Annotated in this window: 115 protein-coding genes and 3 pseudogenes (2 of these 118 cut by a window edge); 52 read left to right on the top strand and 66 right to left on the bottom strand. The window is 71.6% G+C overall.

Going from position 1 to position 110,516, the window contains the following annotated elements:
* The 5 genes from JNO44_RS03895 to JNO44_RS43040 form a co-directional block, all read right to left on the bottom strand.
* A protein-coding gene (locus tag JNO44_RS03895) for an alpha/beta fold hydrolase (protein ID WP_240167932.1) crosses the window boundary here: on the bottom strand, positions 1-739 show its 5' portion. It extends 179 nt beyond the left edge of the window; only the first 739 of its 918 coding nucleotides appear in the window; its start codon is at positions 737-739; its stop codon lies beyond the left edge, outside the window.
* A gap of 27 nt (positions 740-766) precedes the next feature.
* Positions 767-1,015, bottom strand: coding sequence for an acyl carrier protein (locus JNO44_RS03890; RefSeq protein ID WP_073447479.1), 249 nt, complete (start codon positions 1,013-1,015; stop codon positions 767-769).
* Between the two features lie 65 nt (positions 1,016-1,080).
* Positions 1,081-2,121, bottom strand: a complete 1,041-nt coding sequence (locus JNO44_RS03885) for a beta-ketoacyl-ACP synthase III (protein ID WP_205361412.1) — start codon at positions 2,119-2,121, stop codon at positions 1,081-1,083.
* 112 nt (positions 2,122-2,233) lie between these two features.
* Positions 2,234-2,398, bottom strand: coding sequence for a hypothetical protein (locus JNO44_RS03880; protein WP_240167401.1), 165 nt, complete (start codon positions 2,396-2,398; stop codon positions 2,234-2,236).
* A gap of 100 nt (positions 2,399-2,498) precedes the next feature.
* Entirely contained in the window at positions 2,499-2,711 is a 213-nt protein-coding gene (locus JNO44_RS43040) for a hypothetical protein (RefSeq protein WP_240167400.1), read from the bottom strand.
* Between the two features lie 324 nt (positions 2,712-3,035).
* On the opposite strand from JNO44_RS43040, the gene JNO44_RS03870 reads away from it, so the two are divergent.
* Positions 3,036-5,525, top strand: a complete 2,490-nt coding sequence (locus JNO44_RS03870) for an ATP-dependent Clp protease ATP-binding subunit (protein ID WP_275695732.1) — start codon at positions 3,036-3,038, stop codon at positions 5,523-5,525.
* A gap of 7 nt (positions 5,526-5,532) precedes the next feature.
* Here JNO44_RS03870 and JNO44_RS03865 read toward each other — a convergent pair whose 3' ends face one another.
* The 3 genes from JNO44_RS03865 to JNO44_RS03855 are packed head-to-tail and all read right to left on the bottom strand — an operon-like array spanning position 5,533 to position 8,403.
* Positions 5,533-6,759 carry a cytochrome P450 gene (locus JNO44_RS03865; RefSeq protein ID WP_205361410.1) on the bottom strand — a complete coding sequence of 409 codons (1,227 nt, stop codon included), beginning with the start codon at positions 6,757-6,759 and terminating at the stop codon, positions 5,533-5,535.
* A 53-nt stretch (positions 6,760-6,812) separates the two neighbouring features.
* On the bottom strand, positions 6,813-8,180 hold the full coding sequence (locus JNO44_RS03860) for an NAD(P)/FAD-dependent oxidoreductase (RefSeq protein WP_205361408.1): 1,368 nt from the start codon (positions 8,178-8,180) through the stop codon (positions 6,813-6,815).
* The gene (locus JNO44_RS03855) at positions 8,170-8,403 is read right to left on the bottom strand and encodes a ferredoxin (RefSeq protein ID WP_205361406.1); all 234 of its coding nucleotides are present in this window, start codon (positions 8,401-8,403) and stop codon (positions 8,170-8,172) included. Before JNO44_RS03855 ends, JNO44_RS03860 begins: the two co-directional genes overlap by 11 nt.
* A 638-nt stretch (positions 8,404-9,041) precedes the next feature.
* Between JNO44_RS03855 and JNO44_RS03850 the strand changes: the two genes are divergently transcribed.
* Together JNO44_RS03850 and JNO44_RS03845 are read left to right on the top strand one after the other, a co-directional pair.
* Entirely contained in the window at positions 9,042-10,160 is a 1,119-nt protein-coding gene (locus tag JNO44_RS03850) for an acyltransferase family protein (RefSeq protein ID WP_205361405.1), read from the top strand.
* Positions 10,161-10,228: 68 nt separating this feature from the next.
* The gene (locus JNO44_RS03845) at positions 10,229-10,501 is read left to right on the top strand and encodes a hypothetical protein (protein ID WP_073447473.1); all 273 of its coding nucleotides are present in this window, start codon (positions 10,229-10,231) and stop codon (positions 10,499-10,501) included.
* A gap of 57 nt (positions 10,502-10,558) precedes the next feature.
* Here JNO44_RS03845 and JNO44_RS03840 read toward each other — a convergent pair whose 3' ends face one another.
* Positions 10,559-11,791 carry an FAD-dependent oxidoreductase gene (locus tag JNO44_RS03840; RefSeq protein WP_205369365.1) on the bottom strand — a complete coding sequence of 411 codons (1,233 nt, stop codon included), beginning with the start codon at positions 11,789-11,791 and terminating at the stop codon, positions 10,559-10,561.
* Positions 11,792-12,025: 234 nt separating this feature from the next.
* Here JNO44_RS03840 and JNO44_RS03835 point away from each other — a divergent pair, with 234 nt between their 5' ends.
* From JNO44_RS03835 to JNO44_RS03820, 4 genes are all read left to right on the top strand, one after another.
* Entirely contained in the window at positions 12,026-12,487 is a 462-nt protein-coding gene (locus JNO44_RS03835) for a hypothetical protein (RefSeq protein WP_205361403.1), read from the top strand.
* Positions 12,488-12,533: 46 nt separating this feature from the next.
* The gene (locus JNO44_RS03830; protein ID WP_205361402.1) at positions 12,534-12,755 is read left to right on the top strand and encodes a hypothetical protein; all 222 of its coding nucleotides are present in this window, start codon (positions 12,534-12,536) and stop codon (positions 12,753-12,755) included.
* Complete coding sequence (locus JNO44_RS03825) at positions 12,715-12,966, top strand: hypothetical protein (RefSeq protein WP_205361401.1); 252 nt, start codon at positions 12,715-12,717, stop codon at positions 12,964-12,966. The genes JNO44_RS03830 and JNO44_RS03825 overlap by 41 nt, the downstream gene beginning before the upstream one ends.
* A gap of 469 nt (positions 12,967-13,435) precedes the next feature.
* Positions 13,436-15,400 carry a serine/threonine-protein kinase gene (locus JNO44_RS03820; protein WP_205361400.1) on the top strand — a complete coding sequence of 655 codons (1,965 nt, stop codon included), beginning with the start codon at positions 13,436-13,438 and terminating at the stop codon, positions 15,398-15,400.
* A 71-nt stretch (positions 15,401-15,471) separates the two neighbouring features.
* Here JNO44_RS03820 and JNO44_RS03815 read toward each other — a convergent pair whose 3' ends face one another.
* Genes JNO44_RS03815 through JNO44_RS03805 form a run of 3 tightly spaced genes read right to left on the bottom strand, consistent with a single transcriptional unit; the run spans position 15,472 to position 19,213 of the window.
* A complete protein-coding gene (locus tag JNO44_RS03815) occupies positions 15,472-17,631 on the bottom strand; it encodes a xanthine dehydrogenase family protein molybdopterin-binding subunit (protein WP_205361399.1) in 2,160 nt (719 codons plus the stop codon).
* Positions 17,628-18,638 carry an FAD binding domain-containing protein gene (locus JNO44_RS03810; protein ID WP_205361398.1) on the bottom strand — a complete coding sequence of 337 codons (1,011 nt, stop codon included), beginning with the start codon at positions 18,636-18,638 and terminating at the stop codon, positions 17,628-17,630. Before JNO44_RS03810 ends, JNO44_RS03815 begins: the two co-directional genes overlap by 4 nt.
* The gene (locus JNO44_RS03805) at positions 18,635-19,213 is read right to left on the bottom strand and encodes a (2Fe-2S)-binding protein (protein ID WP_205361397.1); all 579 of its coding nucleotides are present in this window, start codon (positions 19,211-19,213) and stop codon (positions 18,635-18,637) included. The genes JNO44_RS03810 and JNO44_RS03805 overlap by 4 nt, the downstream gene beginning before the upstream one ends.
* Before the next feature lie 416 nt (positions 19,214-19,629).
* Here JNO44_RS03805 and JNO44_RS03800 point away from each other — a divergent pair, with 416 nt between their 5' ends.
* The 4 genes from JNO44_RS03800 to JNO44_RS03785 all read left to right on the top strand — a co-directional run bounded on the left by JNO44_RS03800 (position 19,630) and on the right by JNO44_RS03785 (position 23,103).
* A complete protein-coding gene (locus tag JNO44_RS03800; RefSeq protein ID WP_205361396.1) occupies positions 19,630-20,208 on the top strand; it encodes a TetR/AcrR family transcriptional regulator in 579 nt (192 codons plus the stop codon).
* Between the two features lie 88 nt (positions 20,209-20,296).
* Positions 20,297-21,160 carry an ROK family protein gene (locus tag JNO44_RS03795; RefSeq protein ID WP_205361394.1) on the top strand — a complete coding sequence of 288 codons (864 nt, stop codon included), beginning with the start codon at positions 20,297-20,299 and terminating at the stop codon, positions 21,158-21,160.
* A gap of 642 nt (positions 21,161-21,802) precedes the next feature.
* Complete coding sequence (locus tag JNO44_RS03790; protein ID WP_205361393.1) at positions 21,803-22,201, top strand: hypothetical protein; 399 nt, start codon at positions 21,803-21,805, stop codon at positions 22,199-22,201.
* A 176-nt stretch (positions 22,202-22,377) separates the two neighbouring features.
* On the top strand, positions 22,378-23,103 hold the full coding sequence (locus tag JNO44_RS03785; protein ID WP_205361392.1) for a hypothetical protein: 726 nt from the start codon (positions 22,378-22,380) through the stop codon (positions 23,101-23,103).
* On the opposite strand, the gene JNO44_RS03780 is transcribed toward JNO44_RS03785, so the two are convergent.
* Positions 23,078-23,644, bottom strand: a complete 567-nt coding sequence (locus JNO44_RS03780; protein ID WP_205361391.1) for a GNAT family N-acetyltransferase — start codon at positions 23,642-23,644, stop codon at positions 23,078-23,080. The genes JNO44_RS03785 and JNO44_RS03780 overlap by 26 nt on opposite strands.
* Before the next feature lie 269 nt (positions 23,645-23,913).
* Between JNO44_RS03780 and JNO44_RS03775 the strand changes: the two are divergent.
* Positions 23,914-23,994, top strand: a pseudogene (locus tag JNO44_RS03775) (GNAT family N-acetyltransferase); the annotation flags it as partial.
* Positions 23,995-24,010: 16 nt separating this feature from the next.
* On the opposite strand, the gene JNO44_RS03770 reads toward JNO44_RS03775, so the two are convergent.
* The 4 genes from JNO44_RS03770 to JNO44_RS03755 form a co-directional block, all read right to left on the bottom strand.
* The gene (locus JNO44_RS03770; protein WP_205361390.1) at positions 24,011-24,532 is read right to left on the bottom strand and encodes a DM13 domain-containing protein; all 522 of its coding nucleotides are present in this window, start codon (positions 24,530-24,532) and stop codon (positions 24,011-24,013) included.
* 177 nt (positions 24,533-24,709) lie between these two features.
* Positions 24,710-25,192, bottom strand: coding sequence for a TetR/AcrR family transcriptional regulator (locus JNO44_RS03765; protein WP_205361389.1), 483 nt, complete (start codon positions 25,190-25,192; stop codon positions 24,710-24,712).
* Positions 25,193-25,253: 61 nt separating this feature from the next.
* On the bottom strand, positions 25,254-26,975 hold the full coding sequence (locus JNO44_RS03760; RefSeq protein ID WP_205361388.1) for an acyl-CoA dehydrogenase family protein: 1,722 nt from the start codon (positions 26,973-26,975) through the stop codon (positions 25,254-25,256).
* Between the two features lie 64 nt (positions 26,976-27,039).
* On the bottom strand, positions 27,040-27,597 hold the full coding sequence (locus tag JNO44_RS03755) for a PadR family transcriptional regulator (RefSeq protein ID WP_205361386.1): 558 nt from the start codon (positions 27,595-27,597) through the stop codon (positions 27,040-27,042).
* A 232-nt stretch (positions 27,598-27,829) separates the two neighbouring features.
* Between JNO44_RS03755 and JNO44_RS03750 the strand changes: the two are divergent.
* Positions 27,830-28,229: pseudogene (locus JNO44_RS03750) on the top strand (response regulator transcription factor); the annotation flags it as partial.
* Between the two features lie 543 nt (positions 28,230-28,772).
* On the opposite strand, the gene JNO44_RS03745 reads toward JNO44_RS03750, so the two are convergent.
* On the bottom strand, positions 28,773-29,195 hold the full coding sequence (locus JNO44_RS03745) for a hypothetical protein (protein ID WP_205361384.1): 423 nt from the start codon (positions 29,193-29,195) through the stop codon (positions 28,773-28,775).
* 300 nt (positions 29,196-29,495) lie between these two features.
* Between JNO44_RS03745 and JNO44_RS03740 the strand changes: the two genes are divergently transcribed.
* Together JNO44_RS03740 and JNO44_RS03735 are read left to right on the top strand one after the other, a co-directional pair.
* Positions 29,496-29,750 carry a ribbon-helix-helix domain-containing protein gene (locus tag JNO44_RS03740; RefSeq protein ID WP_102923032.1) on the top strand — a complete coding sequence of 85 codons (255 nt, stop codon included), beginning with the start codon at positions 29,496-29,498 and terminating at the stop codon, positions 29,748-29,750.
* Between the two features lie 418 nt (positions 29,751-30,168).
* Positions 30,169-31,404 carry an acyl-CoA dehydrogenase family protein gene (locus JNO44_RS03735; RefSeq protein ID WP_240167399.1) on the top strand — a complete coding sequence of 412 codons (1,236 nt, stop codon included), beginning with the start codon at positions 30,169-30,171 and terminating at the stop codon, positions 31,402-31,404.
* Positions 31,405-31,616: 212 nt separating this feature from the next.
* On the opposite strand, the gene JNO44_RS03730 is transcribed toward JNO44_RS03735, so the two are convergent.
* Together JNO44_RS03730 and JNO44_RS03725 are read right to left on the bottom strand one after the other, a co-directional pair.
* Positions 31,617-33,056, bottom strand: a complete 1,440-nt coding sequence (locus JNO44_RS03730; RefSeq protein WP_205361382.1) for an FAD-dependent monooxygenase — start codon at positions 33,054-33,056, stop codon at positions 31,617-31,619.
* Between the two features lie 509 nt (positions 33,057-33,565).
* Positions 33,566-33,868 carry a VOC family protein gene (locus tag JNO44_RS03725; RefSeq protein WP_235092170.1) on the bottom strand — a complete coding sequence of 101 codons (303 nt, stop codon included), beginning with the start codon at positions 33,866-33,868 and terminating at the stop codon, positions 33,566-33,568.
* Between JNO44_RS03725 and JNO44_RS03720 the strand changes: the two genes are divergently transcribed.
* Complete coding sequence (locus tag JNO44_RS03720; RefSeq protein ID WP_205361373.1) at positions 33,826-34,209, top strand: MarR family winged helix-turn-helix transcriptional regulator; 384 nt, start codon at positions 33,826-33,828, stop codon at positions 34,207-34,209. The genes JNO44_RS03725 and JNO44_RS03720 overlap by 43 nt on opposite strands.
* Positions 34,210-34,263: 54 nt before the next feature.
* Here the strand turns inward: JNO44_RS03720 and JNO44_RS43025 are convergent, their stop codons facing one another.
* The 8 genes and pseudogenes from JNO44_RS43025 to JNO44_RS03685 form a co-directional block, all read right to left on the bottom strand.
* Positions 34,264-34,530: a DinB family protein gene (locus JNO44_RS43025; protein ID WP_235092169.1), complete on the bottom strand. Its 267-nt coding sequence runs from the start codon at positions 34,528-34,530 to the stop codon at positions 34,264-34,266.
* Between the two features lie 272 nt (positions 34,531-34,802).
* Positions 34,803-34,889: pseudogene (locus JNO44_RS45010) on the bottom strand (TetR family transcriptional regulator); the annotation flags it as partial.
* 176 nt (positions 34,890-35,065) lie between these two features.
* Positions 35,066-36,028, bottom strand: a complete 963-nt coding sequence (locus tag JNO44_RS03710) for an SDR family NAD(P)-dependent oxidoreductase (protein WP_205361363.1) — start codon at positions 36,026-36,028, stop codon at positions 35,066-35,068.
* Positions 36,029-36,125: 97 nt separating this feature from the next.
* On the bottom strand, positions 36,126-36,881 hold the full coding sequence (locus JNO44_RS03705; RefSeq protein WP_205361357.1) for an amidase family protein: 756 nt from the start codon (positions 36,879-36,881) through the stop codon (positions 36,126-36,128).
* A gap of 152 nt (positions 36,882-37,033) precedes the next feature.
* Positions 37,034-37,384 (bottom strand): hypothetical protein, encoded by a 351-nt coding sequence (locus JNO44_RS03700; protein ID WP_205361355.1) that lies wholly within the window; start codon positions 37,382-37,384, stop codon positions 37,034-37,036.
* A 106-nt stretch (positions 37,385-37,490) separates the two neighbouring features.
* Positions 37,491-37,847 carry a hypothetical protein gene (locus tag JNO44_RS03695; protein WP_205361353.1) on the bottom strand — a complete coding sequence of 119 codons (357 nt, stop codon included), beginning with the start codon at positions 37,845-37,847 and terminating at the stop codon, positions 37,491-37,493.
* A gap of 328 nt (positions 37,848-38,175) precedes the next feature.
* Entirely contained in the window at positions 38,176-38,661 is a 486-nt protein-coding gene (locus JNO44_RS03690) for a pyridoxamine 5'-phosphate oxidase family protein (RefSeq protein WP_420882610.1), read from the bottom strand.
* 149 nt (positions 38,662-38,810) lie between these two features.
* Positions 38,811-40,211, bottom strand: a complete 1,401-nt coding sequence (locus tag JNO44_RS03685; protein ID WP_205361352.1) for a globin domain-containing protein — start codon at positions 40,209-40,211, stop codon at positions 38,811-38,813.
* Between the two features lie 170 nt (positions 40,212-40,381).
* Here JNO44_RS03685 and JNO44_RS03680 point away from each other — a divergent pair, with 170 nt between their 5' ends.
* Positions 40,382-41,116 carry a response regulator transcription factor gene (locus JNO44_RS03680; RefSeq protein ID WP_205361350.1) on the top strand — a complete coding sequence of 245 codons (735 nt, stop codon included), beginning with the start codon at positions 40,382-40,384 and terminating at the stop codon, positions 41,114-41,116.
* Between the two features lie 65 nt (positions 41,117-41,181).
* On the opposite strand, the gene JNO44_RS03675 is transcribed toward JNO44_RS03680, so the two are convergent.
* Positions 41,182-42,855 (bottom strand): sensor histidine kinase, encoded by a 1,674-nt coding sequence (locus tag JNO44_RS03675; protein WP_205369362.1) that lies wholly within the window; start codon positions 42,853-42,855, stop codon positions 41,182-41,184.
* A gap of 416 nt (positions 42,856-43,271) precedes the next feature.
* Between JNO44_RS03675 and ctaD the strand changes: the two genes are divergently transcribed.
* Entirely contained in the window at positions 43,272-44,927 is a 1,656-nt protein-coding gene (ctaD, locus tag JNO44_RS03670; protein ID WP_420882736.1) for an aa3-type cytochrome oxidase subunit I, read from the top strand.
* A 13-nt stretch (positions 44,928-44,940) separates the two neighbouring features.
* Positions 44,941-45,393 (top strand): hypothetical protein, encoded by a 453-nt coding sequence (locus JNO44_RS03665; protein ID WP_205361346.1) that lies wholly within the window; start codon positions 44,941-44,943, stop codon positions 45,391-45,393.
* A gap of 198 nt (positions 45,394-45,591) precedes the next feature.
* Here JNO44_RS03665 and JNO44_RS03660 read toward each other — a convergent pair whose 3' ends face one another.
* From JNO44_RS03660 to JNO44_RS03645, 4 genes are all read right to left on the bottom strand, one after another.
* Complete coding sequence (locus JNO44_RS03660) at positions 45,592-46,050, bottom strand: MarR family transcriptional regulator (RefSeq protein ID WP_205361344.1); 459 nt, start codon at positions 46,048-46,050, stop codon at positions 45,592-45,594.
* A 146-nt stretch (positions 46,051-46,196) separates the two neighbouring features.
* Positions 46,197-46,631 carry a hypothetical protein gene (locus JNO44_RS03655; RefSeq protein WP_205369361.1) on the bottom strand — a complete coding sequence of 145 codons (435 nt, stop codon included), beginning with the start codon at positions 46,629-46,631 and terminating at the stop codon, positions 46,197-46,199.
* An 82-nt stretch (positions 46,632-46,713) separates the two neighbouring features.
* Complete coding sequence (locus JNO44_RS03650) at positions 46,714-47,937, bottom strand: globin domain-containing protein (RefSeq protein WP_205361343.1); 1,224 nt, start codon at positions 47,935-47,937, stop codon at positions 46,714-46,716.
* A gap of 116 nt (positions 47,938-48,053) precedes the next feature.
* Positions 48,054-48,506: an RrF2 family transcriptional regulator gene (locus JNO44_RS03645; RefSeq protein ID WP_205361342.1), complete on the bottom strand. Its 453-nt coding sequence runs from the start codon at positions 48,504-48,506 to the stop codon at positions 48,054-48,056.
* A gap of 191 nt (positions 48,507-48,697) precedes the next feature.
* On the opposite strand from JNO44_RS03645, the gene JNO44_RS03640 reads away from it, so the two are divergent.
* Complete coding sequence (locus tag JNO44_RS03640; RefSeq protein ID WP_205361341.1) at positions 48,698-49,132, top strand: cupin domain-containing protein; 435 nt, start codon at positions 48,698-48,700, stop codon at positions 49,130-49,132.
* Positions 49,133-49,138: 6 nt separating this feature from the next.
* On the opposite strand, the gene JNO44_RS03635 is transcribed toward JNO44_RS03640, so the two are convergent.
* The 3 genes from JNO44_RS03635 to JNO44_RS03625 are packed head-to-tail and all read right to left on the bottom strand — an operon-like array spanning position 49,139 to position 52,504.
* Positions 49,139-50,638 (bottom strand): sensor histidine kinase, encoded by a 1,500-nt coding sequence (locus JNO44_RS03635; protein ID WP_205361340.1) that lies wholly within the window; start codon positions 50,636-50,638, stop codon positions 49,139-49,141.
* Positions 50,631-51,308 carry a response regulator gene (locus JNO44_RS03630; RefSeq protein ID WP_205361339.1) on the bottom strand — a complete coding sequence of 226 codons (678 nt, stop codon included), beginning with the start codon at positions 51,306-51,308 and terminating at the stop codon, positions 50,631-50,633. Before JNO44_RS03630 ends, JNO44_RS03635 begins: the two co-directional genes overlap by 8 nt.
* Positions 51,309-51,343: 35 nt before the next feature.
* Complete coding sequence (locus tag JNO44_RS03625; protein ID WP_205361338.1) at positions 51,344-52,504, bottom strand: permease; 1,161 nt, start codon at positions 52,502-52,504, stop codon at positions 51,344-51,346.
* Between the two features lie 202 nt (positions 52,505-52,706).
* Between JNO44_RS03625 and JNO44_RS03620 the strand changes: the two genes are divergently transcribed.
* Both JNO44_RS03620 and JNO44_RS03615 read left to right on the top strand, forming a co-directional pair.
* Positions 52,707-53,288, top strand: a complete 582-nt coding sequence (locus JNO44_RS03620) for a GNAT family N-acetyltransferase (protein ID WP_205361337.1) — start codon at positions 52,707-52,709, stop codon at positions 53,286-53,288.
* A gap of 101 nt (positions 53,289-53,389) precedes the next feature.
* Positions 53,390-54,244, top strand: coding sequence for a DUF4344 domain-containing metallopeptidase (locus JNO44_RS03615; protein WP_205361336.1), 855 nt, complete (start codon positions 53,390-53,392; stop codon positions 54,242-54,244).
* Positions 54,245-54,333: 89 nt separating this feature from the next.
* Here JNO44_RS03615 and JNO44_RS03610 read toward each other — a convergent pair whose 3' ends face one another.
* A complete protein-coding gene (locus tag JNO44_RS03610) occupies positions 54,334-54,927 on the bottom strand; it encodes a TetR/AcrR family transcriptional regulator (RefSeq protein ID WP_205361334.1) in 594 nt (197 codons plus the stop codon).
* A gap of 86 nt (positions 54,928-55,013) precedes the next feature.
* Here JNO44_RS03610 and JNO44_RS03605 point away from each other — a divergent pair, with 86 nt between their 5' ends.
* Positions 55,014-55,832: a class I SAM-dependent methyltransferase gene (locus tag JNO44_RS03605; RefSeq protein ID WP_205361326.1), complete on the top strand. Its 819-nt coding sequence runs from the start codon at positions 55,014-55,016 to the stop codon at positions 55,830-55,832.
* A gap of 69 nt (positions 55,833-55,901) precedes the next feature.
* On the opposite strand, the gene JNO44_RS03600 is transcribed toward JNO44_RS03605, so the two are convergent.
* From JNO44_RS03600 to JNO44_RS03580, 5 genes are all read right to left on the bottom strand, one after another.
* Positions 55,902-56,279, bottom strand: a complete 378-nt coding sequence (locus tag JNO44_RS03600) for an SH3 domain-containing protein (RefSeq protein ID WP_205361324.1) — start codon at positions 56,277-56,279, stop codon at positions 55,902-55,904.
* A gap of 180 nt (positions 56,280-56,459) precedes the next feature.
* Positions 56,460-57,113 carry a DUF3558 family protein gene (locus JNO44_RS03595; RefSeq protein ID WP_205361322.1) on the bottom strand — a complete coding sequence of 218 codons (654 nt, stop codon included), beginning with the start codon at positions 57,111-57,113 and terminating at the stop codon, positions 56,460-56,462.
* Positions 57,114-57,317: 204 nt separating this feature from the next.
* Entirely contained in the window at positions 57,318-58,004 is a 687-nt protein-coding gene (locus tag JNO44_RS03590) for a hypothetical protein (protein WP_205361320.1), read from the bottom strand.
* Positions 58,001-59,734 (bottom strand): hypothetical protein, encoded by a 1,734-nt coding sequence (locus JNO44_RS03585; RefSeq protein ID WP_240167397.1) that lies wholly within the window; start codon positions 59,732-59,734, stop codon positions 58,001-58,003. Before JNO44_RS03585 ends, JNO44_RS03590 begins: the two co-directional genes overlap by 4 nt.
* Positions 59,735-60,131: 397 nt before the next feature.
* Positions 60,132-61,571, bottom strand: a complete 1,440-nt coding sequence (locus JNO44_RS03580; protein ID WP_205361316.1) for an oxygenase MpaB family protein — start codon at positions 61,569-61,571, stop codon at positions 60,132-60,134.
* Positions 61,572-61,820: 249 nt separating this feature from the next.
* Here JNO44_RS03580 and JNO44_RS03575 point away from each other — a divergent pair, with 249 nt between their 5' ends.
* Together JNO44_RS03575 and JNO44_RS03570 are read left to right on the top strand one after the other, a co-directional pair.
* Positions 61,821-62,015 carry a hypothetical protein gene (locus JNO44_RS03575; RefSeq protein ID WP_039639080.1) on the top strand — a complete coding sequence of 65 codons (195 nt, stop codon included), beginning with the start codon at positions 61,821-61,823 and terminating at the stop codon, positions 62,013-62,015.
* Between the two features lie 153 nt (positions 62,016-62,168).
* Positions 62,169-63,338, top strand: coding sequence for a macrolide family glycosyltransferase (locus JNO44_RS03570; protein WP_205361315.1), 1,170 nt, complete (start codon positions 62,169-62,171; stop codon positions 63,336-63,338).
* A gap of 49 nt (positions 63,339-63,387) precedes the next feature.
* Here the strand turns inward: JNO44_RS03570 and JNO44_RS03565 are convergent, their stop codons facing one another.
* From JNO44_RS03565 to JNO44_RS03555, 3 genes are all read right to left on the bottom strand, one after another.
* Positions 63,388-64,278, bottom strand: coding sequence for an RNA polymerase sigma factor SigF (locus JNO44_RS03565; protein WP_205361314.1), 891 nt, complete (start codon positions 64,276-64,278; stop codon positions 63,388-63,390).
* 117 nt (positions 64,279-64,395) lie between these two features.
* On the bottom strand, positions 64,396-64,767 hold the full coding sequence (locus JNO44_RS03560; RefSeq protein ID WP_205361313.1) for an ATP-binding protein: 372 nt from the start codon (positions 64,765-64,767) through the stop codon (positions 64,396-64,398).
* A 303-nt stretch (positions 64,768-65,070) separates the two neighbouring features.
* Positions 65,071-65,532: a hypothetical protein gene (locus tag JNO44_RS03555; RefSeq protein WP_205361312.1), complete on the bottom strand. Its 462-nt coding sequence runs from the start codon at positions 65,530-65,532 to the stop codon at positions 65,071-65,073.
* A gap of 170 nt (positions 65,533-65,702) precedes the next feature.
* On the opposite strand from JNO44_RS03555, the gene JNO44_RS03550 reads away from it, so the two are divergent.
* Both JNO44_RS03550 and JNO44_RS03545 read left to right on the top strand, forming a co-directional pair.
* Positions 65,703-66,860, top strand: coding sequence for a sensor histidine kinase (locus tag JNO44_RS03550; protein WP_205361311.1), 1,158 nt, complete (start codon positions 65,703-65,705; stop codon positions 66,858-66,860).
* Positions 66,853-67,509, top strand: a complete 657-nt coding sequence (locus JNO44_RS03545) for a response regulator transcription factor (RefSeq protein WP_205361310.1) — start codon at positions 66,853-66,855, stop codon at positions 67,507-67,509. The genes JNO44_RS03550 and JNO44_RS03545 overlap by 8 nt, the downstream gene beginning before the upstream one ends.
* Positions 67,510-67,580: 71 nt before the next feature.
* Here JNO44_RS03545 and JNO44_RS03540 read toward each other — a convergent pair whose 3' ends face one another.
* Entirely contained in the window at positions 67,581-68,897 is a 1,317-nt protein-coding gene (locus JNO44_RS03540; protein ID WP_205361309.1) for a cytochrome P450 family protein, read from the bottom strand.
* A 293-nt stretch (positions 68,898-69,190) separates the two neighbouring features.
* Between JNO44_RS03540 and JNO44_RS03535 the strand changes: the two genes are divergently transcribed.
* A complete protein-coding gene (locus JNO44_RS03535; protein WP_205361307.1) occupies positions 69,191-70,102 on the top strand; it encodes a cupin domain-containing protein in 912 nt (303 codons plus the stop codon).
* 436 nt (positions 70,103-70,538) lie between these two features.
* Complete coding sequence (locus JNO44_RS03530; protein WP_240167396.1) at positions 70,539-71,885, top strand: (2,3-dihydroxybenzoyl)adenylate synthase; 1,347 nt, start codon at positions 70,539-70,541, stop codon at positions 71,883-71,885.
* A 61-nt stretch (positions 71,886-71,946) separates the two neighbouring features.
* Here the strand turns inward: JNO44_RS03530 and JNO44_RS03525 are convergent, their stop codons facing one another.
* Together JNO44_RS03525 and JNO44_RS03520 are read right to left on the bottom strand one after the other, a co-directional pair.
* Positions 71,947-72,135, bottom strand: a complete 189-nt coding sequence (locus JNO44_RS03525; protein ID WP_235092147.1) for a DUF3224 domain-containing protein — start codon at positions 72,133-72,135, stop codon at positions 71,947-71,949.
* A gap of 82 nt (positions 72,136-72,217) precedes the next feature.
* On the bottom strand, positions 72,218-72,799 hold the full coding sequence (locus JNO44_RS03520) for a cytochrome P450 (protein ID WP_240167928.1): 582 nt from the start codon (positions 72,797-72,799) through the stop codon (positions 72,218-72,220).
* A 1,005-nt stretch (positions 72,800-73,804) separates the two neighbouring features.
* Here JNO44_RS03520 and JNO44_RS03515 point away from each other — a divergent pair.
* Positions 73,805-74,389, top strand: a complete 585-nt coding sequence (locus JNO44_RS03515; RefSeq protein ID WP_205361305.1) for a short chain dehydrogenase — start codon at positions 73,805-73,807, stop codon at positions 74,387-74,389.
* A 51-nt stretch (positions 74,390-74,440) separates the two neighbouring features.
* Here JNO44_RS03515 and JNO44_RS03510 read toward each other — a convergent pair whose 3' ends face one another.
* Positions 74,441-75,847: an MFS transporter gene (locus JNO44_RS03510; RefSeq protein WP_205369357.1), complete on the bottom strand. Its 1,407-nt coding sequence runs from the start codon at positions 75,845-75,847 to the stop codon at positions 74,441-74,443.
* A gap of 147 nt (positions 75,848-75,994) precedes the next feature.
* On the opposite strand from JNO44_RS03510, the gene JNO44_RS03505 reads away from it, so the two are divergent.
* The 4 genes from JNO44_RS03505 (at position 75,995) to JNO44_RS03490 (ending at position 79,384) form a co-directional block, all read left to right on the top strand.
* The gene (locus JNO44_RS03505; RefSeq protein WP_205361303.1) at positions 75,995-76,801 is read left to right on the top strand and encodes a helix-turn-helix transcriptional regulator; all 807 of its coding nucleotides are present in this window, start codon (positions 75,995-75,997) and stop codon (positions 76,799-76,801) included.
* Between the two features lie 183 nt (positions 76,802-76,984).
* On the top strand, positions 76,985-77,878 hold the full coding sequence (locus JNO44_RS03500) for a TIGR03620 family F420-dependent LLM class oxidoreductase (protein ID WP_205361301.1): 894 nt from the start codon (positions 76,985-76,987) through the stop codon (positions 77,876-77,878).
* 137 nt (positions 77,879-78,015) lie between these two features.
* Positions 78,016-78,282, top strand: a complete 267-nt coding sequence (locus JNO44_RS03495) for an ArsR/SmtB family transcription factor (RefSeq protein WP_205369356.1) — start codon at positions 78,016-78,018, stop codon at positions 78,280-78,282.
* A gap of 217 nt (positions 78,283-78,499) precedes the next feature.
* A complete protein-coding gene (locus JNO44_RS03490) occupies positions 78,500-79,384 on the top strand; it encodes an NmrA family NAD(P)-binding protein (protein WP_240167395.1) in 885 nt (294 codons plus the stop codon).
* Between the two features lie 99 nt (positions 79,385-79,483).
* On the opposite strand, the gene JNO44_RS03485 is transcribed toward JNO44_RS03490, so the two are convergent.
* A complete protein-coding gene (locus JNO44_RS03485) occupies positions 79,484-80,440 on the bottom strand; it encodes a CPBP family intramembrane glutamic endopeptidase (protein ID WP_205361297.1) in 957 nt (318 codons plus the stop codon).
* Between the two features lie 434 nt (positions 80,441-80,874).
* On the opposite strand from JNO44_RS03485, the gene JNO44_RS03480 reads away from it, so the two are divergent.
* Positions 80,875-81,663, top strand: a complete 789-nt coding sequence (locus JNO44_RS03480; protein WP_205361294.1) for an aminoglycoside phosphotransferase family protein — start codon at positions 80,875-80,877, stop codon at positions 81,661-81,663.
* A 49-nt stretch (positions 81,664-81,712) separates the two neighbouring features.
* On the opposite strand, the gene JNO44_RS03475 is transcribed toward JNO44_RS03480, so the two are convergent.
* A complete protein-coding gene (locus tag JNO44_RS03475; protein ID WP_420882609.1) occupies positions 81,713-82,108 on the bottom strand; it encodes a RidA family protein in 396 nt (131 codons plus the stop codon).
* Positions 82,109-82,403: 295 nt separating this feature from the next.
* Entirely contained in the window at positions 82,404-83,048 is a 645-nt protein-coding gene (locus JNO44_RS03470) for a TetR/AcrR family transcriptional regulator (protein WP_205361282.1), read from the bottom strand.
* Positions 83,049-83,129: 81 nt separating this feature from the next.
* Between JNO44_RS03470 and JNO44_RS03465 the strand changes: the two genes are divergently transcribed.
* Both JNO44_RS03465 and JNO44_RS03460 read left to right on the top strand, forming a co-directional pair.
* A complete protein-coding gene (locus tag JNO44_RS03465; protein WP_205361280.1) occupies positions 83,130-83,369 on the top strand; it encodes a hypothetical protein in 240 nt (79 codons plus the stop codon).
* Positions 83,366-83,524: a hypothetical protein gene (locus JNO44_RS03460; RefSeq protein WP_205361278.1), complete on the top strand. Its 159-nt coding sequence runs from the start codon at positions 83,366-83,368 to the stop codon at positions 83,522-83,524. Before JNO44_RS03465 ends, JNO44_RS03460 begins: the two co-directional genes overlap by 4 nt.
* Before the next feature lie 13 nt (positions 83,525-83,537).
* Here JNO44_RS03460 and JNO44_RS03455 read toward each other — a convergent pair whose 3' ends face one another.
* Together JNO44_RS03455 and JNO44_RS03450 are read right to left on the bottom strand one after the other, a co-directional pair.
* Entirely contained in the window at positions 83,538-84,329 is a 792-nt protein-coding gene (locus JNO44_RS03455) for an alpha/beta fold hydrolase (protein WP_205361277.1), read from the bottom strand.
* 189 nt (positions 84,330-84,518) lie between these two features.
* Positions 84,519-85,706, bottom strand: coding sequence for an MFS transporter (locus JNO44_RS03450; protein WP_240167394.1), 1,188 nt, complete (start codon positions 85,704-85,706; stop codon positions 84,519-84,521).
* Between the two features lie 162 nt (positions 85,707-85,868).
* Between JNO44_RS03450 and JNO44_RS03445 the strand changes: the two genes are divergently transcribed.
* Both JNO44_RS03445 and JNO44_RS03440 read left to right on the top strand, forming a co-directional pair.
* Positions 85,869-86,624, top strand: a complete 756-nt coding sequence (locus JNO44_RS03445; RefSeq protein ID WP_205361272.1) for a DeoR/GlpR family DNA-binding transcription regulator — start codon at positions 85,869-85,871, stop codon at positions 86,622-86,624.
* A gap of 3 nt (positions 86,625-86,627) precedes the next feature.
* The gene (locus JNO44_RS03440) at positions 86,628-87,245 is read left to right on the top strand and encodes an HAD family hydrolase (RefSeq protein WP_205361270.1); all 618 of its coding nucleotides are present in this window, start codon (positions 86,628-86,630) and stop codon (positions 87,243-87,245) included.
* A 61-nt stretch (positions 87,246-87,306) separates the two neighbouring features.
* On the opposite strand, the gene JNO44_RS03435 is transcribed toward JNO44_RS03440, so the two are convergent.
* Positions 87,307-88,071 carry a LysR substrate-binding domain-containing protein gene (locus JNO44_RS03435; RefSeq protein ID WP_240167393.1) on the bottom strand — a complete coding sequence of 255 codons (765 nt, stop codon included), beginning with the start codon at positions 88,069-88,071 and terminating at the stop codon, positions 87,307-87,309.
* A 113-nt stretch (positions 88,072-88,184) separates the two neighbouring features.
* Here JNO44_RS03435 and JNO44_RS03430 point away from each other — a divergent pair, with 113 nt between their 5' ends.
* The gene (locus JNO44_RS03430) at positions 88,185-89,072 is read left to right on the top strand and encodes an EamA family transporter (RefSeq protein ID WP_205361263.1); all 888 of its coding nucleotides are present in this window, start codon (positions 88,185-88,187) and stop codon (positions 89,070-89,072) included.
* A gap of 56 nt (positions 89,073-89,128) precedes the next feature.
* On the opposite strand, the gene JNO44_RS03425 is transcribed toward JNO44_RS03430, so the two are convergent.
* The 4 genes from JNO44_RS03425 to JNO44_RS03410 form a co-directional block, all read right to left on the bottom strand.
* Entirely contained in the window at positions 89,129-89,788 is a 660-nt protein-coding gene (locus JNO44_RS03425) for a hypothetical protein (RefSeq protein WP_205361262.1), read from the bottom strand.
* 289 nt (positions 89,789-90,077) lie between these two features.
* Entirely contained in the window at positions 90,078-91,001 is a 924-nt protein-coding gene (locus tag JNO44_RS03420; protein WP_205361261.1) for an RNA polymerase sigma-70 factor, read from the bottom strand.
* Between the two features lie 232 nt (positions 91,002-91,233).
* A complete protein-coding gene (locus tag JNO44_RS03415) occupies positions 91,234-91,617 on the bottom strand; it encodes a DoxX family protein (protein WP_205361260.1) in 384 nt (127 codons plus the stop codon).
* A 37-nt stretch (positions 91,618-91,654) separates the two neighbouring features.
* Positions 91,655-92,128 carry a carboxymuconolactone decarboxylase family protein gene (locus tag JNO44_RS03410; protein ID WP_205361259.1) on the bottom strand — a complete coding sequence of 158 codons (474 nt, stop codon included), beginning with the start codon at positions 92,126-92,128 and terminating at the stop codon, positions 91,655-91,657.
* 308 nt (positions 92,129-92,436) lie between these two features.
* On the opposite strand from JNO44_RS03410, the gene JNO44_RS03405 reads away from it, so the two are divergent.
* Positions 92,437-92,763, top strand: coding sequence for a hypothetical protein (locus tag JNO44_RS03405; RefSeq protein ID WP_205361257.1), 327 nt, complete (start codon positions 92,437-92,439; stop codon positions 92,761-92,763).
* Between the two features lie 295 nt (positions 92,764-93,058).
* Here the strand turns inward: JNO44_RS03405 and JNO44_RS03400 are convergent, their stop codons facing one another.
* Positions 93,059-93,952 carry a TetR/AcrR family transcriptional regulator gene (locus JNO44_RS03400; protein WP_205361255.1) on the bottom strand — a complete coding sequence of 298 codons (894 nt, stop codon included), beginning with the start codon at positions 93,950-93,952 and terminating at the stop codon, positions 93,059-93,061.
* 98 nt (positions 93,953-94,050) lie between these two features.
* Between JNO44_RS03400 and JNO44_RS03395 the strand changes: the two genes are divergently transcribed.
* Positions 94,051-95,943, top strand: coding sequence for a right-handed parallel beta-helix repeat-containing protein (locus JNO44_RS03395; RefSeq protein WP_205361253.1), 1,893 nt, complete (start codon positions 94,051-94,053; stop codon positions 95,941-95,943).
* Positions 95,944-96,035: 92 nt separating this feature from the next.
* Positions 96,036-96,797 carry an SDR family oxidoreductase gene (locus JNO44_RS03390; RefSeq protein WP_205361251.1) on the top strand — a complete coding sequence of 254 codons (762 nt, stop codon included), beginning with the start codon at positions 96,036-96,038 and terminating at the stop codon, positions 96,795-96,797.
* An 82-nt stretch (positions 96,798-96,879) separates the two neighbouring features.
* On the opposite strand, the gene JNO44_RS03385 is transcribed toward JNO44_RS03390, so the two are convergent.
* Positions 96,880-97,620 (bottom strand): class I SAM-dependent methyltransferase, encoded by a 741-nt coding sequence (locus JNO44_RS03385; RefSeq protein WP_240167392.1) that lies wholly within the window; start codon positions 97,618-97,620, stop codon positions 96,880-96,882.
* A 158-nt stretch (positions 97,621-97,778) separates the two neighbouring features.
* Here JNO44_RS03385 and JNO44_RS03380 point away from each other — a divergent pair, with 158 nt between their 5' ends.
* A complete protein-coding gene (locus JNO44_RS03380) occupies positions 97,779-98,330 on the top strand; it encodes a hypothetical protein (protein ID WP_205361249.1) in 552 nt (183 codons plus the stop codon).
* Positions 98,327-100,606 carry a M56 family metallopeptidase gene (locus JNO44_RS03375; RefSeq protein WP_205361247.1) on the top strand — a complete coding sequence of 760 codons (2,280 nt, stop codon included), beginning with the start codon at positions 98,327-98,329 and terminating at the stop codon, positions 100,604-100,606. Before JNO44_RS03380 ends, JNO44_RS03375 begins: the two co-directional genes overlap by 4 nt.
* Before the next feature lie 50 nt (positions 100,607-100,656).
* Here JNO44_RS03375 and JNO44_RS03370 read toward each other — a convergent pair whose 3' ends face one another.
* From JNO44_RS03370 to JNO44_RS03360, 3 genes are read right to left on the bottom strand one after another with little or no spacing between them, the layout of a single operon-like run.
* The gene (locus JNO44_RS03370) at positions 100,657-101,883 is read right to left on the bottom strand and encodes a cytochrome P450 (RefSeq protein WP_205361242.1); all 1,227 of its coding nucleotides are present in this window, start codon (positions 101,881-101,883) and stop codon (positions 100,657-100,659) included.
* Positions 101,884-101,896: 13 nt separating this feature from the next.
* Positions 101,897-103,255, bottom strand: a complete 1,359-nt coding sequence (locus tag JNO44_RS03365; protein ID WP_205361241.1) for an NAD(P)/FAD-dependent oxidoreductase — start codon at positions 103,253-103,255, stop codon at positions 101,897-101,899.
* Positions 103,252-103,506, bottom strand: a complete 255-nt coding sequence (locus JNO44_RS03360) for a ferredoxin (RefSeq protein WP_205361240.1) — start codon at positions 103,504-103,506, stop codon at positions 103,252-103,254. The genes JNO44_RS03365 and JNO44_RS03360 overlap by 4 nt, the downstream gene beginning before the upstream one ends.
* 173 nt (positions 103,507-103,679) lie before the next feature.
* Between JNO44_RS03360 and JNO44_RS03355 the strand changes: the two genes are divergently transcribed.
* Together JNO44_RS03355 and JNO44_RS03350 are read left to right on the top strand one after the other, a co-directional pair.
* Positions 103,680-104,342, top strand: a complete 663-nt coding sequence (locus JNO44_RS03355) for a TetR/AcrR family transcriptional regulator (protein ID WP_205361239.1) — start codon at positions 103,680-103,682, stop codon at positions 104,340-104,342.
* Between the two features lie 115 nt (positions 104,343-104,457).
* The gene (locus JNO44_RS03350) at positions 104,458-105,129 is read left to right on the top strand and encodes a hypothetical protein (RefSeq protein WP_205361237.1); all 672 of its coding nucleotides are present in this window, start codon (positions 104,458-104,460) and stop codon (positions 105,127-105,129) included.
* Positions 105,130-105,137: 8 nt separating this feature from the next.
* Here JNO44_RS03350 and JNO44_RS03345 read toward each other — a convergent pair whose 3' ends face one another.
* Entirely contained in the window at positions 105,138-106,241 is a 1,104-nt protein-coding gene (locus JNO44_RS03345) for an NAD(P)-dependent alcohol dehydrogenase (RefSeq protein WP_205361235.1), read from the bottom strand.
* A gap of 82 nt (positions 106,242-106,323) precedes the next feature.
* Complete coding sequence (locus JNO44_RS03340; protein ID WP_205361233.1) at positions 106,324-106,791, bottom strand: DUF4334 domain-containing protein; 468 nt, start codon at positions 106,789-106,791, stop codon at positions 106,324-106,326.
* 158 nt (positions 106,792-106,949) lie between these two features.
* Between JNO44_RS03340 and JNO44_RS03335 the strand changes: the two genes are divergently transcribed.
* From JNO44_RS03335 to JNO44_RS03315, 5 genes are all read left to right on the top strand, one after another.
* Positions 106,950-107,765 (top strand): isocitrate lyase/PEP mutase family protein, encoded by an 816-nt coding sequence (locus tag JNO44_RS03335; RefSeq protein ID WP_205361231.1) that lies wholly within the window; start codon positions 106,950-106,952, stop codon positions 107,763-107,765.
* Positions 107,766-108,052: 287 nt separating this feature from the next.
* Positions 108,053-108,940, top strand: coding sequence for a hypothetical protein (locus tag JNO44_RS03330; protein ID WP_205361229.1), 888 nt, complete (start codon positions 108,053-108,055; stop codon positions 108,938-108,940).
* Positions 108,941-109,011: 71 nt separating this feature from the next.
* On the top strand, positions 109,012-110,088 hold the full coding sequence (locus tag JNO44_RS03325) for a hypothetical protein (protein ID WP_205361227.1): 1,077 nt from the start codon (positions 109,012-109,014) through the stop codon (positions 110,086-110,088).
* A gap of 34 nt (positions 110,089-110,122) precedes the next feature.
* Positions 110,123-110,503 carry an effector-associated constant component EACC1 gene (locus JNO44_RS03320; RefSeq protein ID WP_073444062.1) on the top strand — a complete coding sequence of 127 codons (381 nt, stop codon included), beginning with the start codon at positions 110,123-110,125 and terminating at the stop codon, positions 110,501-110,503.
* Positions 110,493-110,516, top strand: partial view of a caspase, EACC1-associated type gene (locus tag JNO44_RS03315; protein ID WP_205361225.1) — the start only. It continues 1,110 nt past the right edge of the window; the window shows 24 of its 1,134 coding nt (coding positions 1-24); its start codon is at positions 110,493-110,495; the stop codon falls past the right edge of the window. Before JNO44_RS03320 ends, JNO44_RS03315 begins: the two co-directional genes overlap by 11 nt.

Raw genomic sequence — 110,516 nt, 5'->3', positions numbered from 1 at the left:
CCCGGTTCTCCTCCGGTGAACTGGCGCAGTCGTGCTCGCCGGTGAAGACGAGCGCGGGGACCCCGTCGATCCCGCCCAGCGGGTAGAGGTCGGTGTCCAGGAGGCGTTCGTGGCAGGCGGCGTAGCGCAGCGCGGCGCTCTGCGACGTCCGCATCAGCTGGCGTTCCAGGAGTCGGGCGACCGCCGGCCCCTGGGCGACCTCGTTCCGGGTGGCGCCGTTGACCAGCATGTCGACGACGTTGCGGGCGTAGTCGCGGCGGGCCGGCTCGTCGGCCGGGTGGGAGTCCGTGGTTCCCACCAGTGCCAGGCCCTGGCGGACCACCGCGGTCAGCCGGGGGCCGACCCGGGGTGTGGCGCCGGCGAGCAGCAGTCGGGCCACCCGGTCCGGGTGCGACTGGGCCAGGCGGTAGGCGATGGGGGCGCCGTAGGAGGCGCCGAGGACGTTGACCCGGTCCATGGCCAGCCGGTCGAGGGCGTGCAGCACCGAATCGGCCAGGACCTCGAAGCCGGCGCTGGCGGCCAGGTCGCCGGCGCTGCCGGTGCCCGGCAGGTCCATCAGCACCAGGTCGGTGTGCGTGGTGAGTCGTCGTTCCAGCCGTGGCCAGGAGTACATGTCCTGGAGAGCGCCGCCGATCAGGACGAGCGGCTCGGTGCCGGACCGGTGCCGGGGCATGAGGAGTCGGCACGCGTAGGTCATGCCCCCTAAGGTCAGGGGGACGAGGCGTTCGTCGGCTTCCATGGTTTCCACGGCGGCCTCCTCTTGGGCTTATGCGGTGGAGGGGAGCGAGGTGGTGTCGGCGCGGCGGGCGATGAGGTCGGCGAGGTCGGCGACGGTCGGCGCCGCGGACAGCTCGTCCTCGTCGATCACCAGCCCCAGTACGTCCTCCAGCGCCATGGACAGCACGGTGACGGCCATCGAGTCGATTCCGGCCCGGTCCAGCGACGCTTCCGGGACGATCGGCTCGCCGGGCAATCCGGCCCGGGTGATGAGGAGTTCCTTCAACTGCGCGTACATGGTCACTTCCTTAGGGGCGGGGCCGTCGGGGGAGTGAGGCCGTTGTGGAGTGCGCGTCGTGGTGGTCAGCGTTCGGCCTGTAGACCGGCGGGCCAGACCAGCGTCGTGGCCGCCCAGGCGAGCCCGCTGCCGAAGGCGACCAGCAGGACGCGGTCGCCGGGGCGCAGGGCCCCGTCGGCGGCGGCGTCCGTGAGGAGCAGGGGGATGGAGGCGGCGGCGGTGTTCCCCACCGTCGCGATGTTCGACGGCACCCGCTCCGGCGGGATGCCCAGCGCCTCGGAGACGGCGGCACTGATCCGCGCGTTGGCCTGATGGACGATCAGCCGGTCGACGTCCGTCAGGGCCCAGCCCGCGGCGGCGGCGGCCCGGGTGGCGGCGGCCGTCATGCGGCGCACGGCGTGCCGGAGCACTTCGTTGCCGCGCATCCGGACGTGCCGTTCGCTCTTCGGCGCGGCGTCCCGGCCGTCGCGGTTCCGTGAGCCGCCGACCGGGATCACGATGGCGTCGGCGCGCTCGCCGTCGCTGCCCCACACCACCTCGCCCAGCGAGCCGGCCTGGCCGGGGCGTCCGGCTTCCAGGACGGCGGCGCCGGCGCCGTCCCCGAAGATCGGCGCCGTGGCGCGGTCCTCGGGGTCGATCACGGCGGACATCGTCTCGGCGCCGATGACCAGAACCCGTCCGGCCGTACCGGAGCGGATGAGGCCGGCCGCGACCGTCGTGGCGTAGAGGAACCCCGAGCAGCCCGCGGCGATGTCGAACGCCGCGGCGTTGCCCAGCCCGAGCCGGGCCGCGACGTCCGGGGCGGTGGCCGGGCACGGGTGGTCCGGCGTGGTGGTGGCCAGGACGACCGCGTCCGCCTGGGTCACCCCGGCGGACCGCAGGGCGCGGGCGCCGGCCTCGGCCGCCAGGTCCCCGGTGGCGGTCTTGGGATCCGCGCGGCGTCGCACGGAGATGCCGATCCGTTCGCGGATCCAGGCGTCCGAGGTGTCCAGGTGGGCGCAGAGTTCGTCGTTGGTGACCTCGCGGGGCGGTAGCCAGGCCCCGAGTCCGGTCAGTACTGCGGTCGTGGCCGCTGGGGCCTGCGCACTGTCCTCCGACTCATACATGGAGTAAATGTAATCAATCGGACGCTTGGGGTGAGTGGCGAAGGCGGCGGTGGCGTGGCGTTGGGGTGGTGTCCGGTACGGCGGCGGCGGTCCGCCGTACCGGACACCACCCTCAGGCCGGCTGCCCGGCGGTGGTCCGGGCGTAGTGCTCGGCGATCTCGTCGCTGGTGGTCAGCCACACCCCGGGGTGCTGGGCGATGTGCTCCAGCGCCTGGTCGAGGTACTTGTGGCGGAACGGCTGGTTGATGGCGAACGGGTGCAGCACCAGCGACGTCACCCGGCCACTGCCCGCCGCGTCCGCGTGGAGCTGGTCCGGCTGGTCCTTGACGATCCGTACGAAGTCCGGGCCGCCAGGACACGGGGGCGCCGGGCGCCGTCTACGGGCGGTAGATGCAGGCCGCGAGCCCTGAGTGCCGCGGCCAGCCGAGCGACTCGTGCAGATGGCCCGCCTCCTCCTTGTCCGCCACCCAGCCCCCCGGGAGCCACGGCTCCGCGGTCTCCGTCTCCACGGGCAACTTGGGCCAGGTGTACGGGGCGGTCACCGAAGCGGTGGCGGCGCGCATGGAGGACTCGTCGAGGTCGGGCAGCACGTGGCGGCCCACCTGGTCCGGGCGGCCCACGTCGATGTAGAGCCCCCAAGGGTGCTCGACCGCCCGGGGCGTTGACGCGAGACGGCCCAGCCGGCGACCCAGGTCCTGGCGAGTTCCGCCACCATCGAACCCTCCCGAGTAAGTGGTAATTAATGGCGGTGGACCTTACTTGTTCGGGCGGGTGTGTGAAAGCCGGCTTACCGCGGCGGACCGTCCCTCCGGTCGCTGGCCTCCGTGACCCGGCGAAGAATTGGCCGGGTACGGGCAATCGACGACGGCAGGCAGCGCACCACCGTGGCGCTGCGCGCCGGACGGGTGGTTACGGTGACGACTTCGCCCTTCGGGTCCAGCGACCCGTTCTCCGACCTCTTCGACCGCTTCTTCGGCATGAGCCCGGCGGCCTCGCCACCGGCCGTCCAACGCGTCCCCATCGGTCGACTGCTCAGCGACTCCGCCCACGAACTGCTCGCCGCGGCGGGCAGCCGCGCCGCCGAGGACGGCTCCGACCTCGACACCGTCCATCTGCTGTGGGCCGCCACCCAGGTGCCGGCCGCCCGGCAGATCCTGGAACAGGCCGACGCCGACCCCGACCAACTGGCCGAGGACATCGGCCGACGACTGCCCTCCGGCACCGGCAACGGAGAGCCCGCGCTCACCCCCGCGGCCAAGCGCGCCCTGCTCGCCGCCCATGCGCGCTCCCAGGCCGCCGGCGCCTCCTACATCGGCCCCGAGCACATCCTCGCTGCGCTCCTGGAGGACCCCCACTCCGGCCTCACCCAGGCCCTCGGCCCCGAGGGCGCCCTGGACGGCGGCGCCGGCCGCACCGCCCGACAGCCCGCCCAGGGCGGCCACGGCGACACCCCGACCCTGGACGCATACGGGCGGGACCTCACCGACGAGGCGCGCGGCGGGAAACTCGACCCGGTCGTCGGCCGGGCCGCCGAGATCCAGCAGACCGTCGAGGTGCTCTCCCGGCGGACGAAGAACAACCCGGTGCTCATCGGCGACCCCGGCGTCGGCAAGACCGCGATCGTCGAAGGGCTCGCCCAGCGGATCGTCGCCGAGGAGGTGCCCAAGGCCCTCCGTGACCGTCGGGTGGTCTCCCTCGACCTCGCCGGGATGGTCGCCGGCTCCAAGTACCGGGGCGAGTTCGAGGAGCGGCTCAAGAAGGTGATCGACGAGGTCACCCGCTCCGAGAAGGGCATCATCCTCTTCCTCGACGAACTCCACACCGTCGTCGGCGCGGGCGGCGGGGGCGAGGGCGCCATGGACGCCGGCAACATCCTCAAACCGGCCCTGGCCCGCGGCGACCTCAGCGTGGTGGGTGCGACCACCATCGACGAGTACCGCAAGCACATCGAGAAGGACGCCGCCCTCGAACGCCGCTTCCAACCGGTCATGGTGCCCGAGCCCAGCGTGGCGGAGACCGTCGAGATCCTGCGCGGACTCCGGGACTCCTACGAGGCCCACCACCAGGTGCGCTTCACCGACGAGGCGCTCGACGCCGCGGCCTCCCTCTCCGACCGCTACATCAGCGACCGCTTCCTGCCCGACAAGGCCATCGACCTGATGGACCAGGCCGGTGCACGGGTGGGACTGCGCAGCCTGGACGGCCCCAGCGCGACCGCCGACATCGAGGAGCGGCTCACCAAGCTCCGCCGGGAGAAGGACGAGGCGGTCAGCACCGAGGACTACGCACGCGCCGCCGAACTCAAGGAGCGCGTCCGGCAGGCCGAACAGGAACTCGCCGACGTCGACGAAGAGCGCGAACAGGCCGCCAGCGTCACCACCGAGGACATCGCCGAGGTGCTCTCCGCGCGCACCGGCATCCCCGTCTCCCAACTCACCGAGACCGAACGCCACCGGCTGATGAAGCTCGAAGAGGCCCTGCACGAGCGGGTGATCGGGCAGGAGGAGGCGGTCACCGCCGTCTCCCAGGCCGTTCGCCGCAGTCGCGCCGGGATGAGCGACCCCGACCGCCCCAGCGGCAGCTTCCTCTTCCTCGGGCCCACCGGCGTCGGCAAGACCGAACTGGCCAAGGCGCTCGCGGACATCCTCTTCGGCGACCCCGACCGGATGATCCGCTTCGACATGAGCGAGTTCCAGGAGAAGCACACCGTGTCCCGACTCGTCGGCTCCCCGCCGGGATACGTCGGCTATGAGGAGGCCGGGCAGCTCACCGAGGCCGTCCGCCGCAGGCCGTACAGCGTCATCCTCTTCGACGAGGTCGAGAAGGCCCACCCCGACGTCTTCAACCTGCTGCTCCAGGTCCTCGACGACGGCCGGCTCACCGACGCCCAGGGACGCACCGTCGACTTCCGCAACACCGTCGTCATCATGACCAGCAACATCGCCTCCAAGCGGATCCTGGACCACAAGGGATCCGTCGACGAGATCCGCGACGAGCTGATGTCCGACCTCCAGGCGCACTTCCGGCCGGAGTTCCTCAACCGGATCGACGAGGTCATCGTCTTCCACGCGCTGACCCGGAAGGACCTCATCAAGATCGTCGACCTGTTGCTGGAGCGCAGCCGGCGCCGGCTGCACGCCCAGCACATCGACCTCAAGGTCACCGGGCCCGCCAAGGAGTGGCTGGCCAACCGCGGCTACCAGCCCGAGTTCGGGGCCCGCCCGCTGCGCCGCACCCTCCAGAGCGAGCTCGACAACCGGCTGTCCAACATGCTCCTCGACGGGACCCTCAACCCCGGGGACACGGTGGTCGCCGACGTCGACGACGGCCGGCTGACCGTGACCCTCGAAGCGGGGCCGACCGGCGAGGCAGCGACCGAGGAGCCCGCCGACACCACGTCCTGAGGGACCGTCAGGCGTCGGCGCCCGCCCGCACGTCCGTGGCGATCGGCAGGTGCCGGGGCCCGCGCAGGATCGGACTGTGCCGGTACGGCGGGGGATCCTCGACCAGGCGCGGACCGTCCAGGCGGCGCAGCAGCTCGGCCAGCGCGACCTGCGTCTCCACGCGGGCCAGCGGGGCGCCGAAGCAGCTGTGGACGCCGCTGCCGAAGCCGAAGTGCCGGTTGTCCCGACGGGCCGGATCGAAGTGGTCGGGGTCCTCGAACCGCAACGGATCCCGGTTGCCGGACGCCAGCATCAAGAACAGCGGCGCGCCCTGGGGGATGATCACCCCGCCCACCTCGATGTCGGTCAGCGGCGTGCGCTGCGGCAGCATCTGGACCGGGGGCTCGTACCGCAACAGCTCCTCCACCGCCGAGGGCATCAACTCCGGCTCCCGGCGCAGCCGTTCCAGCACCTCCGGGTGGCGCAGCAGGGTGAGCATGCCGTTGGTGATGAGGTTGACCGTGGTCTCGTGCCCGGCGATCGTCAGCAGGGTCAGCGTCGTCATCAACTCCGGCTTGTCGAGCCGCCCTTCGGGCCCGTCGTCGTGGACCAGGGCGGAGATCATGTCGTCGGCCGGGTTCGCCCGCCGCCGTTCGGCGAGGTCGCCCAGGTACGCGCCCATCGCCATCCGCGCCGCCGTCCCCGCGCGCTGCTTCTCCTGGGGATCTTCGCCGGGGGAGTGGTCCAGGGAGGCGATGATGGTGTTCGTCCAGCCGCGGAGCTCGGGCATGTCCTCGTGGGGGACGCCCAGCAGCCGGCAGATCACGGTGACCGGCAGCGGGTACGCGAAGTCGTCCACCAGGTCGATCCGGTCCCGGTCCCGCAAACCGTCGGTCAACTCCCGGGCGATCTCCACGATGTCCTCGTGCAGCGCGTCGACCCGGCCGGGGGAGTGCGGCGGGCCGAAGGGGCGCATCGCGAGCCGGCGGAGCCGGTCGTGTTCGGGGTCGTCGAGGGCGATGAAGGACGGCGGCAGGGCGTCCGGCCGGGCCGCGTCCGGTGTGCTGCGGTGCCGTACGTCCGAGCTGATGCGCGGGTCGTGCAGCAGCGCGGCGATCTCGTGGTAGGTGCCGACCAGGTAGCTGCCGTCGTTCTGTTGCGCCACGCCGTGCTCGCGGAGTTCGGCGTAGAGCGGATAGGGGTCGGCGCGGTTCTCGTAGGCGTTGATCCGCTCCAGCAGGGTCTCCGTGGACATGCGCGGGGCTCTCCTCGTCAGGGGCAGGGTGTCTGGTGGCGGCGGGGCGGTGGTCAGGCCATCGGCCGCAGCACGGCGAGGCGCCGGTCCGGCAGATGACCGGTGAGCGCGACCGTCGGGCCGTGCGAGAGCACCTTCGGGTCCGGGACGTCGGAGGCCATGACCCTCGGCGCCGTGGGCCGGTCGGCGGCGCCCGGCTCGGGCGGGAACGGGGCCGCGGTCTCGATCAGGCGCTGGTAGTGCTCCAGCCACTTGGCGCGGTTGACGCTGACCGCGGCGGTGATCCGGCCGCGGTAGCCGTAGGCGACGACCAGCCGGCCCTCCTCGACCGAGCCCTGGGCGATGGTGACCTGGTCGGAGAAGGTCGGGACGCCGACCGACTTGATGTTCAGGCCGAACTGGCTGGACCAGAAGGCCGGCACCGCCAGGTGCGGGCGCCGCAGCGGCCCGGGGTTGACCATGTTGTGGGCCGCCACCTCCGCCTGCTCGACGGCATTGCCCCAGTGTTCCAGGGCCAACATCTGGTAATCGAAGAGCGGATGCGGGAAACGGGCCACGTCCCCGGCCACGAACACGTCGTCGGTGACGATCCCGTACATGTTGAACGCCCGGCACCCGGCGTCGCAGGCCACGCCCCGCGGGCCCGCGGCGAGCCCCGAGCCGTCCAGCCACTCGGTGTTGCGGACCGCGCCCAGGGCGACCACCGCGACCTCGACGTCGATCCGGCTGCCGTCGGAGAGCTCGGCGCCGGTCAGCCGCCCGTTGCTGCCCAGGAGCGAGGTCACCGTCACCCCGCAGCGCAGATCGACGCCGTGCGCGCGCTGCAACCGCGCGGCGAACGACCCCAGCGTGCCGCCGAGCGCCCCGACCAGCGGTGCCGGCCCGCGTTCGGCGACGGTGACCGCCAGGCCGCGCTCCCGGCAGGCGGAGGCGATCTCGGACCCGGTGAACCCCGCCCCGATGACCAGGACCCGGCGCGGCCCGGCGTCCAGGCGCTCGGCGAGCCGGCTCGCGTCATCGACCGTCCGCACCGTCAACACGCCGTCCAGGCGGGCCTCTTCGGGGTGCGGCCAGGGACGGGCGCGGGTCCCGGTCGTGATCAGCAGCCGGTCGAACGGCAGCCGCTCGCCGTTGGCCAGCAGCACCTCCTTCGCGGCCGGGTCGAGGCCGCTGGCGCGCACCCCCAGCTTCCACCGCGCGTCCACCTGCCGGCGGGCCGGCAGGCCGACGTCCGCCGCGGGCACCCGGCCCAGCAGCACCTGCTTGGACAGCGGCGGGCGGTCGTACGGCGGATGCGGCTCGTCGCCGACCAGGGTCAGTTCCCCGGTGAAGCCCTCGTCCCGCAGCGTCTCGGCCGCCCGCAGCCCGGCCAGGGAGGCGCCGACGATGACGATCCGCCCGCTCTTGAACTCACCGGACATCGGCACCGGCCCCCGTCCCGGCGTCGGCGCCGGCCTGTTCGCCGACGAGGATGGCCTGCACCGGGCAGGCCGCCGCGGCCCGGCGTACCCGCTCCGCCTGTTCCGCCGGCGGCGCCGGGGCGTAGAGCAGCGCTTCCTCGCCGTGCAGTTCGAACACCTTCGGGGCGAGGAACACGCACTGCGCGTAGCCCTCACACCGGTTGAGATCGACCACGATCTGCATTCCGCACCATTCCTCCGCACGAGCCGTCGCTTCCGTCCTACTCGCCTTCGGCGGGCGGCGCGGGCGGTGGTGGGCCGGAGGGGTGTGCACGGGGAGTGAGGGGCGGGTGGTGCGGACCGCCGCTGCCTCCGGGCATCGGCCGGAAATCCGCGACGACCACCGCAGCCGGATTTCCCGGCGGCCGGGGAATATGCCCCGAACCCTTATGGCGCAGCATAGAAATACCGGACATCGGGAAGGTTGCGGAGAGCTGAAGCATCGGGGAACCACCATGCCGGGGCGCGGGGATCACAGCGGATCCGGGTGTTCCGGAGGCGTTCTCCGAAAACTTCCGACCGGGGTCACATGGCCGGGTCGCCGGGTGACCGATATCCGTATTGACCCGTATTGTTCAGCGGTATCCAACATCGGTCGAAACGTGAATCACGTAACGCCTCGCGCGGAGTGCCGGCAAAATCTTTGCGATCATTTCAACCGAACTTGCCTTCCCCGTCCTGAGTATGAGATGGGATGGGGTGGAACGTTGCCCTACGAACTGTGAGGAATCTCGGATGCCCTTCGCTGTGCCTGGAACTCTGGCCGCACCAGGGAAGGGGCACGGGAAATCCAGACTCTATGTCCTAGACGGTCTACGCCTGGTGGCGGCGTTGATGGTCCTGGCGTACCACTACATCACCCTCCGTGACGGCTGGGGCAATGATCCGCACGCGATCTCGCCGACCCTCTACCACCTCTCCCAATTCGGTTGGCTGGGTGTCGAAGTCTTCTTCCTGATCAGCGGATTCGTCATCTGCATGAGCACCTGGGGGCGTTCGCTCGGCGACTTCGTCAAATCCCGGGTGTCCCGCCTCTATCCCGCGTACTGGGTCGGGGTCCTGCTCACCGCGGCCGTGCTCACCATCTGGCCGCACGTCCGCAGCGCGGACAACCTGGAGACGGTGCTGACGAACCTCACCATGCTCCAACAGGGCGTGGGAGTCTCCGACCTCGACGACGTCTACTGGTCGCTCTTCATCGAGCTGAAGTTCTACCTGCTCTTCGCCCTCGTCGTGTACCGCGGTGTCACCTACCGCAGGTGTGTGCTCTTCTGCGGCTTGTGGACGGTGGCCGGAGTCGTCGCGCTCAAGGCCAACAGCAACTTCCTGTCGGTATGGGCCATCGCCCCCTACTCGCCGTACTTCATCGCCGGCATCGCCTTTTACCTGATGCACCGCTTCAAGCCCACGCTCCTGCTCTGGGCCATCGTCGCGGTCGAATTCCTGCTGGCCCAGCACTACGTCCGCGGTCGCCTGATCATGAACGTCGGAGCCAAGGCGAGCATGGCGCACGGCTGGCCGGCGCGAGTGGGCGTCATCCTGGCCTTCGCGGTGATGGCGGCCATCGCCCTCGGGGTATTCGACAAGGTGCAGTGGCGCTGGCTGGTGACCGCCGGTTCGCTGACGTACCCGCTGTACCTCCTGCACATGTACATCGGATTCACCCTCATCGACGTGCTGCGCAAGCACGTGCCGGCGCCCGTCCTGCTCCTCGCCATCGTCGCCTTTATGTTGCTGCTTTCCTACGCGGTACACCGCCTGGTGGAACGACCCCTGGGTAAATGGCTGCGGGACGGAATTCAAAAGGGACTCCAGGAAATGCGCCGGAATTCCAAGAGTCAGGCGGCATCGGAATCCGATACCGGCCGACGAGACCCGGAAGGCCCGTCGAACGTCGTCGTCGACAAGTGCCGGGTGGGGACACAACGGCCGTCCCAGTAATCCCGGGCCGGCCCGGCCGCCCCCCCCGCTGATTGCCAGTCCGCCATGGCACCAGGCACCCTTGCGTCATGTCAAACGTACGACTCGAGGCATGGATCGGCGGGGAGTGGTTCGAGGTGGGCGCCGTGAGCGTCACCGTAGAGGACTCCGCGCTGACCCTGTCCTTCGAGCAGCAGCGGACCGAGGCCGGATACCGGAGCATGATCTGGGAGCCGCTGGAGCACTTCCTGCGGGAGTACCGCGACGAGCCGATCGTCGTGGTCCCGCGGGGCCGCACCTTGCCGGTGATGTACGCCCCAGGCGGGGCGGGACCCTTCCGGCTGGCGGAGGTGACGGACTGAGCGACAGAGGGAAGGACGGCGCTTCAGGGCCGTGTGCCGGGGTCCCCGGCGCACGGCTCACCGCACCGACTCGGCCGGTGGGCGCTCGCGCAGCGCCCCGTAGGCGAAGAAGTACGCCGGAGCGTGGTTCAGCCACCGCGAGGTGGTGAGCCGCTCGGCGACCCACCGTGCCCGCCGAGGATCGCCGAACGGTGGCCGGCCCGCCAGCACCGGCTCGACGACCCGGGAGTGCGCGAACCGCTGCAGCGCCTGTGTCAGTACCGTGGTCGGCCACCGTCGGCGCTGCACCGCGCGGACGTCCCGCAGGCCCACCGCTCCGGCCCGCAGCGGGCCGACCAGATGCCGGGCCGTGGCCACCGCGTCCTGCACCGCGAGGTTGATGCCGATCCCGAAGATCGGCGACATCGCGTGTGCCGCGTCGCCGATGCACAGCAGCCCCGGGCGGTGCCAGCGCCGCAGCCGGTCGAGCCGGACGTCCAGCAGCTTCACCTCGTCCCAGGAGCCCAGTGCCCGCACCCGGTCGCTGAGCCAGGGCGCGGCCGAGGCGTAGTTCACCATGAACGCCTCCAGGCCGGCGGCGCGCCGCTCGGCGTCCGAGCCCTTGGGGATCAGCGCGGCACACTGCCAGTAGTCCCCGCGGTCGATGTTGGCGGCGAGCAGCCGGTCCCCGGCCCCGCCCACCAGCCCGTGCGGATCCCCGTCGTGCCGCGGCAGCCGGAACCACCAGGCGTCCATCGGGCAGCTGAACGTCCGCAGCCCCAGCTCGGGCAGGGACCGGGCGAGCGAACCCCGGCCGTCGCAGGCCACTGTGAGCGTCGCCCGCAGCACACCGGTCCGACCGTCGGCCGTGCGGTAGCGGACGCCCGTCACCCGGCCGCGTTCCTTCAGGAACGACGTCACCTCGGTGTCCATCCGCACGGAGAACGACGGCTCGTGCCGGGCCTCGTCGACCAGCAGGTCGAGCAGGTCCCACTGCGGCACCATCGCCACGTAGTTGAAGCGGCCGCCCAGCGCGGCGAGGTTCCCCACGGTCGTCAGCGAACCGGCCGGCCCGATCGGCAGCTGGACGGACGTCACCCGCCGCTGCGGCAGCCTGGCGAACCGCTCACCGAGCCCCAACTCGTCCAGCAGTGCCAGCGTCGAGGGGTGCACGGTGTCGCCCCGGAAGTCACGCAGGAAATCCCCGTGCTTCTCCAGGACCGTCACCGCCACCCCGGCCCGCGCCAGCAGCAGCGCGAGCACCATCCCGGCCGGTCCACCGCCCACCACACAACATGTCGTCCGCTCCACCACAACCACTCCCTTCCACACCTCCCGGGCCCGGCGCTTGCGCAGGCAGCCACCAGCACAGATACCCGGGATCGCGGCGGACACCAGCCGCGGTTCCCCCCAATCGCCGAGCGCGGTGCGCGGCACCGTGTCCGCCATATCGCCTTTTTGTTGCGCTTGTTGGGAACGCGTCCAGCCGGATCCGCCTCTTGTGGGGTGTGGTCCGATCGGGCCACACCAAGGGGAGGAAAGAAAATGACACACCAGACGAAGGAAGCACGGAACGCACGCGCCACGCGGGGGAACCTCGGCCGTCGGGGCGCCCGACTCGCCGCTGTGGGCGCGATGGCCACGGCCGCGGCCGTACTGGTCGTCACCCCGGCGTTCGCCAAGGGCGGCGCGGACCTCACCGCTTCGCGCAAGGCCGTCAAGGTCGGCCAGACCGTGCACGTCAAGGGCCGGGGGGACAGTGACGGCGTCCAGTACGGGCAGTTCTGCGCCCAGCAGCGCGTCGGCACGAAGGGTGCCTGGCACACCGTCAAGTGCGGCCACATCGTGGAGATGGGCGTCGCCGATGCCAAGGTCGACGCGACGGTCAAGGCCACACACAAGGGCGCTCTGCAGTTCCGCGGCGTGCTCTACGGCGTCGACGGCCCGCGCGGCGGCCACCCGTACGTGGACCGCACCACCGACGTGAAGACCGTCCGCGTGAGCTGACCCGGCCACCGTAGGCCGCCCTGTGCGGCCTACGCTGCCGGTCGGGGTGGTCGACGCTGCAGTCGACCACCCCGACCGGCGCGTCCGCGGCCTGCTCGCCGAGGCCCAGCCCCACCTCACCGCCCAGCACTGGACCCGACTCCTCGCCGCCGAGCAGGACCCCCGGCAGCGTTGGATCCTCACCGGCTGCGCCGTCGACCGCAGGGCGTCGCGCACCCCGGCACCCGATGCCCCGCGCGGTCTTCGCCGCCGAGTGCCGCGCCGGTGACCGGGCCGCCGAGGACTTCGGCGAGCGCGCCGCGGCGACCTGCTGCCTGGCACCCGCACTCGCCGCCCGACTGGCCGCCTCCGCCGCCCCGGCCCTCCGCCGCGCCCTGGCCCGCAACCCGCACCTGGCGCCGGACCTCGTCGCCGTACTCGCCGCGGACACCGACCACGACGTCCGCTACGAGGTGTCCGTGCGGCCCGACCTCACCTAGGAACAGCGGGCCGCCGTCCCCGTCACCGTCGACCCCGACGGCCTGCGCCACGCGCTGCTCCTGGAGGTGTGGCAGTGGTGGACCGGCAGCCTCCGCTTCCCCGGCCGGCCACGCTCCTACCCCAACTTCCCCGCCGCGGCCTGCTCCGGTACGCCACCGACCCGAACCCGCGGCTGCGTCAACTGCCCCTGGACGAACCGGAGTCGACGGCCGAACTGGCGGAACGCCTCCGTCGCGACCCTGACCCGGAGGTACGCCTGCGGGCCGCCACCGATCCGCGGCGGGCACCCCACCGGCCCGGCGGAGCGCGCCTGACGCAACGTCAAGACCGCCGATCCGCCCCTGCCGCCTTCCCTTCCGTCTTCCTCAACTCACCCCGGCGTGACAGTGTTTGACGAGCTCGACGGCTGTGACGCCGGCGCTGGCGCCGGCACCCGCGGCAGTCGGAACACGGGGGAAGGTGACACGCATGACTGATACGGGCATCAGGGCGCTAGGCGGCGACGATCCGCGCCGGATCGGCGCCTACGACCTGCTGGGGCGCCTCGCCCCTGGCGGTATGGGACGCGTCTATGTGGCGCGGTCCACCAAGGACGGAGCACTGGTCGCGGTCAAGACGCTGCTGGCCGAGGGCGCCATCAGCGACACCGACCGGCGCCGGTTCGCCCGGGAGGTGAAGCTGGCCCGGCGGATCGACAGCGCCCACACCGCACGCGTCCTCGACGCCGACGCACACGCCGAACGCCCCTGGATGGCCATCGAGTACATCCCGGCGCCCTCACTGGCCGAACTCGTCCGCAGCGCCGGGAAACTACCCGCCCACGCGGTGCACTGGGTCGCGGCGGGCGTCGCACAGGCCCTGGTGACCCTGCACGAGGCGCAGATCATCCACCGGGACGTCAAGCCCCAGAACGTGCTGCTGCCCCAGGACGGGCCCCGCCTCATCGACTTCGGCATCTCGCACGCCAACGACATGACGCGCACCCAACTGACGTTGGGCACCATTGCCTTCACCTCCCCGGAGCAGGCCCGAGCCGAGCCGTCCACCAGGGCGTCCGACGTGTACTCCCTGGGCGCCACGCTCTTCCACACCGCCGTCGGCCGGCCGCCCTACCCCGACACCTCCGACACCATCCGCCTGCTCACCCTCGTCCAGCGCGGCGAACTCGACCTCAAGGGCCTGCCGAAGGAGCTCGGTGCGCTGATCCGGCCCTGCCTGGCCGCCGATCCGAAGGACCGGCCCGAACCCGCCGAGGTGCTGCGCCGCGCGCTCGCGGAACTCGACGGGTTCCCCACGCAGCAGCGCGGCGCCGGCTGGCTGCCGCCGCGCTGGACGTCCCTGATCGGGGAGTACGAGGCGCAAGGACGGGCGCTGGGCAAGAGCGGCGGCGCGGAGGCGCCCACGGTCGACATGCGGACGCGGAAGGCGCCCCCGCCGAAGCCCACCCGCGTCTACACCGAGGACCGCAAACGCGCCGATGGCGCACCGCGCCGCCCAGCACGCCCCAAGTCCCCGACCCCGCGGCCCTCGTCGGCCCGGAAACCCACCCCCGCCCCCGCGGCTGCCGGGAAGTCGGCATCCGCGTCGGCCCCCGGGCCGGCCGCCGCCAAGTCCGCCCCCAAGCCCTCGCCCAAGCCCCCCTCGACCTCCTCCTCTTCCTCCTCCGGTTCGTCCGGGGGCGGGTTCTGGGTCGTGCTGGGCATCGTCGCGCTGGTGGTGATGCTCTGGAAGCCGTGGGAGCACACCGGCGCCGACGGCTCGCCCGGCGACACGTCGAGCAGCAGCGCCAGCAGTAGCAGCAGCACGTATGCCGGCGGGGGAGTCGGTTCCCTCTCCAGCGGGGGCGGCAGCAGCGGAAGCGGTGGCACCACCTACAGCCCCCCGACCTCAACCACGCCCTCGCCCACCCCGCCCTCGCCGTCCCCCACGCCCGTCGCGTCCCGCACCCCGAGCGCGGACGACGTGGCCTTCTCCGCCGTACGGGCGGGTGACTGCGTCGACGGCTATGCGAACGGGTACGGCGGATGGAGCCCGACGTCCCCGGACCGGGTGGACTGCCAGGCGGCCAACGCCTATCTGCGGGTCGGTTCCGTGCTCGGCTCCGGAACCTGCCCGTCCGGGCCGGGACTCGGCGGCTGGTGGCACACGGCCACCGACTCCTCGTCCGTCAATCTGTGCGTGGAGCGGCAGTTCCGGGTCGGCCAGTGCTTCCTGGCCCGGTCCAACAGCGGTCGACCGGGCGGCGCCAACCTGCTCACCCTGTGGAGCTGCGGCGCCAACCGCGTGCCGCGGGAGTTCAGTTTCATCATGCAGATCACGGCGGTGCTGCCGGCCTCGGCGGGGACCCGTGCCTGCCCGCCCGACCCCGGCCACTACACCTACTCGTGGCAGGTCTACGAAGGCCGGAGCATCCTCTGCACGAAGGTCGCCTGAGGGGCGCCGGGCCCGATCGGCGCGCGGACCGGTCGCCGCCCCGGAGGCCGGGGCGGCGACTGTCGGCCCGTTCAGCCGCGGGCGTCGGCGGCCTGCGGGAGCGCGCCGGTGCCGGCCGCCAGCACCCGGTCCGGGCGGATCGGCAGGTGCCGGTGGCGGACGCCGGTCGCGTGCCAGACCGCATTGGCGACGGCCGCCGCGACGCCCACGATGCCGACCTCGCCGATGCCCTTGATGTTGACCGGGTCGTCCTCGTCCGGGTCGTCCACCCAGTCCGCCTCGATGAGCGGGACATCGGCGTTGGCCGCCACGTGGTAGCCGGCGAGGTCGGCGCCCACGACGGTGCCGGTGGTCTCGTCCCGGACCGCCTCCTCGTGCAGGGCCATGGAGAGCCCCCAGACCATGCCGCCGAGGAACTGGCTGCGCGCGGTCAGCGGATTGACGATCCGGCCGGCGGCGAAGACGCCCAGCATCCGCCGGACCCGCACCTCGCCGGTGGCGATGTCCACGGCGACCTCGGCGAACTGCGCGCCGAAGGCGTGCCGTTCCCGGGGCGGCAGCGTACCCAGCGCCTCGGCGGTGTCCGACCGCGCGGTGATCCCCTCCGGCGGCACGGTGCCGCCCAGGGCCAGTTGCTCGCGCAGCGAGCGGGCCGCGAGGGTGACCGCCCAGGACCACGAGCGCGTGCCCATCGAGCCGCCGGCGAGGATCGCCTGGCCGAAGTCGCTGTCGCCGATCAGGACGGTCACGCGGTCCGGCGTGACCTCCAGTGCGTCCGCGGCGACCAGGGCCAGCGCCGTCCGTGCCCCGGTCCCGATGTCCGCCGCGGTGATCCGCACCGTGTAGCTGCCGTCCGCCTCCGCGGTCACCGCCGCCGTGGACGGAGCGACCAGGGTGGGGAACGAGGCGGCAGCGGTGCCGGTCCCGAGCAGCCAGCGGCCCTCGCGGCGCACCCCGGGACGCGGATCGCGGTCGCCCCAGCCGAACCTGCGGGCGCCCTCCTCGAAGCAGGCCAGGAGCCGGTGGCTGCTGTAGGGCAGGCCGGAGATCGGGCCCACCGTCGGCTCGTTGCGGGCGCGCAGGGCGATCGGGTCGATGTCGCACTTCTCGGCGAGCTCGTCCAGCGCGCACTCCAGCGCGTACGAGCCCGGTGCCTCGCCCGGCGCGCGCATCCAGGTCGGCGTGGGCACGTCGAGGCGGACCACCCGATTGACGGTGTGGTGGGCGTCCGCGTCGTACATGGCCCGGGCCACGTCGGCGCTCCGCTCGACGAACTCGTGCACCGTCGAGGTCTGGTTCAGCCCCTGGTGGTCCAGGGCGCGCAGCCGCCCGTCGGGATCTGCACCGAGCCGGACCCGCTGCGCGGTGGGGCTGCGGTACCCGGCCAACGAGAACATCTGCCGGCGCGTCATGACGACCCGGACCGGGCGGTGCAGGATCGTCGCCGCCATCGCCGCCGCCACCTGGTGCGGGCGGGTGCCCTTGGACCCGAAGCCGCCGCCGATGTGCTCGGAGCGCACCCGGACCGCGCTCTGGTCGAGCGAGAACAGCCGCGCGAGTTCCTGGGCGACGAAGATGCTGCCCTGGTTGGAGTCGACGACTTCGAGCCGGCCGCTGTCCCAGTACGCGGCCGCGGCGTGCGGCTCCATCGGGTGGTGGTGCTCTTCCGGAGTGGAGTACTCCGAGTCCACCACGACGGCGGACGCGGCGAGTTCGGCCGCCAGGTCGCCCTTCTCCTGCTCCGCCTCGGCCCGCGGGTTGCCCGCCGGGACGTACGCCTCCGGATGCCCGGCGGCGAACGCCACGTCGTGCGGCTCCTCGTCGTAGGCGACCGTCAGCGACTCGGCGGCCTCCCTGGCCTGTTCGGAGGTCTCCGCGACGACCAGCGCCACCGGCCAGCCCGCGTACGGCACCCGGTCGTGCTGGAAGAGCTGGAGCGCCGGGTCGGGTGTCCCCATCGGGCCGACGTAGTCCGACTCCAGGGGCTGGGCGTTGCCGTGGTGGAGGACGGTGAGCACACCGGGCATCGCCAGCACCGGGGCGGCGTCGATCGAGCGGATCCGGCCGCGGGCGATGGTGGAGACCACCAGCCAGCCGTGGGCGAGCTCGGCGAAGGGGATCTCGCCGGCGTAGCGGGCCGCGCCGGTGACCTTGTCGCGGCCCTCGATACGGGTGTGCGCGGTGCCGACGGCACCGATCACCGGGACGGTTCCGGTCGTCGTGGTCGTCATCGGGTGGCCTCCTCGGTCTGCCGGCTCTCCTCGGCCAGCTCGGTCAGCACGGCGACGACCAGATTCCGGATCAGCGTCACCTTGTATCCGTTGCCGGGCAGCGGCTCGGCGGCGGTCAGTTCGGCGTCCGCGGCGGCGCCGAACGCCTCGGCGGTGGCCGGACCGCCGATCAGCGCCCGCTCGGCCGCCTGCGCGCGCCACGGCCGGGACGCTACCGCCCCGAACGCCAGCCGGACGTCGTGGACCACGCCGTCCCGGACATCGAGGGCGGCGGCGACCGATCCGATGGCGAAGGCGTACGACGCCCGCTCGCGCACCTTGCGGTAGCGGGACGCGGCGGCGACCGGCGCGGGCGGCAGGGTGACGCCGGTGATCAGCGCGCCGGGCGGCAGTGCGGTCTCCCGGTGCGGGGTGTCGCCCACCGGGAGGTAGAACTCCGCGAGCGGCACCGCACCCGGCCCGTCCGCCGTCGCGTAGTGCACGACGGCGTCGAAGGCGGCCAGTGCCACTCCCATGTCCGAGGGGTGGACGGCCACGCAGTGCGTGGAGGCCCCCAGGATCGCGTGGTTGCGGTGCTCGCCGGCCACGGCCGGGCAACCGCTACCGGGGACACGCCTGTTGCACGCCTTGGAGACATCGGCGAAGTAGGCGCAGCGCGTGCGCTGGAGCAGATTGCCGCCCACCGTGGCCATGTTGCGCAACTGTCCCGAGGCGCCGGCCAGCACCGCCTGCGTCAACGCCGGGTAGCGCCGGCGTACTTCGGGGTGGGCGGCCAGATCACTGTTGGTGACGGTGGCCCCGATCCGCAGCACGCCGTCGTCGGCGACCTCGATCCGCTCCAGCGGCAGCTCCCGCACGTCGACGAGGAGCGCGGGCCGCTCCACCCCGCTCTTCATCAGGTCGACGAGGTTGGTGCCGCCGCCGAGGTAGCGCGCCTCGGGCTCGGTGCCGAGCAGCGCCAGTGCCCCCGGCACGTCGGACGCCCGCCGGTAGTCGAACTCCCTCATGCCGCACCCTCCACGTCCGTCACATCCGTCCGGCCCGCGGTGCGCGCCGAGTCCTCCGCGGCCCGTGCGACCGCCTGCACGATCGACACATACGCACCGCAGCGGCAGAGATTGCCGCTCATCCGCTCCCGGATCTCGTCCGCGGTCAGCGGCGGTATGCCCGCTTCCGGCCGGACGTCGGTGGTCGCCGCGCTGGGCCAGCCCGCGGCGTGCTCCTCGATGGCCGCGATCGCCGAGCAGATCTGCCCGGGCGTGCAGTAGCCGCACTGGAAGCCGTCGAGGTCGAGGAACGCCTGCTGCACCGGGTGCAGCCGCTCGCCGTCGGCCACGCCCTCGATGGTGGTGACCTCCCGCCCCTCGGCGGCCACCGCGAGCTGGAGGCAGGACACCACCCGGCGCCCGCCGAGCAGCACCGTGCAGGCGCCGCACTGTCCCTGGTCGCAGCCCTTCTTGGTGCCGGTCAGGCCGAGCCGCTCGCGCAGTGCGTCGAGCAGGGTGGTGCGGTTGTCGACGGGCAGCGTGTGCTTCTCGCCGTTGATCGTCAAGGTGATGGCACCGGCCGTCGATGGGGCCATGGTCTGCCTTCTTTCACGTCTCACACGTCGAAGGGCGCGGGGGCCCCGGCCGGGGCCCGCCGGCCCGGTCGGTCAGCGGAATCGGGTGGCTCGCCGGGCGGGTACGGGCCAGGCGGAACCGGACACCTCCGGGCGGAGGGGACGGGGTGGTGCGGAGCGTCGCGGCGTCGGAAGGGCGGTGCGGGCAGTGCGGAGGCGCGGGTGGGGGCGCATGACGGCACCGGTCGAGGTGGCCGGTGGGCTCCCCAACTGGTCCGATCCGCCGCTGATCTGCCGCTATGGTGGTAGGCAAGCGGACAGCTGTCCGTTACCGTTGAAATTTAACGGACAGCTGTCCGCTTAGCAAGGACGATTGTCCGCCAGGCATCATCTGCCCAACAACCCTGACGCAGCGGCGAATTCCGGGAGGTGGACGCGTGCGCCGTCCCAAGGACACCCCCCGGCGCTCGGACGCCCAGCGGAACCGCGACCGCCTCCTCGAAGTGGCCCTTGCCGAGCTGACCCGCTGCGCCGACGCCCCGCTGAGCGCCATCGCCAAGAAAGCCGGCGTCGGACAGGGCACCTTCTACCGCAACTTCCCCAACCGCGAGAGCCTCGTCCTGGAGGTCTACCGCCACGAGGTCCAACAGGTCTCCGACGCCGCCGCGCACCTCCTGGCCACCCGCCCGCCCGACCAGGCCCTGCGCGCCTGGATGGACCGCCTCGCCCAGTACGCCATGGCCAAGGCGGGCCTCGCCGCCGCCCTCCGCAAGGCCACCACCCCCCACGGCACCCTCGCCGCCGTGGCCCGCGGCCCCCTCTCCGCCGCCGTCACCCTCCTCCTGACCGCCAACGAGGAGGCCGGCACCATCCGCCCCGACATCACCGCCGAGGACTTCCTCCTCGCCATCGCCGGCCTCTGGCAACTCGACCCGCACGCCGACTGGCACACCCGCGCCACCCGCCTCCTCGACCTCGTCATGGACGGCCTCCGCACGGGCGCGCCCGGACGGTGAGACGACGGCGCGGACCGCTGCACGCCGACCGCTAGGATTTCGGCATCTGCACCTCGGAATCCGTGCATCAGCAGGAGGGCGGCAGGCGATGACACCCTCGACCGTGGGGATCGACATCGGCGGCACCAAGCTGCTCATGGTCGCCCAACGGACCGGCCACGACGAACCTTTGATCCGTCGACTCGCCACCGGAGCCGCGACAACTCCCGACGACATCGAAGCCGCCGTCCAGCGGTTCCTCACCGAACACCGACTGACTCCCTCCTCCATGGGCGTCGCCGTCCCCGGGCTCGTCGAGGACGGACGGGTCGCTGTCTGCGACGTCCTCCCCAACCTCACCGGGTGGCAGGGCCCAATCGCCGACGGCACCCCGCCCCTCCTCGTCAACGACATCCGCAGCGCCCTGGCAGCGGAGGCGCGAGGACTCCCGGAGTCCTCGACCGTCGCCGTCCTGCTCTGCGGAACCGCCGTCGGGTCGGCATACCTTCACCAGGGAAGGGTGGTTCGCGGTTGCCGCGGATGGGCCGGCGAGATCGGCTACCTGCCGGTGCCCACACCCCGGGGCATCCTCCGACTCGACGACGTGGCCGGCGGCGCGGCGATCGTCCGCGCCACGGGCCTCGGCCCCACACAGGTCCATGCCGCGCTCAGTGCCGGAGACACCGCCGTCCGCCAGACCGTGGAGGCAGCCGGTGAGTCGTTCGGGCTGGCCATCGCCACACTGGTCAACATCCTCAACCCGGACACCGTCCGGGCCGCAGGTGGCACCCTCGGTTACCCGGGCTATTGGGACACCGCTCTGGCCACCGCCCGCACCCACTCGCTCCCCGAACTATGGGACTGCTGCACCGTCGACCGCATCAAGGACCCCGAACTGGTCGTCGCCCGGGGAGCCCTTCGGCTGGCCGCCGCAGCGGCAGATGGCGCGGGCTGGGTCGAACAGTACGTCTGATGTGGGGCGTTGAGTCTTGCGTGTTGCGCCTTGCGTTGAAGGAGGCGGGTGGCCGCAAGCAGCCACCCGCCTCTTCGCTTCCTCCGGCGGCTACCGACCCTTGGCGCAGACACGCGTCCAGTCGATCAACTTCTGCAACACCTCGAGCATGACCCTCTGCTTCCGTTCCGGCATGAAGGGCCAGCAGATCCACGCTGGCGCCGACAGCAAGACGAACAGCAGCAGGGGCAGGTGCGAGAGCGCAGGGAGGAAGATCCTCAACACACCAGGAGTGGGCGCTACGGGCACGTTGCAGCCGATGCCGAGCCGTGCCTGTGATGTCGACGAACGAGCCCGCGAGCATTCCCGCGAACAGGCCCGAGAACAGGCCCGCGAACAAGCCGGTGACTGCGCTACCAGTCGCGGTACCGGAACGACGCCCCGCACCGCCCGTGCTGCCCCATCGGACAGCGACGCTGCCGCCCAGGCGACGCCCAGCGCCAGCAAACGCAAGCGCCGGCGTCCGGCCCGGCACGGCAACGCGGGACCTCCGCCGCGAAGGCGTTTGCCTCAGCGACCCGTCCGATCGCTTCGAGCGGGCGGCCGAGGTCAACGCCGACCGGGTGACGGCACGCCCCCGGCGGCAAGAAGCTGCCGTTCCTGGTGGACAAGGGTCAGATGGTCACGCACTACGTCGACACGACCCAGGTCCCCGCCGACCGCCCCAGGTTGACCGACTACAGCGTGGTGCCGACGTACCAGGCCGGCTACCTGCCGCCGTACATCCACCGCAACCTCGCCGAGACGGACCAGGCGATCGCGGACGCCAAGGCCGAGCTCGCCACCCTGCAGCAGCAGGTGCCGCAGGACCAGTCCGCGATCGACGGCCTGAAGGAGTGCATCGAGAACGAGGAGGAAGCGGTCGCCCGGCTGAAGAAGAACGGCCAGGACCTCTTCCCGACCGCGTTCACCTGCACGGCCGAGTACTGGCTCGCGTCGTACGACCCGAAGGCGCCGTGGATCGTCAGCCGCGAGAGCCAGGACCTCGACGCCCAGGCGTGACGCACCGACAGAAGCCCTACGGAGCAGTGCCGTGGTGGGCATCGCGGGGATACTCCCTCACAGGGGCAGGACGGGACGGCTCGTCACGGCAAGCCCCAGCACAGCAAGCCCCGGGGAGGCTCCAAGGAGAGCGGCCCGGGGAGAGCAGCGAAAGCACGAGGAGTGACGTGCAGGACATGACACACAGGAGCGGGGAATCCGGGTCCGCCGCGCCGGCCGTCTTCCTCACCGCCGCCGAAGGGGACCTCGCCACGCTGACGGTGCTCGACTGCAGGCTGCGCCGGCGCGGGGTGCGCATCGGTGTGGACGCCGAGCGTGTCCTGACCGACGGCACCCTGCAGGAGCCGGTGCTGCAGGACCTCGGCGCGTGCGACGCGGTCGTCGCGGTGTGGAGCTGGGCCGCCGCCGGGGACCCGCTGGTGGTGGCGCACCTGGAGACCGCCGCGTCCTTCGGCAAACGCACCATCCAGTACGCGCCGCACGACGAGGCACAGTTCGAGGACCTGCTCCGTGCGGTCTACGGGACGGCCCCCGTGCCCGCTCCCCGGAAGCCCGCCGGGATCGTGATCACGCCCGGACGGTGGCGGATCACCGACGGCGACACACCGCTCGAACTCGACCTCGTGCTCGCCCCCGACGGGCGCACGACCGGCCTCGGCACCGCCCGGGACCACACCGGACGCATCACCGGCAGCTGGCGATACGTCAGATCGGACGAAGAGCTCGCCCTCGACCTGCGGATCTCCGTCGGACTGCGGCCGGCGCCCCTGCAACTGCTGCTCCACCCGACCCGCCGCGACGGCGACCGCATCCACGCCGTCGACGCGCACGGCCTGGCCGCGCCCCACACGTACACCCTCGAACCTGGCGACGGGCCTAAGCCGGCGGATGGGGCAAGTTGAGAACCATGACGTCGTGGAGGTCGGCACCGGTCCACGGGCGAGCATCACCGACCTTGCGGTAGCCCCATGATCGGTAGGCCGCCTGCGCCGCCTCGCTCGCCGGATGGACGTGGAGCCGCGCGCGCCCGGCCTCGACCCCGTCAAGGAGCGTTTCGTGCAGGCGGCGCGCGATGCCGAGCCCGCGCCACGGCAGGCGTACGGCCAGCCCTATCAGCCCGAAGGTGTGCTGGCCGGCCGCGCGGCGGATGTCGTCCGATGCGAGTGGGTCGGGCGAGTCCCACCAGTCGGTCTGCGGTCCCAGGACGGAGCCGTACGCCATGCCGATGGGGGTGCCGTCCGGCGTGCGGGCAAGGGCAGCCCGGAAGGTGCGTTTCCTTGTGTGGGAGCGGAAGCGCTGGAAGGTGGCTGCGACGTCGTGTTCGGTCTTGCAGTAGGGCGGCTCGGCGAACGCGTCGGCGTACACGAGGGTGAAGTCGGCCTCGGCCCGCTCGGCGGCCGGGCCGTCCAGGCATGTGACGGTGAGGGCTTCGGGGTGGCGCATGTGGTGCTCCTCGGGCGGTCTCGCGGTGGCCGTCGCCACATTCGCGGGCGATCGTCGTGCCGGTTCCGGCGACGGCGCGCCGGAACTTCCGGATCTTGCCCAGCAATCGCGGCGATGAGATGCCTCCGTTCGCCTGAACTACGGTCGTCATCTCGGCGCATGCCATGCGTGTCATGCATGGCATGTGGTGTTGACGCGATGCCGCCCGGAGTCCTTGGGCAGTGATCGGGGGTGGCGGGCGGACCACCGGGCTGCATACCGTCGTTCCTGTGCCCGAGCTTCAGCTGCTTCGTCTGGACCATGCCCCCGCGCTCCTGGCCTTCGAGCGGGAGAACCGGGCCTACTTCGCTGGGGGGGCCAAGCAGGTCAGCCCCTGACCGGGGCGAGGTCGGCGGCGCCGAAGGAGACGGAGAACCGCTCGCACCAGATCACCGCGCTGCGGAACTTCGAGGGGTCCGTCCCGGCGGGGACGGCGTAGTTCTGGTTGCCCAAGTTGCCTTTGAGCTTGCCGAGTTGGACCGCGCCGTCCCCGAGCCCGGCCTTCACCGCGTCGGCGTCCTTGGGGGAAAGATAGACCCGTACATCCGGTCCTTCGCTCGTCATGAGGTCCTCCAACCGCAACACCTGCCCACCGCCCGCGAACCGGACGGTGCGGGCCGTGCCGCTGGTGTGGTGCTCATGGCTGACGAAGTCGCCCTGTGCTAGGTCCCGGGGACCCGCGTCCTTCATCGCCGGCCCGGCCGCGGACCGGGAAGCGGTCGGCAGGGCCTCGTTCACGCTGGTGTCGGTGAACGCCTTCCAGGGTTGGAAGAGATACAGCCCGATGCCGGCGGCGACCACCAGCACCAGCAGAACGGGCACGACAGCACGGCGGGACACACCAGACATCAAGACCTCCTGAAGGGAACGGACGAGCGGCCGCGATCGGCCAACCCGTCATTTCCCAGCAAACACGCCCCCGCCCGCCGGGGATACCGGTACAGACCCCCCGTAAGACACCGGTAACCAGTCCAACGCCGGGCCCGCCCGCCGGACGGGCAGAACCAGGCGGACGGGCAGTACCCCTCACGGGCGCGGTGGTGCGGCTCGCAGGCCGCCGAGCAGAGCGGCCAGGTAGCGACGCGCGGTGGCGATCCGGTCGACGGACGTCCCGCCGTGGACGTTCACGGCATGAGCGATGCCGCACATGAGCGGGACGAGGTCGGCGGCGGTCATCCGCGCTTCGACGGTGCGGAGCAGGAAGCCTTCCAGCGCGCGCCAGGCATCGGCGTCGGCGAGTGCCTGCTCGGCATGGTCGGCGAGGGCCTCCAGGCAGGGGGCGGAGACAGCCTCCAGCAGCGCCTCGGGGGTGGCGAAGTGCCGGTGGACGGTGCCGACTCCCGGTCCGGCGCGGCGGGCGACATCGTTGAGCTGCAGCGGTGTGCCCTCGTCGACCAGGACACGGGCGACGGCGACGATCCGGTCCCAGTCGCGGGCGGCGTCCTTGCGTAGCGGCGTTGTCGCTCGCCGGGTGCGGCCGGGCGCGGCTGGGCGATGCGTCCGGAGCAAGCGGCCTCGGCGGCCCGGGACCGCACACCGGTCCCGGGCCGCCGAGCAGCTCGCAAGGGCGTTACGGCGCCATCTCGTAGGCCCCGGCCAGCGCCTCGACGCGCTGCCAGACACGGGCGGAACGGGCCTCGTCGGTGACCGGGCGGCGGACCGCGCCCAGTGCCCAGCGCTGCTGGGCCTCGGTGGCGGAGTCCTTGCCGTGCAGTTCGACGGCGTGCGCGGAGAAGTCGCGGACGAGGACGGCGAACAGCTCGTCCAGGACGTCGGTCTCCAGGCCGGTCAGGTGCGCCTGCTCCAGGATCAGCTGGCCGTGCACGACCAGCGCGAAGAGCTGGCCGATGGCGAGGAGGAGGTCGAGGTCGCGGCTCTGCTCCTCGTCGGGCGCGGCGGTGGTGACGAACTCGCAGAGCGCGTCGGCCTGTTCGCGGAAGCGGGCGATGTTGGGCAGCTCGGCGTAGCGGTCGTAGGCGGTCCGCCAGTCGTGGAAGCGGATGGCGCCCAGGCCGCGGGCGGGCCCCTGCCGGAAGAGGAAGTCGTCGTCGGCCGCGTCGAGGCGAGTCGGCACCGGCTCGTACTCGGCGGGGTTCAGCAGATGGTTGCCCATGAACTTCAGGATCAGGGCGAGGTTGACGTGGACCGTGCCCTCCAGCTTCGGCAGGCCCCGGATCTCGGTCGCTGCCTGGGCGAAGTAGGTGTCCTTCTCGAAGCCCTTGGCGGCGATCACGTCCCACATCAGGTCGATGACCTTCTCGCCCTCGGTGGTCACCTTCATCTTCGTCATGGGGTTGAAGAGCAGGTAGCGGCGGTCCTCGGGGCCGGCGGACCGGAAGTAGTCCACCGCGCGGTCGCTGAACAGCTTCATCCCGACGAGGCGGACGTAGGCGTCGGTCAGCTCGCGGCGCACGTGCGGGAAGGCGGTGACCGGGCGGCCGTAGAGTATGCGGTTCTGCGCGTGGGTGACCGCCTCGTACATGGCGTGTTCGCAGATGCCGATGGCGCCGGTGCAGAGGTTGAACTTGCCGACGTTGACGGTGTTGAGGGCGGCGTCGAAGGCGGCGCGGCCGGTGTGCAGGACGTCGTCCGCGCCGACCGGGTAGTTGTCGAGTCGGAACTCGCTGACGTACTTCGAGGAGTCGACGACGTTCTTCACGAGGTGGTACGCCGGGTGGCGGCTGTCGGCGGCGAAGAAGACGTACCCGTCCGGGCCCTCGACGTCGGTGCGGCGGCCGAAGACGGACACGAGCCCGGCCGCGTTGCCGTTGCCGATGTAGTACTTGGAGCCGCTGGCCCGGAAGCCGCCGTCGCCGTCGGGCTCCAACAGCATGTCGGTGGAGTAGATGTCGGCGCCGTGTGCCTTCTCGGAGAGGCCGAAGGCGAACACCTCGCCCTGGTCGAGGAGTTCGGCGGCGCGGGCGCGGGCGGTGGCGTTGTCGCTCTGCCAGACCGGGCCCAGTCCGAGGATGGTGACCTGCCAGGCGTACCAGTAGTCGAGCCCGTAGAAGCCGAAGATCTCGTTGAGGGCGGCGATCCGGGCGGTGTCCCAGCGCTTGTCCGGCTGCCCGTCGGCGGCGGAGGCGGGGGTGAGGAAGGTCGCGAAGAGCCCCTCCTTCGCGGCGAACGCGAGGAACTCCGCCAGCCAGGCACGGGAGCGGTAGTCCTCGATGAGCTTGCGCTTGCCGCGCTCCTCGAACCAGTCGACGGTGGCGCGCAGCAGCCGGCGGGTCTCGGCGTCGAAGTGCGCGGGGTCGTAGGTGCGGGGGTTGAACAGCAGGGAATCGGCCATGAGGGTCGCCTTTCCGGGCTCGGTGGTTTCGGGAGGGGTACGGGGCCGTGGCTCCGCGCGTTGGTCAGGGCACGGGGTGGAGCCGATGCAGGGTGGCGAGGACGTCATCGAGCCAGGCGATCGTCATCCGCTCGTAGGCGATGCCGCCGCGCAGCACGACGTGCTGGAGCTCCTGCCCGGCGTCGAGCGGGGCGTCGCCCCCGGGGTCGGTGAAGTCGCGCTGTTCCCCCACGAGGTAGTGGGCGAGCCGATCGGCGTGTGCCTGGCGGTGCCGCTCCACCTCGCGGATCAGGGCGGTCGGGTCGTCGAAAGCCGCGCCGCGGATCTTGACGGCGAGGTCGTGCCGGACGCTCTCGGGCTCCACCGGTTCGTGGAGCCACTCGGAGAGGGCGGCGCGGCCCGGTGCGGCGACGGAGTACTCCTTCTTGTCCGGCCGGCCCTGCTGCGGCACGTCGCGGACGTCGATCCAACCGTCGTGTTCCATCCGCTTGAGCACGCGGTAGATCTGCTGGTGGGTGGCGGTCCAGAAGTAGCCGATGGACCGCTCGAAGCGCCGGGACAGCTCATAGCCGGAGCCCGGCTTCTCCAGCAGGGAAACAAGGATCGCGTGTTCGAGCGCCATGCCCCGATCTTGCTATGCAACTCGTTGCATAGGCAAGCGTCACCGGCCGGGTGAGACGCGGCTCACCCGGGCCGTCCGAGGCCGCGGCAGAGAGTTCCGGTTACGGCCTGGTCGGACTGGCCGAGCGGGTAGCCGCACTCAACGGTCATCTGGCGTACGGCCCTACTGGATCAGGCGGCTGGCAGGTGGCGGCCACCATCCCGCTCGATGACCAGCAAGGCAGGGGTGCCGCATGATCCGGACAATGATCGTCGACGACGGACTGGTGCGGCTGGCGCTCGCCGACATCTTGCAGGACGTTCCGGCATCACCGTCGCCGCACAGGCATCCGACGGCCGTGAAGCCGTCCAACGGGCCATCGAGCAGCGCCTGGACGTCGTACTGGTGGACGTGCGGATGCCCAGCACGGACGGCACCCTCATGCCGCCCGACGGCTCGTCGAGCACCGTCACCGGACGGCGCGCGGCGTCTCGACAGCTGCCCAGGCCCGAGCGGAGCGCCTGACGCCGCGCGAGACCGATGTGCTCAGGCTGCTGGCCAGGGGTGCGTCCAACGTGGAGATCACCGCCGCGCTGGGCATGCGGCAGAGCACGGTGAAGGCACACGTCAGCCGCATCCTGGCCGCTCTTGAGACCTCCCCCAAGGCATGGGGTTTCGGTGACATGAACGGTGACCGCAAGGCCGACGAGGTCGTGCGCGACACGGCAGGGCGGCTCTGGTTCAGTTCGGGTGACGCTCGGCACCCGCAAGCTGGTCGGCACGGGTGGCCGGAACGGCATGAGCAACGTCACCGCCTTCGGCGACCTGACCGGCGACGGCCGATCCGACCTCTACGCCCGCGAGGCGTCCACCGGAAGCTGTGGCTCTACCCGGGCCGCTCCGCCGCCCTCGGAGGGCGCGTCCTGGTCGGCTCGGGCGGCTGGAACGCCATGGCGAACCTCATCGCCAATGGCGACTCTTCCGGCGGATGACGGCGACGCGCGATGCGCGGCGGGCGGCGGGCGGCGGCATCCTGATCGTCCGACGCTCGATCAGGATGCCGAAGGCCCTGCCGGTCTCGTCCGTCATCGACCGCCCGGAGATCCGTGCGGACAGTCGTGCAGACGCACCTGCGGACAGCCGCGCAGATGTCCGTGCGGCTTTTGCCTATCGCGCCTCAGCCGACGCCCGGCAATTCAGCGGCGCGATCGGGGCCGGCGGTAGCGCGGACGTCCGCTGCTGGTGGTCGGACGATTTCTGGGAGCGGGCGCTTGTAGGGACTTTCCGATTGCCCCGCCGTGCAGCATCAGCAGTGTGCCGGTGGCGAAGACCACCAGGAACAGGGTGATGGCGCCGGTTGCCATCAGTACGGCGGGGGCGTGCAGGATTTGGTTGGTCAGGGCGAGGACCACGGCCGGGATGCTGCTTCCGGCGGACAGCAGCAGCATGGCGATGGCGATCGCGGAAGGCGACATCGCCTGGGTCTCGTCGGTGGCGACCTCCATTTTGGCGGGGCCGAGTTCCCACTTGAAGGTCAGTCCGGTGCTTTCCTTGAGTACAGCCGCGTCAGCGCGGTTGCTGGGTTCTTCCAGGCTGAGGTCGAGGTCCTTGGTGGCCATCTCTTGTCCTTCTCCCCTCAGCTGTCCTCCATCTCCTAAACCGCTCACACCTCGACGCTAGCGACTCTGTGTGATGTGGATCAACTTGACTTTCTCTGCCCTTACGTGACTGTTACTCAGTTTCGACGCCGTGGTGACGGATGCGGGCAAGGTTCATACGCAAGGCGCGTCCTGTGCGTGCAGGATGTGCGCACCGTCCATACGATTGCTTGACACGGTATGTACGATCGGGCATCGTGGATACATAGGGTCCTGGCCGGGTCGGCCCGCGGATGCTTCGGACGAAGGGGAAGTCGTTAGATGTCCACCTCGCGCAAGGGGACCGCCGCTCAGGAATGGCAGAGCGCCGGCCCGACTCGTATCACCGTCAACCTCGCCCCGAAGGCGGCCGCCGCATTGGATCAGGCCGTCAAGCTCACGGGCGACACCAAGACCGACACGATCAACCGGGCCTTGCAGATCTACGCCTACCTGGAGAGGGTCGCCCAAGACGGCGGCACCCTTTACACCAGGTTGGCCGACAGTGATGAACTCGAACGCCTCTACTTCGTCTGAACTCTGCTTCGTCTGAACTCTCTGACTGTGCTGCTCGGCTATCCGCGTGGCCGCAGCTCCCGACAGCGCCAGTGCATCGATGCAACGCCCGAATGGACCACACGGGCCCTGGGGCGTGTCCGTTGGCGCGGCGACGATGCCTTCGACGCGACCGGCCGGAGCATCTTCAACCGCCTCAGGTGACGTTGCCTATCCGGCGGTATAGCTGGCATTGGCTACGGATACGGCCACGGTGATGGCCATGGCGACGGCTACGGCCCCGGCTCGTTGTCAGGTTGGCCGGAACCCGCCGCGTGGCGGGTGAAGGAGGGCCGCGGACGTCATGCTTCTGCCGCTGCCAGGCGGTCGGTGATGCTTTCATGAGGCGAGTCAGGGTGCTCCCTGTTCGAGGTGGGTACCCGAGCGTGGAGGAGGAGCCATGGCGACAAGCGCGATGAACCGGGCCGTGGGGCTGACGGCCCGCACGGGGCCGGCAACGGGCGAAGAGCTTGCCGATCTCCCCGAACGGGCTGCCGGACTGGTCGAGTTGCTCCGACGCAATGCCGCCCGCACCGAGCAGGACCGGCAGGTCGCGGAGGAGAACATCGCGGCGCTCGACGAGGCCGGGCTGTTCGGCATCACGACGCCCGAGAGGTTCGGTGGCCGCCAGGCGAGCGTCCGCACCCTGCTTGAGGTGACCTCGGAGCTGGGCCGCGGTTGCGGATCCACCGCATGGGTCACCAGTTTGATCAACATCTCCGGCTGGGCCGTCGGCCTCTATCCCGAACGCACCCAGCGTGAGGTGTACGAGGCCGACCCTCGTGCCCGTGTCTGTTCCGCCCTTCCTCCCCAAGGCACGAGCCGGGCGGCCGACGGGGGACAGGTCATCTCCGGACGATGGGGCTTCGCCTCCGGGTGCCAGCACGCCGGATGGGCGCTGCTCGGTATGCAGGTCAGCGGCGCGTCCGGGGAGCAGGTGGACCAAGGGCTGGCGCTGGTCCCGATGGCACAGCTGACCATCGAGGACACCTGGCACGTGGCCGGGATGCGCGGAACCGGAAGCAACACTCTGGTCGCCGACGGCGTCTTCGTCCCGGCGCACCGCATCCTGTCGGTGACCAAGGCGAAGCAGGGCGAGTACCCCACCGAGTTCACGGACGAGGCCCTGTACCGCACGGCGTTCATCCCCGCGCTCTCCCTCTCCCTCGCCGGCCCGCTGCTGGGTCTCGCCCGCGGCGGACTGGAGCTGGTGCTGGCCTCGCTCGCCAAGGGGCGCGGCATTTCGCACACCTTCTACGACGAAGCCCGTGAGGCACCCGCGGCCCAGACGCAGCTCGCGGAGGCCGCGCAACTGGTCGATACGGCCGCCCTGCACCTGATGCGTGCGGCGGACGACGTCGACAGCTGGGCGGCGAGCGGTCGGTGCATGCCCGTGCCTGACCGGACCCGGGTCCGGATGGACATCGCCACCGTCGCCCGCCGCTCACGGGAGGCGTTGGAGATCCTGCTGAACGTGCAGGGAGCCAGGGGCTTCGCCGACGGCAGCCCCTTGCAGCGCATCTGGCGGGATCTGGGGACCGGCACCCGGCACGCGATGATCAATCCGGCCATCGCGAACGAGATCTACGGCCGGTCCCTGCTCGGCATCGAGGAGCAGGTCACTCCGCTGATCTGAGCGGTCGGTCGGCCGAGCGGTTGATGAGAGTGGATTGCCGAACGCCCATCGCGTGCCGGTGTTGCCCCCCCCGCAGTCATTGGCTGCTGGTGTTGACCCGCAGCCGTTGCCTGTCCCTTGGTCCCGTCCGGCGCGGTGTCGATCCCGTTGCGGCGCGCCGAAGTCGGGTCGCTCTCGTATGCCCGGACGGAAGGTCCACCGGGGAGGACTGCTCAGCGGGGCTCGCCGAACCAGTGTCCGAGCGCCGGTTCCGGGCCGTCCGGACCGCCGGCCCAGCACACGTAGCCGTCCGGCCGGATGAGCATCGGCCGGCCGTCGGTGCCCTGACCCGTGCGGTCCACCCGGTCTGACCAGAGGTCGGCGACCTTGGCGAACCTGTCGGCCGGGTCGAGCAGGATCCCGCGCCCGGACCGCAACAGTTCGTGCAACCGGACCGGCCCGAGGCGCAGATCCGGCGAGGGAAGGCCGACGAGCGGTTGGTCCTCGGTGCCAGGCATGGGGTAGCGGATGCCCATCCCCGACAGCATGTCGTCGAGTTGGTACTGAACGTCCCGCAGTTGCGCCATGGTCGCGAACAGTTCCCTGGCGGCGGCCACACTCGGGTCGCGGGTGCCCTCCCAGTCCATCAGCAGGCTCTGTGCCTGGACGTTGCGCAGCACGGCGGCCCCGACCGGGTGCCGCTCCCCGTGATACGTGTCCAGCAGGTCATCCGGGGCCCAACCGTGCACGGCGGCGCCGAGTTTCCACCCGAGGTTGAGCGCGTCCTGGATCCCGGTGTTCATTCCCTGCGCGCCGAGCGGAAGGTGGACGTGCGCGGCGTCGCCAGTCAGGAACACCCTCCCGTGCCGGTACTGTGCGACCTGCCTGGCGGCGTTGGTGATGCGGCGGGCGTAGCGGAGTTCGAGCAGTTCCACCCGGGATCCGAAGATGCTGCGCAGGCCGTTGCGGATCTCGTCCTCGGTGACCGGGACGTCCCTGGGCAGTGACCGGCCCGGCCCGCCCATGGCGAGTCGGCGCAGTGGCCTGCCCTGCGGGTCGGTGCCCAGCGGGAACATGTGCGCCCAGTGTCCGTCCGCGTTCCAGCTGTGCGTCATCGCCTGGTCGTCGCACCTCAGCCGCACGTCGGCGGCGATCGCGGTCACCGTGCCTGCTTGACCGGGAAACTCGGCTCGCAGCAGCGACCGCACCGTGCTGTGGGCACCATCGGCGGCCACGAGGTAACGGCCGCGGACGCGTGCGCCGTTGGCGAAGGTCGCGGTGACGTCGTTCTCGTCCTGGGCGAGGTCGACCAGCTCGTGGTCGCGCCGGACGTGGATGTCGTGTGCGGCGAGATGCTGTTCGAGGAGTCCCTCGATGACCACCTGCGGTATGGACCGCCATGGCAGGCGGTGCCGGCCACGGGTGAGCGGCAGGGGGATCCCGGCGAAGTGAGCGGAGCCGACCGGGTGGTCTCCGGTGGCCAACAAGGGTTCCAGCAGGCCGCGCTGATCGAACGCCTCCTGCGTGCGGGACTGCACACCGCCGGCCCTGGACAACTCGCTGCGCTGCGGCAGCTTGTCGACCAGCACGGTCGCCACCCCCGCCACCCGCAGTTCGTTGGCCAGTGTCATGCCGGTCGGGCCCGCGCCGACGACGAGTACATCGGTGTCCATGAGTTCCCCCTGGATGGGTCGATTAGGGCAGGCGCAACACTCCGCCTGCCGAGCCGCCCGAGCCAGACACCGGCCCGTGTGCGGTGGCATCCGACATCGGTCACCGCTTCGTTGGTGGAATCCGACTACGAAGCGGTGCGTCACCGGGGGCGAACGACCTCGTTCCGTGCGCGCCAACGGCGTGGGTGGCGTCGTACCGTTCCTCCACGAACAGACCCCACCGCATTGCGACAGCCGCGCTGCTCGCCCTTTCCCTGTCCCTACCGATCACTGCGTCCGAGACGGCTTTCGCGGCGAGTGCACCTGTGCCGGCATCCAGTGGCGCCGCGCGGTCCGTCCGGCTCTGGGATGGGCTGCAGCCGGTGACGTTCTGCCGGCTGGGGTGTGAACGCCGGGCGCCGTAGCCGCTGCCAGGGACGGGCAGCGCACGTGAGAGCCGCCCCTGCCGAGGGCCGGGGCGGTTCTCGTGCGGCCTGGCGCCTGGCGCTCTGCCGTTGGACTGGCTCCGGTCAGCCTCCGTGCGCGGTGAGCGTGTAGCCCTCCGGGCCCTCGAAGGAGAACATCGGCCCGAAGGGGCTGTTCGCCATCGGGGTGAGGATCTTGATTCCGGCGGCGACGAGTTGGTCGTGGAGCTGGTGGGCGTCGGGAGTCCGGAACCAGAGCACCACGCCGAGGCCGGGGCGTGCGGCGTCGGCGAGGTCGATGCCCGGGAGGGGCTCGCGGACGGCGAACGGGGTCGGCTCGGTGTCGAACACGACCGCGTGCGGCGGTGAGACCGCGGCCCGACGCAAGCCCAGATGCTGTTCTGCCACATCGCGGACTTGCAGTGCCGCAGTACGCCACCCTGGAGCTCCTGGCCCTGCGTCCAGGCATGTCCAACGCCGAACTCGCCCGCGCGACCTTCGTCACCAGGCAGTCCGGCAGCGTCGTCCTTCGGGGTCTGCAGGAAGCCGGCCTGATCACCCGCCCGGCCACCGCCGACCATGGCCGTGCCCTGCCCACCCATCTCACGGAGGAGGGTCACAGGCGCCTGGCCGCGGTTCAGGCCGCCGTCTACGGCATCGAAAACCGCATGGTCGAGGCCATTCCGCCCCAGCGCCTGCCGGCGCTCCTCGCCGACCTCGACCGCCTGGCGACAGCCTTGGAGGAGTGACCCGTCAGGCAGTTGGGGGCGGTTCGTTGGTGGCGCTGCCTGGCGAGTGCCGTTTCAGACGGTGCGACCGAAGTAGGCGGCGATCTCGTCGAGGGCGGGAGCTCCCTCGGGGACGGGCCTGGACGGGCCGAACAGCCTGGTCTGGGACCGGAGCGCGTCGGGGAACCTGCCGTACCAGCGCTGATGGACGGCCTGGACAGCATCCGGGTCCCCGCGGCGGTCCTGGCCGGTCGCGGTGGCCACGTCCCAGCCGTGGAGTGTCGCCTCCAGCAGGTGCAGGTCCGTGACCAACGGCCCCTGTCCGCCACCCGGCATCGGCATCTGACGCTCCACGGCGCCTTCGGTCCGCCAGGCGTCGAGGGCGTCCTCGGCGCCCTGGGCGTAGGCGTCACCGGGCTGCCGGCCACCGAGGCCGCGTCTGCTGCGGTGCCTGCTGCGGTGCTTGCTGCCCTGCTCGCCTTGGTGCCTGCGGGCAGTGGGGCGACGGTTTCGTCTTGGTCGTCGGTTCTGGCGCGGTGCACTGCGTCGATCCAGCTATCGAAGATCGCGACGAGAAGTGCGTCCTTGTCGCCGACCGACATCACCGTCCCGGTGCTGACTGCCGCATCGGTAGCGATCTGCCGGACCGTGGTGGCCCCGAACCCCTGGTCGCGGAACAGCCGCTCAGCCGCGGAAAGCACCCTCTGGCGCGTCGCCTGTCGCTGCGCCGCACGTGACTGAACGCGTTCACTGAACGCGTTCACTGAACATGTTCAGGTCGCTGTCCCGTCGCGTGCCGGGGCGCAATGCCCCGTGCAGCGCAGGCTCCCGTGGTGCAATTCGAGCAGGTGGGTTGGTCGCGGTGCGGCTGGCGGGGCTATCCGTGCAGCGGGTCGGGGTCGGGGTCGGGGGCGAGGCCGGTCAGGTCGCAGCTGGCGTCCCAGAGTCGGCTGGCGACGGCGGTGTCGGCGAGATGACTCCATACCGTTTCTTGCCTGGGGGCGCCGCGCAGCCCGAACAGGCGAGGTCCCCACAACTGCCCGCCGCGCACGGCCGGGTCGAGCACCGCTCGGACCGCGGGCCAGGCGGCGGTGTGCTTTCCCTGAACGAGAAGGGCGGCGGGGGCCGCGCCCAGTCGCGCACCGACACGTCGTACATGGACGGGCGGTCGTGACGGGGTGAGGGAGTCCAGGGCGCCGCCGGGATGGACCACCACGCTCGCCGTCGAGCTGCCGGCGGTGCGCAGGCGGCGGTCGAGTTCGAGTCCGAAGTACATCTGGGCCAGCTTGGAACGTCCGTAGCTGCGCTTGGCCCGATAGTCCCGCTGGGACTGAAGGTCGTCCAGGTCCAGCCGTTCCGATTTCGCGGCGAAACTGCCGACGGTCACGATGCGTGCCGCCGGTGCGGCCGACAGCAGCGGCATCAGCCGGGCGGTCAGCGCGAAGTGCCCGAGGTGATTGGTGCCGAACATGACCTCATGGCCGTCCCTGGTTTCGCGACGTGGTGGGTCATCGAGTGCGACGCCGGCGTTGTGGACCACCGCGTCGAGGCGATGTGTCTCCAGCGAGTCCACCACTGTGCTGAGCGACGAAAGATCGGCGAGGTCCAGCCGAACGGCACGTACCCGCGCGCCGGGCACACGCGAGCGGATCGAGGCCATGGCTGCTTCGGCTTTCGCCGTGTCCCGGCTGCCCAGCACGATGGTGGCCCCGGTGGCGGAGAGCTGCTCCGCGACGAAGTACCCGATGCCCGCGTTGCCGCCGGTGACGAGGTAGACGCCGCCTTCGGCGCGCGGTAGCCGGTGAACATCCCAGGCGGGGATGGGGGATGGGGACGACATGACGGTGCGCTCCGTTGCTCGGAAGGTCGAAAGGGGCACGGTCGCTCCGGAGGGAGCGGCTGGTCGTCCATGGTTCCAGCGGCCACCGACACATCACCTATGGATCACCGACAACCGCGCCGGAGGCCCGACATCCCGTCGACCTGCTGCCGACCTGTCGTCGGCATGCTGCGCCGCCTTGCTCTGGGGCCGGGTGCGAACGGTGGGGGAGGGCTCGGTACTGGTGTCCGCCCTGCCCCGTCGCCGGGGGGCAGGTGGCCCCGAGGAGCAGTGGGTAGGAGTCCAGGAACTTGGCCCAGTCACGTTGGATGCCGAGGCGGGCGCCGGTCTGCCCGAGGAACTCGGCGAGCTCGGTGTGCGGGGCGCGTTCCATGAGCAGGTCCAGGTGCTGGGCGCCCTTCTCGGTGAGCGGTTTCCTGATGCGCGGCCACTTCATGCCGAACTCGGTCATGATGAGCTTGCCGTAACACTCCAGGGTCTCGGACAGCCGGGGGATCTGCACCTCCTCCACGGCGTAGCCCGCCCGCTCCAGGGCGGTGGCCGCCTCGTCGATGGCGGCGCGGATCTGGGGGTGGACGCCGACTCCGGCCGGGTCGGCCACGATGCCGACCTTGAGAGGGCCGGTGGGGCGGGGGCCGTATGCGGGTACCGGGACCGCCCGCGGGTCCTCCAGGTCTGCGCCCGCCAGCGCCTCGTAGGCCGCGCGCAGGTCGGCGACCGAGCGGGCGATCGGGCCGTCTACGGGGATGAGTTGGGAGGCCGACATCGACTCCTGGCCCATGATGCGGTGGTCGGCGGCGAAGCGGCCGTAGCTCGGCTTCAGCGCGGCCACTCCGTTGAAGGCCGCGGGCATGCGCACCGAGCGCCGGACCGGGTCGGGCGGGGCGCGGTAGAAGCCGGTAGGGGCCGGTAGGTGGTCAGGTGCGGATGAGAGGGCAACTGGTCGGCCGTGACCGGGAGTTCAGTGGGGCGTCGCACCTGTCGAGAGGGCAGGTGCGGGCCCGGTCACCACTTCTTGGTGAGGGCCCCGAGCGGGTCGGCGCTGCCGGTCCGCTTGATCCGGCCGGCCGCGGCGACGGCGTCGGTGATCCAGACACGGGCCTGGAGGGTGCCGCCGAGGTGCTCTGCGAGGGCGTCGACGAGAGCCTCGTGGCGAGCGTCCTGGCCGAAGGCGTCGAGGGCCAGCCCGGCAAGAGGCTCGAAGTTGTCCTTTGCGGCCTCGCGGACCGCGAAGGACATCGTCGAACGTATCCGGGCAAGGCCCGCGGCGGCCTTCACGCCGCGCCAGAAGTTGGGCTCGGAGTAGCCGGGCAGGGTGTTGAAGAGCGCGGCCAGCCGCTGCTCGTCATCGGTCATGTCCATCTCCTTCGCATAGGCGTCGGATCAGTATCGGCGTGCGGTGGCGACGAAGGGACCTGCTCCGTAGGAACTTTCCGCTGAAGAGGGCCGGTATTCCAGGGACTTAGCGGTGTTGGACGGGAGGGCAGTAGCCGGTCTTCTCGCCGATCGTGTTGATCTCGGCGTTGGACCGCGGGTCGCCCGCGTAGTTGATCTGGTTGGTGCACCGTCCGTCGGGCTTCTTGGCGGTGCCCGACGGCGTGCGGTGGGCGGTGTTGTGGTTGGTCTTGGGCGTGGCGGTGGAAGGCTGCGCGGTGCCGGCGCCGGCACTGACGCCGCTGCCGGCAGCGGCGGAGGCGCTGGACGAGGGCGAGGCGTTGGTGCCGCCTTCCTGACAGGCGGTGAGCCCGAAGGCGGCGACGGCGATCACCAGGGCGGCGGCGGCCTTGCGGGTGCGGTGGAGCGTGGCACGGTGCGACATGTTCTTTCCCTGCTGTCCGGGGGTGCTGCGGTGGGTGCGTGGGAACAAGACTGTCGGCCGCTGCTGCTGATTCGTTGCTGTGCGACTAACGGCCCACTAACGTCGCGGTGGGCGGTCGCCCCGGAAGGCTTCCGCCACGGGGCGCGGCCACCACAAGGCGTCGTCGCGTGGGGCATCGGGTTCCTGGGCGGTGAGACGCACGGCGTTACGAGGCCCGGGTCGTCGCCCAGGCAACGCGGCTGCACGGCTGACGAGCGGCGCGTAGGGTCAGGGCAGGGTGCCCAGAAGCGCCCTGGTGTCTGTCCGGCCTTGCCCCATCGGACACGGCCTAGCGGGACAGTCGCACCCCGGTGACCAGGTCCGGGCGGATGCGCAGGGCGTGGGTCATGCGGTGGTCGGTCCAGGGGTGCAGCAATGCCTGGTAGTGGTCCAGGTCGGCGGGGTCCGTCACCAGGTGGCAGTAGCCGGTCACCACTACGCTCCAGCCGCAGTGGGTGGCCGGGTCGATGGCGTCGGCCTCGTAGGCGACGACCACGCCTTCGGCGTCCGCGTGCTCGGTGAGGGTGGCCAGCGCGGCGCCCTCGTGGGTGCGGATGATCACCTCGCCGTGGTGGAGGAGGTGGTTCACCGGGCGGATGGCCGGGAGCGCGTCCTGGGTGAAGACGATGCGGCCCAGCGACACGCTGCCCAACAGCCGCAGGGCCTCGGTGCGGTCCAGTTCGGTGCTGCGGCGGGACGCCTCGCGGTCGGCCCAGGCCACCCATGCGGTGTCGGTGGTGATGCCGGTGGTGTGCCGGGCCGGGGTGTCGTTCACGGCGTGCTCCCTGTCCTGAGTTTGGCGAGGCTGTCGAGGTCGTCGAGGCGCTGGACCTGTCTGTCAGTAGACGGCCCCCGGCGCAGGGCTGCCAGGGGCCGTTCGGCCCGGACCGTGGCGATTCCGTGTTCATCACGGCCCGGTTCGGGTCAGCGTGCCGCGCCGGCCACCGCCTCGTCGGCCGAGTGCGCCTCGGGGCGGCCGGCCGACGAGGTCATCAGGTCCGGCACCGGGTCGTGGCGGATGCGGTCGGCCAGCATGCCGCCCGCGACCAGCCGGGCGACCGTGGCACCGACCATGCCGGCCGGACCGCTGACGAAGGCGACATGGCCGGACCACTGCCCGTCCCGGGCCACCGCCTCGGCCAGCGGACCGTACTCGCCCATCGGGCCGTCGGCCGGTGTGACGGGGTCGTCGTCCAGCACCCGGACCACCCGCAGCCGGCCGTGCCGCGCCGCCAACTGGGACAGCGTCTCGGCGTCGTACAGTTCGGCCCGGTTGCGGGCGCCCACAAAGAGGTGCACCCGGCCCGGCGGGCGCAGCGGGAGGCCGCCCGACGAGCGGCGGCTCGCCCACTCCTCCAGCAGTGCCCTGACCGGCGCCCACCCGGTGCCGCCGGCCACCATCAGCAGGTCGCGCGGGTGGTCCTCCTCCTTGAGCGTCATCGTGCCGTGCGCGGGCCCCAGCCGTAGGACGTCGCCGACCCTGGTCCGATTCACCAGCGCCTCGCTGACCCCGTCGGGACCGGTCCGGCGGATGTGGAACTCCACCTCGCCGTCCGGTCGCGGCGCGGAGGCGAAGGAGTAGTGCCGCCACGCCTGGGGCATCAGCGGGGACTCGACCGCCGCGTACTGGCCGGCCCGGTACGCGTACGGCTCGTGCACCCGGAGCCGCAGCACGGCGAGGTCGGGGCGGCGCCGCTCATGGGTGGTCACCGTGCCCGGCCAGCACGGGGGTTCGGCGATCGCGGCGTCGGCGCCCTCGACCATCGAGGCCACCGCGAAGCGCAGCATCCGCACCCACGCCTGTTCCACCGCCTCGGCCCAGCGGGGCCCGGCGGTGCGCCGCAGCGCCGCGACCAGCGCGGACTCGAACGCCTCGTAGTGCACCGGGCGCACGCCGAGCTTGCGGTGGTCGTGGCCGAGCTGCCGGAAGTAGGCGGCCACCTCGGCGGGGCGGTGCAGGTTCTCGATCAAGTACCAGAAGGCGCGGGCGAGATGGGCGCGCTGGAAGTCCATGGACGCCGGGAAGAGCGACCGCAGATAGGGCCACCGGGCGAACATCTCGTCGTAGAGGTGGGCGATCAGGTCCCCGAAGGGCGTGACCAGGTCCAGATACTGGGTGATCAGCCGCTGGTCCGCGGCGCCGTCGTAGGAGGTGGCGGCTAAATCCGGTACGGGTGCCCGCCCTTGTCCGAGGATGCGCTGCCGCAGCCGCATCGCGTCGTGCCGGGCGAGCAGGGCGTGGTACTCGCCGCCGACAGTGCCGGGGGTGGACCTGTCGGACGCCTCGGACGGGGCGGGGCGCGCGGGCTGGTAGGGCTGCTGCATGGGAACGACCTCCTGACGGGGGGCGTCAGTATGGCAACGCGCCGCCGTGCCCGAAGGGCCCCGTTCCCCCAGGGCCGTTCGGCCCTTGCGCGGGCCGCCGAGGCCGACAAACCTCGTGGTCGGGCCCCTTGTGCCCGGCCGAAACCGCGAAGAACCACAGAGCGAGAGTCATGAACCAGCAGTCCGTCCAGCCCGCCACCGCTCATCCCGTCGCCGGTCCGGAGGCGCCACTGCGCGTCTTCATCCTCGACGACCACGAGGTGGTGCGCCGAGGAGTGCGGGACCTTCTGGAGGCCGAAGGCGACATCGAGGTCGTGGGGGAGGCGGGGGACGGTCGGCAGGCCCTCGCCCGGGTGCCGGCGGTCCGTCCGCAGGTGGCCATCCTCGACGTGCGGCTGGGCGGTACCGAAGGGCCGGACGGGGACCACGAGGGGATCGAGATCTGCCGGGAGTTGCGGGCCCGCGTGCCGGAGCTCGCCTGCCTGATGCTGACCTCCTTCGACGATGACGAGGCGCTGTTCGACGCCATCATGGCCGGGGCCGCGGGCTATGTCCTCAAGCAGATCGACGGCACGGCGTTGGTGCGTGCGGTCCGCACGGTGGCGGCGGGGCAGTCGATGTTGGATCCGCGCACCGCGACGCGGGTGATGGAGCGGCTGCGCGGCCCGGTCCGGGACCAGGCGGACGATGCGCCGCCGTCCGCGCTGGACCGGCTCTCGCCCCGCGAGCGGGAGGTACTCGACCTGATCGGCGAGGGATTGACGAACCGTCAGATCGCGGACCGATTGTTCCTCGCCGAGAAGACGATCAAGAACCGGGTGTCCGCGATCCTCGGCAAGCTCGGGGTGGGCCGCCGGGTCCAGGCCGCGATGGTCGCCGAACGGCTGAAGGAGCCGCGGGCGTGAGCCGGGCACCGGGAGCGGCCGGCGACTGACCGGCCCTCCTCGGGGCGGGCCGCCCCGGTGGGCGGTCAGTCGGGCAGCGGAACGCACCACACGATGCGGGTGCCGCCGCCCTCCGGCGGCTCGACGGTCAGTCGGCCGTCGTGCATCGCGGCCCGGGCCCGCATGTTGGCCAAGCCCCCGGTGTGCGGTGCCGCCCCGATTCCCACCCCGTCGTCCGTCACCGTCAGCGTCACCGTGCCCCCGGTCACCGACAGGGCCACGTCCAGGTGGGCGGCGCGGGCATGGCGGGCGGCGTTACTGAGCGCCTCGGCGGCCACCGCCACGAGGTGCTCGGCCACCTCGTCGGGGACCGCGGCGTCCACCGGACCCTCGATCCGCAACGCCGGGGTGAAGCCCAGGGGGCCGGCCGCCCGCTGCACGGTCTCGGTGAGGTCCCGGCGCAGTCCGCGGCCGTCCTTGCCGTCTCCGGTGGTGCGCAGCCCGAAGATGGTGGACCGGATGATCTTGATGGTGGTGTCCAGGTCGTTGACCGCGCGGCCGACCCGTTCGGCGGCCTCCGGCCGCTCTATCAACCGGGTCGCGCTCTGCAGCGTGATGCCGGTGGCGAACAGCCGCTGGATGGCGAGGTCGTGCAGGTCCCGGGCGATCCGATCGCGGTCGTGAAGGACCGTCAGTTCCTCCGACTCGGCCCGCCGGCGGGCGAGTTCCAGGGCGATCACCGCCTGGTCGGCGAAGCCCGATATCAGCGTGACCTCGGCGTCGTCGAACGCGGGCCGGCCGGCCAGGCGGCTCAGCCGCAGTGCACCGCAGCCGGTGTCCACCTGGAGCGGTACCGCGACGGCCGGCCCGGATGCCGTGCCGTGCCCCGCGGCCTCGTCGGCCTCCTCGTCCAGCGCGTCTCCGGCCGGCGCGTCCCCGGCCCCGCTCCCGGCGTCCGGGCCCAGCGGATAGGCCCGCGGGTCGGCCCGCAGATCGGCGCTGACCACTGGCCGGCCGTCGCGCACGGCCATGCCGGGCAGCGAGGCGTCGATCGGCACGCGCAGTCCGACGATCCGGCTCGCGCCCGTACCGCACGCCACCGTCACCGCCAGCTGGTCCGGCGCCCCGGTCGCCGGCAGCAGCACCGCCGCACAGTCCGCGCCGGCGACCTCCCTAGCCCGCTCGGCGATCAACCGCAACACCTCGTCCGCGTCCGTACCGGACAGCAGACTGCGGGTGATCTCGCCCAACGCCTCCAACCACCGCTCCCGGCGGCGGCTCTCGTGGTACATGCGGGCGTTGTCGATGGCCACGCCCGCCGCGATGGACAGGGTCGTCACCACCGCCTCGTCGTCCGCGTCGAACGAGCCGCCGCCCCGCTTCTCGGTCAGATAGAGGTTGCCGAACACCTCGTCGCGGACCCGGACCGGCACCCCGAGGAAGGTTCGCATCGGGGGATGGTTGGCCGGAAAGCCGTAGCTGCGCGGGTGTCTGGTCAGGTCGGTGAGGCGCAGCGGCGCGGGGTTGCGGATCAGCTCCCCGAGGATGCCGTGACCGCACGGCGTCCGGCCGATCAGGCCGATCAGCTCGTCGGACATGCCGACGGGCAGGAACTGCGACAGCTGCCCGTCGTCCACCACGCCCAGTGCGCCGTATTCGGCGTCGGTGAGGGTGACCGCCGCCTCCACGATGCCCCGGAGCACCTGCGGGAGTTCCAGCCCCCGCCCCAGGCCCATCACCGCGTCGAGCAGGCTGCGCATCCGGTCCGGCGCGCGGAGCTGAGGTCCGTGCGGACCGCCCGCGGGCGGCGCGTACTGCTGCGATTCGGACATGACCGTGCTGCTCCCAAAGATCCCGTACGTCTGCTCGGCAGCGTACGTGATCATCCCGGCCCGGTCCGCAGGCACCGGTGCCGACCGGCCACTCGGGAGGCCGTCCATGGGGGCTGGCGGTCCCCCGGGACGAGGGCCGATCGCGTTCCGGGGGAGGGCTGTTCGGCCCTGGGGGCCGCGGATGCCGCCGGTCGACGATGAAGGGGCCGGGAAGGGCCGGGTCTCCCCCGTGTCGATGGCTCTTCCCGGTCCTGGCCGCTTCCCGGCCCAGTTCACGTTTCCGAGGTGGAGGACACAGCACGGTGGACGGTTGGGAAGTTCAGGCAACGGCGGTCAGGGAACCGGTGCGCGGCCGGGTCACGGCCCGGCCGCGACGCCGGAACAAGGCGGTGGGGTGGCTCACGACCACCGACCACAAACAGATCGGCACGCTCTACCTCGTCTCGGCGTTCGCCTTCTTCCTCATCGGCGGCCTGATGGCCCTGCTGATGCGCGCCGAACTGGCCCGTCCGGGCACCCAGATCCTCTCCAACGAACAGTTCAACCAGGCGTTCACCATGCACGGCTCGGTGATGCTGCTGCTGTTCGCCATGCCGCTGTTCACCGGCTTCGCCAACTGGCTGATGCCGCTGCAGATCGGCGCCCCCGACGTGGCCTTCCCCCGGCTGAACATGCTCGCCTTCTGGCTGTTCCTGTTCGGCTCGCTGATCGCCGCGGCCGGCTTCCTCACCCCGCAGGGCGCCGCGGACTTCGGCTGGTTCGCCTATGCGCCGCTGTCCGACGCCGTCCACTCGCCCGGGGTGGGCGCCGACATGTGGATCATGGGTGTGGCGCTCTCCGGATTCGGCTCGATCCTGGGCGCGGTCAACTTCATCACCACCATCATCTGTATGCGCGCACCCGGCCTGACGATGTTCCGGATGCCCATCTTCACCTGGAACGTGCTGCTGACCGCGGTGCTGATCCTGATGGTGTTCCCGGTCCTGGCCGCCGCGCTGTTCGCCCTGGAGATGGACCGCAAGTTCGGCTCCCACGTCTTCGACGCGGCCAACGGCGGCGCCCTGTTGTGGCAGCACCTCTTCTGGTTCTTCGGCCATCCCGAGGTCTACGTCCTCGCCCTGCCGTTCTTCGGCATCGTCTCCGAGATCATCCCGGTCTTCGCCCGCAAGCCGATGTTCGGCTACGTCGGCCTGATCGCCGCGACCATCTCGATCGCGGGCCTGTCGGTGACGGTGTGGGCGCACCACATGTACGTCACCGGCGGCGTCCTGTTGCCGTTCTTCTCCTTCATGACGTTCCTGATCGCCGTCCCCACCGGGGTGAAGTTCTTCAACTGGATCGGCACCATGTGGCGCGGCTCGCTGTCCTTCGAAACCCCGATGCTGTGGGCCACCGGCTTCCTGGTCACCTTCGTCTTCGGCGGCCTGACCGGCGTCATCCTGGCCTCCCCGCCACTGGACTTCCACGTCTCCGACACCTACTTCGTCGTCGCGCACTTCCACTACACGCTCTTCGGCACCGTGGTGTACGCGATGTTCGCCGGGTTCCACTTCTGGTGGCCCAAGTTCACCGGCAAGCTCCTCGACGAACGCCTGGGCAAGATCACCTTCTGGACGCTCACGGTGGGCTTCAACCTCACCTTCCTCGTCCAGCACTGGCTCGGCGCCGCCGGCATGCCCCGCCGCTACGCGGACTACCTCGCCGCCGACGGCTTCACCACCCTCAACACCCTCTCCACCATCGGCTCCTTCCTCCTGGGCCTGTCCTTCCTCCCGTTCTTCTACAACGTCTGGAAGACCGCCAAATACGGCACGGAGGTCGGCTGCGACGACCCCTGGGGCTACGGCCGCTCCCTGGAGTGGGCCACCTCCTGCCCGCCTCCGCGCCACAACTTCACCGCCCTGCCCCGGATCCGCAGCGAGTCCCCGGCCTTCGACCTGCATCATCCCGTCGCCGCCGACGCCCTCGCCGCGGCGGACCGTCCCACAGACGACCACTGAGCAAGGAGCGGTCATGCTGTCTCCCGCCGTCCTCGCCCTGGGGGCCACCGCCCTCTGCGCCTCCGGCTGCGTCTGGTACCTGCCCGCGGCGGCCGACCTGCGGGCCGGAGCCGACCGCCCCGTCTCCCGGCGCCTGGCGGCCGCCGCTTGTCTCACCGGCTGGGCGACCGTCGCGCTCTGCGCCCCGCTGCTGCTGGCCGCGGCGTCCTGGACCACGCTCGGGGCCGTCACCGGCGCCGGCAGCGCCACCGCCCTGCTCCTCGCCGGCCTGGCCCGTGCCCATCGCGGCCACGAGGAGCGCGTGACCCGCCGGGCCTGGGCCGCACTGCGCCTGCGGCCGCCCGCCCGCCGCCGGCCCGCGCGGACCGGCCTGGCCCGGGTCTTCCTGTGGTGGTTCCTCCCCGGCTACGTGGTGGCCGCCGGCGCCGTGGCGGTGGTGCTGATCGGGGAGACCGTCGGCCGGTGAGGTCAACGGCCGGCCGGGAGTTCACCGATCGCGGGTGACCCACCACCGCTGCTCGTCCCAACGCCCTTCAGCGCCGCGTCACCGTGACGCGGCGCTGAAGGGCCGTCCACGACGTCGGCTCCGCCGGCCCCCACGGCGCGGTGGCCACGCCAGGCAGGCCCGGTCGCGATGTTCCGAGCGCGGCAGCCCTCGGCGCGGTCAGTCCGGCAGATCGCCGTTGCCGCCCAGGTTGGCCACCATGCGGCGCAGGACGTTGATCGTGGTCACGAAGTCCGCGGTGGCCACGCCTTCGTGCATCTGCCGGTGCACGCGCAGATTGCGCTCCCCGGCGCGAAGGCGCCCCGCCTCGCCCGCCCCGGTCAGCGTCATCGCCCCGGCGTCCTCCGTCAACCAGCCGCGGGCGACGAGGTCGTCGAAGACGGCGTGGAAGTCGATCCCGAGATCCTCGTACTGCGCCAGCCGCTCGATCAACGTCTCCCGGGTCCACCGGCCCGGAGCCCCGGCGACGTGGTTGAGCGTCCACCAATGCGGCTGCGTGAGATCCTCCACCGCCAACCGGGCGCGCAGGGCCCCGACGACCCGTCGGTACGCCTCGCCGCTCCACGCACCGATGGGCTGAGCGGCCAGTTGCTCCTGCGGATACTCCTTGAGTGTCACGTCGACGCGCCTCCTGTAGGGATCACTTGGACGCGCTCAACGTAGGACCTCAAGTCCAGTTGAGATCAAGCCGGTTCCGGCGGCGACCTCCCGTTCGGCTTCCCGGTACGCGCCTGGAGCACCGTCGCCGCCGCACGACGGCGCGCTCAACTGCCGTACGCCAGCGCCGTGATGCCCAGCGCCAGCAGCGTGCCGACCTTGGCGGTCTCGAAGGCGATGTAGACGAGGTGGGTACGGGACCGGGGGAGCGGTTCACCGGCGAGCACACGGTCGGAGCGGCGGTTGAGGACGGGGCGGATGGCGGTGAGCTGGACGGCCAGGAGCAGCGCGCCGAGGGCGGTCAGGACGATGACCGGGAGCGGTGGGGCGGCGAGGGCGACGGCGGTGGCGAGAGCCACCGCCAAGACCGCCTCCACCGCGTTGAGGGCCCGGAAGACCAGGCGACCGATGCCGAGTCCGAGGGGGATGGTGACGCCGGGGGCACGGAACTTCAGCGGTGCCTCCAGGAAGGAGATCGCCAGGACCATCCCGAGCCACACGAAGGTGACCGCGACGGCGACGGCGGCCGCGATGCCGTTCATGGCGCCGGTGTCGTGGAGGGCGTGCATGCGCGGGGTGTCCTCTCGTCGCTTCGGTACATCTGGTCGGTCTGCGGGACGTGGCCTACTGCTGCGCCAACCAGAGGTCGGGGCCGAACACTTCGTAGTGGACCGCCCGCGGCGGGACCCCGTGGCGGAGCAGGTCGCCCCGCAGGGTACGCATGAACGCCAAGGGGCCGCAGAGGTAGGCGGTGACGTCCTCGGGCAGGGGCAGCCCGCTGATGTCGGCCCGGCCCGAGGACACCGTCACCGGAGCCGAGGCGAAGGCGGTCGCCGATGCCTGGTGGCCCGGGTCCTCGTACCACAGGTGCAGCGAGGCGTGGGGCAGGGCGGAAACCAGCCGGCGCAGTTCATCGCGGTGCGCGTGGTCGGCCGGGGAGCGGTCGGCGTGGACGACGGTGACCGGTCGGGGCGATCCCGTGGCGGCCAGGTGATGGAGCATGGCGAGCACGGGGGTGCCGCCGATGCCGGCGGAGGCCAGCAGCAGCGGGGCGTCGCCGGCCGGCAGCGCCAGGTCTCCGAACGGGGCGGAGACGGGGAGCACCTCGCCGACGCGTGCCCGGTCGTGCAGCCAGGAGGACACCTCGCCGGCCGGTCCGGCCCCCGCGCGAACGCGTTTGACGGTGATCCGCCACTCGGGCCGTCCAGGCGCTCCGGACAGGCTGTACTGGCGGATCTGCCGTGCGCCGTCGGGGAGTTCGACCTGCACGCTGACGTACTGTCCGGGCCGGAAGGGGCGGGCCGGGGTGCCGTCGACGGGGCGCAGGACGAGCGCGAGCGTGTCCGGGGTCTCCTCGTGCCGGGCGACGACCGTCATGCGCTGCCAGGTGCCGCCCTCGGGGGTGCCGTGCTGCTCGTAGAGCCGGGCCTCGACGGCCATCAGCGCGTTGGCCATCAGCCAGTAGACCTCGTCCCAGGCGTCGGCGACCTGCGGGGTGACGGCCTCGCCGAGGACGTCGGCGATCGCCGCGAACAGATGCCGGTGGACGACCTTGTACTGGTCGGAGGTGACGCCGAGCGAGGCGTGCTTGTGCGCGATCCGGGCGAGCATCGCGTCCGGGCGGGTGTCGGGGTGCTCCAGCAGCATGCGGGCGAAGGCCACGATGGAGCCCGCCAGGGCCTGCCGCTGCTCGCCGTTGGCCTGGTTGCCGCGGTTGAACAGGTCGCGCAGCAGCTCCGGATGGGCGTTGAACAGCTTCCGATAGAAGAGCGCGGTGATCTCCTCGATGGCGGCGCCGACGGCGGGGAGGGTTGCCTTGACGACGGGTGCGGACTGCGCGGAGAGCACGAGCCACCTCCATATAACTCGTAGATGATCTACCAATTTTTGGGCGGTGAGTCGCTCGGGCGTCGGGCGGCTCGGTGGGTGCGCCCCGGGGTGGGGTGCGATGGTGCGGGGGGCGGTCAGCCGGGGCGTGGGCCGGTGAGGCCGGTGAGGCTGATCAGTACCGGACCGGTGGGCGATGCCACGACCTCCGACACCGTCAGCGGGTCGAGCGTGGCGTAGAACGCCTCCTGCGCCTCGCGCAGTGCCCGCCGGAGCCGGCAGGCCGCGCGCAGCGGGCACGGGGGGTCGCCCTCACAGGCGACGACCTCGTCCTCGCCCTCCAGTTCGCGCACCAGCCAGCCCACCGATGCCTGGTGCCCCAGGCCGGTGAGCGCCAGTCCGCCGCCGCGGCCCCGGCGGGCCTCGACCACGCCGAGATGCTGGAGTCGGCTGATCGCCTTCGCCATGTGGGTGTATGGCACGTCCATCGCCTCGGCCACCTCGCGGGTGGTCAGGGGAGCGCCCGGCTCCGCGACGGCCAGGCGCATCACGGCGCGGAGTGCCAGATCAGTGAACTTCGTCAACCGCACGCCACGACGGTATCAAATGCGCATGCTAGGTTCGTATTCAGGGGTGGGTTCCGGGGTGGCGACGCGGTGTCGGGGTGTGCTAAGCCCTCGTGCCGTGGGCCGCGCCGGAGAAGAGCTGGAGGAGCAAGGGACGCGCACGGACCACATGGATCACGCGCACCACAGGGACACGCAACGGATGGTGACCATTGATGGCTGACGCCCCCCGAACCGGCGGCGCCGAGACCCCAGGCGGCGAGCCGCCCGGCGCCGCCGCCCCCGGTGGCCCGGTGCCGCGGCTGCTCTGCGACGCCCAGCAAGTCGCCGCCGAGGCCCCGGGCTCGGCCGGTGTGCTCTGGCGCCTGGCGGAGTCCGGCCGCCAGCTCGACGCCAACGTCGTACGGATCCCGCCCGAGGGCCGCATCGACACGCACCTCGAACCGGACCTCGACGTTCTCCTCTACGTAGTGTCCGGCGACGGCACCGTGGAGACCGAGCAGGGCCGGCAGCCGCTCGTCGAAGGCGGCCTGCTGTGGCTGCCCCGCGGATCCCGCCGCAGCGTGACCGCGGGCCCGGACGGCCTGGCCTACCTCACGGTGCACCGGCGCCGCCCCGGTCTGCAGATCAAGAACCGCACCGGCTCCTGACCCCTGCTACGGGCGGTGGCCGGTGGATCGGGCGGCGCCCGGCAGGGTGACGGTGAAGCGCGCGCCGCCCCCGTCCGCGTCGCCGACCTCGATGCGGCCGCCGTGCCGGTGGACGAGGTCCCGGACGATGGCCAGGCCCAGGCCGGCCCCGCCCTCGTCGCGGGTGCGGGCGTCGTCGAGGCGGATGAAGCGGGTGAAGATCCGTTCCCGATCGGCCGGCGGGACTCCGGGGCCGTCGTCGATGACGTCCAACGCGACGGCGCCGGCCGCGTCATGGCCCACCGCGACGCGGACGGCCGAGCCGGCGTGCCGCTGGGCGTTGTCCAGGAGATTGCCCAGGACACGGGCGAGTTGGGTGCGGCTGGCATGGACCGGGAAGGCCCCGTCGGGGAGAGCGGCGGCGACCGGGAGGCGGTCGCCGGACCGGTGGGCCAGTTCGTCGCGGACGAGCTCGGCCAGGTCCAGGCGCTGCGCGCGAGGCTGTTCGCCGGCGTCCAGCCGGGCCAGGAGCAGCAGGTCGGACGCGACGCGCTCCAGCCGGACGGTGTCCTCGATCAGACCGTCCAGCTCCAGCAGGCCCGGATGGGCCCGGGCGACCTCCAACTGGGTACGGAGGGAGGCGATCGGGCTGCGCAGTTCGTGGGACGCGTCGGCGACGAACTGCCGCTGTCGCTCCACCGATTGTTCCAGCGCGGCCAGCGTGGCGTTGGTGGTCCGAGCGAGCCGGGCGACCTCGTCGCGCGAGGCGGGCTGGGGGACCCGCCGGGACAGGTCGCCGTCCGTGATCTCGGCGAGTTCGGCCCGGATGCCCTCCACCGGGCGCAGGGCGCGCCGGGTGACCAGCCAGGTCACCGCCGCGACGACGAGCAGCAGGGCGGACAGACCGATGAGCATGGCGTCGCGGACCCCGCTCACCGCCTGACGCTCGGTGTTGAGGGAGGAGCCCGCGTAGACGGTGACGGTCTGTCCGTTCGGGGCGGTGGCGAGCAGCCCGGCGACTCGGAACTGCTGGCCGTCGGGGTGGTCGTCGTGCAGCTTCAGGGTGAGCGTGCGGAACGCGGCATGGGCGGCGGCCGAACCGCGGGCCGGGGCGTCGCCCTCGTCGTCGCCGTGGTCCCCGTGCTCGTCGTCCGACTTCCCGGTGCGGTGCGGCGCGTGGGCGAAGTCGGCCAGCGGCGGGGCGTGATGGAGATCGTCGCCGGCGGCCAGCACCGTGCGGTCGGCGCCGACCACCTGGACGGGCCGGTCGTCCTCGTCGGGCAGGTCGAGCTGGTCGAAGGGCGTGCCGACCGCGACCTGGGTGGCGACCTCACGGGCGGCCACCTCCGCCTGGAGGCCGGCGCTGTCGACGAGGTTGCGCTGCAGGACGGCGAGGACCGCGACACCGGCCGCGACCAGGGCCAGGGCGACCACCAGTGTGGACGCCAACGTGGTGCGGGCCCGGACGGAACCCCACCAGCGGGGCGGGCGCGCCGGCGGCTCCGGTGCGGCGGGCCGGTCAGTCACGGTCGGCCGCCAGGCGGTACCCGGCCCCGCGCACGGTGGTGATCGAGCGGCGGCCGAACGGCGCGTCGATCTTCCGGCGCAGGGCGCTGATGTAGACCTCGATGATGTTCGGGTCGCCGTCGTAGGCGAAGTCCCAGACGTGCTCCAGGATTTCCGCCTTGGAGACCACCTGGCCGGGCCGCGACGCCAGGTATTCCAGGACCGCGAACTCCTTGGCGGTGAGCGTGATCTCCGCTTCGCCGCGGGCGCAACGGTGGCCGTTCGGGTCCAGGGTCAGGTCGCCGAGCCGGAGGACGGGGCTGCCGCCGCGGGTCCGGCGGCGCAGCAGCGCGCGGACGCGGGCCAGCAGCACCACGTACGAGAACGGCTTGGTGAGGTAGTCGTCGGCGCCGGTGTCCAGGCCCTCGGCCTCGTCGTACTCGCCGTCTTTGGCGGTCAGCATCAGGATCGGGGTCTCGTCCCCGGCCGCGCGCAGGGTCTCGCACAGGCGGTAGCCGTTCATCCCGGGCAACATGATGTCCAGGATGAGCAGGTCGTAGCCCTGAGTGGTGGCCAGGTGCAGACCCTCCCTGCCATCGTGTGCCACGTCCACGGCGAAGCCCTCCGCCGCCAGCCCCTTGGCCAGGGTGGTGGCGAGGCGTTTCTCGTCCTCCACGATCAACAAGCGCATGCCGTCAGCCTGCCAGACCGCACCTGAAGCACTCTTCAGGAATCTTCAGCCCCGCTCCGGCTCAGGGACGGTGCGCCGCCCATCATGCGGAGCATCTCCCGGCCGCCGGTGCGGAAGAACCGCACCAGGAGGGCGGCGGCCAGGACGAGGAAGGCGAGGTTGAGCCAGGTGGTGTAGTTCCAGGCGACGCCCTCCCGCGGGATCCTCGCGTGGGCCTGGTCCGGGATGAGCCCGAGGCCGCCGAAGACGAACTCGACGACGTACCCGGCGACGACGGTCGCGGCGTAGAAGGTGCCGAGCAGGAACAGCGCCATCCTGCCGCCGTAGTACCTCCGGTAGATGGTGAGGATCGGCAGGATCAGCAGGTCGGCGAAGATGAACGCCACCACCCCGCCGAAACTGATGCCGCCCTTCCACAGCACCACGGCGAGCGGCACGTTGCCGATGGAGCAGACGAACGAGGCCATCGCGACCAGGGGCCCGATGACCGGCCCCCACAGCTTGGCGGCGAGCGGATGGCCCTCGAAGAAGAAGGAACGCCAGAAGGCATCGGGCACCCACGCCGCGATGGCACCGGCGATCAACAGGCCGATCACCAGGTCCCGCAGGATCGCCGCCCACTCCATGACGAAGACGTGCGCGGTGGCCGTGACGCCCTCGGGAGAGAGCAGGCGCCGGACGAAGGAGCCCGGGCGCCGCACGGACATGTCCATCGCCGCATGCCCCTCCATCGACCCCGCCAGACCACGCGCGGCCTGTGCCCGCGCCGCGCGCACCAGGCCCGGGTGCAGGAACAGCCGCAGCAGCACCGCCAGCACCATGATCATGATCGGGCCGCCCACGAACTCGGCGAGCGTGAACTGCCACCCCATCAGCAGCGCCAGGATGATGCCGAGTTCGACGACCAGGTTGGTGGAGGCGATCTCGAACGCCATCGAGGCGGTGAAGTTCGCCCCCTTGAGGAACAGCGAGCGGGCCAGTGCCACGGCGGCGTACGAGCAGGAGGACGAGGCCGCCCCCAGCCCGGCGGCGAGTGCGAGGGCGCGCGGCCGGTCGTCGCCGAGGAGCGTGACGACGGTGGACTTCCGGACCACCGCCTGGACGACGGCGGACAGCGCGAAGCCCAGGATCAGCGCCCAGGTGATCTCCCAGGTCATGGAGCCGGTGAGGGACAGCGCGTGCAGGACGGCATGCATGTCCGCATCCTTCCCCGACGGCTCCGCCCGGCCGTTGACGAACACGCTTGAGTGTCCCCGTGTCCCCGTGTCCCCGTGTCCCCGTGTCCCCGTGTCCCCGTGTCTCTGCGGCCCTGCGGCTGCGGAGACCTGGGTGGCGGGGCCCGACGCCGCTGGGAAAACCCGTTGCGGTGTCGGCACCCCGCCGGTACAGAATCGCCGGGTGCAGATCCTCTCGTTCCCCGAAGCCGCCACGCCCGTCGAACTCCGCGTCCAGGTGCGGGAGATCCAGGAACAGGCATGGCCCTCGGAGGACGGCGCGGCCACCCCGCCCGAGGCGCCCGTCCACGACCCCGCGCTGCGACCGCGCTCGATGCTGCTGGTGGACGGCGGGACGGTGCTGGCCGCGCTGGATCTCCTCTCCAAGGACGTCGACCATGCCGGCCGGAGCTATGCGGCCGGCGGCCTGAGTACGGTCGTGACGCGTGGTGCGGCGCGCGGTCGCGGGCACGGCCGGCGCCTGGTGGCCGCGGCCCGGGAGGCACTGGCCGCGCAGGGGCACGACCTGGGGTTGTTCACCTGCGACCGACCGCTGCGGACGTTCTACGAGAGCGCGGGCTGGCACCACCTCCCGGACACCGTCCTCGTCGGAGGAACACCGCAGGCCCCCTTCCCCAGCGACCAGGCCGGGTTCGACAAGGTCACCATGGCGGCCTTCTTCTCCGCCCGCGCCCGGCAGGCCAGCGCGTCGTTCCGGGGCACCCGCATCGCCCTCCACCCGGGAGACATCGACAAACTGTGGTGATCCCCGGCACGTCGTCCAACAGAACGGAACCTCAGGCTCCTGATCTTCCTCTTCCCTGCTCGGACAGACAGCCGCGCAGCGCGGCGGGAGTGAGGAGGGGCATGGGCCGCCGCACGGGGAACGGCATGCGGGCATTGCTGACCCTGGCGTTGGCCGCCGCGGTCACCGGCTGCGCGGCCGGCCCGGACACGACCGAGGCGGCGGAAGCCGCCGGCCGCCGCAGCCACGGCAAGGCCGGCGCGGCCGGCTTCGCCGTCCAGTACCGCACCGGCGACAAGGCGGCCCGCGCCACCGCGTATCTGCGCTCGCGGCGCATCCTGGAGAAGGCGGCCGACCGGCTCAACGACACCGTCAAGATGCCGCACCGCATCCCGTTCGTGGTCCGCGCGTGCGGCGCGGCCGAACCCGCCTACGACCCGGAGACCGGATCCATCGACTTCTGCGTGGAGCACGTCGACGAGATACGCGACCGCTTCGAGAACGTCGGCCGCGGTGCCGACCGGCCCGATGGCGCGGGCGGCCGTGACGCCCATGTGGCCGCCGTACTCGAGGAGACCGCCTATCACGAGGGCGCGCACGCGCTGATCGACCGCCTCGGCCTGCGCTTCACCGGCCGGGAGGAGGACGTGGCCGACCAGTTCGCCGCGGTGATGCTGATCGGTCAGGGCCGCGCGGGCGACACCAAGGCGCTGACCGCCGCCACGGATTACTCACTCGCCGCCGAGGAGAGCCCGTTCGACGAGACGGATCTGCTCGACGAACACAGCCTGGACGGCCAACGCGCCGCCAACTACGCCTGCTACGTCTACGGCGCGCACCCGGACCGGCACAAGGACCTGGTCGGTGACGGCCGACGGGTCACCGAGGACCGCGCCGAGGGCTGCCCCGACGAGTGGCAGCAGGCGCGCGACGGCTGGCGGCAGCTCCTCACCGGCCATCTCAAGCAGTCCCTGTGACCCCCGGACCGGACGAGGCCACCCCCGCCAGCCCGTCGGACCACCACCCCGCCGGGGCCAGCCGGTTGCCGGCCGGCTGACCCCGGCCCTCACGGCTCTCGCAGCACCCCGGCGAGGACCGTCGTCACGACCTTCTGGACGGCTTCGGCTCCCGGCGGGGTGCCCTCCCGGTCGGCGAACAGCAGATGCCCGGCGCCGATCAGGGTGGGCGCCAGGGTGTCCACGTCGGCGTCGGCCGCGATGCGGCCCCGGTCGCGCTCGACGGTCAGATACGCGGCGATCATCGCGGTGGCCTCGGCGAGCACCGGAATGCCGACCGAGCCGGCCTGCCGCAGCAGGGCACGGAGACCGTCCCGGGAGATGACGAGACCGACGATCGCCACGGCGACGGATTCGAACACCTCCGTCAGCGCGCCGGTGAGGTGCTCGGCGACGGTGCCGGTCCCGGCGGACGCGCGCAGGGCGTCCGCCTGAGCGTCGATCCGACCGATGCGGTCGCGCACCAACTCGGCGAGGAAGACGTCGAAATCGGCGAAGTGCCGGTGCAGCACCCCCTTGGCGACGCCCGCCTCCGTGGTGACCGCGCGGCTGGTCAGCGCGTTCGGCCCCGCTTCCAGCAGGACGCGCTCCGCGGCGTCGAACAACTGCTGCCGCGCATCGCGGATGGCCACCCCTGTCGGCACGGTGCACCCCTTCGCTTCCTTCGTCGGACCCCCTTCATTGTGCCGCACCGTTGACGAGTGGGCATGCGCCCACTCATAGTGGGCGCATGCCCACTAAAGAGCCTTCAGCCAACGTCGACCCTCGTCAACACCGCCAGGCGGCAGAGTCGTTCGGCATCGACGCCGAGCGCTACGACCGGGCCCGGCCCCGCTACCCCGACGGCCTCGTGCGGCACCTCGTCGCCGGCCGACCCGACCTCGACGTCCTCGACGTCGGCTGTGGCACGGGTATTGCCACCCGGCAGTTCCGGGCGGCGGGCTGCCGGGTGCGCGGGGTCGAGCCGGACGTCCGAATGGCCGACGTGGCAAGGAAATTCGGCGCCGAGGTCGACGTCGCGACGTTCGAGGGCTGGGACCCCGCCGGCCGCACCTTCGATGCGGTCGTCGCCGGCACGGCGTGGCACTGGATCGACCCGGTCGCGGGCGCCGGCAAGGCCGCGCGGGTACTGCGCCCCGGCGGCCGGCTCGCGCCCTTCTGGAACGTCTTCCGCTTCCCGTCCGATGTGGCGGAGGCCATCGCCGAGGTCTGCCGGCGGGTACTGCCCGACGCCCCCTTCGATCTCACGGTGATGACCAAGGGCGGCCTGGACGCCTATCGACCGGTCCTCGTCCGGACCACCGACGGCATCCGGCAGCAGGGCGGTTTCGGCGCCCCCGAGGAGTGGCGACACGACTGGGAACACACCTACACCCGGGACGCATGGCTGGATCAGATGCCCACCCTGGGGGCCTTCACCCGGCTCCCGCAGGGCAAGTTGGCGCAGGTGCTGGCGGGCGTCGGCGCCGCCCTCGACGCGCGGGGCGGCGGCTTCACGATGGGCTACACGACGGTGGCGGTCGTCGCGACCCGCTCCGACGCCGCCTGAACCACGGGCCGGGGGCAAAGGGGCCGCCCCGGCCGTCACGACTGGCCGGGGCGGATGTCCTGGAGCGGATCAGATGTGGCGGTGGCCCTCCCGGCACCAGCGCGGCGTCTCCCCGGCCGTCCGGATGTAGCGTGCCGAGGCCCATGCCCAGGCGAACCGGCCTTCGTGGATCTTGTACCAGCGCGGATTCCCGTGGATGTTCCGGCCGTTGGTCTTGCAGCGGATGCCGACGACCTCGCCGTGGTGCAGCGACCCCACCACCCGGTAGTTGGTCCCGGGGCCGGCTCGGAGTGCGAGGCCGGACGCGGCGGTGACGCGGCCCTTGTACGGGCCGTGCACGGCGCCCGGGGGTGCGGCGGCGGCCACGCCGCTTCCGAGGACACCGCAGAGGAGCCCGGCGCTCACCAGTACAGCGGCGCCTCGGCGGAACGGGGACAGGTGTGTCATGACAAACCTCCCGATCGCGATCCATCCGGCTATCCGGATGTTTCGGTGCGGATCGAGGCTTCCCCGGATGGCGGCCGAAACCCGTACCAGCCACCGAATTCACCGTCACGGGAGCCCGGCGAATGTCCGTTCGGAATGTGTCGGCGGCCGGCGGACGGAGGGGAGGGGGTGCCGGAAGGGTCAGGAAGGCACTCTCGGGGCCACCAGCGAGGCGAAGTTGGCGGCGGCGGTGCACAGGCTCGCCTCCGTTCCGCTGCTGGGCCTGGCGTGCACGAACACCTTGCCGAACGTGGCCGGCCACACGATCACGCACCCCTGGGCGTTCCCGGCGACCGACGCGGAGGACAGGCCGGAGATGCTGGTCGGCGTGGGCTCCGGCGACATGGGGATGTCCCTGGAGTAGATGAGCGTGTAGGTGATGGACGTGCCGGCGGTGGATCCGGCCCCGCTCCAACTGCACGCCCTCATCCCGGTCTGTGAGTTGCCCGGATTCGCGGCGCTCCCCGAGGACAGCCCCAAGGACGCCGCCGTGCTGGTGTCGATCGCCGAGCACGGGTCGGCGGTCGTACCCAGGTCGCCCGATCCCGGCGAGGACCAGGGGGCGCTGGGAGTGCTCGACCAGCCGGGGCTGGGTACGACGGAGGGGATGCCCCACTGCGAGGTGTCCGGGCCGTCGTCGCCGGCCAGTTCGTAGAGGCCGACGACGGCCCCCGCGACCAGTACGAGCACGGCGGCCGTCACGATCAACATGCGTCGGGACCTGCCGTCCGGCTGCCGGCCGGCCGGTCGTGGTGGTTCCACCCAGTCCTGTGTGTCCTCGTCCCATTGGGCCATGCCGATCCCCTCCTAAGGGTTGTCCCGTAATTCCTGGTGGATCAGCGCACGGCCTCAGATGCGGTGCATCGCACGGCGGAGGGGCATCCGGATACCGGGTGTATCCGGATGTTCCGACAACGCGGCGTGGGGGTACCTCCCGGCGTCAACTGGGGGAGTGCCGTAGCTGTCGCCGTGCGCCCGCCAGGGATTACGGGACAACCCTTAGCCCTGGCCGCCGAGGAGTTGGGTGATCTGCTGCACCACGGTCGCCGCCGAGGCGAGCCCGGCCACGGCCGTCGCGCCGAGGTCCAGCCGGTCGCGCAGCCACTGCAGACGGTCCCGTCGCACCTGCCCGGTGGCGTCGATCTCCTCCTCGGCGTCGGCCAGCCGGGCATCGATCTCCGCCGTCTCGTCACTGGTGTTGAGCAGCGGTAACTGCTCGCGCAGAGTGGAGAGCGCCGCGCGGAGTTCCGGCGAGGCGGCGACGGCAGACTGGGTGGAGGCGTCGAGTGCCCGGGCGTCCGGACCGGCGGCAGCGGCGCCGCCCGCCATGACGCCCACGCTGATGCCGCCGGGAGTGCTCCCCGGTACGGCGAGTGCCTCCGTGCCGGCCGTGGGCGGGAGCGGCGGTGTCGCGCGGCCGTCCCGCAGCGAGCGGTCCTCGGCGCTGGCGCGGTCCCCGGCGGCGACCGCGCCACCGGTCAGCACACCGATGCTGATCCCGCCGCCGTGGCCTTTGCCGCCGGCCGGCGCCTGGGCGCGGGGGAGGGGGATGCCGTCCTCTTCGGTCGCCCCGGCCGTCCCGCTCGGCCCGGCGGCTTCGCCGGCAGAGGTCCCCGGGCCCGGTGTCCCTTCCCTGCCTGTCGCCGGCTCCCGGTCCGCTTCCCGTCCCCGGTCCCTGATCGTCATCCTCGACCGCCCCCCGAATTCTCCGTCGATGTGTCCGTGTGTTTCGCCGAGGCCCGCTCGCCCGATGCGACCGCGCCGCCGCTCATCCCGCCGATGAAGACCCCGCCCTCGCCGACGTTGATGATGTACTGATCGAACACGCCTGTTTCGTAGCCCTTGTTCCGCAGGGCCTCCTGCACCCCGTTGGCGATCCGGTCCTGCAGCGTCTTCACATACCGGCTGAGGTCCATCTCCTGGAACAGGGAGATCTCCTTGACGCTCCCCAACTCCCGCACGGACGCCGCCGGCGCGTCCGGCAGGGCGTACTGCGGCATCATCAGCCAGGTGCGGAACAGCGACAGCGCCGTCTGGCACATCGCGATCCCCGCGGCGAAACCCGCCGAGGGACTGGTCAGCACGCCGCGGACGGCGTCGCGCAGCGGGCCGTCCGCACCGTGCGCCGCCAGCACATCCACCGACTTGAACTCCGGGCGAACGGGCGTCAGGACGTGGGGCGCGACCTCCAGGACCAACATCCCGCCCTGGGTGTGGATACGGACCAGCAGACAGATCGCGACCTGCTCGTCCCAGGCCCCGACGCGCACCCGCAGGAAGTGCCGGCGGGCCTCGGCGCCCTCCCCGACCGCCCGGTCCAGGTGTTCCCGGATGACCTCGGGGTCGTAGTCCACCTGGTCCCGCGGCAGCCCCACCGGAAGATAGACCAACTCGTCGACTTCGAGGGCGCGCAGGCGGTCCCGGCTGGTGGCCGCGGCCGAGTTGCGCAGGGCCGCCAGGCGGGGCTTGATCAGTTCGACGACCTCACGCCCGGTGAGCGGTGCGGCCTCGCTCGCGGACTCCCGCTTGACGAACGACACGGGCGGGGGCGGAGCGCCCGCCTCACCGGCCTCCGGCGGTGCCGACCACGACTTGTGCTTGAGCTCCATGGCGACCGACCACGGCTTGTACGGCTCACCGGCGCCGACGAAGGGCCGGAACGGGTCGTAGATGGCCAGCCGGGCGTGCTGTTCGCGGGCGATGGCCGCACCGATGCGCCGGAACTGCTCGGTGGCCGGCAGGTCCGCGCGCCATCCCTTGGCGAAGGCGTCACGGCTCAACTGATGGCGCATGACGGAGACGACATGCGTCCGGTACGCCCACACGGGTGGCACCAGCAGGATCGGGAACACCACCGCGATCCAGGCATCGGCACCGCGGAACAGCGACAGCAGCACCACCGCCCAGTACGCCACCGCGATCGCGAACGGCAGGACCGGCAGGACCGCCTTCAGGCGCCCACGGGTGGCCTCCTTGATCACCGAGCGCTGGAGGGTGAAGAGGGAACTCCTGGTTCCGCGGGCGAACCACGACACGAAGCAGACCGCTCCGTACGCCAGGAACCACGGGATGGGCAGCAGCGACTGCGAACCGATGTCGGCCAGGTCGAGCCCGACGAACACCGCCCAGACGGCGAGCAGCACCAGTCCGGTTGTGGTCTCCCGGCGCCGGGCCCGCAGGGCGTGCGCCAGGACTGGCAGTGCGTCGTAGCCCAGCGAGGGCGCGATCGGCCGTTCCTCGTGCTCGACCAGTTCCTGGATGACGCGGTGGCGGAACTGCCCGTCGAAGTAGACCCCCGCGCAGAGCAGCCGGGTGGCCTCGCTGCGACCGTACTCCGGCGGCGCGGTCTGCGGAGGGGAGGTGGTGTGCGACGACGATGCGGTGGATGTCGGTGGGGAGGAGGGTTGTTCGGGCACGGACAACTGTCATGCACCCCCGTGATCGAACTCGTCCTCTGTTGCGAGGAGTTGAGGGAGTTGCTACGGAGGCAGTATGACGCCCGGCTGCCAGGCCCGGAAGGGATTGCCGGGGATTGGTAACTCCTGTGCGGTGGTGCGTAGTTGATGATGTTGGCGGGGGTGGTCCGACTGGGGTGAGGGAGGTCCGGAGGCCGGTGCCCCACCGCGGGTCCTGGCCGTCACGCCCTGGCTGTCACGTCCTGGCCGTGATGGTCCTGGGCCGCCATGACCCTGGTGACTTGGACCAGGCCGGCTGGCTGGAGGCGACCGCCTGTCCATCCGACCCCGGGTCGGTGAACAGGCGGACAGCCACGCCGTCGCGCCGCCGCTCGCGCAGGCGGTGGGGCCGCTTCGATCAGGGGCGGCCGAGGAGTTGGGTGCCGGCAGCGGAGTCGGTGCGCGCGGTGAAGTAGTCGGTGAACGCCCGCAGGAATTCCTCCTCGGTGATCTGCCCGTCGCCGTCGACATCGAGTTGGCGGAAGCCGTGGTTGAGTTCGGCCGGGTGGACGCGGGACCCGCCGAAGAGGGCGCGGTATTCGTCGGCGCCCAGGTGGCCGCTGCCGTCGGTGTCGGCGGCGCGGAAGAGGGCGCGCAGCGCGGCGTGCAGGCCCTTGGCGAGGTAGTCGGGGTCGCGGTCGATTCCGGCGAGCATGGCGGTGGTGAACTCGGCGCGGGAGACCCGGTCGTCGCCGTCGGTGTCCATCGAGGTGTGGATGTGCTGCCACCAGGCGTCGAAGCCCGCGTACACCTGGGCCTGTCGCTCGTCGTCCAGTTCCAGTTGCCAGCAGACGTTGTGCGCCATGGCCTGGAGGTCGGGGCCGGTGAGGTAGCCGTCGCCGGTCTGGTCCAGCACCTGCCGGAAGAACGCCTCCACCCGTGCTCGGCGCGTGGTGCCGCGACCGGACCGGCGGGTCCGTGGCACCCGCCCGGCCCGCGCGGTGTCACCGCCGCCGTGCGGCGCGGCGGCCGTCTGCCCGGCGGCGACCGCACGGGCTGATTCCGGGGTGCGGTAGCGCAGCCGGTCGGGCAGGTGCGTCATCAGGCGGCGCATGCCGTGGTGCAGTGACCAGGACAAGGCGGCGGCGCCATGACTGCGACGCAGGTCGAAGCGCTCGCGGAAGGCCGGCGGCAGGTCCGCGAGGGTCAGAGCCGTCATCATGCGGGCGACCACCGGGCGGATGAGCGGCCAGGCGGGTCGGAGGCGGCCGAGGCGGCGCGGGGCGGGAGCCTGGCGCAGCATCTGGAACAACAGGTCGTGTGCGGCCGCGGTGTATTCCAGGCGTTCCCGGATGGTGCGTTCCATGTAGGCGGGTACGTCCGCGGCGGTGGCGGGGAAGAGTTCCGCCGGCAGCGCGAACTCGTCGCACACGGCGCGGAACTCGGCGTACAGCTGGTCGCGTTGGGCCGGATCGAGGGGAGTGCCGGCCAGTTCGCCCATCGCCGTCATCGACTCGTACAGCGTCACCAGTACCCACACCCGCACCGCCGGGTCCAGCGCCGTGAACGCCCGGCCCTGTCCGTCGGTGCCCTGGATGCGGCGGTGCGCCCGTTCCAGGCGGGCGATCTCCCGGCGCAGCCCGTCGCGGTCGGAGAAGAACAGCCGTTGGCCGCTGTCCATGGTGTGCTCCACCCGCCGCCATGGATGGGCGCGGTAGGTCGAGAATTCCGCGAGGCCGGCGGCGACGCCGGGGTCGGCGTTCTGCAGCACCAGCAGGCGCCATGCCACCAGAGCGATCCGCCGCTCCCCGAGGGTGCGGCGCAGCAAGGAGTCAGGGCCGGGCAGGACAGTGGTCACGGGCGTCTCCCAGGGGACGGTGTGTCGGAAGTGATCGCAATCGCGCTGCGGTACAACTAGCCGTCCGCAAAGCTGACTTGGAAGCCGTTCCCGTGGGAATCCACACGTCCGGGCGATCTGACGGCCCGGCAGGTTTGCCGTCTCGTGCGGCGCGCCCCGGGAGGCGGCCCGCCCGTGCCGGCCGTGACCGCGTCCGTTTACGGGCCGTAACCGGGCAAGTGAGTGGCCGTTAACCCGTCCATGAGCGATATGAACGACCGTCTACTCAGCCTCGTCGACGGTGTGGTGGACCTGGACGAGCCACGCCTGCCGCTGCTGACCCTGCGGGAGGCGCAGGCCGCGATCGAGCTGTTGCGGCTGCTGGCGGCGGGGAACGGCGAAGGGTCGCACGCGGCACGCCACTTGGCGCGGAGCCTGGTGCGACGACTGCCGTCCGAGCAGTGACTCCGACATGATTCCGCAACGACTCCGCAGTGATGTCGTGCCAGTGCCAGTGCCAGTGCCAGTGCCAGTGCCAGCGCCGGTGGGCGCCGGTGCCGATCCGGGTGGGGTGGGTGGGGTCGGGGGTGAAAAATCGAAATCGGTAAGCTTTTCGATATGGCAAAACACCTGTTATTCACGGCCCTTGGTGGTCACGGGCACGTCAACCCCACGTTGCCGCTGGTCGAGGAACTCGTGCGGCGCGGCCATCGCGTGGACTATGCCACCGGCGCGATACACGCCGATGAGGTCACCAGGGCCGGTGCGCGCTGGGTGGAGCTGCCGTCGCTCCCCCCGATGCAGCCGGCCGCCGACTTCGGACCGGAGACCTTCGGTCGCTTCATGGGCCACCTGTTCGCCGGAATGCGCAACGCCTACCCGGTGTTGCGCGAACACTGCACCACCGAACCGGTGGACGCGATCTGCTTCGACGGCATGAACTGGTCCGCCCGGGTCGCCGCCGAACAACTGGGGCTGCCGGCCGTCCGCCTCCTTCCCCACTTCGCTTCCAACGAGCACTACTCGCTGTTCACCGGCTTCATGGACGCCACCGGCGAGGAGAGTCCGGTCGCCGGGGCGATCGCCGCCGGCTGCGAGCAGTTCACCGCCGAACACGGCGTCGCGCTCGACCCGGCGAACCTGCTGGACGTGGCGGCGGAGCGCAACTTGGTATTCATACCGAGGGAGTTCCAGCCGGCCGGCGACACCTTCGACGAGCGCTACCACTTCATCGGCCCCTCGCTGGGCAGCCGGGCGGACGAACCCTGGTCGCCGCGGGCCCCCGAGGCGCCGGTGCTGTTCATCTCGCTCGGCACGGTCTTCAACAACCGGCCCGAGTTCTACCGCACCTGCATAGAAGCCTTCGCCGACGAGCCGTACCAGGTCGCCATGTCCGTGGGCGAGCTGGATCCGGCGGAGCTGGGACCGCTGCCGGCCTCGTTCGACGTCCGGTCGCGGTTCCCGCAGCCGGCCGTGCTCCAGCGGGCGACCGCGTTCGTCTCGCACACCGGCATGAACTCCACGATGGAGTCGCTCTATTACGGCGTCGGCCTGATAGCCGTCCCGCAGATGCCCGAGCAGGCCGCCAACGCCGGCCGGGCGACCGAGCTCGGGCTCGGCGAGCAGCTCGACGCGCGCACGGTGACCGCCGAGTCGCTGCGCGCCGCGGTCGCCCGGGTCGCCACCGACCCCACGGTCCGCGCCAACCTCGACCGGATGCGCAAGGTCGTCCGGGGGAGCGGCGGCGCCGCGCGCGGCGCCGAGGTGATCGAGGAGTATCTGGGCTGAGCGGTCGGCCGGTCCCCCGCAGGGTGGTGCGGGCGGACCGGCCTTCGCGTCACCCGCCGGACCCGGGGGCGGAGCCGGGCGCCGGGTCGCTGAGCATGCAGGCGCGCAGCGTCGTCAGGGTGCGGCTGAGCAGACGGGAGACGTGCATCTGGGACACGCCGAGCTCGGCCCCGATCTGGGACTGGGTCATCTCCTGGCCGAAGCGGAGCTCGATGATGCGGCGTTCCCGCGGCGCGAGTTGCCGCAGCAGCGGTGCCAGGGCGTGCAGGTCCTCGACGGTCTCCAGGGCGGGGTCGGCCTCGCCGAGGACGTCGGTGAGCGCGCGGCGCCGGTCGAGCGGGTCGGCATCGACCGGGGTGTCCAGGGAGTCTGCGGAATAACCGTTGGCCGCGACCAGCCCCTCGATCACCTCCTCCTCCGGCAGCCGCAGATGCGCCGCGAGCTCGGCGACCGTGGGATCGCGGTCCAGGCCCGCGTGCAACGCCTCCTTGGCCTTGGCGAGTTCGGTGCGCAACTCCTGGAGCCGCCGGGGCACGTGCACCGCCCACCCGGTGTCCCGGAAGAAGCGCTTGATCTCGCCGAGGATGTACGGGACGGCGAAGGTCGAGAACTCCACCTCGCGGGAGAGGTCGAAGCGGTCGATGGCCTTGATCAGCCCGATGATGCCGACCTGGACGATGTCCTCCATGTCGTCGCCGCGATGACGATAGCGGCGGGCGACAAACCGCACCATCGACATGTTCATCTCGATGAGGGTGTTCCGTGCGTATTGGTACGCACGGGTGCCCTCCTCTAGGTGGCGCAGCCGGTCGAAGAACTGCTTGGAGAGCTCGCGTGCGTCCCGGGGCGCGATGGCCCGCGGGCACCTGACCTCCGGGAGACCGTCGTCGTGTTCCGTGGTGTGTGCTGGCATCGCGGTGCCGTTCACGACGATGGTCATCACGCCTCCCTCCGTGCCCGGCCCCCGCGGGCACCTGTGGCGCCGCCTACCCGGACGGGGCCGGGGCATGCACGGAGGGTGGCGATTCGGTATGCGTCGCTTACGCGGCGGGGTGGGTCACGTCAGGCGCAGAGCGATGTGGATGCCCTTGCCGTCCGCCGACGGCGTGATGGCGACGGACGTGGCGAGTCGGCGGACGAGTGACCAGCCGTAGCCGCCGATCCGGCCGTCCCGGATGTCGGACGGGACGAAGGGACGGGCGGGGCTGGCGTCCTCGACGATCACTTCGAGGCGGTCCCCGGCGACGCGGGCGGCGAACCCGGTGACCCCGCCGGCGTGCCGCAGGGCGTTGGTCACCAGTTCCGAGGTGATCAGCAGGGCATCGGCCACCACTACCTCGTCGACCTGCCGATGACAGGCGCGCAGCAGGGCCAGCACGCGGTCGCGGGCTTCGGCCGAGGTAGCGGGCAGTTCCACGGTGCGAGCCACCGTTCACCTCCCCTGACGGTGCGGGATCCGACCTAGGGTGTGCGCCTACCCGCCGTCCTGCAAAACGTGCATCGGGGGGCCACTCTGCCACACCGCTGCGCGAGGGCCGGCGGCCCCGGGGGACGACCGAGCGGGGGAGGAGGGCGGTGCCGGGGCCGCCGGCCGGGTCGGACGTGGGCTGCGGCCTCGGCGATCATCGCGTCGAGGGCCGCGGTGCGGTCCGCGGACCGCCGGGGCGCGGTCGATCAGCCGCCTGCCGCGCGGCCCCGGCAGCCCGGCGTGGCGGCGATGGGCGACCACAGGTCAGCGACCGGAGAGCTCCATCGCGGCGGCCCGCCGCACCAGCACCAGCTGCTGTGCCAACAGCACCACTCCGAAGTAGAACAGCACGGTGACCGCCCCGAGTTCGGCCGCGACCGCGGTGTCGATCAGGAAGTGCTGCCCCAGGCCGAGGACCCACAGCGCCGCGGTGAGCACCGTGCCCTGCCGCACGACCCGCCCGCCGCGCACCGACAGTCGCACCGTGAACGCGCGCACCGTCGCCAGTAGCACCCCGACGACCAGGCTCGCGACGACCAGGGCACCGTCCCGCCAGGACAGCGGATGGGACGCGGCGTACACGCCGGTCTCCACCGCGCCGATGACGACCAGCACCAGGCCGACCGGGGACTTCTCCCGCAGGGGCCGCTCCGTGAGCTGCCGGGACAGCAGCCAGATCAGCACGACGGCGGTGATGGCGAGATTGTTGACGGTGGGATTGTCCATGGCCCCCAGAACCTTCTGTACGACGACGAGAGTGGGCGGTGGCGAGGCACCGCCACTCCTCACCCTGCGGCAGGAGCCCAGGTCAACGGATCGGCCACCAGGTTGGAGAAAAGGGTGGAGATCGCGTCGGCCCGGTCCGGGCCCCGTGCCGGTGCGGCCAAAATGGGCCCGTGCGGAACGACGACATACCCGGGCGACCGGCCCGTGGATTCCGGGACGGCCTCGACGCCTCCCGCCTGCGCAGGCTCGCCCTGCACGGCCTGGCCATCGCCCTCGCCGTCACCTTCCACAGCTTCACCGCCCACCCGCCGTGGCACACCGCGCTCCTGTGCGCGCTGCTCGGGCTGTGGGCGGTGACCGCGACCGTCCGGCACGTCCTCACGGCGCGCTGGACGCAGACGGCCTGGAGCGTGCTGCTCGTCGGCGGCGGGGTCTGCGCGGGGCTGAGCTCCACGGACGCGTCCGCACCGGCGTTCGTCGGCGCGAGCGGCCTGTTCCTGCTGATCTCCGCCGCCGAGACGCCCGCACTGTGGATCGCCGGCGCCCTCGCCGCCGGCATCGCCGGATTCACCCTCGCCCATGAGGCCGTCGACGGCGATCCCCGGCTGACGGTCTCGGTGCTGATCTCCGCCGTGACCGGCTTCGGCTTCGGATTCCTGGCCCGGCTGAACGCCCTCGACCGCCGCTCCGAACGCGGCACGGCCGAGCGCCGTGCCGAGCTCGCGGTGCAGGAGGAACGCGCCCGGATCGCCCGGGACATCCACGACGTCCTCGCCCACTCGCTCGGCGGCCTGGTGATCCAACTGGACGCCCTGGAGGCGGTCTCGGTGGCCCGCGGAGCGGACGCGGACGTGGTGGACCGGGTCCGCGGCGCACGCGCCATGGCCGCGGACGGCCTGGTGGCGGCCAAGCATGCGGTGGACGCCCTGCGCCGGCTCCCCGCCGGCATCGACGCGGCGCTCGGCGAGATCGTCACCGGCGTCCGCGCGCTGGGCATGACGGTGGACGTCGAGGTGCGGGGCGAGCCGGCGCGGGTGCCCGGACCGGTCGGCGAGGTCATCGCCTCCGTCACCGTCGAGGCACTGACCAACGCCCGCAAGCACGCACCCGGCGCGCCCGTCGCCGTCGTCGTGACGGCGGGCCGGGACGCGGCACTGCTGCGCGTGGCCAACCGGCTGGCCCCACCCGTCGAACGGCCGGAACCCGGCGTCACGGGCGGCCACGGCGTGCCCGGCATGCGGGAACGCGCGGAGATCGTAGGCGGCGGACTGACCGCCGGCGCGGTGAACGGAGAGTGGATCGTGGAATGCCGGGTGCCCTATGAGTGACCGACCGATCCGGGTGATCGTCGCCGACGACCAGGCCGCGGTGCGCGACGGCCTGGTGACCATCCTCGACCACGAACCCGACATCGACGTCGTCGGCTCCGCGGCCGACGGCGCGACCGCCGTCGAACTGGCCCGGCACCTGACCCCCGCCGTGGTGCTCATGGACCTGCGGATGCCCGGCGTCGACGGTATCGCCGCCACCCGCACCCTCACCGCGCTCGACCCGGCGCCCGCGGTGCTGGTGCTCACCACCTACGCCGACGACGCCTCCATCGTCGGCGCGCTCCAGGCCGGCGCCGCCGGCTACCTCACCAAGAGCGCCGGCCGCGCCCAGATCGTCTCCGCGATCACCGCGACCGCCGACGGGCACCGCACCTTCGCCCCGGAGATCGCCTCGGCCATGGTGCGCGGACTGACCCACCGCACCGCCCTGGAACGGATCGCGGCGGCGCACGCCCTGACGGTGCAGGAGACCCGGGTCCTGCAACTGCTCAGCGAACGCCGCACCAACCGTGCCATCGCCGAATCCCTCTACGTCTCCGTCGCCACCGTCAAGACCCACGTCAACAACCTCTTCGGCAAGCTCCAGGTCGGCAGCCGGGCGGAGGCGGCGGCCCTGGTCGAGCGGGTACGCGATCACGGCCTCTGACTTAATGTCACCTGACGTGCCATCACCTCGCCGACCGTCACCTCACACCCGGTGCCGACTACTCCGAAGCCTCACCCGACCGACACCGGCAACCGTCGCAACGCATGCGACCGGAACGACTCCCGCCACTCCAACTGGTCATAAGGAACGGCAAGTTGCAGCTCGGGGAACCGTTCGATCAGCGTGCCCAACGCGATCCCGATCTCCATCCGGGCCAGCCATGCCCCCAGGCAGTAGTGCGGCCCGTGGCCGAGGGCGAGTTGGGCCTTGTCCGGTCGGTGGATGTCGAAGCGGTCCGGTTCGGGATAGCGGGCCGGATCGCGGTGCGCCGAGGCCAGCGAGAGCAGCACGGTGTCGCCGGCCGGGATCCGGGTACCGGCGATCTCCACGGCCTCGGTGGGGAACCGGCGGATCGCCATCTGGTTGGGGTGGGCGCAGCGCAGCAGTTCCTCGACGGCCTCCGGCATGAGTTCCGGTCGGCGGCGGAGCGCCGCGAGCTGCTCGGGGTGGCGCAGCAGGGTGAGCAGCCCGCCGCCGATCAGGTGCTGGACGTTCTCGGTCCCGGCCATCAGGAGCAGAAAGGCCAGCGAGACCAGTTCGTCCTCGCTCAGCCGGTCGTCGTCGTCCCGTGCGGCGATCAGCGAGGACAGCAGGTCGTCCCCGGGGGTCGCGCGCCGCGCGTCGATGAGCCCGACCAGATAGCGGTGGATGTGCCCGATCGCCTCCGCGGTGTGCCCGGCGTGGGACGGCGCCATCATGGCGGCGACCCAATGGGAGAACGTCCTGCCGTCGGCCTCGGGCACGTCCAGCAGATGGCCGATGACGACCAGCGGCAGCGGATTGGCGAACGCCTCGAAGAGCTCGGCCTCCCCGTCCTCCGCCAGGCGTTGGGCCAGCCGGTCCGCGTAGTGTTCGGCCGCCGCGACGACGCGCCCGCGGAGTCGCTCGACATGCCGCGGCGTGAACCCTTGGGAGACCAGCCGACGCAGCCGGACGTGGTCGTCCGGATCGACGTTGAGCAGATTGGCGTCCAGCGCGGGCGGCAGGGAGAAGCCCTGGTAGCCGTTGCGGGAGTGCGCCTTGTTCACCGACAGCCGCCGATCGGTCAAGCCCGCCCGCACGTGTTCCTCGCGGGTGACGAGCCAGGCCCGCGCCCCGCCGGGCAGGGCGACCTTCAGGACGGGTCCCAAGCTCCGGAGTCGCGCGTAGACCGGATAGGGATCCGCGAAGAACTCCGCGCCGAACGGCCGTAGGACGCCGCCATCGTCCCAGTCACCGTCATCGTCCCAGCCTCCGTCACCGTCCCGGTCACCGTGCTCGGACGACCTGGACGTGTCGAGCTGCCCGTTCGGGTCGGTCTGCTGCCTGTGCTCCAGGTGCGGTGTCATGGCTGTCTCCGTTGAGGGTCAGGGTCGACGGTGATGATCGCAGACGCCAACCGGTGCGCGGGGACGGAGCCTCCGCGTCTGGACGCGACGGTTGCCGCACTCCGCCGAGCTGTCCCGTCCCGTCTTGTCCACGACGTGCCTGGTGACGATCCGGAAACCTTTGACACTGCTTCACGCCCCCTGCTATCCATGGAACACGAAACAAAACGGAATCGGATTCCGATTCCTCATCATCGCATCCTCTCGACGATGACGGCTCAGCGTCCCCAGACGGACCCAGAAGGGAACTCCAGATGCCCAAGGACCGCTTCTTCCTGCTGGACGCGGGTGCCTCCCGCTCCACCCCCACTCCCGTCCCCCTACCGCCAGGCGCGACACTCAAGGCCGGCCCCGGGGACACCGAGGGCCGCTTCTCCCTCATGGCGGAGCAATGGGACGGCGGCACCGGCACCCCCGCCCAAGTGCCCAACACCATGCGCCGCTTGGGCTTCGACACCTTCCTCTACGTCCGCGAAGGCGATCTCGGCCTCGACATCGGAGACCAGACCCACCACCTCACCAGCGGCATGTGTGCCCTGGTGCCCCGCGGAGTCCCACACGCCCTGCGCAACCTCGGCGGCGCCGACTCCGCCACGCACACCCTCCAGCTGTCGGCGCCGGGCGCCCCCGGACGGTCCGATGCCGATGCCGATGCCGATGCCGGCGCCGCTGACGGTGGCGCCGCCCGGTGCTTCTTCGTACTCGGCCCCGGCGAGGCGCGACCCGGCCGAATTCCGGTACCGCCCGCCTTCAGCGTCAAGGCCCGCACCGCCGACACCGCCGGACTCTTCTCGTTCCTGGAAGTCACCGTGGCCCAGCCCATCCCGCGGCACACCCACCACGTGGCCGACGAGGGCATCTATGTGCTCGACGGTGCACTGCACATCGACTTCGACGGCGACGAACACATCGCGCGCCCGGGGCAGTTCGTCCTGCTGCCGCACGGAGTCCCGCACGCGATCCGCCCTGGTTCCACCCCACCGCCCCGCGTGCTCCAGATCTCCTCGCCCGGTGGCTGGGAGTGCGTGGTGGAGACCCTGATAGAGCACCGGACCGAGGTGAGCAGGGGCGGACGCCTCGATCCGGCCGCCCTCAACCGGTACACGCGCCAGTACCACGTCACCTACGAGGAGGACTCGGCGGACGGCCAAGGCATACCTGGTTGAGGGAGCGGCCAGCCCGTCGATGTATCCGCTGCCTCCGCCGACGCTGGCCCGGAGAGCAGACGATCGGCCGTGCGTCGTGAAAAGGCTGCGCACCGGCACATCGGCTGCTGGCCTTGGTGGGCGATTCCCCCTGGTCAGCGGCGCTCCTTGGGCTTTCTGCTGAAGGCATTCCGCGTTCATGGTGGAGAAAGCGCATTGCGGGTGGGGGTGTCGACGGATTGGATCGGCGACGGATGGAAGGGACCGGCGGTACGCGGCACCCCGATCCTGATGGGGGACATGGGCGAGGTGGTGACTGACCGGGTCGAGCGAACTGGCCCTTGCACAAGCCGAGTTGCGGCGGGTATCGGATCGAGCGTGTGGTGCGCGTCGGGCCAGATGGCTCCGCCGGCCCGCGGTGGGCGTCCGGTCCGGAAGCAGGTACAGAAGGAAGCGAATGACATCCATGCTCGACGGCTGCACGCCCTGGCCCGAGGTGTTCGTCGACCGCTACTGGGCGGCCGGACACTGGCGTGGCAATACGCTGGACAACCTGCTGCGCGGTTGGGCCTTGCAGTACGGACCGCGGACCGCACTCGTGCACGGCGACATCCGCATCACCTACGCGGCCCTCAACCGGCGCGTGGACCGCATGGCCGCCGGATTCCGGCTGCGCGGCCTGCGGCCCGGGCAACGGGTCGTGGTCCAGCTGCCGAACGTCCCCGAGTTCGTCGTCACCGCGTTCGCGTTGATGCGCGTCGGCGCGGTTCCGGTGCTCTGCCCGGTCTCGTGCCGCACGTCCGAGGTGTCCCACCTCGTGCGGATCGCGGAGGCCGTCGGATACGTCGGTCCCTCGACGTACCAGGGCTTCGACCACACGGCGATGGTCGCGGACATCGCGGCACAAGGTCCCTTCCTGCGGCGGGTGTTCACCCTTGGGGCGCCAGACGCCTCGTCCCCGTACGGCGGCCTTTCGACCGACCCGTCGGGCTGTCACTACTTCCCGCTGGCGTCCGTCGACTCCCCACCCGAGCGGGCGCTCGTGCAGAGCGCCGACCAGGTGGCGTTCTTCCTGTTCTCCGGTGGTACCACCGGGGCGCCCAAGCTCGTCCCACGCACCCACAACGACTACGCCTACCAGGCGCGGGCCGCCGCCGAGCTGGTATCGCTCACCGAGAACGACGTGTATCTCGCCGCGCTGCCCGCCGAGTCCAACTTCACCTTCGGGTGCCCAGGCATCCTCGGCACCCTGTCCGTGGGCGGCACCGTCGTCCTGGTCGAGAGCCCGGAACCCGCCGCATGCCTTCCAGTCATCGGGCGAGAGCGGGTCACCGTCACGTCGCTGGTGCCCGCCGTCGCCCAACGCTGGCTCGACGAACTACCGACAATGCAGGCCGACTTGAGCAACCTGCGTCTCGTGCAGATCGACGGCCCCACCGTGCCCCGCGCGACCGCCGCACGGATAGGCACCGAATGGGGCTGTCGCCTGCAGCAGGTGTTCGGCATGGCCGAGGGGCTGCTCACCCTCACCCGGCCCACGGACCCGGACGAGACCGTGCTCAGCACGCACGGCCGCCCGCTTTCGCCCGACGACGAGATCCGCATCGTCGACGTTGACGGCAAGGACGTTCCTGACGGGGAACCCGGCGAACTCCTCGCCCGCGGTCCATACACCCTGCGAGGCTACTACCGGGCACCCGAGCACAACGCACGCTCCTTCACCACCGACGGCTTCTTCCGCACCGGCAACCTCGCGCGACGCACCCCGGACGGCAACCTGGCGGTGACCGGCCGCCTTCACTGAGCACGTTCCGGCGGATCACACGGCCCTTCCGGCTCCGGGGGTGACCTGTTGAGCTGCTGGGCTACTTGCCGAGGCCGTAGTCGAACCAGATCCGGTGCGTGCCGTCCGCGTCGACGGCGATGCCTCCGGCCCCAGTGATCCCGGCCAGCTCACTCGTTCCGCTGCCCGGGACGATGACGAAGGCGAGGCCGACGGGCACCGCGGTCTCGATCGCCGGGCTCGGCACGGAGGTCGGGCTGAAGTCGGCCACTGTGAATGTTCCTTAAAGCTCGTATCCCCGGATCGTAGGACCCACCACTGACATCGTGCCGGCCGTGCCTGAGCCGAGCCGTTCATGGTGATCCGTAAGGTGAACCGCACTCCGAAGCCTCTACCGAGGAGTTGCCTGCATCCGAAGTTCGCCCGGTCCGAACGACGCTCCCAGGATGGGGGCGGGTCTGGCGGTGGCCGGGCAGGTGTTTCAGGCTCCAGCGGGCGGTGATGGTGGCGAGGGAGAGGACGGCCTCGGTTGTCGCGAAGGTGTCGCCGATGCACTTGCGGGCGCCGGTGGCGAAGGGGATGAAGCGGTTGCGGGGAGGTTGGGGGTGCTCGGGGTCCCAGCGGTCGGGGGCGAAGGTTTCGGGGTCGGGGTAGCGGCCGGGTCGGTGGTGGATGAGGTAGGGGCTGTAGACGATGCCGGTGCCGGCGGGCAGTGGGCGCCTGCCCAGGTGGGTGTCATGGGTGACCGTGCGGGTGAGGAACCAGGCCGAGGGGTACAGGCGGAGGGTTTTGGTGATGATGCGTTCGGTCAGTTCCAGGCGGGGCAGATCGGCGTGGGTGGCCGGGTTTCCGCTCAGGACGGTGTCGACCTCGGCGTGCAGCCGCTGTTCGATCTCGGGGTGGCGGGCCAGCAAATCCAGGGACCGGGCCAGAATGCTGGCCGTCGTCCCCGTCCCGGCCAGGAAGGCGGTGAGGATCGTGTCGCGGATCTCCGCCGCGCGAGATACGTGTCGATGATCGGCCCGGCCTCACCGCCTTCGGCGGGAATGGCAGCGGCGAGCGCGGCCAGCCGGTCCCCCAGGGGGTTGCCCGGACCGGCCAGGATCCGTCGGGCGGCGTCCGTGGCGGCCAGGATCGCCAACGGACCGCTCTCCTGAATGCTCTTGGTGACCTCGTCGCTGAACAGCGCGTCCGTGAACTCTGCGCAGAGACGGTCGCCGTCCGGCGAGCCGGGCATCCCCGGTGACCCATAGGGCCGGTAATCGGTGGCGGTTACGACCTGTGCCCCATCCAGGCCGGGGTGCCCGGGCGGCCCCATGGACAGCCGCGCCAGCCTCTCCCGGCACGCCTGGCCGGCGAGGCCGTCCGCCAGCCGCGCGAGGCTGTCCGGCACCGGACCGCGGCGCTGCCGGACCGCAAGCGGGTCAGGGAATCGATTGACCCGCACCCGCGCCCCTCCTGGACACCCATGATCACCCGTGATCACCCGTAATCACCTTTCAGAAGTGTCATGGCTCCATCTACCACTCGACGCGCCCTTCTCCCGCGGTCAGCGGCTGCATGCGAGGGGGAGCGCGTGAGGGGGCCGCACCGCTCGTACGGCTGTGCCAGCTGCCACGGCCACGGCCACGGCCACAGTCACGGCCACGGCCATGACGAGGACGCGCCGGGTGACGCGAACGGCTACGCCCTCGTGGGTCCGACCGCCGCACTGTTGGACCCGCTTGCCGGTCGTGATGTTCCGACTCGGCGAGGTGGTCACGGAGTTGCCGTTGTCGCCCGCATGGTGCCAACGTCCGTGAATATGGCGGAGGTTGTGGAAATCGGAGGGCGTGAGGGGGCAGGTGTGACAGACGGGATGGGCCTGGCGGGCGCGGCAGTGTCGCCCCGGGCCAGAAATGCGGGTGCCGCGTGCGGGTGCCGTTGACATGATCAGCCGCATGAAGATACTCGTGATCGGGGCGACCGGCACCATCGGCAGTGCGGTCGCCCACGCACTGGAAGCCACGCACCAGGTGGTCAAGGCATCCCGCAGCGGACCATTGCGCACCGACTTGGAGGATCCCTCGTCCGTCGACGCGCTCTTCGAGCGGGTGCCGGACCTGGACGCGGTGGTGTGCTGCGCCGCCGGCGGACCGTTGGTGGACCTGGCGTCCGTGACGGACGACGCGTTCGTGGCCGGTATCCAGGGCAAGCTGCTGGGCCAGGTCGCGCTGGCCCGGCGGGCCGTGCACCACCTGCGGGACGGCGGATCCATCACGCTGACCGGAGGCACGTTCTCCGCGCCCCTGGCCGGCGGTTCGCTGGGTGCCCTGGTCAACTCCGGTCTGGAGGGCTTCGTTCGCAACGCGGCCAGTGAGTTGCCCCGACGGCTGCGCATCAATCTCATCAGCCCCGGCTGGATCAAGGAGACGTTGGAAGGCATGGGGGCGGACGGCGCCGACGGCACCCCGGTGGCCGAGGTCGCCCGAGCGTACGTCGACGCCGTGGAGGGCACGATGCGGGGGCGGATCATCCGTCCGTGAGGCCCGGTGGAGGGGTGCACAGGTGCCCCTCCACCGGGGGGCTTCCGTGACTCAAGCGGACCGGACGTCGACCCAGCCGAGTTCGCCGTTTTCTTCGCCTTCGTTGTCTGCTCCGTTGTTTTCCTTCGTTGTTTCCTTCGTCTTCGTTGTCGGTGGTGCGGAGACCAGTGTCTGCGGCGGGGTCGGCTCGGGCAGCTTCCGGAACAGCAGCCAGCTCACCACAGGCATCAAGATCAGCGGGGACAGTGCCGCGCGAAGGGAAGTGGCGTCCGCCAGGATGCCGAGGAGCGGACTGGCGAGTCCGCCGATGCTGACGGTCAGGCCGAGGGTGATCCCGCTGGCCGTGCCCATCCGCGAGGGGAGATAGTCCTGACCGAGCGTGACTTGGAGCGAGAACGGCACGTACAGGCCGGCGGAGGCAAGTGCCACGAACGCATAGATCGCCGGGCCGGGAACGTAGACGACGCCTGCCACTGCGGCGACGGAGAGCAGGTAGGACCTGCGGACGACGGTGACCCGGTCCCAGCGGTTGGCGAGGCTGCCGCCCAGCACGGTGCCCACCGCCCCACCGAGGTAGAGCACGCACAGGGCCACCGTGCCCGTAGCCGGACCGCCTCCGGTGCGCTGTCGGACGTAGAACGCGAGGAACGTGCTCAGGCCGATGAAGACGATGGATCGGCAGACCACTGCCAGGGACAGTCTGACGAAGGAGGTCTTGTCGTCGCCGACCCGCCACGGGCCTTCGTCCGCTCCATCTGCTTCGTCCGTGGTGGAGCCGGGGGCTGGCTCAAGGGGGGAACGGGGCGGCGAGTTGGGGGGCGGCGAGGGTTCGCTCGCGACATCGGTATGGGGGGCGATCCGAGGGTCGGTCTGGGGAGGGAGTCGAGGGCCGGACCGGGGGTCGGTCTGGGGATCGTTCTGCGGCGTCCTGGTTGTTGTCCGGCTCAGCAGGCGCAGGGCGGGCAGGCACAGCACGCTGCCGGCGAGGGCCGGTATCAGTAGCAGGGGTGACTGGTGCAGGCCGCCGGTCGCGATGACTGCGGTGACCAGGACCGGTGCCGCGGCGAAGCCGAGGTTGCCGCCCAGCGAGAACCACCCCATCGCGGTGTGACTGCCCCGGCTGGCGAGCCGGGCGACGCGGGCCGACTCGGGATGGTAGGCGGCCACCCCGACCCCGGAAACCGCCACGAACGCCAACGTCAGCGAATAGGAGCCGGTGAGGCCGCTGAGCGCGATCCCCAGTCCGCCCAACACTGTGCTGACGGGCAGTAGCCAGGGCAGTGCCCGGCGGTCGGTGAGGGCGCCGAACAGTGGTTGGGCGACCGACGACAGGAGTGAGGCGGCGAGGACGATGCCGGAGGCGGTGGCGTAGGTGTAGGCGCGCTCGGCGGCGAAGAACGGGACGAGTGACGCCACCGCGCCCTGATAGACGTCCACACAGGCGTGCCCGATCGACAGGAGGAGGATCGACTTGTTCCGCGCCGACGCGTGCCCGCCTGTTGCGGTGCTGCGTGCGGCGTTCCTCGATGACTGGTTCCATTTCCTTGACACAGCGCCATGCTCGCCGCAGGCTCTCGTGTCGCACTTCCGATAAAGTGCCAATCGATGACGAAAATCCGTCACGAGCCGATCGCGCCGACCCGCGCCCAGTGGCTGTCTCCCGGTGCGGGCATCGACGCCCACCGCCATGACGACCACCAGATCGTCTACGCCGCCCGCGGAGTGCTCGCCGTCACCACGGACGCCGGTACCTGGGTCGCTCCGGCCAACCGCGCCATCTGGGTGCCGGCCGGCCGTGCGCACGCCCATCAGGCCCACGGCACCCTCGAACTGCACCTGGTGGGCCTGCCCGCCACCGACAACCCGCTCGGCCTGGACGAGCCCACGGTGCTGACCGCCAGCCCCTTGCTGCGCGAGCTGATCCTCGCCTACACCCGTGCACCGCACGACGAAAGCCCCGAACGCGCACGCCTCCGCGCCGTCTTGCTCGACCAACTGCGTGCCTCGCCGCAGCAGCCCATGCACCTGCCCGCCCCCACCTCGCCCCGGCTCCAGGCGCTCTGTGCGCTGCTGCGCGCCGATCCGGCCGGCAACCGCACCCCGGCCGCCCTGGGCAGAGAGATCGGTGCCAGCGATCGCACCCTCTCCCGCCTCTTCAAGTCCGAACTTGGCATGACCTTCCCGCAGTGGCGCACCCAAGTGCGCCTGTACCACGCCCTGGTGCTGTTGGCGGAGAACACCCCGGTCACCACCGTGGCCCACCTGTGCGGTTGGTCGTCAGCCAGCGCCTTCATCGACGTCTTCCGTCGCGCCTTCGGCCACACGCCGGGCGCCCATCAGGCGGAAGCCGGGCGGCCCGCAGTCAACGCCCGCATCACCCCAGGCAACGCCCACGACGCCACGCTGGGCTGAAGCGCCACGTGCCGAGCCTGAATTCCCCTATCAGTTACCAGTTATCGGCTATCAGCTGTTGGCTCCATGCCATCTGGTATCCGGGCGAGACGACTTGCAGGACGCATCGTCATTCTGCGATAGTTCGATACGTACCGCTTGATCGATAGATGGGCACCGGTGACGTGCGTGAGGAGCTGCGCCATGGGTGGTATCGACGGCCTGGATCTCGGCACGTTCGGGATCTACACCTTCGACTTCGAGCACCAACCGGCCGCGCAGCTGCGCGAGTCGATCCAGGGACTGGAGGAACAGGGATGGCGGGCGGTCTGGATCCCTGAGGTCGGTGGGCGCGAGGCGCTCACGCACGCCGGCTTCCTGCTCTCCGCCACCGAGCGGATCCACGTCATCAACGGCATTGCCCGAATCTGGTCGCGTGGGGCCCGCTCCACGTACGGCGCCAGCCTCCTCCTCGCCGATGCCTACCCCCACAGGCACGTACTCGGCCTGGGATTCGGTGGAGAGCCGCGGCCAGGGGTCAAGCCCGTGGCGGCGATGACCGAATACCTCGACGAACTGGACGCACTCACGCCGTCCAACCCCGCGCCGCGCGCCCCGATGCACCGTGTCCTGGCCGCGTACGGGCCCAGGATGTTGGAGTTGGCGCGCGAGCGTTCGGCCGGTGCCCACACCTACCACGTGAATGTCGCCCACACCGCGCAGGCGCGGGAGATCCTCGGGCCGGAAGCGTTCCTCGGGGTGGAGCATGCGGTCCTGTTCGAGTCCGACCCCGCCACGGCCCGCGCCGTCGCGCGGGAGTACTTGCACGGCTACCTCTCCACGCCGTACAACGTCGCGAAGTTCCGCCGGCTCGGCTACGCGGAGGAGGAGATCGCCAGCGGCGGCAGCGACCGGCTCGTCGACGATTTCGTGTTCTGGGGCGACCTGGACGCCATTGCCGAGAAGCTGAACGGTCATGTCGCGGCGGGTGCGGACCACGTCGGTGTGCAGGTGATCGGCGTCGAGCCGGGTCGCTCCGCGATGCCGCACTGGCGCAGGCTCGGAGAAGCCCTGCTGTCGCGGGGTGGTGCCGCCTGAGCCAGGCATGACAAATCGGGATTCTTCGAAATGTCGGTCTCGGCTTGTACCCTGGGGGCGTGACAGACACGGCGACTGCAAACGCGACCACACCGGATCCCGACGTGGTCGACGCATTGCGGGCGCTGGCGAATCCGATGCGCCTGCAGATGCTGCTGTGGTTGCGGGATCCCATCCGCAACTTCGCAGGTATGGAGACCATCGCCGACCCGCTCGAAGTCGGGGTCTGCGTGAGCCACATCCAGGCCAAGGCAGGACTCGCCCAGTCAACGGTGTCGGCGTACATGGCCGAACTCCAGCGAGCGGGGTTGGTGCTGGCGACGAGGGTGGGCAAGTGGACCCACTACAAGCGCGACGAGCAGCGCATTGCCCAGTTCGTCGCCGCGCTCGGACAGACGTTGTAGAGCCACGGCCCCACCCCTCCGCGCCACCACGGTCACAGTCCCGGCGCACACAGCCGACGACACCCACGGTTCCGAATCCCTTTCCCATCGCTGATCGCTGATCGCTGTTCACTGATCGCCGTAGCTGTAGAGGGAGGAAGTGTCGATGACTGCACATACGACTCAGCCCGAGCACGGGACCGACACTGCGTCCGGGCCCGAGCCCGAGACTGTGACCGTGTTGGTGACCACGCCGCGGGGGGTGGTGGGCCGCCATGTGACCGAGGCGTTGCGAGACCGGAGCGACGTGCGCTTTCTGGTGCGTTCGGCGGCGACCGCCCAGGCGCTGGAAGGAGCGGTGCGCGGGAAGGTCTTCCGCGGGGACGCAACCAACGCCGAGGACGTGCGACGCGCGGTCGAGGGTGTGGAGCGGCTCTTCCTCGCGCACCCCTTCGCCGAGGACCAGATCGCCGCGGAGACCACCCTCGGCCTGGCCGCCGTCGAAGCCGGCGTACGGCGGATCGTCAAACTCGGCGCCCGGCGGTTCGGCTCCGGCATCGCCCCCGACGCGGTGACCGGCAACCACGACGTCATCACCGACCGTCTGCGCGACGCCGGCATCGCGGAGCTGACGGTGCTTCAACCCGACCGCTTCCTCCAGAACTTCCTGACCGCGGCACCCGCCATCGCGCGGGGCGCGCTCGCTGATCCGGCCGGGCCCGGTGCCCGCGGCTATGTGGACGTACGCGACATCGCCGACGTCGCGGTCGCCGAACTCCTCGCGGACCGGCCGGTGGGCGGCGCGATAGAGATCAGCGGCCCCGCGGTACTGACCCTGGCCGAGCTCGCCGCCTCCTTCGGGAACGCGCTCGGTGTGCCGGTGCGGCACGTCGACGTACCACTGGACGATGCCTGGCGCGCCGGGTTGGCCGAGCGCGGAGTCTCCCCACAGACCATCGACGGACTGCACGACCTGTACACGAACTATCGCCGCGAGGGCGTGGCGGGCCTGGGCGAGGGCGTCCAGCGTGTCCTCGGCCGGCCACCGCGCTCGGCCGACGACTTCGCCACGCAGGTCTTGCGGCCGGCCGCATCGTCGGGTGTTCCCGGGCCTGGGTGCTGACTGTGTGGGGGCGGTGAGGCGGAGAGTGCCAGGGCTGACTGGCTCTCCCATTCGAGGTTGCCGCTGCCTCGCACCCCGTCGCCGCCGGCCGCCTCCCCGTCATGCGCCCTTGGCGACGGGTCGGCCGGTGGGGATGGGGCCGGAGATTGGGGCGTGGGGTGGGGTGCGGAGTCGGCCGGTGAGGGCGAGGAAGGTGACCAGCGTGCCCGACGCGATCCAGCCGGGCCAACCGGTGAGTCCCATGTGCAGCGGGTCCAGTGTGGCGGTCGGGTCGGCGAATTCCTTGACCATGCCGACACTCGCCGAGCTGACGAAGGCGTGCGCGAGCACGGCGGGAAGTACCGAGCCCGAGCGCAGCCGCAACCAGGTGAAGACCGGCAGGATGAGCGTGCAGCTCACCAGCATCGCGGGCACCGAGACGTACCACGGCCGGCCGGGGTACTGCCCGCCCATGAGCAGCGTGGGCAGGTGCCAGAGCGCGAAGGCGCAGCCGGTGAGCAGGTACGCGCGCAGCAGGTGCGTACCGCCGCCGGCCCGGGCCAGGCGGGGGAACAGGTAGCCCTGCCAACCCAGTTCCTCGCCGAAGAACAGTGGCAGTGACACCACGATCTGCACCAGCATTCCGCCTGCCCAACCGCCCAGCGTGCCCCAGTGCAGTTCACCCAGCGGGTAGGCCCCGACGGCGGTGCCGATGGCGAGTGCGGCAGCGGTCAGACCGGCAGGCACGGCGAGACCCATCAGACAGGCTCGTACGCCACGCCCCCAGGGGCTGGGCCACTGCAGGGCCAGTGCGTCCCGCATCCGACCGCCCGGTTCGACCAGGCGGGCCACGAAGATCGCGGCGAGCGCCGGCGCGAACATCGCCGCCGCGATGCAGACCTCCGCCAGGGTGCTGGTCTCCTCTCGCGCACTCCCACGCCGGAACCCGCTGAGCAGCAGCGGCGACATCGCGATCCACATACCCAGATTGGCAATCACCAGGTAGACCACCGGCCCGCGCCGCCGCTGTACGGGTTCCCGCGCTGCTGGGAGATTCGTCGCTGAGGGACTCGTCATGGCGGTGACGCTACGGAGCCGCCACGCGGAAGAGAATCCAGCCAGCCCCAGTCTTCCGACTCCAGGCGTCCCCACCTGAGGAGGTATGGTCCACCCCACCAAAAAGCAGGCAGGCATGGGGAGTTGTGCCACCTGGTGGCTGGCTGACCTCCTGACTGGACAGCGCGGACGCAGCCCCGGTGAAGCCGCCGTGATCGACGATCGCGAGGAAGTGCGCCAGCTGTCGGCCATCCATGCGCCGCATTGTGGCGCGCAGCGCGGACCGCCATCGGCGGCCTTACGTCGGCGGCCTTGTACCGGCGGCCTTGTCTGGGCGGCCTTGCATCGGCAGCCCTGTGCCGGCCGGCCTCATGTTGGCGGCCTGATGCCGGCGGAGGCAGCGGACTGCCGAAAATTCGTGGGTGGACCACCCGGTGGTGATCTACCGTGGCGCCATGTCCACCGACTCCGCGATCACGACCTTCTCCGACGGATGGGACAGCGAGGCGCGCCTGGTCGCCGGGCGGTGGGTCGAGCGTCGTCCCCGCCGTCCGGAGGTCGCCGGGCAACTGGTCATGGAGACGAGGCTGATGCCGTGGCTCGCTCCGCAGCTGCCGCTGCCCGTTCCGGTGCCTGTCGTCGTGACCGAGGAGCCGCTGGTCGTCCGGCATGCCCTTGTCCCAGGCGAACCGCTCCCGGCACCGACCGCCGCGCAGGGGCGCCGACTCGGCGACTTCCTCCGCGCCCTGCACGCCGCCGACACGGCGGAAGCGGAACCGTGCGGAGTGCCGTCCGCATCGCAGGTACGCGGCGAACGCGCCGCTGTGGTAGGGGAGTTCACCTCCCGTGTCCTGCCGCTGCTCCCCGCCGACCGGCGCGCCCCGGCCGCCGCCCTGCTCGCTGAGGTGACAGCGCTGCCGGCCCACACCCTCGTCCACGGCGACCTCGGTCCCGAACACGTCCTGGCCCGGGACGGCGACCTCACCGGCGTCATCGACTTCGGTGACGTCCACATCGGCGACCCCGCCATCGACCTTGCCTGGGCGCTGCACGCCACCCCGTCCGTGTTCGCCGAAGCCCTCGCGGCCACCTATCCCGCCACCCCTCAACTCCGCCAACGCGCCCTGCTCTGGCATCGCTTGGGGCCCTGGTACGAGGTCACCCACGGGTTGGACCTCGGCGACCCGCACACGGTCAGTAGCGGACTGGACGGGGTCCTCGACCGCCTGCCGGCCGCGCCCTGACGTATCCGGTGCCGGTGTCTGCACCCGCGCACGCCGGACGGGCGCGTGCTCAGGACGCGGTCGGGACCACTGCCCATGCCTCGACCTCGGCGCGGAACGCCGGATGGACCAGCCCGGCGACCTTGACCAACGAACAGGCCGGCGGGCGCGTGGCATCCTGGTACTCGTCCCGGACCCGGCGGAACGTGTCCAGATCCGCCAGGTCGGTCAGATACACCGTCAGCTTGACGATGTGGTCGAGGTCCGAGCCGGCTGCCTTCAGGGCCGTGGCGAGGTTCGCGTAGATCTGGTGTATCTGGGCCTCGGGGTCCCCTTCGCCGACCACTTGGCCGGTGCTGTCCACGGGGACCTGTCCGGAGACCACGACCATCGGGCCGGTGAACGCCACCGCATGGCTGTAGTTGTTGACCGGCGGCGTGCCCTCAGGCCGGACGAAGTGCTGCATCAACTCTCCTCACTCGCATTTCGGATCCCCTAGGAGTAATCCCTGGAAGGAAGATCCGCAAGTGCCGCCAGCGCCGTGGGGCCTGCAAGTGCCGCGGGTCTCGTGCGTCCCCTGGTGCCTGTCCGTCCGAGCGTTTCCGTCCGTTGCATGCACTCCATCCATTCCGTCCACTCCAGGCGCTCCATGCATTCCGTGGGTTGAGCAGGAGTCGCAGGTGTCGTAGGCGTCGCAGATGTCGGCAGTCGCGGAAGTCCCGCTCCCTGTGGGGTGCTTACCGTCCCCTTGCCAGGGTCTCTTACCGTCCCCTTGTCAGGGTCTCGGTGGGCAGTGACAGATTGCCCAGGTGTGTGACCAGCACGTCCAGGCATGCCTGTGGGGCGAGGAGGTCGGGATGCAGGACGGTGCTGAGGCCGAGTCCGTCCAGGAGTGCCGTCAGTCGTTCGGTTTCGATGGTGAGGTCGAGGCCGGGGCGCAGGGTGCCCGATGCGTCGAGTCGGCTGAGGACGCGGTGTACCAGGTGCCTGGTGCCTTCCGCGGTCTGGCGGGACAGGTCGCGGAGGGCCGGGTTGGTGCGGGTGGCGGTGTTGAAGTCGAGGAAGACGGTGACCTCGGCGTGGCGGCTCTCGTCGAGCGGAAGGAACTCCGCCAGGAGTTCGACGGTGAGCCGGAGTTGTTCGGTGCGGGGGTAGCGGCTCAGGTCGCCGATCCGGTCGATGTGGTCGAGCAGTCTGTCGCTGACCCGGTCGAGCATCGACTGCATCGCGAAGTGCATCAGGTCGTGCTGACTGGCGAAGTAGTGCCGCAGGGAGCCGATGTTGAGTTCCGCTTCGGCCGCGACGGCGCGCAATGAGGTGCGCTGGAGGCCGTCGCGGACGACGACGCGGAACAGTGCGTCGACGACGAGGCGTCGGCGGGCCTCCGGATCCACATGCTTGGGCATGGAGCCTTTCTATCACGCCTGTGATACAACGGGAGTGCAGGTATTTATCACAGGCGTGACAGAACGGGTGGAGGGTTCTTCGTGGAGACGTACCTCAATTTCATGCTGGTCAGGTTCGGGGTGATCGTGGGCGGTCTGGTGGTGCTGGCGCTGCTGGTCTTCGCCGTCGCCCTGGCCCTCAAGCGGCGGGGCAGGCTCGACGATGTGCGCCGGTACGCCGACCCCGTGATGCGGGCCGGGGTGCGTGCTGCCGCCCGGCGGCTGGAAGAGGGTGGGCAGCGCGGAGCGTCCCGGCCCCGGCGCCGGGGCGGCTGGCGATGACCGGCCTCGCGGCGGGATCGTCCGAACTGCTTCAGCACCTGCTGCTGGATCGCGTCATCAAGATCGTCATCGTGTTGGCGGCCCTCGGGGTATTGGCGGCGGGCATGACCCTGATCTGGCGGAGGGTCGGGCGCACGAAGGACCGACGCGACTGACGGGCGTCAGGCGTCAGGCCCGCTGCTGCCCGTGCTCCGGTGCGGCCAGCGCGGCCGTGGTGGCACGGGCGAAGGCGTCCGGGTTGTCCAGCATGATGTTGTGTCCGCAGTCCGGGATGGGGACCACGGCCACCCCCGCCTCGGCGAGCGCGTCGGCGCCGGGCAGCGGGCCGTCGGCCTCCGGCAGGAGGTAGGCGCGCGGAATCCGCAGTCGCAGCAGGAGTTCACGCATGGTGGGAACGGTGCCGCGGGCGAGGTGGACCGCGCTGCGGTGCAGGGCCTCGCGGCCGGTCAGGCGCATGGTGGACCACCAGTGCGGGCCGACCCAGTCGCGTACCTCCTGCCAGCCGCCGTCGAGGAATTCCTGCTCGGAGTAGTTGGCGATGCCGCTGCTGCCGCCGGTGGCGGGCCGGGGCGGGACGGGGTCCAGGTTGGCGTCCACCAGGACCAGGCGGGAGACCAAGTGCGGGTGTCGGGCGGCCAGGACGATGGCCACCGAGCCGCCCATGCTGTGGGCGATCAGCTGTGCACCGGTGACCCCCGCCGCGGTCAGTGCGTTGGCGAGGGCGTCCGCGTGTGCCTCAAGGGTGTAGTCGAAGTCCGTGGGGCGGTCGCTGATGCCGTGACCGAGCAGGTCGACCAGCAGTGAACGGTGACCGGTCAGCAGGGGGTGGCTCGCGATCTCCGCGAAGTAGGCGGGCGATGTGGCGCCCAGGCCGTGCAGGTAGACGCGGGCGGGTTCCTGCCCGGGAAGTTCGACCCAACGGATTCGGTCGCCTTCGGTTGTCACTACGGCGTTGCGCACGGTTCCGGCCCCCTGGACTGATGATCGACGAACGGTGACCGACGAGTGGCGACCGGCGAATGGTGATCGACGGGCGGTGACCGACGGACGTTGATCGTAACCGCCTGTCCGCGGTGCGGTCCGGGAAATCCCGGGGGGGGGGGGGCTCCTCTCCTCGACAGCGGTGATTTCCCATGGGGTTGTGGTCCGTCATGCCGCCGGTTCGGTCTCGCGCGGGGCGGGCGAGGGGGGTTGGGGGTGTAGGACTCCTGCGCTGATGGTGGCCACGACGCAGAACGCCACGGGCAGGAAGAGCGTGACGTTGAGCGGTATGAGGTGGGTCAAGGGGCCTATGACGGCGGGGCCGGCGAGCATGCCGAGGTAGCCGAGGCCGGCGACCCGGGAGACGTTGACCCCGGCGTTGTCGGGGTCGAGGTGGCCGGCGGCGCTGAAGAGTTGGGGGACGCAGCCGGACAGGCCGGCGCCGAACACCGCCCAACCGGCCAGGGCCAGGGGGATCCAGGGGGAGAGGGCCGCCGCGGTCAGGCCGACGGCGGCCATGGCGGCGCCGTAGCGGAGGATGAGTACCGGGCCGAGGCGATCGGCCGCCCGGTCGGCCAGGAAGCGACCGAGGGTCATGGTGGTGGCGAAGGCCCCGTAGGCGAGGGCGGCGGTGGCGGCGGGCGCGTCCAGGACGGTGCGCAGGTGGAGTGCGCTCCAGTCGTTGGCCACGCCCTCGCACAGCATGATCATCAAGGCGAGGCCGGCCAGGATCCAGATGTGCCGGGGGGTGGTGCGTTGGGCCCGTGGGGAGGCGGCGGCATCCGGGGTGCCGGCGCCGGAGTCGGGGGCGGGGCCGGACGATCCGGTGGACGGCAGGAGCGCCGGGGCGGCCAGGGCGGCGACGGCCAGGCCAAGGAGGGTCGCCGCGCCGAGGGTCGTCGCGGGGCTCCAGTTCAGGGCGAGTGTGCGGGCGCCCACCAGGGAGGCGAGCACGCCACCTATGGAGAAGGTCGCGTGGAAGGCGGACATGACGGGGCGTCGGTAGCCGCGTTCCACCTGGACGGCGTGGGCGTTCATGCTGACGTCCAGGCAGCCGTTGCCGACCCCGAGCAGCAGCAGAGCCGCCCCCAATGTCCAGGTGTGCGCGGCCAGTCCGGGCAGGAACAGCGTCAGGCTGCACAGTGCCGCGCTGAGCGGGACGACCGTACGGGCGCCGAAGCGGTCGGTGAGCGGCCCGACGACCTGCATGCCGACGAAGGCCCCCGCGCCGAGCAGCAGCAGGAGCCAGCCGAGGACGGCATGGCTGATCCCCGCCCGGTGCTCGACGCCGGGGATGTGGACGATCCACATGCCCATCAGGAAGCCGTTGAGGGCGAAGTAGGCGAAGGTGGCCATCCGCGCGGCCCGCAGCCGGGTCGTGGGCGGTACCCCGGGAGGTGTTCGGGGCGTCGTCCGGGGTGATGCGTCTTGTTTCGATGTCTCCATACTTCGAACGTAGCGAACAAATTGGTTGTGCGAAAGCTTGCTCTGCGAACATTGAAGATGTTCAATGGGGATATGGCTGGGACAGAACGACTGAGGCGGATCACCGAGGCTGTACGTGAGGCGGGGCGCATCGGCGTCGCCGAACTGGCTGAGCTGACCGGCGCCTCGGAGATGACCATCCGCCGCGACCTGGAGGCACTGGCCGCCCAGGGGGTCATCGAGCGCTATCGCGGGGGAGCCAGGAGCCTGCTGCTGCGCGGTGTGGAACCCCCGTTCGCGCTGCGCGCCCAGGAGGGACTGGAGGCCAAGCGGCGGATCGCCGCCGAGGTCGCGGGGCTGATCGCCGACGGCGAGTCGGTCGTCCTCGACAGCGGGACCACCTGCCTGGAAGTGGCCCGTGCGCTGGCCCACCGCCGGGTGACCGTCATGCCGCTGTCCCTGCACGCCGTCAACGCCCTGGCCGACGGCCCGCACCTGACCCTGCTCGTTCCGGGCGGCCGGCCCCGGCCGGGCGAACTCGCGCTGACCGGCCCCCTGACCGAGGCGTCACTGACCGCCCTGCGCTTCGACACCGCCGTGCTCGGCTGCTGCGGACTCACCGCCGAGGACGGTCTGACCGCCTACGACCTGGACGACGCCGCGATCAAACGCACCGCCCTCGGCTGCGCCCGCCGCGTCATCGCCGTCGCTGAAGCCGGCAAGCTCTCCCGCACCGCCCTCGCCCATGTCGCGCCGGTCGACGCCCTGCACGCAGTCGTCACGGACGCGGCCCCGGACGACCGCACGGAGCGGTTCACCGCGGCCGGCGTGACCGTCAGGACGGTGTGACCGATGGCGGCCGGGACCGTGCTCTTCGACCTGTTCGGCGTTCTCGCCCAACAGCAGTCCGCCGACGGCCGGCAGCGCCTGATCCGGGCGGCCGGGGTGCCGGCAGCGGACTTCCGGGACGCCTACTGGGCGTTGCGCCCGCCCTACGACCGCGGCGAGATCGACGGGCCCGGCTACTGGCGGCAGCTGGCCGACCGCCTCGGTGCCCGCTTCGACGAGCGGCGGATCGCCGCGCTGATCGCCGCCGACGTCGAGAGTTGGAGCGCCGTCGACGCCACCATGATCACCCTGATCGAGGAGCTGGCGCGGCGGGGCCGGCGGATCGGCCTGCTCTCCAACATCCCCGAGGAACTGGCCCGCCACTACGAGAACCACCATGCCTGGCTCGACCACTTCGCGGTGCGCGCCTTCTCCTGCCGCCTCGGCCACGCCAAGCCCGAACCCGCCGCCTACCACTGGTGCCAGCGGGCACTGGCCGAACCGCCGCACCGGATCCTCTTCGTCGACGACCGCCGGGAGAACGTCCGGGCCGCCGAGGCGACCGGCATGCGCGGGCACCTCTTCACCACCCCGGACCGACTGCGTGCCCGGCTCGACCGGTGGGACACCGCGGCGGGGTGAGGACTGCGGACGGGGGAGCGGCGCCGGTGGTGGGCGACGGACGGGACGTCGCGGACCCGACCTAGGGCCTGCCGTCACCTTGCCGTCCGCCCGGTGGGGCGCCGGTATCCGGTCGGGTCGAGCGCTCGGTGATCAGGGCGAGCGGGGGCCAGTTCAGGCGGCCGTGGCGGGCCACGGCATAGGCGCGCAGGACGACGTCGGGCGCGGTCAGCGGGATCAGTCGGACGTCGGGAACGGTGCCGAGGGTCGCCGGCAGCAGACCCACGCCGAGGCCCGCGGTGATCATGCCTTGTACCAGATCGAGGTTGTCGGCCCGGTGGGTGATCCGTGGGGTGAAGCCCGCCATGGAGGCGAGCGTGCGGACGACGGTTTCGTCCGCCGTGTTGCGGGAGTTGACGATCCAGGCATGGGTGGCGAAACGGGCGAAGACCTCGACCGTCGTCCCGCCGTCGGCAGCGTCCTGCGCGGGGACGCCCAGGCCCCAGGGGGCGGTCCACAGCGCGGTGGCGCGCACCGCGGGTTCGAAGGTGGCCGGCGCGAGGTTGTAGTCGTAGGTGAGGGCCAGGTCCGTCTCGTCGGCCGCCAGCAGCTCCAGGGCCTCGGCGGGCTCGTGCTCGCGGACCAGGAGGTGCACCCCCGGATGGCTGGTGGCCAGCTCGGTGACCAGGGGGAGCAGGTGGGCGCGGATGGCGGTGGCGAACCCGGCGGTGCGCAGGGTGCCGTTGGGTTCCGCGCCGGGGGCGAGGTCGAGGTGGGCGGCCTCGACGGCGGCGAGGATGGTCACGGCGTGCTCGGCCAGGCGGCGGCCGGCGGGGGTCCGACGCACCCGTCGGCCGTGCGGTTGGACCAGAGCGGCGCCCATCTCGCGGGCGAGGGCGGCGATCTGCTGGGGCCACCGGCGGCCGACTGCGCCTCGGCGGTGCCGAGACCGGCTTCCTCATGGCGGTCGCGTCGATGACCTCGGTCCAGTTGGGGCTGGCGCTGGCCGTCCCGCTGTTCGGGCAGCTCGGCGCGCTGGGCACGGCGGGGCTGCGGCTGGCCTGGGGCGGGCTGCTCATGCTGGTCCTCATACGGCCCCGTCTGCGCGCCTTCACCCGGCAGGACCTGCTCGCCTGCACCGTGCTGGGCGCGGCGACCGCCGGCATGATGCTGTTCTTCATGCTCGCCGTCGTGCATCTGCCGCTGGGTACCGCGAGCGCACTGGAGTTCCTCGGCCCGCTGGCTGTGTCCCTCTACGGCCAGGGCGGCGGCCGGAAGCTGTGGACGGCCCTGGCTGCGCTCGGCGTGCTGCTGCTGACCGAGCCCTGGCACGGCGGGCTGGACGCGGTGGGTCTGGCCTGCGCGCTGGCCGCCGCGGGCTGCTGGGCCGTCTACATCCTGCTGACCCAGCGCGTCGGCGACCGGGTCACCGGCCTCAGCGGTCTGGCCGTCTCGATGCCGGTGGCCGGCCTGCTGGGCACCCTGATCGCCGCGCCCACGCTGTGGAGCCATGTGACCTGGCAGGCACTCGGGATCATGCTGGTGCTGGCCGCGGTGAGCCCGGTGCTGCCGTTCGCCCTCGAATTCCTCGCCCTGCGCCGGCTGACCACGGCCGCCTTCGGCACGCTGATGAGCCTGGAACCCGCCATCGCGCTGCTGATCGGCCTGCTGGTGCTCGGCCAGACACCGGGCCTGACGTCCGCGGCCGGCGTGCTCTTCGTCGTGATCGCCGGGGCCGGTGCCATCCGCACCGGCGCCCGCGAGTCCGTAACCAACGGCGCCCGCGAGTCCGCGACCACCGAGGCCCGCACGCCCGAACCGCGGCCCGGCGCCGCGGAAACGGCCTGACGGGTTCCGGCGCGCCCGAACCGCCAGGCATCGGGCGCGCGGCGTCCCCGCAGGGCTCAGGCGGACGCGGTGTCCAGCGGCTTGGTCACCTCCTGGCGGATCTTGCCGGCGGTGTCGGCGAACTCCTGGAGGTCCACCGACCGGGGATCCTTCGACAGGTCGGCGGTGTCGGTCTGGGCGACGTTCACACTGGTACTGGCATCCGCCCAGACACAGAACGCCATCGTGATCTTCTGCCCCGCCTCCTGACGCACGTCCACCCCGCAGGTCAGCGGACCGCCGCCGCCACTGGGCGTGAACTCCTTCTCCGGTACCGCGACATCGGTCCGTGCGTCGTCCTTCATTCCGCGGATCGCGTGCTCGACGGTCGTCCGCGGGTTGTCGATCGTCCCGTAGAGCCCCACCATCACCAGTGACTTGGTGCCGCTGCCGTACTGCCCGCCCACGGCGGTGATGCCGTGCTCGTTCGCCCCGTCGTGTGGCACGGAAGTGCCGGCCTGTTGGGAGATGTCCTTGGAGAGCGTGTAGGAGCCGTCGGCCAGTGTCTGCGGCACCGTGATCCGGTACTTGGGCCCGGTCGTGCCGCCCCTGCCCCCGCCGCCCCCGCTGAGGGCCACCGCCGACGCGATGCCCCCGATCACGACCACGCCCGCGATCGCCCCGACGATGCCCCACGTCTTCCCGGCGTTGCTCTTGGGCGGAACCGGCGGGGGCATGCCGGGACCCTGGTAGCCGTACGGGGCCTGCGGCGGCGCTCCGTACGGCACTTGCGGGGCCCCATAGGGACCGGGCTGGCCGTACGCGCCCGCGCCCGGCTCCGGGGGCCCCGGTATGTGGGGCGGCGGCCCGGCGTACGGGGCACCCCCAGGCACGCCGTATCCAGGCGCGCCGCCGAAATCCTGGGGCGAGGGCTGAGGTGTAGTCACCCGCGTACCTTACCCAGCGTCACCATCCGCCTGATCAGCACCGGAGCCCGTCGCCGGGGCCCCGCCGGGCAGTCCGCAGTCAGCTCCGCTGCCGACGGGCCTGCTTCACCTCACGATCGATCGCCCAGGCATCCGCGACCGGCCCGATGTGGCCGAGCTTGTCGGGATTGAGCACCGCGCGGATGGTCTGAATCCGCCCGTCGAGCACGTCGAGGGCCAGGGTGTGGAGCACCTTTCCGTCCCGGTCGCGGAGGACTGCGCCGGGCTGACCGTTGACCTCGTGCGGCTCGCACGTCACGTCGATCCGGCTCATCAAAGGGAAGACCGTGCCCAGCACCCGGGCCACGTTCTCCGCGCCCGCGATGGCCTTGGCCAGCTGCGGGGCCTTGCCGCCGCCGTCCCCGGCCAGTTGCACATCGGCGGCCAGCAGGCTCCGCAGCCCGCCCATATCGCCGTTCTTCAGCGCGTCGAAGAACCGCGTCGCCAGTTCCTGCTGCTCCTGCCGGTCCGCCGCGAACCGGGGCCGCCCGGCCGCCATATGACGCCGGGCCCGCACCAGCAGCTGCCGGCATGCCGGCTCCGAACGCCCCACCGCCGCGGCGACCTCGTCGAAACCGAAGGCGAACACCTCCCGCAGCACGAACACCGCCCGCTCCAGCGGGCTGAGCCGCTCCAGCAGCAACAGCGCCGCCACCGACACCGAGTCGGCCAGCTCCACCGCCCGCGCCGGATCCTGATACGGATCGCTCAGCAGCGGTTCGGGAAACCACGGCCCGACGTACTCCTCCCGCCGCACCCGCGCGGAACGCAGCACATCGATCGAGATCCGGGTCACCGCGGTCGCCAGGAAAGCCCTGGTCGACGTGGGGCGGGTCGACGAGCCGTCGAAGCGCAGCCAGGTTTCCTGCACCGCGTCCTCGGCCTCGGCCACACTGCCCAGAATCCGGTAGGCGATCGAGAACAGCAGCGGCCGCAGCTCCTCGAACTCCTCGACCTTGCTCACGCCGGAACCCCCTTCAGTACGCCCCCGCGCCCGGCCGCACCCGTCGACCCAGGCACCATCCGGTGATCATCGGGACCGCCGGCAGGTCAGAGTAGCGCCCCCGAGTCCGGGGGCCCGGAGCCCGCCGCCGGGCTCCGGGCCGTTGCCGATGCTGCCGCCGAGGGTGCGCCGACGCACTCCGGGCCCTCGGTCGAACGGGGCCGGACGATCGGGAACCGGGCCGTGCCGTCGGTCATCCGACGTACGACCCGGGGCCGAAGCGGCCCCATGCCAGGAATGCCGCGAGCACGAGATAGACCAGGTTCGCCACCACATACAGGGCTTCGCCGCGTCGGCCATGGGTGATCACCGCGCCGACCATCAACACGGCCCAGCACACGGCGGTCACCGGTACCAGAACCGGCGCGATGCCGACCACGGCGGGCAGGACCAGGCCGATCGCGGCCAGCAGTTCAAGGATGCCGAGGGCCTTGACGGAGCCGGCGCCGATGCCTGCGGTCCATCCCCCGCCCCGGACCGCAGCCAGTTTCTGCCTGGGCACGAACGCCTTGGTGATGCCGCCGGTCAGGGCCACCACGGCCAGCAGCCCGGCGGCGATCCACAGTGCGAGGCTCATGAGGTCACACCCCTGTCGCCCGTCGACTTCCCGCCCCTCAGTGGAACTGCCCGACCTGGTAGTCGCCGGCCGGCTGCTGGTTGATGATGTTCAGCCGGTTCGCGGCGTTCATGAAGGACACCAGGATCACCAGGGCGGCGAGCTGTTCCTCGTCGTAGTGCTCGGCGGCCAGCTCCCACACCTCGTCGCTGACCCCCTCGCCGGCATCCGCTACCAGTGTCCCTTCCTCCGCCAGTGCCAGCGCGGCCCGCTCGGCATCGGTGAAGACCGTGGCCTCCCGCCACGCCACCACCAGGTTCAGCCGCACCGAGGACTCACCGGCAGCGGCGGCCTCCTTGGTGTGCATGTCGATGCAGGCGGCGCAGCCGTTGATCTGGCTGACGCGCAGCGCCACCAGCTCCTGCGTCGAGGCCGGCAGCGGCGAGTCCTTCAGCGTCTTGCCCGCCGCCATGAAGTGCTTGAGGGCCTTTCCGGCGGTCGGGTCGGCGAAGTAGTTCAGTCGCGTGTCCATGAGGTCTTCCTCCGCGGTCGTCAGTGGCTACACACCCCAGACGGGGTGGCCCGTTCTCCTGTGACACGGACGAATGTGACCTGCGTCTCCCGGTTTCCGTGACGTGTGCTTCCCGCGGCCGCACCGCCGGATATTCGGGTCTTGTCGAATTGAGTCGACGTCGGCCCGGGAGCCCATGAAAGGAAAACTGATCGGGCGTCAAAGACGACTTCTTCCTCGAAGCTGCTGCGATTCGAGCGCTTCATGCTCATCACCCGATTGGCTGTCCCCGGGGCGTATCGGGCCGGGGGCGCGTGCATGGTGGTTCCATGAACACAGCACGCATGAATCGCCAGAAGAAATCCGTTTCGCGAGTTTTCGCGATCAGTGCCGCCCTGGGTGTCGCTCTCATGGCAGGGTCGCCCACGGCTGCGTCCGCCGTGGAGGCGAAGCCCACCCCCCAGATCACCAAGAGCGCCTCCGTTTTCCCGTCGATGTCAACCGACGACCGCCGATCTGAAAAGGGCGGTTCCCAAGCCGAAAGCCAAGACTCCTGGGGCCTCTTCAAGCCGACCAGTGGTCATCACAAGCGCAGCAGCCGCGGCGGCGGTGAGGACGGGGACTGTAAGGGGCTGATTGTACTCCTCTGTGCGTGACGGATATTCCGCTTCCGCGCAGGCGCGGGCGAGGCGTGAGAGGAGGGGAAATTCCCGGGCAGTTCCTCTTGCGCCTCGCCCGGTGCCGGAATGCGGCTTGAGGGTGTCCCCTGATCTGGCGGATCATAAGGGATGCCCTGCTCCATGCCGCACTGCGCACCGCATCACACTGCGCACCGCGTCATTCCGCGTATTGGGCCGAGGTGTATGACGTGGTGTGTGCGGCGTCGAAATTCCGGTAAATGAAGTGCCGGCTGTGCGCGATGGGGAGTTGTCGCCCATCGCGCCGACGTCGTCAGGTCGCCGATCGGCGCTGTCGGTAGGCTCGTTGTTGGCAGGCGCGGGAGCAGTAGTCCCGTGGCCGCCCCCGGCGTGCCCCGTCGAACTCGGTGCCGCAGACCGAGCACCGTCCCGCGGGGAGCTGTTCCGCAGTTACATCACGCTTTTCGTCACTCAGGCGGCGGACGAGCAGTTCGACCCCATCGAGAGTGCGGGCCAGTCCGAAGTCGAAGGGGTCCTCCGGCTCGTCGAACCCGCCGGCCTGCCACAGGCGGCCGAGCGCGGGGTAGGGGGGCAGGTGCTTGACGAGCTCCTCCCGGCCGCGCCACCACTCGGTCTGGGAGACGCCGGACTCGCGTTCTTCCCGCAGGACTTCGTGGACCTGTAGGGCGGCGGTCTTCACGAAACCGCCGACCAGTTGGACCACCGCGATCACCTGGGAAGCCGGCAGCCCCGTCCCCTCGGCGATCCGCAGTGCGCGGTCGTAGTCGGCCATGATGTTCGGGCCGGGCAGTCGGCGACTGCCGGCGGTGTGCACGAACCACGGATGCCGCAGGTGCAGGGCCCAGTGCGCGCGGGCCCACGCCTCCATGCCGCTGCGCCAGTTGCCGCCGTCGGGCTCGACGTGTTCGGGTGCGGCCCTGTCGAGTTCGCCCGCCACGGCGTCCCGCATCAGCTCGATCAGCTCCGCCTTGCCCGGCACGTGCCGGTAGAGCGACATCGTCGTGAAGCCCAGCCGCTCGGCCACCCGGCGCATGGACAGTGCGGCCAGCCCGTCGGCGTCGGCGACCTCGATGGCCGCGGCGACGATCCCGGCCAGGTGCAGCCCCGTTCTGCCGTGGCCCTCCGTGGCGCCCCAGAGCAGTTCGACGGTGCGTCCAGGATCCGCCGCCGTGCTCTCCTCGGTCATGCGCACTCACCTTCCCATCCTTGACGTCCACCCTAGCCCGGCGTTTATGGTGTACGCCATCCGTGTACGGCATAAACTTCTTGAGGGAAGGTACGTCCATGCTCGACGCCCAGTCCGACCGGCCCGACCAGTCCGACCGCACCGATCGGCTCTACGTCGCACCCTGGGGTCGCGACTCCTGGCCCGGCACGTTTGACCAGCCGTTCGCCACCCTCGCCGCCGCGCAGCGGACCGTTCGTGCACGCACCGCGGCACTGCGCTCCGACCTCGTGGTCAACCTCCGCGCCGGAACGTACTTCCTGGACGCTCCCTTGACTCTGGACGCTGCCGCGGGCGACTCGGGGGAGGGCGGTCACCGGGTCGTCTACCAGGCCCACGGCTACGGAACTCCCCGGCGGGAGAAGGTCGTTGTCAGCGGCGGCCGGTTGATCACCGGATGGCGGCCCGGCGAGGTGGACGGCAGTTGGCGGGCCGACGTGGGTTCATTGGAGACCCGGCAGCTGTATGTGAACGGCCGGCGGGCGCCCAGGGCCTCGCTCAGCCCCGGACTCCCCGGCAATGTGATGAAAACCGAGATCGGTTACGTCACGGACAGTACGGATCCGCAGAGCTGGCAGGACCCGACGAGCATCGAGTTCGTCTTCCCATGGGTGTACCCGTGGTCGGAGGCCCGCTGCCGCATCGCCGAGATCACCGGCGATGCGCGCTCCACGACCGTCACCCTCGTCCAGCCCGCCTTCGCCCGGGCCCGTGAGCTCTACTCCGCCACCTGGGTCGGCGACCAGCAGGCGCACCCCGAAGGCTCTCGGGACGCCCGGTGGGACGGCCTGGCCCGGCCGTTCTCGGCGGAGAACAGCGTGAGCTTCCTGACCGAACCGGGCACCTTCGTCCTCGATCGACGCGTCCCCGACCGCCACGTCCTGCACTACCTTCCGCTGCCCGGGGAGGACCCGGCCGAGGCCGAGATCATCGCCCCGGTCCTGGAGAGGATCGTCGTCGGCCGGGGGACCGAGGAGAACCCCCTGCACGACGTGACGCTGCGGGGCCTGACCTTCTCCCATGCCGGCTGGACGGAACCGGACGGGCCCCACGGGTTCCTGCACTTCTTCGCCAACACCTACTACGCCGGCGGAGAACTGCAGAAGGTCGAACTCGCCGAAGGGAAAGCGCATTTGACGATCCCGGCAGCGCCCCGGTTGTTGCCGGCCAACGTCGAGTTCACCGCCGCGGTCCGGGTCGCACTGCTCGACAACGGGTTCACCCATCTCGGTGCCGGGGCGATCGGCTTCGCCGGCCCGGGCCGTGCCAACGCGGTCGTCGGCAACCGGATCGAGGACGTCTCCGGAAGCGCCGTGACCGTCACCGCCGGCACCGGCACCGAAATCCGGCAGAACCTGATACACCACATCGGCCGCGAGTACCACGGCTCGCCCGCGGTCTGGGTGATGGACGCCCGCGAGGTGACGGTGGCTCACAACGAGATCCACGACGTGCCCTACAGCGGGATCGTCGTCACCGGCGGCAGTCGGGCCGCCCGGGTCCAGGTCACCGGGAACCTCATCCACCGCACCATGACCGCGCTGGCCGACGGCGGCGGCATCTACCTCAACGGCAGACAGGGGTCGAGCTACGCCGACGGCACCGTGGTGCGGGGCAACGTCGTCCGCGACACCGTCACGCCCTACAACTTCGGCCTCTACACCGACTACGGTGCCGCCTGGGTGACCGTGCAGGGCAACGTCGTGCACCGCAGCGACACCCCGATCGTGCTGCGGGTGACGCCCCCGTTGGAGAACGTGGCCTTCCTCGACAACTTCTGGGACGACCACCCGGCCGAGGCCGACACCCCGCCGAGCGGCGTCACCCTCGCGAGGAACACGGTGCTGCCGAAGGACGGATTCGAGGAAGCCCTGGCCGCCGACCCCGCCGGCGCGGCCATCCTGGCGTCCGCGGGCCGGGACACTCCGCCCGCCATTCAGCCGCTCACATAGCGAGACGCCGAGTTTGGAATGTGGAAGCCACTCGCCGCGTTGCAGCCAACGGAACGGTAGGCGTTCCGACTTGAGCACGGAGGTGGCGACCAATGGACCTGATGATCGACGACAAGGTATTCCTGGTCACGGGAGGGACCAGGGGACTTGGACTGGCAGCCGCGCGAGCCCTCACCGCGGAGGGGGCCCGGGTGGTCGTCTCCTCGCGCAGCCAGGAAGCGGTGGACCAGGCCGTCGCGGAGCTGGGCGGCCCCGACCACGCGACGGGCCTGGTCGCCGACAACGCCGACCCCGAAGCGGCCGACCGGATGACCGCGGCCGCACTGCAACGCCACGGACGCCTGGACGGCGTTCTGATCAGCGTGGGCGGGCCCCCGACCGGCCCCCTCACCACCATCACCGACACCCAGTGGCGAGAGTCCTTCGAGTCCGTCTTCCTCGGCGCCCTGCGCGTCGCACGCGCGGCTGCCCCGATCCTCCCCGAGGGAGGCTCCATCGGCTTCGTCCTCTCGCTGTCCGTGAAGTCCCCCTGGCCGAACATGAGCGTGTCCAACGGGCTCCGTCCAGGGCTCGCCATGGCCGCGAAGACCCTGGCCGACGAACTGGGCCCGCGCGGCATCAGGGTCAACGGCTTCGTGGTCGGCTCCCTCGCCACCGACCGCCTCACCCAGCTCGAACGGGCCACCGACGACCCCCAGCAGACACGTGCCCGACGAACCGCCGACATACCGCTCCGCCGGTACGGCACCCCCGAGGAATTCGGCCGTCTGGCCGCCGTGGTGCTGTCACCGGTGGCCTCTTACACCACCGGCAGCATGATCCACATCGACGGGGGCGCCACCCGTTCCCTGTGACAGACGAGGAGCCTCGCGACCGGACCTGTGCCGCGTCGGCGAACCGCTCGCGCGGAACGGCCGGGGCTCCGCACGTCCTGCCTCACAGGCGTTCGGCGGCGGCGATCAGGAAGTTGGGCAGGTGGACGTAGCTCTCGATGCCCGGGGTGGTGTCCTGTGCTTCGCGTGCCGTCCGGGGATCGAGGCCGGGCTCGGCGAGTTCGCGCAGTCGGCATCCGAGGGCGGCCAGCTCGTTGAGGTAGGCCGAGATCGGGCGGTGGAAGTCCGAGGCATAGGTCTGGGGGATGGTGTACTCCTCCAGATAGCGATGCAAGCGGTAGTCGCCGTGCGCGCGCCATGTCGTCAGGAGCTGCTCGAACGCCGGGTGGTTGACGGAGAACACGAACAGCCCGCCGGGGCGCAGCGCCTGAACGCATGCCCGCATGGCCGGCTTCCAGTCCGGGACGGCGGCCAACACCATGCTGCACACCACGGCGTCGAACGGACCCCCGAGATCCGGCAGCCGGGCCAGCTCGGCCTGGACGTACCCGATGCCCTGCCCGAGGGACTGTTCCCTCTCCCGTGCGTAGGAGAACATTCCGTCGGTGGGTTCGACGCCGGTGACGTGCGCCCCACGGGCGGCGAGCATGCGGCTGAAGTAGCCGTGCCCGCACCCGGCGTCCAGGACGCGGCGTCCGCGCACATCGCCGAGCATGCGCAGCAGCACCGGATTGATCAGGTGGCGTTTGGCGAAGTCGCCGTCGGGCTCCATCGCCTCCATCGCCTCGCGGGGAATGCGGTTCCACTGTTGGATCGCTGCGTCGTTCGTCGGTCGTTTCGTCACCGGGATGCACTTCCCCCGGCTTCGGGCGGGCAGTCCGCTCTCCGGATACGGCCGGTCGCGATGCCGTTGTGTGCGGTGCGCAAAAGGCTTGACCGCGAGGCGAGTTGGGGATCGATACTCGGACGGCGAGGCAGTGGAGCGGGAGACGGGGGATGTCGATGGGTGCGGTCAGGGACGACGGGACACAACGTGCCCGGGACTTGGCGCGGGAGGCCGTACGGCGGTTGGCGCCGGAGGAGTTGGCGCTCTTCGAGGAGACGGCCGAGGCGTACTTCGACGATCCGAGACGGGGGGACCGGAAGGTTCGCCAGGAGCCGCTGGGGATCGGCATCGACGCCGTGGTCATCGGGACGCTGACCCAGTTCGCGCTGCCGGTCGCGTCGGCCGTGGCCGGGAACATCGCCACCGATGTCCTGCGCCGGGAACGCCGACGGGGCTGGTGGCGCCTGGGGCGGCGCGGCGGTGGCGGTGATGGTGACGGTGGTGGCGGCGGGGCCAATCCGTTCGCCGCGCCCGGCGCCGTACCCGCCGTGGAGCAGAACGGCGGGGCGCCCTCCCGGGCCGAGGAGTCGGTGCGGCTGCGGCGGGTCGCCTACGACCGGGCCATCGCCCTGGGGCTGCCGCCCGCGCAGGCGGAGCTGCTGGCGGACGCCATCGTCGGTGGGATGCAGGCGCCGCCGGCTCCCGGCGAGGAGGAGACCACCTCATGAGCGCCGCGTCGGCCCCCGCGGTCGGCGCCGCCGTGGGCATGCCGCATCCGTTTCGGATGCCGTCGGGGACGTCGCTGCGGTTCGCGTTGCTGATCCTGAGCACCTCCACGGCCATGGCGGCGGAGTTGGGCGGGTCGGTCGGCATCGCGGCGTACTTCGGGCTCGGCGGCGATATCGGCAGCCTCACCGGGGGCCTCACCTGCGCCGCCGGACACATCCGCGACACGGCGACCGACCCCGGGAAGTTCGCCCGCGCGTGCCCGCAGCCGGGCTTCGGCCACGAGACCGTGCTGGAACTGGCGGCCCTGGCGACACTGTGGCTGGCCATCGGCGTCGTCTACTGGCTGCTGCCGGCCTACCGGATCCGCCGGCGCCGCCTGCGGCCGTTGCCGGTCGACGGACTCGCCGACATCCGGCGCACACTCGACGAGTTGGTCGCGGTGGCCGAGCTGCGCTGCCGGGTGTGCTTCGTCGTCGACTGGCGCGTCCAGGAACCCAGTGGGCTCGCCTTCGGCCGGGTAGGGCGGCGCCAGGTGATGCTCAGTGCCGGACTGCTGCAGCTGCACCGGCGGGATCCCGAGGCATTTCGCGCGATCGTGCTGCACGAACTGGCGCACCTGCGCAACCGGGACGTGGACATCGCCTTCGTCACGCTGATCTGCTACCGGCTGTTCATCGTGGCCGTCGCGATTCCGGTCGCCGTCACCGCGCCCTTCGCGCTGCTGGTCGGCTGGCTGTTGCTGCCGTCGAGCGGGCTGGCGGTCTTCCAGCTGCTGCAGATCCTCGCCCAGTGCGCACTGGCGGCCACCGTCGCCGTCACCAGCACCGCGGTGCTGCGCAGCCGCGAGTTGTACGCGGACGCCCGGGTCGCCGTGTGGACCCGCGGCGCCTCCTCGCTGCGCCGCGTGCTGGCCGCTCAGCATGGTCGCCGGCCGGTCGGGCATCGTCTGCCGCCCTTCCTGCGCCCGCATCCCCCGGCGGAGAAGCGGCTGGCGGCCCTGGGCGACACCCGGCTGCTGTTCGGCTTCGGCCCCTGGGAGGCGTTCGGGCTGGCCCTGACCTGCTCACTCGTCTACGAGCGGATAGCGCAGTGGACGGAGGAGGCCGCCCGCCTCACGGGCCGCGGCAACCCGCTGACCGCCGCCCTCCCCTCCGTCGTGCTCGGCGGTGGCGTGGCGATGGGCATCTGGCATGCGGTGCTGGCCGCACGGTTGAACCGCGGCCGGTGGGAGGGGGCTCATCGCACCGGGCTCGCGATGGCGGCCGGGCTCGTCATGGGGACCTTCGGGGATCGGTTGCAGAGCACGGCGCTGGTCCTCGGCGTCGCCGACTCGTTGCCGGTCCAGTTGTCGTGGTGGCTGATCCTCGGGGCGGTCGGCTACGGATTCGTCCGGTGGAACGCGGCGACGGCCCGGGTGTGGGCACCCGTGGTGCTCGCCGGTCGGCGTCCGCTGCTGCTGGTCGGCGGCGGGTGCGCGGTCGGCGTCGTGCTGTTGAGCATCTGTCTGGCGCACGTCTACGCCGCCGGCATCCCGGGCTTCCAGCTGCTGTCGCTGCCGCGCCCGCTGAACCTCTTTCCGACGCCGCTGGACTTCCTGGGGTACGTGTACTCCACGGCCTTCATACTCACCCCGCCGCAGTGGGTGATCGCTCTGATCGTGGTCACGGTCGGGTTCCCGCTCGCCGCGCGGCTCGGCGCCAGGCTCTCCGCGCGGCGTCGTGCCGGGGCGTCCGCCGGAGGTCCCGAACGGTTCCTGCTCCAGGCCGTGTCGGCCGAGGACGCGGCGGCGCTCCTGGCTCCGCCGCGGCTTCGCTCCTCGGCTGCGCTGGGGCAGGGGGTGGTCTTCGGTGCCGCAGCCGGGCTCGGGTTGTGGCTGTGGCACCTGTTCTGTGCCCTGGTCGTCCCCTGGCCGATCGCGTGGGTCGGTACGGTCTTCCCCGTGTATCAGCTGGCGTTGGCGGTGTTGCTGCAGCTCGCTGTCGGCTTCGTCGTCGCCTGGCGCCACGCCCGCGGCGAACTGCGCGCGCTGCACGGCATTCTCGGCACCCTCGGCGCGGGGCTGGTGGTGCCGTTGGCCGCCATCACCGCACGCGACCACTTCGCCTGCGTACGGTGGGGCACCGGTCACGCCGCCTGCCGTGTGGTGCCCGACGTGGCGTTCGCGGTGTCGGCGACACCGCTCGTCATGGCCTGGACCGCGGGCCTGGCCGTGCTGCTCATCCCGGTGTGGACCGCGTTGCGCGATCGTGGGCGGCGCCGGGTGGCACCGGTGTGAGGGGCGGCGGTTCGCCCGCCGGGCCGCCGCCCCTCAGCAACCGCGCTGGCTCAGGCGGCGGGTGCGCTGTCCGGTGCGAGGCGTTCGAAGGCGACCACGAGGTGCTCCGGGCCGCGCAGGATGGCGTTCTCCCGGTACGGCGGCGGGTCGGTGACCAGGCGCGGCGACTGGAGCCTGCGGGCGATGGCGGCGAGCGCTATCTGTGCTTCGGCTCGGGCGAGGGTGGCGCCGATGCAGTAGTGGATGCCGCCGCCGAAGCCGAGGTGGGCGTTGTCGCGACGGTCGGGGACGAACAGGTCGGGATCGGCGAAGCGGTTGGCGTCGCGGTTGCCCGCGGCGAGCATCAGGCGGATGCGGGAGCCCTTGGGGATGGTGGTGCCGGCGATGTCGATGTCGGCCAGGGCGCTGCGGCCGGACATCTGCACGGGCGGGTCGTAGCGCAGCACCTCCTCGACCAGCGGGGTGGCCAGGTCGGGGTCGGTGCGCAGCCGGGCGAGGACGTCGGGGTTGCGCAGCAGGGCGAGGGTGCCGTTGGCGATCAGGTTGACGGTGGTTTCGTGACCGGCGATCAGCAGCAGGCCGAGCGTGACGCGTAGCTGTATCGGGTCCATCACCTGGTCGGGGTCCGGGTGGAACATCAGGCCGGACAGCAGGTCGTCGCCGGGGCTGGTGCGGCGCTGGGTGATGAGCCCTTCGAGGTAGTTGATCAACTCGCCGCGGGCTTCGTCGAGTTCGCGCAGCTCTTCTTCGGTCTGGGTGTCGACGGGGTCCAGGCCCCGGGTGAGTCGGCGGGCGAGGCTGCCGAAGAGGGGCTCGTCCTCGCGGGGCACGCCGAGCAGTTCGCAGATCACCGTGACCGGCAGCGGGTAGGCCAGATCGGCGACGACGTCGAGTTGGCCGGGCCCGGTGCCGGTGTGGGCGTCGAGGAGCCGGGCGACCAGTTCGCCGAGGTGGTCGCGCATGCCCATGATCCGCGGGATGAACTCCTGGGTGACCACGCGGCGCAGTTGGTCGTGGCGGGGCGGGTCCTGGAGGAGCAGGCTCCGGGCGGCCTTGGGGGCCTTGTTCTGCGGGTCGAGCCGGTCGGCGCTGCTGCGCGGGTCGTGCAGCAGCTGCCGGATCTCCTGGTAGCCGCTGATCAGCCAGGAGCCGTCGTCCATGCGCGCGACCGGGTGCCGGAGCATCCGGGCGTAGTGCGGGTAGGGATCGGCGCGGTTCTCGTACCGCAGGGCCCGGGCGAACAGGTCGGTGGCCGAGGGGGTGGTGGCTGTCGTCATGGGAGCTCTCCGTTCACCGGTGTGCGGTCGGGGCCGGCGCGCTGAGGGCGTGGTCCGGGGTGCTGCCGGCAGCGCGGCCGGGGAATGCGGCGTCGACGGGGTCGAGGTGGGCCGGGCCGTCGGTGGCGCCCAGCACCGGCGGGAACGGCGCACCGGCTTCGACGAGGGCCGCGTAGCCGTCCAGCACGCGGGGGGAGTCGACCGCCACGGCGCCGACCAGCCTGCCGTGCAGGCCGTAGGTGGCGACGAACTGCCGTCGGTCGAGGGAGCCTTGGGTGACGACGACCTGGTCGGCGAGGGCCGGCACGCCGATGGACTTGAGGTAGCGGCCGAACTGCTGGGACCAGAAGGCGGGCAGCGGCCGGTGGACGAGCTGCTCGCCCGGGCCGTGGGTGATGTTGTGTGCTGCGGTGTGTGCCTGGGCGACGGCGTTGTCCCAGTGGTCCAGGCGCATGAGCTGCCCGGGGTAGCGGGGGTGCGGCCAGCGGGCGACGTCACCGGCGACGAAGACGTCCTCGACCGGCCTGCCGTCGGCGGTCAGGGCCCGGCAGCCGGCGTCGCTCACCACGCCCCGGTGGTCGGCGGCGAGCCCCGAGCCGGCCAGCCACTCGGTGTTGGCCAGGGCGCCGGTGGCGACGACAGCCACCTCGGCGTCCACCGTCGTGCCGTCGGACAGCACCGCCCGGCGCAACCGGCCGGACGGATGGCCTTCCAGGGTGCGGACCGTGGTGTGCGGCCGCAGGTCCACCCCGGCCTCGCGGTACCAGTCGGCGGCGGCCCGGCCGATCACCCCGCCCAACGCACTGGCCAATGGCGTCGCGCTGCGCTGTGTCACCGTCACCGCAAGCCCCAACTCCCGGCAGCTGGAGGTGACTTCGCCACCGGTGAAGCCCGCGCCGATGACCAGCACCCGGGAGGGTCCGGCCACCAGTGCGCCGCGCAGCCGCTCGGCGTCCTCGCGGGTGCGCAGCACATGGACGCCGTCCAGACGGCCGCCGGTCTGCACGGGCCAGGGGCGTGCCCGGGTGCCGGTGGCGATCAGCAGCCGGTCGTACGCCACGCCCCGCCCGTCGGCCAGTTCCACCCGGCGGCCGGGCACATCCAGCCCGGTGGCGGGGGTGCCCAGCAGCCAGCGGGCGTCGATGTTGCGGACCCGGGGCAGCACGATGTGGTCGCAGTTCAGTCGGCCGGACAGCACCCCCTTCGACAGCGGCGGCCGGTCGTACGGCGCGTGCGGCTCCGCGCCGATCAGGGTGAGCTCCCCGGTGAACCCCTCGTCGCGGAGGGCTTCGGCCGCGCGCAACCCGGCCAGTGAGGCGCCGACCACCACGATCCGGCCCGTACGCAGCCCTGCTGCGGCCGAGGCGGTCACCGGTCGTCTCCGCTCGCGGTGGGCGCGGGCTCGGTGGCGCCGCCGAGCGTGATCGCCTGGACCGGGCAGGCCGCGGCGGCCCGCGCCACCTCGCGGCGGACGCCGGCATCGGGTGTGTAGTCGTACTCCAGTGATTCCTCGCCGTGGAACCGGAAGACGGTCGGGGCGGCGTAGACGCACTGCCCGTAGCTCTGGCAGCGGTTCAGGTCCACCACCAGTCGTAGGGGCGGTGGCGGGGGCTGCGTGATCATCTTTCTTCCCTTTCCTCGCTGGTCAGGGGCCGCGTGAGGCGGGGAACGCGGCGTGCGCCGGTCAGGCCCCGGGCCGGTGATAGCGAGCGACATTCAGATAGTCACTGCTATTTGGACTGTACACGCTATCCAAGTGTTGACATAGCGATCCCTATCCGAATAGCTTTGTGAAGGTGAATGCTGAGAGTGAGGAACCGGTCCGTCGGCGGTTGAGTCGCGCGGAGGCCAAGGCCCGCACCCGGGCGCTGCTGCTGGACGCGGCCGCGCGGGTCTTCGCCCGCAAGGGCTTCACCGGCGCCTCCGTGGAGGAGATCGCCGAGGCGGCGGGATTCTCCATCGGCGCGCTGTACTCGAACTTCGGGAGCAAGGAGGCACTGTTCCTCGAACTCCTCTCGCACCGCCAGACCGACCGCATCGCCGAGGCCGCCCAGACCCTGGACCGGTACGAACCAGGCACCGGGGAGGCCGCCGCCGAGCTCGGGCGCCTCCTGATCGACGTCGCCGACAAGGACATCGACTTCGCCCCGCTACAGGCCGAGTTCTGGCTCTACGCGGTGCGCAACCCGCACGTCCTGGAGTCCATGGCGGCCAACCTGAGCGGACCTCGTCGGGCGCTGGAGGGCGTGATCAGCACGTCCCTGGCCCAGCAGGGTGCCCCCGCCGAGGTCTCCGCGGAGGCCGTGGCCACCGTGGTGGCGGCACTGTTCGGCGGCCTGGTGCGCCAGCGGCGCATCGACCCCGCCAGCGTGCCCGAGGAACTCTTCGGCCAAGCCCTGAAATGGCTGTTCGTCGGCATCAACGCCGGCACGGCACCCGCCGCCGTCGACGGCGACTGAGCAGGACTCCGCCAGGCCCCCGCCAGTACCTCAACGAGCGGAGCATCCGTGCGCGTGCCGATGCTCCGCGGCGTCCGGTGAACGCTCACCCGCTTCCTTCGAAGGAACCGCCTTCATGCACGCTCACCGCAGGACCCCCCATGCCCATGACACGCCGGCCGTCGGCCCCCGCGCGCTGCGGCTGCGCTATGCCGCCATCGGCAGCTTCATGGCGTTCACCTGGATCGGCGAAGGCAACGCGCCGGCGTGGGAACACGCCCTGCGTACCCTCGTCATCCTGCTGATCCTGCCGCCCCTGCTGCTGCGGACCAACCGCCGCCTCACCCAGGAGCTCTACGAGACCACCCGGCCCACACGGGTCATAGCTCAACTGGTCACGGCCAGAATCGTGATCATCGCGGCCGCCTTCGGCACCAGCGCCCTGGTCGGTCACCTGCTGGACCCGCACACCGGCCGCTCCCCGGTCGTGCCGGCCGCCGGCCTCGTGCTGCTCCTCCTCAGCATCCCCGTACAGGTCCGCCGGGCCCACCGCACCCGGGCCGACCGCAGTCACCCCTCGACCCGGCCCACCCTCTCCGCACCACGCCTGATCGTCGCGAAACTCGCCCTGATCACCGCCGCGCTCCTGGCCCAACTCCTGCTGGGCGCCTACGTGGACAACGCCACCTACGTGGTCGCGGCGGCCATCGCGATCACCGCAACCGTCCTGGGCCCCGCCGCGCACGGGTGGCTGCTGGTCGCCCAGGCCCCCGCCCCCGAGCGGGAACCGGTCGGGGACGCGGCCTGATCGCCGGCTCAGGGGAGGCGGAGCACCGGCTTGATGACCTCGCCCGCGGTCGCGGCGCGGGCGGCGTCCTCGATCTCGTGGAATGGGAATTCGGTGATGATCTCGTCGAGCGGGAGGACGCCCTGGCGGTAGCGGGCGACGAGGCGGGGGATGAAGTCGGCGGGCGCCGCGTCCCCCTCGATCACACCGCGGATCCGGACGCCCTTGGTCAGGACGGTCATGATGTCGAACTCGGCGCGTCCGCCGACGCCGACCAGGGCCAGCGTGCCGCGCTGAGCGAGCGCCGCGATCGCCTGGGAGATCACCTCCGGCCGCCCGGTGGTGTCGATGGCGAAGCCGGTGCCGCCCTCGGCGTGCTCGCGGACCGCGGCCGCGACATCCTCCACGGCGTGGGGATCGACGGCCGCCACAGCGCCGAACCGGAGCGCCTTGGCACGCCGGGCCGGCAGCGGATCGACGGCGATGACGCGACAGCCCTCGGCGACCGCGGTCATCACGGAGGTGAGCCCGACACTGCCCGCGCCGAAGACCGCCACTGAGGATCCCCGCGGCGGGCGCAGCACGTTGAGGACCGTGCCGGCACCGGTCTGCACCCCGCAACCCAGTGGCGCGGCGACCGCCGGCGGCAGGTCCGCCGGCACCTTGACGACATTGCTGACGTGCGCGAGGGCGTACGTCGCGAAGGACGACTGGCCGAAGAAGCTTCCGTAGACGGCGCCCCCGTCCCCGGCGCGGGACAGCGGGGTGCTGCCGTCGGGCCGGGTGCCGCTGGCGTTGAGGGCGAAGATGCCGGTTTCGCAGTAGGCGGGGTGGCCCGCCGCGCACTGCCCGCAGGCGGTGCAACTGCGGTAGCTCAGGCACACGGTGTCACCCGGCCGTACGGAGGTGACCTCGTCGCCGACGGCCTCGACGGTGCCGGCGCCCTCGTGGCCGAACACCATCGGGCTGAGCTGCCGCGGCCACTTCTGCCGGGTGCTGAGGTCGGTGTGGCAGATGCCGGCCGCCGCGATCCTGACCAGGACCTCGTCGGGCCGGGGCGCGTCGATGACGAGGTCGTCGCGGAGGGTGAAGGGCCCTCCGGGGGATTCCACGACGGCTGCCTGAATGCGCATCAGTTCGGTTGTCCTTCTGGCGAGTTGGCGGGCGGAACGATGGGAGGGCGGGCGGTGCGGTGGGTGGCCCGGGGCGGGGCGCTCACTCGCGTTCGAGGAGGAAGTAGAAGTGCCGCCCGTCGTCGAGCACCTCCTTGCCGTTCATCACGCCCAGGAGCGTGCTGTCGTCGATCCGCTTGAAGTGGTCGATGACGGGCTGCCCGTCGTACACCATCGAAGCCGTGGACTCGCCGCGGAACTCGACCATCCACAGGCTGGCCTCGCCCTTGCCCGCCTCGACGTCGGAGAACAGCGCGCCGTCGGCGCCGCGGCAGATCAGGGGCTGCACGTCGGTGGGGGAGTGGAAGCGCTTCCCGTGCCAGTTCGCCGCCGTCAGCAGGCTCTCCACCCGGTGGCCGGTGACGAACGCGCTGCCGCGCCAGGCACCGAGGATCTCCTCCGGTCGCACCGTCGGCAACGCCGCCCACAAGGCGTCCAGTTCGTCGACGGACACCTTGCCGCCGGCTGAGCGGATCCCGGTGATGCGGTCGCGGGCCTGCTCGACGTCCATGGGGGTCCCTTCCTGTGGGAGCGTTCGGATGCGGACCCGACCCTACTGAACGCGTCGGCCTGATGTTCGGGGGCGGGGCCGGGGGGGGGATCGGAGCGTTGGCGATGATGTCGGATTCCTGCCAGACACCCGACGGCGCCCGCTGGTTGGCTGACCGCATGACCACGACACAGGCGGAGCGGGCCCGACTCTTCCGCTCCCTCCACACCCCTGCCCGTCCCCTCGCGCTCGCCAATGCCTGGGACGTGGCCAGCGCGCGCGTCATCGAGGCCGCGGGCGCCCCCGCGATCGCCACCACCAGCGCCGGTGTCGCCTGGGCGCTCGGCTCGCCGGACGGGGACGTCCTCGCCCGCGACCGGGCCCTGGACCTGATCGCCCGGATCGCCGCGGCCGTCACCGTGCCGGTCACCGCGGACATCGAGGGCGGGTACGGGCAGGACGCGGCCGGTGTCGCCGAGACGGTCACCGGGGTGCTGGAGGCGGGCGCGGTCGGCGTCAACATCGAGGACGGCACCCGGACCCCGGCCGAGTTCCGGGAGCGGCTGACGGCGGCCCGGGACGCGGTGGAGAAGGCCGGCGGGCAGCTCTTCCTCAACGCCCGCATCGACACCTACCTGTTCGGTCTCGGCGACCCCGCCACCCGGCTGCAGGACACCCTGGAACGGGCACGCGGCTACGCGGAGTGCGGCGCCGACGGCATCTTCGTCCCGGGCGTCGCCGACCCCGACACCGTCAAGGCCCTGGCCGCGGAGCTCACCGTGCCGCTGAACGTCATGGCCGGCCCCGGAGCCCCGGACGTCGCCGCGCTGGGCGCCCTCGGCGTGGCCCGGGTCAGCGTCGGATCGGGGGTGGCCCAGGCCGCCTATGCCACCGCCCGCCGCGCGGCACAGGAGCTGTACGGCACCGGCGGCTACCAGTCGCTCGCCGACGGCATCGCCTTCCCCGAACTCAACGCGCTGTTCACCCCGCGCTGACCATCCCCCTTCCCAGGGACATCGGGGCCGGTGTCGATCAGCCGCGGGCGATCGACACCGGCCCCGTGGTGGTGCGGGGCTGTCCGTCCGGGCGGCGCGACCGGCGGAGACGGAGCCCGCTGTCCGGTTGTCCCGTCCTGTGGCCTTTCGGAAGGCGACTCGACATTCCCCATTCCCTGGCAATGGGTGAAGTGGCCTTGCCCAGACGGAGGTTGTGCCACAGTGGAGCGCCGACCCCGGCACATGCCGCGGGTCCGCTTCGATTCACGTTGGTCATCAGGGGTGACATGATCACTGGTAATGCGACGCCGCTCCCGGGGTGGCGCGGTGGCGACGGCAACGCTGCCTATCTGGACAAGACCCTGCGGTACCAGCCCGTCGAGCTGGCCCTCAACGAGAGCGTTCCCGGCAGGACGATCTTCTTCCTGTGGTTGCGGGCGGCCGTCGCCGGATGCGCGGTGGCGGCGATCCCCACCTGGATCGGGATCGTCTCGCTGATGTCGGACCTGGGGTCGAGTGAATCCTCCGCCTCATGGAACGGCGAAGCGCCCAGCAGCGGTGGCGCGGGCGGGGCCGGCTGGTTCGTCTTCGCCGGCCTCGCCTCGTTCGCGGCCTTCCTGGTCGTCCTGCTCATGACCCGGCTGCCGGAACCGGTCGGCGAATGGCGGGTCCTGTTGCCCGATCGCCCGGACCGCGCCGAGACGGTGTACGCGACGATCCTGCAGACGCTCGGCAGCCGCGGATACCCCCTCGCCCCCCAGCCGTTCGGCCCCCGCATCACGCTCAACAACGCTCCGTACACCGCCTATGTCTCGGTGTTCAACTACGGCAGCAGCCTCTACCTCGGCTGGATGATGTGGCGTTCGCGCCGTGGCACGGAACTGATGGCCCAGTTCCTCGGCGACTTCTTCCGCGCCCTCAGGGGCGACCACGGCATCGAGCGGCAGATGCTGCGCAGCGAGGGCGCCCGTGCCATGCGCGAGGCCGTCCATCTCGCCTGCCGCGAGGGGCTGATGGTCGCGGTGGAGGCGCCGGCCGTACCTTCCGCACCGGCGGCGGGCGCCACCCCGCCGCCGCCCGCCGTTCCGCCCATGGTTCCCCCCGTTCCTGCCGTGCCGCCGCAGCCCGCGGAGCAGCAGCCCCGGCACGGCGGCGAGGCCGGCCCCACGGCATGAGCGTCCTGGTCCACACCGGGCCCGCGGGAGCGTGGGCCTGGGCCGGGCTCCGGCTCGCACCGGAACCGGCGATGTCCGAGAACGGCGCCCACGTCGGGTTGCCCGAGGCCCAGCGCCGCCGCGAGGCGACCGACCTCGAACAGGTCTGGCTGTCGCGGCACTGGCAGCCCGACGGCCGGGCCTTCGAACTGCGCTACGCCACCGCGCCCGGATCCGCCGTGGCCTGCACGCTGTTGTGCCGGATGCCCGGCCCCGACGGCCCCACGGCGTCCGCCGCCGTCCTCGCCCTGCGGGCGGCGCTGGCCGACTGCCCCCGGCACGTACGGGCCGAGCCTATCGAGGACGTCCGGGAACTGCACACCGCGCTGGTCCCCTTCGACCGGGTCCCGGCCGGCCTCGCCGAGGTCCGCAAGCGGCTCTCCTGGGCGTGGCTGAGCCGGCGGGACACCGACTTCCGCCTGGGTGTGGCCCTCGCCCCGCTGGGCGGGGAGGCGGTGAGCTGGGAGCCGGTATGGGACGCGCTGGCCCGTGCGGGCGCCCCCACCGTCGCCGCGATCTGCCTGGAGCCCCATGCTCCGGCGCCCGAACTGCTCTCCTACCTCGGCTACTTGGCCCGTGAGTACGGCCGGCTCGCCCAGCCCGGCCGCCCCAACCCGGTGTTCACCCAGTACATCCCGCCCGATCCGTTCGCGCAGCGCGCGGCGCCGCTCTACCACGATGCGCTGGGGGCGCTCGCGGGCCGCGGCTACCGCCTGCGGGTCTCGCTGGCCGCCACCGGCGACACTGCCCTCCCGCTCGCCGAGCAGCTCGCCGCGACCCTCGCGCCGTACACCGCGGGCGCGGGCGGCGCGGTGGCCCGGCCGGTGGCGCCGTCCGAGGCCGCGGACGCCTGGACCAACCTCACCGGCATGCACCGCACCTGGCTGGACAGCACCTACCGGCAGGAGGTGCCCCAGCCGCTCGGCGAATGGGAGAAGGTCCTCGCCGATCTCGTCGATCTGCCGCAGGCCGCCGCCGCCTTCCGCTTCCCCTACGAGATCCCCGGCCGCCCGCCGCTGTTCGCCACCGCCCGGCGCGGCGGCCCGACGGCGCCGGACGGGAGCGCCCCGGCCACCCCGGGCCCCGACCCCTACGCCCCGAAGTTCTGAACTCGCCCTGCCTCTAGGCCCCTTGGAGACCCCTGTGCAACCCCTCACCTTCACCTTCGACGCGCCGGCCGACGAGGCCGACGACCTGGCCCGGTCCCTCGCCCGCTGGCTGAACGACGACGAGGACCTCAGCGGCGCGGCACGGCTGCGGATGGTCCCGCCCGCGCCCGGGGAGCAGGGCGGCCTCGCGGACGCCGCCGAGGTGCTGAACGCCGCGGGGCCGGTGCTGGACGCGCTGGTCGCCGCCGTCGGCGTATGGGTCGGCCAGCGGTTCCGGAACCGGAGCGTCAGCCTGAAGGTGACCCGGCCGGACGGCACCCACATCGAGCTGTCGGCGACCGACCCGCGGGACGCCGCCGCGGTGGAGGAACAGCTGCGCCGGTTCCTCGAACCGGGCTCCGGCGATGCCAACTGAGCAGCACTCCCGG

The organism is Streptomyces noursei (assembly GCF_016917755.1).
Classification (GTDB): Bacteria; Actinomycetota; Actinomycetes; order Streptomycetales; family Streptomycetaceae; genus Streptomyces; species Streptomyces yunnanensis.
Note: the sequence above shows the minus strand (reverse complement) of the source record. Positions and strands in the feature narration are given on the sequence as shown.

Coding starts and splice junctions, on each gene's coding strand:
- JNO44_RS03890 (WP_073447479.1), bottom strand. CDS start 1,015: ATGTACGCGCAGTTGAAGGAACTCCTCATCACCCGGGCCGGATTGCCC.
- JNO44_RS03885 (WP_205361412.1), bottom strand. CDS start 2,121: ATGTATGAGTCGGAGGACAGTGCGCAGGCCCCAGCGGCCACGACCGCA.
- JNO44_RS03865 (WP_205361410.1), bottom strand. CDS start 6,759: ATGTCCACGGAGACCCTGCTGGAGCGGATCAACGCCTACGAGAACCGC.
- JNO44_RS03860 (WP_205361408.1), bottom strand. CDS start 8,180: ATGTCCGGTGAGTTCAAGAGCGGGCGGATCGTCATCGTCGGCGCCTCC.
- JNO44_RS03855 (WP_205361406.1), bottom strand. CDS start 8,403: ATGCAGATCGTGGTCGATCTCAACCGGTGTGAGGGCTACGCGCAGTGC.
- JNO44_RS03845 (WP_073447473.1), top strand. CDS start 10,229: ATGTCAAACGTACGACTCGAGGCATGGATCGGCGGGGAGTGGTTCGAG.
- JNO44_RS03835 (WP_205361403.1), top strand. CDS start 12,026: ATGACACACCAGACGAAGGAAGCACGGAACGCACGCGCCACGCGGGGG.
- JNO44_RS03825 (WP_205361401.1), top strand. CDS start 12,715: ATGCCCCGCGCGGTCTTCGCCGCCGAGTGCCGCGCCGGTGACCGGGCC.
- JNO44_RS03820 (WP_205361400.1), top strand. CDS start 13,436: ATGACTGATACGGGCATCAGGGCGCTAGGCGGCGACGATCCGCGCCGG.
- JNO44_RS03815 (WP_205361399.1), bottom strand. CDS start 17,631: ATGACGACCACGACGACCGGAACCGTCCCGGTGATCGGTGCCGTCGGC.
- JNO44_RS03810 (WP_205361398.1), bottom strand. CDS start 18,638: ATGAGGGAGTTCGACTACCGGCGGGCGTCCGACGTGCCGGGGGCACTG.
- JNO44_RS03805 (WP_205361397.1), bottom strand. CDS start 19,213: ATGGCCCCATCGACGGCCGGTGCCATCACCTTGACGATCAACGGCGAG.
- JNO44_RS03795 (WP_205361394.1), top strand. CDS start 20,297: ATGACACCCTCGACCGTGGGGATCGACATCGGCGGCACCAAGCTGCTC.
- JNO44_RS03785 (WP_205361392.1), top strand. CDS start 22,378: ATGACACACAGGAGCGGGGAATCCGGGTCCGCCGCGCCGGCCGTCTTC.
- JNO44_RS03780 (WP_205361391.1), bottom strand. CDS start 23,644: ATGCGCCACCCCGAAGCCCTCACCGTCACATGCCTGGACGGCCCGGCC.
- JNO44_RS03770 (WP_205361390.1), bottom strand. CDS start 24,532: ATGTCTGGTGTGTCCCGCCGTGCTGTCGTGCCCGTTCTGCTGGTGCTG.
- JNO44_RS03760 (WP_205361388.1), bottom strand. CDS start 26,975: ATGGCCGATTCCCTGCTGTTCAACCCCCGCACCTACGACCCCGCGCAC.
- JNO44_RS03755 (WP_205361386.1), bottom strand. CDS start 27,597: ATGGCGCTCGAACACGCGATCCTTGTTTCCCTGCTGGAGAAGCCGGGC.
- JNO44_RS03745 (WP_205361384.1), bottom strand. CDS start 29,195: ATGGCCACCAAGGACCTCGACCTCAGCCTGGAAGAACCCAGCAACCGC.
- JNO44_RS03740 (WP_102923032.1), top strand. CDS start 29,496: ATGTCCACCTCGCGCAAGGGGACCGCCGCTCAGGAATGGCAGAGCGCC.
- JNO44_RS03735 (WP_240167399.1), top strand. CDS start 30,169: ATGGCGACAAGCGCGATGAACCGGGCCGTGGGGCTGACGGCCCGCACG.
- JNO44_RS03730 (WP_205361382.1), bottom strand. CDS start 33,056: ATGGACACCGATGTACTCGTCGTCGGCGCGGGCCCGACCGGCATGACA.
- JNO44_RS43025 (WP_235092169.1), bottom strand. CDS start 34,530: ATGCCGATGCCGGGTGGCGGACAGGGGCCGTTGGTCACGGACCTGCAC.
- JNO44_RS03710 (WP_205361363.1), bottom strand. CDS start 36,028: ATGTCGTCCCCATCCCCCATCCCCGCCTGGGATGTTCACCGGCTACCG.
- JNO44_RS03705 (WP_205361357.1), bottom strand. CDS start 36,881: ATGCCCGCGGCCTTCAACGGAGTGGCCGCGCTGAAGCCGAGCTACGGC.
- JNO44_RS03700 (WP_205361355.1), bottom strand. CDS start 37,384: ATGACCGATGACGAGCAGCGGCTGGCCGCGCTCTTCAACACCCTGCCC.
- JNO44_RS03695 (WP_205361353.1), bottom strand. CDS start 37,847: ATGTCGCACCGTGCCACGCTCCACCGCACCCGCAAGGCCGCCGCCGCC.
- JNO44_RS03685 (WP_205361352.1), bottom strand. CDS start 40,211: ATGCAGCAGCCCTACCAGCCCGCGCGCCCCGCCCCGTCCGAGGCGTCC.
- JNO44_RS03680 (WP_205361350.1), top strand. CDS start 40,382: ATGAACCAGCAGTCCGTCCAGCCCGCCACCGCTCATCCCGTCGCCGGT.
- JNO44_RS03675 (WP_205369362.1), bottom strand. CDS start 42,855: ATGCGCAGCCTGCTCGACGCGGTGATGGGCCTGGGGCGGGGGCTGGAA.
- JNO44_RS03665 (WP_205361346.1), top strand. CDS start 44,941: ATGCTGTCTCCCGCCGTCCTCGCCCTGGGGGCCACCGCCCTCTGCGCC.
- JNO44_RS03655 (WP_205369361.1), bottom strand. CDS start 46,631: ATGAACGGCATCGCGGCCGCCGTCGCCGTCGCGGTCACCTTCGTGTGG.
- JNO44_RS03640 (WP_205361341.1), top strand. CDS start 48,698: ATGGCTGACGCCCCCCGAACCGGCGGCGCCGAGACCCCAGGCGGCGAG.
- JNO44_RS03630 (WP_205361339.1), bottom strand. CDS start 51,308: ATGCGCTTGTTGATCGTGGAGGACGAGAAACGCCTCGCCACCACCCTG.
- JNO44_RS03625 (WP_205361338.1), bottom strand. CDS start 52,504: ATGCATGCCGTCCTGCACGCGCTGTCCCTCACCGGCTCCATGACCTGG.
- JNO44_RS03615 (WP_205361336.1), top strand. CDS start 53,390: ATGGGCCGCCGCACGGGGAACGGCATGCGGGCATTGCTGACCCTGGCG.
- JNO44_RS03605 (WP_205361326.1), top strand. CDS start 55,014: ATGCCCACTAAAGAGCCTTCAGCCAACGTCGACCCTCGTCAACACCGC.
- JNO44_RS03600 (WP_205361324.1), bottom strand. CDS start 56,279: ATGACACACCTGTCCCCGTTCCGCCGAGGCGCCGCTGTACTGGTGAGC.
- JNO44_RS03595 (WP_205361322.1), bottom strand. CDS start 57,113: ATGGCCCAATGGGACGAGGACACACAGGACTGGGTGGAACCACCACGA.
- JNO44_RS03590 (WP_205361320.1), bottom strand. CDS start 58,004: ATGACGATCAGGGACCGGGGACGGGAAGCGGACCGGGAGCCGGCGACA.
- JNO44_RS03575 (WP_039639080.1), top strand. CDS start 61,821: ATGAACGACCGTCTACTCAGCCTCGTCGACGGTGTGGTGGACCTGGAC.
- JNO44_RS03570 (WP_205361315.1), top strand. CDS start 62,169: ATGGCAAAACACCTGTTATTCACGGCCCTTGGTGGTCACGGGCACGTC.
- JNO44_RS03565 (WP_205361314.1), bottom strand. CDS start 64,278: ATGACCATCGTCGTGAACGGCACCGCGATGCCAGCACACACCACGGAA.
- JNO44_RS03555 (WP_205361312.1), bottom strand. CDS start 65,532: ATGGACAATCCCACCGTCAACAATCTCGCCATCACCGCCGTCGTGCTG.
- JNO44_RS03545 (WP_205361310.1), top strand. CDS start 66,853: ATGAGTGACCGACCGATCCGGGTGATCGTCGCCGACGACCAGGCCGCG.
- JNO44_RS03540 (WP_205361309.1), bottom strand. CDS start 68,897: ATGACACCGCACCTGGAGCACAGGCAGCAGACCGACCCGAACGGGCAG.
- JNO44_RS03535 (WP_205361307.1), top strand. CDS start 69,191: ATGCCCAAGGACCGCTTCTTCCTGCTGGACGCGGGTGCCTCCCGCTCC.
- JNO44_RS03530 (WP_240167396.1), top strand. CDS start 70,539: ATGACATCCATGCTCGACGGCTGCACGCCCTGGCCCGAGGTGTTCGTC.
- JNO44_RS03515 (WP_205361305.1), top strand. CDS start 73,805: ATGAAGATACTCGTGATCGGGGCGACCGGCACCATCGGCAGTGCGGTC.
- JNO44_RS03505 (WP_205361303.1), top strand. CDS start 75,995: ATGACGAAAATCCGTCACGAGCCGATCGCGCCGACCCGCGCCCAGTGG.
- JNO44_RS03500 (WP_205361301.1), top strand. CDS start 76,985: ATGGGTGGTATCGACGGCCTGGATCTCGGCACGTTCGGGATCTACACC.
- JNO44_RS03495 (WP_205369356.1), top strand. CDS start 78,016: ATGCGCCTGCAGATGCTGCTGTGGTTGCGGGATCCCATCCGCAACTTC.
- JNO44_RS03485 (WP_205361297.1), bottom strand. CDS start 80,440: ATGACGAGTCCCTCAGCGACGAATCTCCCAGCAGCGCGGGAACCCGTA.
- JNO44_RS03480 (WP_205361294.1), top strand. CDS start 80,875: ATGTCCACCGACTCCGCGATCACGACCTTCTCCGACGGATGGGACAGC.
- JNO44_RS03475 (WP_420882609.1), bottom strand. CDS start 82,108: ATGCAGCACTTCGTCCGGCCTGAGGGCACGCCGCCGGTCAACAACTAC.
- JNO44_RS03470 (WP_205361282.1), bottom strand. CDS start 83,048: ATGCCCAAGCATGTGGATCCGGAGGCCCGCCGACGCCTCGTCGTCGAC.
- JNO44_RS03460 (WP_205361278.1), top strand. CDS start 83,366: ATGACCGGCCTCGCGGCGGGATCGTCCGAACTGCTTCAGCACCTGCTG.
- JNO44_RS03450 (WP_240167394.1), bottom strand. CDS start 85,706: ATGGCCACCTTCGCCTACTTCGCCCTCAACGGCTTCCTGATGGGCATG.
- JNO44_RS03445 (WP_205361272.1), top strand. CDS start 85,869: ATGGCTGGGACAGAACGACTGAGGCGGATCACCGAGGCTGTACGTGAG.
- JNO44_RS03440 (WP_205361270.1), top strand. CDS start 86,628: ATGGCGGCCGGGACCGTGCTCTTCGACCTGTTCGGCGTTCTCGCCCAA.
- JNO44_RS03430 (WP_205361263.1), top strand. CDS start 88,185: ATGGCGGTCGCGTCGATGACCTCGGTCCAGTTGGGGCTGGCGCTGGCC.
- JNO44_RS03425 (WP_205361262.1), bottom strand. CDS start 89,788: ATGCCCCCGCCGGTTCCGCCCAAGAGCAACGCCGGGAAGACGTGGGGC.
- JNO44_RS03415 (WP_205361260.1), bottom strand. CDS start 91,617: ATGAGCCTCGCACTGTGGATCGCCGCCGGGCTGCTGGCCGTGGTGGCC.
- JNO44_RS03410 (WP_205361259.1), bottom strand. CDS start 92,128: ATGGACACGCGACTGAACTACTTCGCCGACCCGACCGCCGGAAAGGCC.
- JNO44_RS03405 (WP_205361257.1), top strand. CDS start 92,437: ATGAACACAGCACGCATGAATCGCCAGAAGAAATCCGTTTCGCGAGTT.
- JNO44_RS03400 (WP_205361255.1), bottom strand. CDS start 93,952: ATGACCGAGGAGAGCACGGCGGCGGATCCTGGACGCACCGTCGAACTG.
- JNO44_RS03395 (WP_205361253.1), top strand. CDS start 94,051: ATGCTCGACGCCCAGTCCGACCGGCCCGACCAGTCCGACCGCACCGAT.
- JNO44_RS03390 (WP_205361251.1), top strand. CDS start 96,036: ATGGACCTGATGATCGACGACAAGGTATTCCTGGTCACGGGAGGGACC.
- JNO44_RS03380 (WP_205361249.1), top strand. CDS start 97,779: ATGGGTGCGGTCAGGGACGACGGGACACAACGTGCCCGGGACTTGGCG.
- JNO44_RS03375 (WP_205361247.1), top strand. CDS start 98,327: ATGAGCGCCGCGTCGGCCCCCGCGGTCGGCGCCGCCGTGGGCATGCCG.
- JNO44_RS03370 (WP_205361242.1), bottom strand. CDS start 101,883: ATGACGACAGCCACCACCCCCTCGGCCACCGACCTGTTCGCCCGGGCC.
- JNO44_RS03360 (WP_205361240.1), bottom strand. CDS start 103,506: ATGATCACGCAGCCCCCGCCACCGCCCCTACGACTGGTGGTGGACCTG.
- JNO44_RS03350 (WP_205361237.1), top strand. CDS start 104,458: ATGCACGCTCACCGCAGGACCCCCCATGCCCATGACACGCCGGCCGTC.
- JNO44_RS03345 (WP_205361235.1), bottom strand. CDS start 106,241: ATGCGCATTCAGGCAGCCGTCGTGGAATCCCCCGGAGGGCCCTTCACC.
- JNO44_RS03340 (WP_205361233.1), bottom strand. CDS start 106,791: ATGGACGTCGAGCAGGCCCGCGACCGCATCACCGGGATCCGCTCAGCC.
- JNO44_RS03335 (WP_205361231.1), top strand. CDS start 106,950: ATGACCACGACACAGGCGGAGCGGGCCCGACTCTTCCGCTCCCTCCAC.
- JNO44_RS03330 (WP_205361229.1), top strand. CDS start 108,053: ATGATCACTGGTAATGCGACGCCGCTCCCGGGGTGGCGCGGTGGCGAC.
- JNO44_RS03325 (WP_205361227.1), top strand. CDS start 109,012: ATGTCCGAGAACGGCGCCCACGTCGGGTTGCCCGAGGCCCAGCGCCGC.